At 70.7% G+C, this 112,948-nt stretch carries 104 protein-coding genes (1 of these 104 cut by a window edge); 57 read left to right on the forward strand and 47 right to left on the reverse strand.

The genetic code is table 11. The annotated features are described in order from the left end of the window. Window positions 1-72: 72 nt before the first annotated feature. The 5 genes from AC1DWR_RS12115 to AC1DWR_RS12135 are packed head-to-tail and all read right to left on the reverse strand — an operon-like array spanning window position 73 to window position 4,399. Window positions 73-1,464: an aldehyde dehydrogenase family protein gene (locus AC1DWR_RS12115; RefSeq protein ID WP_477624503.1), complete on the reverse strand. Its 1,392-nt coding sequence runs from the start codon at window positions 1,462-1,464 to the stop codon at window positions 73-75. Next, window positions 1,461-1,895: a cupin domain-containing protein gene (locus tag AC1DWR_RS12120; RefSeq protein ID WP_477614114.1), complete on the reverse strand. Its 435-nt coding sequence runs from the start codon at window positions 1,893-1,895 to the stop codon at window positions 1,461-1,463. Before AC1DWR_RS12120 ends, AC1DWR_RS12115 begins: the two co-directional genes overlap by 4 nt. Continuing rightward, window positions 1,888-2,964 carry an isocitrate/isopropylmalate dehydrogenase family protein gene (locus AC1DWR_RS12125; RefSeq protein ID WP_477624504.1) on the reverse strand — a complete coding sequence of 359 codons (1,077 nt, stop codon included), beginning with the start codon at window positions 2,962-2,964 and terminating at the stop codon, window positions 1,888-1,890. The genes AC1DWR_RS12120 and AC1DWR_RS12125 overlap by 8 nt, the downstream gene beginning before the upstream one ends. Continuing rightward, complete coding sequence (locus AC1DWR_RS12130) at window positions 2,961-3,275, reverse strand: putative quinol monooxygenase (RefSeq protein ID WP_477624505.1); 315 nt, start codon at window positions 3,273-3,275, stop codon at window positions 2,961-2,963. The genes AC1DWR_RS12125 and AC1DWR_RS12130 overlap by 4 nt, the downstream gene beginning before the upstream one ends. Beyond that, window positions 3,272-4,399, reverse strand: coding sequence for an Ldh family oxidoreductase (locus tag AC1DWR_RS12135; RefSeq protein ID WP_477624506.1), 1,128 nt, complete (start codon window positions 4,397-4,399; stop codon window positions 3,272-3,274). The genes AC1DWR_RS12130 and AC1DWR_RS12135 overlap by 4 nt, the downstream gene beginning before the upstream one ends. 82 nt (window positions 4,400-4,481) lie before the next feature. On the opposite strand from AC1DWR_RS12135, the gene AC1DWR_RS12140 reads away from it, so the two are divergent. After that, window positions 4,482-5,147 carry a GntR family transcriptional regulator gene (locus tag AC1DWR_RS12140; RefSeq protein WP_477624507.1) on the forward strand — a complete coding sequence of 222 codons (666 nt, stop codon included), beginning with the start codon at window positions 4,482-4,484 and terminating at the stop codon, window positions 5,145-5,147. A gap of 24 nt (window positions 5,148-5,171) precedes the next feature. Here the strand turns inward: AC1DWR_RS12140 and AC1DWR_RS12145 are convergent, their stop codons facing one another. Together AC1DWR_RS12145 and AC1DWR_RS12150 are read right to left on the reverse strand one after the other, a co-directional pair. After that, window positions 5,172-5,846, reverse strand: coding sequence for a response regulator (locus tag AC1DWR_RS12145; RefSeq protein WP_477624508.1), 675 nt, complete (start codon window positions 5,844-5,846; stop codon window positions 5,172-5,174). Further along, complete coding sequence (locus AC1DWR_RS12150) at window positions 5,843-7,480, reverse strand: sensor histidine kinase (protein ID WP_477624509.1); 1,638 nt, start codon at window positions 7,478-7,480, stop codon at window positions 5,843-5,845. The genes AC1DWR_RS12145 and AC1DWR_RS12150 overlap by 4 nt, the downstream gene beginning before the upstream one ends. A 144-nt stretch (window positions 7,481-7,624) precedes the next feature. On the opposite strand from AC1DWR_RS12150, the gene AC1DWR_RS12155 reads away from it, so the two are divergent. The 7 genes from AC1DWR_RS12155 (at window position 7,625) to AC1DWR_RS12185 (ending at window position 13,183) form a co-directional block, all read left to right on the forward strand. Beyond that, a complete protein-coding gene (locus AC1DWR_RS12155) occupies window positions 7,625-8,629 on the forward strand; it encodes a Bug family tripartite tricarboxylate transporter substrate binding protein (RefSeq protein ID WP_477624510.1) in 1,005 nt (334 codons plus the stop codon). After that, window positions 8,629-9,135 carry a tripartite tricarboxylate transporter TctB family protein gene (locus AC1DWR_RS12160; protein ID WP_477614122.1) on the forward strand — a complete coding sequence of 169 codons (507 nt, stop codon included), beginning with the start codon at window positions 8,629-8,631 and terminating at the stop codon, window positions 9,133-9,135. Before AC1DWR_RS12155 ends, AC1DWR_RS12160 begins: the two co-directional genes overlap by 1 nt. Further along, window positions 9,135-10,688 (forward strand): tripartite tricarboxylate transporter permease, encoded by a 1,554-nt coding sequence (locus tag AC1DWR_RS12165; RefSeq protein WP_477624511.1) that lies wholly within the window; start codon window positions 9,135-9,137, stop codon window positions 10,686-10,688. Before AC1DWR_RS12160 ends, AC1DWR_RS12165 begins: the two co-directional genes overlap by 1 nt. 2 nt (window positions 10,689-10,690) lie before the next feature. Then, window positions 10,691-11,089 (forward strand): universal stress protein, encoded by a 399-nt coding sequence (locus AC1DWR_RS12170; protein WP_477624512.1) that lies wholly within the window; start codon window positions 10,691-10,693, stop codon window positions 11,087-11,089. Continuing rightward, window positions 11,089-11,562, forward strand: coding sequence for a ribonuclease E activity regulator RraA (rraA, locus tag AC1DWR_RS12175; RefSeq protein WP_477624513.1), 474 nt, complete (start codon window positions 11,089-11,091; stop codon window positions 11,560-11,562). The genes AC1DWR_RS12170 and rraA overlap by 1 nt, the downstream gene beginning before the upstream one ends. Window positions 11,563-11,686: 124 nt before the next feature. Next, window positions 11,687-12,448: an IclR family transcriptional regulator gene (locus AC1DWR_RS12180; RefSeq protein WP_477624514.1), complete on the forward strand. Its 762-nt coding sequence runs from the start codon at window positions 11,687-11,689 to the stop codon at window positions 12,446-12,448. 54 nt (window positions 12,449-12,502) lie between these two features. Further along, the gene (locus AC1DWR_RS12185) at window positions 12,503-13,183 is read left to right on the forward strand and encodes a D-alanyl-D-alanine carboxypeptidase family protein (RefSeq protein ID WP_477624515.1); all 681 of its coding nucleotides are present in this window, start codon (window positions 12,503-12,505) and stop codon (window positions 13,181-13,183) included. A gap of 11 nt (window positions 13,184-13,194) precedes the next feature. Here the strand turns inward: AC1DWR_RS12185 and AC1DWR_RS12190 are convergent, their stop codons facing one another. After that, window positions 13,195-14,661 (reverse strand): PhoX family protein, encoded by a 1,467-nt coding sequence (locus AC1DWR_RS12190; RefSeq protein WP_477624516.1) that lies wholly within the window; start codon window positions 14,659-14,661, stop codon window positions 13,195-13,197. A gap of 101 nt (window positions 14,662-14,762) precedes the next feature. On the opposite strand from AC1DWR_RS12190, the gene mobA reads away from it, so the two are divergent. From mobA to AC1DWR_RS12230, 8 genes are all read left to right on the forward strand, one after another. Continuing rightward, on the forward strand, window positions 14,763-15,359 hold the full coding sequence (mobA, locus tag AC1DWR_RS12195) for a molybdenum cofactor guanylyltransferase (protein ID WP_477624517.1): 597 nt from the start codon (window positions 14,763-14,765) through the stop codon (window positions 15,357-15,359). After that, window positions 15,356-16,333 carry an NAD(P)H-quinone oxidoreductase gene (locus AC1DWR_RS12200; protein ID WP_477624518.1) on the forward strand — a complete coding sequence of 326 codons (978 nt, stop codon included), beginning with the start codon at window positions 15,356-15,358 and terminating at the stop codon, window positions 16,331-16,333. The genes mobA and AC1DWR_RS12200 overlap by 4 nt, the downstream gene beginning before the upstream one ends. A 70-nt stretch (window positions 16,334-16,403) precedes the next feature. Beyond that, a complete protein-coding gene (locus AC1DWR_RS12205) occupies window positions 16,404-16,766 on the forward strand; it encodes a DUF1304 domain-containing protein (RefSeq protein WP_477624519.1) in 363 nt (120 codons plus the stop codon). A 121-nt stretch (window positions 16,767-16,887) separates the two neighbouring features. Continuing rightward, on the forward strand, window positions 16,888-17,607 hold the full coding sequence (locus AC1DWR_RS12210) for a PadR family transcriptional regulator (protein WP_477624520.1): 720 nt from the start codon (window positions 16,888-16,890) through the stop codon (window positions 17,605-17,607). Beyond that, window positions 17,604-18,353, forward strand: a complete 750-nt coding sequence (locus AC1DWR_RS12215; RefSeq protein ID WP_477614133.1) for an ABC transporter ATP-binding protein — start codon at window positions 17,604-17,606, stop codon at window positions 18,351-18,353. Before AC1DWR_RS12210 ends, AC1DWR_RS12215 begins: the two co-directional genes overlap by 4 nt. Before the next feature lie 8 nt (window positions 18,354-18,361). Continuing rightward, a complete protein-coding gene (locus tag AC1DWR_RS12220) occupies window positions 18,362-21,226 on the forward strand; it encodes an ABC transporter permease (RefSeq protein WP_477624521.1) in 2,865 nt (954 codons plus the stop codon). A gap of 64 nt (window positions 21,227-21,290) precedes the next feature. Continuing rightward, entirely contained in the window at window positions 21,291-21,884 is a 594-nt protein-coding gene (locus tag AC1DWR_RS12225; RefSeq protein ID WP_477624522.1) for a bacterial proteasome activator family protein, read from the forward strand. A gap of 28 nt (window positions 21,885-21,912) precedes the next feature. Continuing rightward, on the forward strand, window positions 21,913-23,568 hold the full coding sequence (locus AC1DWR_RS12230) for a DUF885 domain-containing protein (RefSeq protein WP_477624523.1): 1,656 nt from the start codon (window positions 21,913-21,915) through the stop codon (window positions 23,566-23,568). Between the two features lie 10 nt (window positions 23,569-23,578). Here AC1DWR_RS12230 and AC1DWR_RS12235 read toward each other — a convergent pair whose 3' ends face one another. The 3 genes from AC1DWR_RS12235 to AC1DWR_RS12245 all read right to left on the reverse strand — a co-directional run bounded on the left by AC1DWR_RS12235 (window position 23,579) and on the right by AC1DWR_RS12245 (window position 27,546). After that, window positions 23,579-25,024, reverse strand: coding sequence for an LVIVD repeat-containing protein (locus AC1DWR_RS12235; RefSeq protein ID WP_477624524.1), 1,446 nt, complete (start codon window positions 25,022-25,024; stop codon window positions 23,579-23,581). A 111-nt stretch (window positions 25,025-25,135) separates the two neighbouring features. Next, on the reverse strand, window positions 25,136-26,791 hold the full coding sequence (locus tag AC1DWR_RS12240; RefSeq protein WP_477624525.1) for an FAD-binding dehydrogenase: 1,656 nt from the start codon (window positions 26,789-26,791) through the stop codon (window positions 25,136-25,138). 53 nt (window positions 26,792-26,844) lie between these two features. Further along, on the reverse strand, window positions 26,845-27,546 hold the full coding sequence (locus AC1DWR_RS12245) for an HAD-IA family hydrolase (RefSeq protein ID WP_477624526.1): 702 nt from the start codon (window positions 27,544-27,546) through the stop codon (window positions 26,845-26,847). A 102-nt stretch (window positions 27,547-27,648) separates the two neighbouring features. On the opposite strand from AC1DWR_RS12245, the gene AC1DWR_RS12250 reads away from it, so the two are divergent. Next, window positions 27,649-29,310 carry a metallophosphoesterase family protein gene (locus tag AC1DWR_RS12250; protein WP_477624527.1) on the forward strand — a complete coding sequence of 554 codons (1,662 nt, stop codon included), beginning with the start codon at window positions 27,649-27,651 and terminating at the stop codon, window positions 29,308-29,310. An 80-nt stretch (window positions 29,311-29,390) separates the two neighbouring features. On the opposite strand, the gene AC1DWR_RS12255 is transcribed toward AC1DWR_RS12250, so the two are convergent. Genes AC1DWR_RS12255 through AC1DWR_RS12265 form a run of 3 tightly spaced genes read right to left on the reverse strand, consistent with a single transcriptional unit; the run spans window position 29,391 to window position 31,906 of the window. Beyond that, complete coding sequence (locus tag AC1DWR_RS12255; RefSeq protein ID WP_477624528.1) at window positions 29,391-30,293, reverse strand: sucrase ferredoxin; 903 nt, start codon at window positions 30,291-30,293, stop codon at window positions 29,391-29,393. Continuing rightward, entirely contained in the window at window positions 30,290-31,531 is a 1,242-nt protein-coding gene (locus AC1DWR_RS12260; RefSeq protein ID WP_477624529.1) for a cupin domain-containing protein, read from the reverse strand. Before AC1DWR_RS12260 ends, AC1DWR_RS12255 begins: the two co-directional genes overlap by 4 nt. A 27-nt stretch (window positions 31,532-31,558) precedes the next feature. Next, a complete protein-coding gene (locus tag AC1DWR_RS12265) occupies window positions 31,559-31,906 on the reverse strand; it encodes a hypothetical protein (protein ID WP_477624530.1) in 348 nt (115 codons plus the stop codon). A gap of 221 nt (window positions 31,907-32,127) precedes the next feature. On the opposite strand from AC1DWR_RS12265, the gene AC1DWR_RS12270 reads away from it, so the two are divergent. Together AC1DWR_RS12270 and AC1DWR_RS12275 are read left to right on the forward strand one after the other, a co-directional pair. Next, window positions 32,128-32,475, forward strand: coding sequence for a glyoxalase superfamily protein (locus AC1DWR_RS12270; RefSeq protein WP_477624531.1), 348 nt, complete (start codon window positions 32,128-32,130; stop codon window positions 32,473-32,475). A 142-nt stretch (window positions 32,476-32,617) separates the two neighbouring features. Then, window positions 32,618-33,670, forward strand: coding sequence for an SGNH/GDSL hydrolase family protein (locus AC1DWR_RS12275; RefSeq protein WP_477624532.1), 1,053 nt, complete (start codon window positions 32,618-32,620; stop codon window positions 33,668-33,670). Window positions 33,671-33,837: 167 nt separating this feature from the next. Here AC1DWR_RS12275 and AC1DWR_RS12280 read toward each other — a convergent pair whose 3' ends face one another. The 11 genes from AC1DWR_RS12280 to AC1DWR_RS12330 all read right to left on the reverse strand — a co-directional run bounded on the left by AC1DWR_RS12280 (window position 33,838) and on the right by AC1DWR_RS12330 (window position 47,488). Then, complete coding sequence (locus AC1DWR_RS12280; RefSeq protein WP_477624533.1) at window positions 33,838-35,115, reverse strand: sugar ABC transporter permease; 1,278 nt, start codon at window positions 35,113-35,115, stop codon at window positions 33,838-33,840. Then, window positions 35,112-35,984, reverse strand: a complete 873-nt coding sequence (locus AC1DWR_RS12285; protein ID WP_477614147.1) for an ATP-binding cassette domain-containing protein — start codon at window positions 35,982-35,984, stop codon at window positions 35,112-35,114. Before AC1DWR_RS12285 ends, AC1DWR_RS12280 begins: the two co-directional genes overlap by 4 nt. Before the next feature lie 143 nt (window positions 35,985-36,127). Further along, window positions 36,128-37,219: an ABC transporter substrate-binding protein gene (locus tag AC1DWR_RS12290; protein ID WP_477624534.1), complete on the reverse strand. Its 1,092-nt coding sequence runs from the start codon at window positions 37,217-37,219 to the stop codon at window positions 36,128-36,130. Between the two features lie 119 nt (window positions 37,220-37,338). After that, window positions 37,339-38,535: an ROK family transcriptional regulator gene (locus tag AC1DWR_RS12295; protein WP_477624535.1), complete on the reverse strand. Its 1,197-nt coding sequence runs from the start codon at window positions 38,533-38,535 to the stop codon at window positions 37,339-37,341. A gap of 25 nt (window positions 38,536-38,560) precedes the next feature. Further along, window positions 38,561-40,411 carry a glycoside hydrolase family 3 protein gene (locus AC1DWR_RS12300; RefSeq protein ID WP_477624536.1) on the reverse strand — a complete coding sequence of 617 codons (1,851 nt, stop codon included), beginning with the start codon at window positions 40,409-40,411 and terminating at the stop codon, window positions 38,561-38,563. A gap of 105 nt (window positions 40,412-40,516) precedes the next feature. Continuing rightward, on the reverse strand, window positions 40,517-42,130 hold the full coding sequence (locus tag AC1DWR_RS12305) for a glucoamylase family protein (protein ID WP_477624537.1): 1,614 nt from the start codon (window positions 42,128-42,130) through the stop codon (window positions 40,517-40,519). Between the two features lie 91 nt (window positions 42,131-42,221). Then, window positions 42,222-43,040, reverse strand: a complete 819-nt coding sequence (locus AC1DWR_RS12310) for a carbohydrate ABC transporter permease (RefSeq protein ID WP_477614609.1) — start codon at window positions 43,038-43,040, stop codon at window positions 42,222-42,224. Between the two features lie 16 nt (window positions 43,041-43,056). After that, window positions 43,057-44,013 (reverse strand): carbohydrate ABC transporter permease, encoded by a 957-nt coding sequence (locus AC1DWR_RS12315; RefSeq protein ID WP_477614152.1) that lies wholly within the window; start codon window positions 44,011-44,013, stop codon window positions 43,057-43,059. A 2-nt stretch (window positions 44,014-44,015) separates the two neighbouring features. After that, window positions 44,016-45,293: a sugar ABC transporter substrate-binding protein gene (locus tag AC1DWR_RS12320; RefSeq protein WP_477614153.1), complete on the reverse strand. Its 1,278-nt coding sequence runs from the start codon at window positions 45,291-45,293 to the stop codon at window positions 44,016-44,018. Between the two features lie 80 nt (window positions 45,294-45,373). Further along, window positions 45,374-46,402, reverse strand: a complete 1,029-nt coding sequence (locus tag AC1DWR_RS12325; RefSeq protein ID WP_477614154.1) for a LacI family DNA-binding transcriptional regulator — start codon at window positions 46,400-46,402, stop codon at window positions 45,374-45,376. Between the two features lie 144 nt (window positions 46,403-46,546). Next, window positions 46,547-47,488 (reverse strand): sugar-binding transcriptional regulator, encoded by a 942-nt coding sequence (locus tag AC1DWR_RS12330; RefSeq protein ID WP_477614155.1) that lies wholly within the window; start codon window positions 47,486-47,488, stop codon window positions 46,547-46,549. A 125-nt stretch (window positions 47,489-47,613) separates the two neighbouring features. Between AC1DWR_RS12330 and AC1DWR_RS12335 the strand changes: the two genes are divergently transcribed. The 7 genes from AC1DWR_RS12335 to AC1DWR_RS12365 all read left to right on the forward strand — a co-directional run bounded on the left by AC1DWR_RS12335 (window position 47,614) and on the right by AC1DWR_RS12365 (window position 55,382). Then, the gene (locus tag AC1DWR_RS12335) at window positions 47,614-48,978 is read left to right on the forward strand and encodes an ABC transporter substrate-binding protein (protein WP_477614156.1); all 1,365 of its coding nucleotides are present in this window, start codon (window positions 47,614-47,616) and stop codon (window positions 48,976-48,978) included. After that, window positions 48,978-49,919 (forward strand): carbohydrate ABC transporter permease, encoded by a 942-nt coding sequence (locus AC1DWR_RS12340; protein WP_477624538.1) that lies wholly within the window; start codon window positions 48,978-48,980, stop codon window positions 49,917-49,919. The genes AC1DWR_RS12335 and AC1DWR_RS12340 overlap by 1 nt, the downstream gene beginning before the upstream one ends. Continuing rightward, a complete protein-coding gene (locus AC1DWR_RS12345) occupies window positions 49,916-50,761 on the forward strand; it encodes a carbohydrate ABC transporter permease (protein WP_477614158.1) in 846 nt (281 codons plus the stop codon). Before AC1DWR_RS12340 ends, AC1DWR_RS12345 begins: the two co-directional genes overlap by 4 nt. Continuing rightward, window positions 50,758-52,293, forward strand: a complete 1,536-nt coding sequence (locus AC1DWR_RS12350) for a mannitol dehydrogenase family protein (RefSeq protein ID WP_477624539.1) — start codon at window positions 50,758-50,760, stop codon at window positions 52,291-52,293. Before AC1DWR_RS12345 ends, AC1DWR_RS12350 begins: the two co-directional genes overlap by 4 nt. A gap of 4 nt (window positions 52,294-52,297) precedes the next feature. Continuing rightward, window positions 52,298-53,320, forward strand: coding sequence for an NAD(P)-dependent alcohol dehydrogenase (locus AC1DWR_RS12355; protein ID WP_477624540.1), 1,023 nt, complete (start codon window positions 52,298-52,300; stop codon window positions 53,318-53,320). 83 nt (window positions 53,321-53,403) lie between these two features. After that, window positions 53,404-54,816 carry a xylulokinase gene (locus AC1DWR_RS12360; RefSeq protein ID WP_477624541.1) on the forward strand — a complete coding sequence of 471 codons (1,413 nt, stop codon included), beginning with the start codon at window positions 53,404-53,406 and terminating at the stop codon, window positions 54,814-54,816. A gap of 77 nt (window positions 54,817-54,893) precedes the next feature. Then, the gene (locus AC1DWR_RS12365; RefSeq protein WP_477614162.1) at window positions 54,894-55,382 is read left to right on the forward strand and encodes a cupin domain-containing protein; all 489 of its coding nucleotides are present in this window, start codon (window positions 54,894-54,896) and stop codon (window positions 55,380-55,382) included. Window positions 55,383-55,385: 3 nt separating this feature from the next. On the opposite strand, the gene AC1DWR_RS12370 is transcribed toward AC1DWR_RS12365, so the two are convergent. After that, window positions 55,386-56,975 (reverse strand): PucR family transcriptional regulator, encoded by a 1,590-nt coding sequence (locus AC1DWR_RS12370; protein ID WP_477624542.1) that lies wholly within the window; start codon window positions 56,973-56,975, stop codon window positions 55,386-55,388. Between the two features lie 102 nt (window positions 56,976-57,077). Here AC1DWR_RS12370 and AC1DWR_RS12375 point away from each other — a divergent pair, with 102 nt between their 5' ends. From AC1DWR_RS12375 to AC1DWR_RS12395, 5 genes are all read left to right on the forward strand, one after another. Further along, on the forward strand, window positions 57,078-58,346 hold the full coding sequence (locus AC1DWR_RS12375; protein ID WP_477624543.1) for an NAD(P)/FAD-dependent oxidoreductase: 1,269 nt from the start codon (window positions 57,078-57,080) through the stop codon (window positions 58,344-58,346). 157 nt (window positions 58,347-58,503) lie between these two features. Next, entirely contained in the window at window positions 58,504-58,803 is a 300-nt protein-coding gene (locus tag AC1DWR_RS12380) for a metal-sensitive transcriptional regulator (protein ID WP_477614165.1), read from the forward strand. A gap of 87 nt (window positions 58,804-58,890) precedes the next feature. Further along, window positions 58,891-59,109 carry a heavy-metal-associated domain-containing protein gene (locus AC1DWR_RS12385; protein WP_477624544.1) on the forward strand — a complete coding sequence of 73 codons (219 nt, stop codon included), beginning with the start codon at window positions 58,891-58,893 and terminating at the stop codon, window positions 59,107-59,109. A gap of 35 nt (window positions 59,110-59,144) precedes the next feature. Next, the gene (locus tag AC1DWR_RS12390; RefSeq protein ID WP_477624623.1) at window positions 59,145-61,343 is read left to right on the forward strand and encodes a heavy metal translocating P-type ATPase; all 2,199 of its coding nucleotides are present in this window, start codon (window positions 59,145-59,147) and stop codon (window positions 61,341-61,343) included. Window positions 61,344-61,467: 124 nt separating this feature from the next. Next, window positions 61,468-61,833 carry a hypothetical protein gene (locus tag AC1DWR_RS12395; protein WP_477624545.1) on the forward strand — a complete coding sequence of 122 codons (366 nt, stop codon included), beginning with the start codon at window positions 61,468-61,470 and terminating at the stop codon, window positions 61,831-61,833. A 121-nt stretch (window positions 61,834-61,954) separates the two neighbouring features. On the opposite strand, the gene AC1DWR_RS12400 is transcribed toward AC1DWR_RS12395, so the two are convergent. Both AC1DWR_RS12400 and AC1DWR_RS12405 read right to left on the reverse strand, forming a co-directional pair. After that, complete coding sequence (locus AC1DWR_RS12400) at window positions 61,955-63,067, reverse strand: lysylphosphatidylglycerol synthase transmembrane domain-containing protein (protein ID WP_477614168.1); 1,113 nt, start codon at window positions 63,065-63,067, stop codon at window positions 61,955-61,957. A 139-nt stretch (window positions 63,068-63,206) separates the two neighbouring features. Continuing rightward, window positions 63,207-63,557, reverse strand: coding sequence for a UBP-type zinc finger domain-containing protein (locus AC1DWR_RS12405; protein WP_477624546.1), 351 nt, complete (start codon window positions 63,555-63,557; stop codon window positions 63,207-63,209). 88 nt (window positions 63,558-63,645) lie between these two features. Between AC1DWR_RS12405 and AC1DWR_RS12410 the strand changes: the two genes are divergently transcribed. Further along, window positions 63,646-64,152, forward strand: coding sequence for a DUF427 domain-containing protein (locus AC1DWR_RS12410; RefSeq protein WP_477624547.1), 507 nt, complete (start codon window positions 63,646-63,648; stop codon window positions 64,150-64,152). 37 nt (window positions 64,153-64,189) lie between these two features. Here the strand turns inward: AC1DWR_RS12410 and AC1DWR_RS12415 are convergent, their stop codons facing one another. Both AC1DWR_RS12415 and AC1DWR_RS12420 read right to left on the reverse strand, forming a co-directional pair. Then, window positions 64,190-65,113 (reverse strand): hypothetical protein, encoded by a 924-nt coding sequence (locus tag AC1DWR_RS12415; RefSeq protein WP_477624548.1) that lies wholly within the window; start codon window positions 65,111-65,113, stop codon window positions 64,190-64,192. Between the two features lie 10 nt (window positions 65,114-65,123). Beyond that, window positions 65,124-66,044, reverse strand: coding sequence for an amidohydrolase family protein (locus AC1DWR_RS12420; protein ID WP_477624549.1), 921 nt, complete (start codon window positions 66,042-66,044; stop codon window positions 65,124-65,126). Window positions 66,045-66,146: 102 nt separating this feature from the next. Between AC1DWR_RS12420 and AC1DWR_RS12425 the strand changes: the two genes are divergently transcribed. The 3 genes from AC1DWR_RS12425 (at window position 66,147) to AC1DWR_RS12435 (ending at window position 70,058) form a co-directional block, all read left to right on the forward strand. Beyond that, a complete protein-coding gene (locus AC1DWR_RS12425) occupies window positions 66,147-66,617 on the forward strand; it encodes a VOC family protein (RefSeq protein WP_477624550.1) in 471 nt (156 codons plus the stop codon). A 187-nt stretch (window positions 66,618-66,804) separates the two neighbouring features. Beyond that, window positions 66,805-68,292, forward strand: coding sequence for a DHA2 family efflux MFS transporter permease subunit (locus tag AC1DWR_RS12430; protein WP_477614174.1), 1,488 nt, complete (start codon window positions 66,805-66,807; stop codon window positions 68,290-68,292). Window positions 68,293-68,456: 164 nt separating this feature from the next. Then, entirely contained in the window at window positions 68,457-70,058 is a 1,602-nt protein-coding gene (locus tag AC1DWR_RS12435) for a glycoside hydrolase family 13 protein (protein WP_477624624.1), read from the forward strand. Window positions 70,059-70,121: 63 nt separating this feature from the next. On the opposite strand, the gene AC1DWR_RS12440 is transcribed toward AC1DWR_RS12435, so the two are convergent. After that, window positions 70,122-70,541 carry a VOC family protein gene (locus tag AC1DWR_RS12440; RefSeq protein WP_477614175.1) on the reverse strand — a complete coding sequence of 140 codons (420 nt, stop codon included), beginning with the start codon at window positions 70,539-70,541 and terminating at the stop codon, window positions 70,122-70,124. 257 nt (window positions 70,542-70,798) lie between these two features. On the opposite strand from AC1DWR_RS12440, the gene AC1DWR_RS12445 reads away from it, so the two are divergent. Then, window positions 70,799-72,055, forward strand: a complete 1,257-nt coding sequence (locus tag AC1DWR_RS12445; RefSeq protein ID WP_477624551.1) for a hypothetical protein — start codon at window positions 70,799-70,801, stop codon at window positions 72,053-72,055. 18 nt (window positions 72,056-72,073) lie between these two features. Here AC1DWR_RS12445 and AC1DWR_RS12450 read toward each other — a convergent pair whose 3' ends face one another. Genes AC1DWR_RS12450 through AC1DWR_RS12460 form a run of 3 tightly spaced genes read right to left on the reverse strand, consistent with a single transcriptional unit; the run spans window position 72,074 to window position 74,089 of the window. Continuing rightward, window positions 72,074-73,090, reverse strand: a complete 1,017-nt coding sequence (locus tag AC1DWR_RS12450) for a GTP pyrophosphokinase (protein ID WP_477614177.1) — start codon at window positions 73,088-73,090, stop codon at window positions 72,074-72,076. Window positions 73,091-73,147: 57 nt separating this feature from the next. Further along, window positions 73,148-73,732, reverse strand: a complete 585-nt coding sequence (locus tag AC1DWR_RS12455; RefSeq protein ID WP_477624552.1) for a DinB family protein — start codon at window positions 73,730-73,732, stop codon at window positions 73,148-73,150. Between the two features lie 42 nt (window positions 73,733-73,774). Continuing rightward, window positions 73,775-74,089, reverse strand: coding sequence for a hypothetical protein (locus AC1DWR_RS12460; protein WP_477624553.1), 315 nt, complete (start codon window positions 74,087-74,089; stop codon window positions 73,775-73,777). Between AC1DWR_RS12460 and AC1DWR_RS12465 the strand changes: the two genes are divergently transcribed. Both AC1DWR_RS12465 and AC1DWR_RS12470 read left to right on the forward strand, forming a co-directional pair. Then, the gene (locus AC1DWR_RS12465) at window positions 74,067-74,810 is read left to right on the forward strand and encodes a serine hydrolase (RefSeq protein ID WP_477624554.1); all 744 of its coding nucleotides are present in this window, start codon (window positions 74,067-74,069) and stop codon (window positions 74,808-74,810) included. The two genes, AC1DWR_RS12460 and AC1DWR_RS12465, sit on opposite strands and share 23 nt — an antisense overlap. Continuing rightward, window positions 74,810-75,916, forward strand: a complete 1,107-nt coding sequence (locus AC1DWR_RS12470) for a DNA glycosylase AlkZ-like family protein (protein WP_477624555.1) — start codon at window positions 74,810-74,812, stop codon at window positions 75,914-75,916. Before AC1DWR_RS12465 ends, AC1DWR_RS12470 begins: the two co-directional genes overlap by 1 nt. A gap of 38 nt (window positions 75,917-75,954) precedes the next feature. On the opposite strand, the gene AC1DWR_RS12475 is transcribed toward AC1DWR_RS12470, so the two are convergent. Continuing rightward, window positions 75,955-76,992, reverse strand: a complete 1,038-nt coding sequence (locus tag AC1DWR_RS12475) for a fatty acid desaturase family protein (protein ID WP_477614181.1) — start codon at window positions 76,990-76,992, stop codon at window positions 75,955-75,957. Window positions 76,993-77,110: 118 nt separating this feature from the next. Here AC1DWR_RS12475 and AC1DWR_RS12480 point away from each other — a divergent pair, with 118 nt between their 5' ends. Next, the gene (locus tag AC1DWR_RS12480; protein ID WP_477614182.1) at window positions 77,111-77,995 is read left to right on the forward strand and encodes a phosphotransferase; all 885 of its coding nucleotides are present in this window, start codon (window positions 77,111-77,113) and stop codon (window positions 77,993-77,995) included. A 21-nt stretch (window positions 77,996-78,016) separates the two neighbouring features. On the opposite strand, the gene AC1DWR_RS12485 is transcribed toward AC1DWR_RS12480, so the two are convergent. After that, complete coding sequence (locus tag AC1DWR_RS12485; protein WP_477614183.1) at window positions 78,017-79,282, reverse strand: cysteine desulfurase-like protein; 1,266 nt, start codon at window positions 79,280-79,282, stop codon at window positions 78,017-78,019. 131 nt (window positions 79,283-79,413) lie between these two features. On the opposite strand from AC1DWR_RS12485, the gene AC1DWR_RS12490 reads away from it, so the two are divergent. After that, window positions 79,414-80,397 (forward strand): DUF429 domain-containing protein, encoded by a 984-nt coding sequence (locus AC1DWR_RS12490; RefSeq protein WP_477614184.1) that lies wholly within the window; start codon window positions 79,414-79,416, stop codon window positions 80,395-80,397. A 22-nt stretch (window positions 80,398-80,419) separates the two neighbouring features. Here AC1DWR_RS12490 and dnaB read toward each other — a convergent pair whose 3' ends face one another. Next, window positions 80,420-81,787, reverse strand: a complete 1,368-nt coding sequence (gene dnaB / locus AC1DWR_RS12495) for a replicative DNA helicase (RefSeq protein WP_477614185.1) — start codon at window positions 81,785-81,787, stop codon at window positions 80,420-80,422. Window positions 81,788-82,244: 457 nt separating this feature from the next. Here dnaB and AC1DWR_RS12500 point away from each other — a divergent pair, with 457 nt between their 5' ends. From AC1DWR_RS12500 to AC1DWR_RS12510, 3 genes are all read left to right on the forward strand, one after another. Continuing rightward, window positions 82,245-82,517: a DUF2277 domain-containing protein gene (locus AC1DWR_RS12500; protein ID WP_477614186.1), complete on the forward strand. Its 273-nt coding sequence runs from the start codon at window positions 82,245-82,247 to the stop codon at window positions 82,515-82,517. A gap of 91 nt (window positions 82,518-82,608) precedes the next feature. Further along, window positions 82,609-83,454, forward strand: a complete 846-nt coding sequence (locus AC1DWR_RS12505; protein ID WP_477624556.1) for a hypothetical protein — start codon at window positions 82,609-82,611, stop codon at window positions 83,452-83,454. A 127-nt stretch (window positions 83,455-83,581) separates the two neighbouring features. Then, window positions 83,582-84,271, forward strand: coding sequence for a DNA alkylation repair protein (locus AC1DWR_RS12510; protein ID WP_477624557.1), 690 nt, complete (start codon window positions 83,582-83,584; stop codon window positions 84,269-84,271). Here the strand turns inward: AC1DWR_RS12510 and AC1DWR_RS12515 are convergent. After that, the gene (locus AC1DWR_RS12515) at window positions 84,258-85,457 is read right to left on the reverse strand and encodes an MFS transporter (RefSeq protein ID WP_477624558.1); all 1,200 of its coding nucleotides are present in this window, start codon (window positions 85,455-85,457) and stop codon (window positions 84,258-84,260) included. The two genes, AC1DWR_RS12510 and AC1DWR_RS12515, sit on opposite strands and share 14 nt — an antisense overlap. Further along, entirely contained in the window at window positions 85,450-86,262 is an 813-nt protein-coding gene (locus AC1DWR_RS12520; protein WP_477614190.1) for a PIG-L deacetylase family protein, read from the reverse strand. The genes AC1DWR_RS12515 and AC1DWR_RS12520 overlap by 8 nt, the downstream gene beginning before the upstream one ends. 100 nt (window positions 86,263-86,362) lie before the next feature. Here AC1DWR_RS12520 and AC1DWR_RS12525 point away from each other — a divergent pair, with 100 nt between their 5' ends. From AC1DWR_RS12525 to AC1DWR_RS12535, 3 genes are read left to right on the forward strand one after another with little or no spacing between them, the layout of a single operon-like run. Next, on the forward strand, window positions 86,363-88,828 hold the full coding sequence (locus AC1DWR_RS12525; protein ID WP_477614191.1) for a glycoside hydrolase family 3 protein: 2,466 nt from the start codon (window positions 86,363-86,365) through the stop codon (window positions 88,826-88,828). Window positions 88,829-88,868: 40 nt separating this feature from the next. Further along, window positions 88,869-89,534 (forward strand): TetR/AcrR family transcriptional regulator, encoded by a 666-nt coding sequence (locus tag AC1DWR_RS12530; RefSeq protein WP_477614192.1) that lies wholly within the window; start codon window positions 88,869-88,871, stop codon window positions 89,532-89,534. A 9-nt stretch (window positions 89,535-89,543) separates the two neighbouring features. Then, window positions 89,544-90,899, forward strand: coding sequence for an MATE family efflux transporter (locus AC1DWR_RS12535; protein WP_477614193.1), 1,356 nt, complete (start codon window positions 89,544-89,546; stop codon window positions 90,897-90,899). Between the two features lie 295 nt (window positions 90,900-91,194). On the opposite strand, the gene AC1DWR_RS12540 is transcribed toward AC1DWR_RS12535, so the two are convergent. The 7 genes from AC1DWR_RS12540 to AC1DWR_RS12570 form a co-directional block, all read right to left on the reverse strand. Next, window positions 91,195-92,718, reverse strand: a complete 1,524-nt coding sequence (locus tag AC1DWR_RS12540; protein WP_477624559.1) for a gamma-glutamyltransferase — start codon at window positions 92,716-92,718, stop codon at window positions 91,195-91,197. A 136-nt stretch (window positions 92,719-92,854) separates the two neighbouring features. Then, complete coding sequence (gene rplI / locus AC1DWR_RS12545) at window positions 92,855-93,301, reverse strand: 50S ribosomal protein L9 (protein ID WP_477614195.1); 447 nt, start codon at window positions 93,299-93,301, stop codon at window positions 92,855-92,857. A gap of 26 nt (window positions 93,302-93,327) precedes the next feature. Further along, entirely contained in the window at window positions 93,328-93,564 is a 237-nt protein-coding gene (gene rpsR, locus AC1DWR_RS12550; protein ID WP_056884210.1) for a 30S ribosomal protein S18, read from the reverse strand. A gap of 171 nt (window positions 93,565-93,735) precedes the next feature. Further along, window positions 93,736-94,281 (reverse strand): single-stranded DNA-binding protein, encoded by a 546-nt coding sequence (locus AC1DWR_RS12555; protein ID WP_477614196.1) that lies wholly within the window; start codon window positions 94,279-94,281, stop codon window positions 93,736-93,738. A gap of 88 nt (window positions 94,282-94,369) precedes the next feature. Then, window positions 94,370-94,657, reverse strand: coding sequence for a 30S ribosomal protein S6 (gene rpsF / locus AC1DWR_RS12560; protein ID WP_056921396.1), 288 nt, complete (start codon window positions 94,655-94,657; stop codon window positions 94,370-94,372). 182 nt (window positions 94,658-94,839) lie between these two features. Next, window positions 94,840-96,294: a glycosyltransferase 87 family protein gene (locus tag AC1DWR_RS12565; RefSeq protein ID WP_477614197.1), complete on the reverse strand. Its 1,455-nt coding sequence runs from the start codon at window positions 96,292-96,294 to the stop codon at window positions 94,840-94,842. Then, window positions 96,291-98,483: a transglycosylase domain-containing protein gene (locus AC1DWR_RS12570; protein WP_477614198.1), complete on the reverse strand. Its 2,193-nt coding sequence runs from the start codon at window positions 98,481-98,483 to the stop codon at window positions 96,291-96,293. Before AC1DWR_RS12570 ends, AC1DWR_RS12565 begins: the two co-directional genes overlap by 4 nt. 267 nt (window positions 98,484-98,750) lie before the next feature. Here AC1DWR_RS12570 and AC1DWR_RS12575 point away from each other — a divergent pair, with 267 nt between their 5' ends. Next, a complete protein-coding gene (locus tag AC1DWR_RS12575) occupies window positions 98,751-99,365 on the forward strand; it encodes a PadR family transcriptional regulator (protein WP_477614199.1) in 615 nt (204 codons plus the stop codon). A gap of 13 nt (window positions 99,366-99,378) precedes the next feature. Further along, a complete protein-coding gene (locus AC1DWR_RS12580) occupies window positions 99,379-100,470 on the forward strand; it encodes an inositol-3-phosphate synthase (protein WP_477614200.1) in 1,092 nt (363 codons plus the stop codon). A 159-nt stretch (window positions 100,471-100,629) separates the two neighbouring features. Here AC1DWR_RS12580 and AC1DWR_RS12585 read toward each other — a convergent pair whose 3' ends face one another. Beyond that, window positions 100,630-102,093 carry a CCA tRNA nucleotidyltransferase gene (locus AC1DWR_RS12585; RefSeq protein ID WP_477614612.1) on the reverse strand — a complete coding sequence of 488 codons (1,464 nt, stop codon included), beginning with the start codon at window positions 102,091-102,093 and terminating at the stop codon, window positions 100,630-100,632. Between the two features lie 110 nt (window positions 102,094-102,203). On the opposite strand from AC1DWR_RS12585, the gene AC1DWR_RS12590 reads away from it, so the two are divergent. From AC1DWR_RS12590 to AC1DWR_RS12630, 9 genes are all read left to right on the forward strand, one after another. Continuing rightward, window positions 102,204-102,698, forward strand: a complete 495-nt coding sequence (locus AC1DWR_RS12590) for an NUDIX hydrolase (RefSeq protein ID WP_477614201.1) — start codon at window positions 102,204-102,206, stop codon at window positions 102,696-102,698. Continuing rightward, window positions 102,698-104,740, forward strand: coding sequence for a DUF6049 family protein (locus tag AC1DWR_RS12595; RefSeq protein ID WP_477624560.1), 2,043 nt, complete (start codon window positions 102,698-102,700; stop codon window positions 104,738-104,740). The genes AC1DWR_RS12590 and AC1DWR_RS12595 overlap by 1 nt, the downstream gene beginning before the upstream one ends. Further along, window positions 104,737-106,380, forward strand: a complete 1,644-nt coding sequence (gene murJ / locus AC1DWR_RS12600) for a murein biosynthesis integral membrane protein MurJ (RefSeq protein ID WP_477614203.1) — start codon at window positions 104,737-104,739, stop codon at window positions 106,378-106,380. Before AC1DWR_RS12595 ends, murJ begins: the two co-directional genes overlap by 4 nt. Before the next feature lie 78 nt (window positions 106,381-106,458). After that, a complete protein-coding gene (locus AC1DWR_RS12605) occupies window positions 106,459-108,606 on the forward strand; it encodes a hypothetical protein (RefSeq protein WP_477614204.1) in 2,148 nt (715 codons plus the stop codon). A gap of 28 nt (window positions 108,607-108,634) precedes the next feature. Beyond that, complete coding sequence (sigM, locus tag AC1DWR_RS12610) at window positions 108,635-109,183, forward strand: RNA polymerase sigma factor SigM (RefSeq protein ID WP_477624561.1); 549 nt, start codon at window positions 108,635-108,637, stop codon at window positions 109,181-109,183. An 85-nt stretch (window positions 109,184-109,268) separates the two neighbouring features. Continuing rightward, entirely contained in the window at window positions 109,269-110,045 is a 777-nt protein-coding gene (locus tag AC1DWR_RS12615) for a hypothetical protein (protein WP_477614206.1), read from the forward strand. 91 nt (window positions 110,046-110,136) lie between these two features. Continuing rightward, on the forward strand, window positions 110,137-111,186 hold the full coding sequence (trxB, locus tag AC1DWR_RS12620; RefSeq protein ID WP_477614207.1) for a thioredoxin-disulfide reductase: 1,050 nt from the start codon (window positions 110,137-110,139) through the stop codon (window positions 111,184-111,186). 123 nt (window positions 111,187-111,309) lie between these two features. Further along, window positions 111,310-111,636, forward strand: a complete 327-nt coding sequence (gene trxA, locus AC1DWR_RS12625; protein WP_477614208.1) for a thioredoxin — start codon at window positions 111,310-111,312, stop codon at window positions 111,634-111,636. Between the two features lie 308 nt (window positions 111,637-111,944). After that, window positions 111,945-112,948, forward strand: the 5' portion of a protein-coding gene (locus tag AC1DWR_RS12630; protein ID WP_477614209.1) for an N-acetylmuramoyl-L-alanine amidase. 208 nt of this gene lie beyond the right edge of the window; only the first 1,004 of its 1,212 coding nucleotides appear in the window; it begins with the start codon at window positions 111,945-111,947; its stop codon lies off the right edge, out of view.

Raw genomic sequence — 112,948 nt, forward strand, 5'->3', positions numbered from 1 at the left:
CCATTGCAGCGGAGGTATGCCGCGTGCGCGCCCTGCGCAGGCGGCATACCGTCTCGGATGCGAGACGATGGGTCAGGCGGACACCCAGTAGGTGCGCTGGTTGGTGAACTCGAGGATCCCCGCGTCGGCCAGCTCACGCCCGTAACCGCTGCGCTTGGTGCCCCCGAAGGGGACCCGGGGGTCGGAGGCGACCACCGCGTTGATGAACGCCGCACCCGAGGTGACCTGTCGCGCGACGGCAACGGCCCGCTCGGGGGACCGGCTCCAGACGCTGAGGCCCAGTCCGTAAGGGGTCGCGTTGGCGAGCCGGATCGCGTCGGCCTCGTCGGAAGCCACCGCGACAGCCGCGACCGGACCAAAGGTCTCCTCGTCGAACGCCGGCATCCCGGGACCTGCGTCGAGCAGCACGGTGGGTGCGTAGAAGTAGCCCGTGCCGTCGACGCTGTGCCCGCCGGCAGCCAGGGTCGCCCCCGCGGACACCGACAGGTCGACCTGTCGCTGCAGGGCGTCGCGCAGGTCCGAGCGGGCCAGCGGCCCGACCGTCGTGGCCGGGTCGGTGGGGTCGCCGACGACCAGCGCCCGCACGCCCTCGAGGAACAACCGGGTGAACTCCTCGGCGACTGGCGCCTCGACGACGAACCGTTTCGCGCAGACGCAGCTCTGGCCCGAGTTGGTGAACCGGGCGCCGACGGCAGCCGCCGCCGCTGCCGGGACGTCGGCGTCGGCGAGGACGACGAACGCGTCCGACCCACCGAGCTCGAGGACCGACCTCTTGGACGCGCGACCCGCGGCCGCGCCCACCATCTCACCCGCTCGGTTGCTGCCGGTCAGGGTGACCGCGGCGATGCGTTCGTCCTCGATGAGCCGCCCAACGGTCGCGGGAACGTCCTCCTCGGCCACGACCAGGGTGGTGAACAGGTCGCTGGGGAACCCTGCCCGGACGAAGGCCTCGGCGAGGGCGAGGGCGGAGCCGGTGACGTTGGGCGAGTGCTTGAGCAGGACCCCGTCGCCGGCAGCCAGGGTCGGGATGGCGAAGCGCATCACTTGCCAGACGGGAAAGTTCCACGGCATCACGGCCAGCACCAGCCCCAGGGGTTCTGGCGACACGAAGGCGGAAACCCCTGCGGGCGAGTCGATCTCGACGTGGCGGGGCGCCAGGATCGAGGCCGCCTGACTCGCGTAGTAGTCGGCGGTGACCGCTGACTTCTCGACCTCGCCGCGGGCCTGGGCCAGCGGCTTGCCCATCTCGGAGGTGACGAGCGCGGCATACCTCTCGGCATCGGCGCGAAGGTGGGCCGCGAGCCGGGCGAGCAGCTCTGCGCGGTCTGCCACCGCCACCTGGCCCCAGGCACGGGCTGCGGCGGCACCGGCGACCAGCGCTTTCTCGATGTCGTCGGCCCCCATCGAGTCGTAGCTAGAGAGGACGCTCCCGTCAGCGGGGTTGACTGTCGTGATCGTGCTCATGGCGTGCTCAGGCCGCCTCGGTCGCTCTCCGACAGGTGCTCGAACGTCTCACCGGTGGCGGTGATCGTCCGGGTCACGTCGCGTCCGCCGTACACCCAGTAGATGCGCATCGGCCCGGCGCCGCGGTTGTAGAAGCGGTGCGGGATGCCGGCCGGCACCCACGTGGCTTCGCCGGCGACGAGGTCGAACCGCTCGTCACCGATCTCGGCAACGGCCTCGCCCTCGAGGACCAGGACGGACTCCTCGACGTTGTGGCTGTGCAGCGGCAGGCCGGTGCCGGGCTGGAACTGGGTCTGGCCGGTGGTGATCCTGTTGGCCTCGCAGTTCCACTTCCCGACGTACGGGACGGTCACGACGCCGTTGCCACGGTCGAAGGGCCGCACCTCGTCGGGGCGGATGAGCAGGGTGGGGGCGAGGGGCTGGTCAGGCATGGGAGGGCTCCTGGGACAGGGTGCCGATGAGGGCGCTGGTGAAGTCGTCGGTGCCGAGGGGGCCGCCGAGGTCGCGGGTGCGGGTGGCGGGGTCGGCGATGGTGGCGGTGACCGCGGCGTCGAGCAGTCGTCCTGCCTCGCGCAGCTCCGGCCTGCCGGATCGTGCGCCGTGCCAGTCGAGGAGCATCCCGGCCGAACGGATCAGCGAGGTGGGGTTGGCGATGCCCTGCCCGGCGATGTCGGGCGCGGACCCGTGCTGGGCCTGCGCCACGCAGACCCCGTCCCCGGCGTTCACCGACCCACCGAGGCCGAGACTGCCGCAGAGCTCGGAGGCCTCGTCGCTGAGGATGTCGCCGAACATGTTGGTGGTCACGAGCACGTCGAACGACCCGGGGTCGCGGATCAGCCTGGCCGCGGCCGCGTCGACGATGAGCTCGCGCAGCTCGACGTCGGGGAAGTCGGACGCGACCTCCCGCACCGAGCGGAGGAACAGCCCATCCGACAGCTTGAGCACGTTCGCCTTGTGCACCGCGGTCACGTGACGCCGGCGGGTGCGCGCCAGCTCGAAGGCTGCGCGAGCCACGCGTCGCGAGGCGGGGGCGGTGATCTTGCGGATCGAGAACGCGGAGTCCTCGTCGGGCATGAACTCGCCGCTGCCGGCATACATGCTGCGGTCGGAGTAGAAGCCCTCGGTGTTCTCCCGCACGATGACCAGGTCCATCGGGGTGCGGAGCACGCTCAGGCCGTCGACCGACCGGCACGGGCGGATGTTGGCGTACAGCGCGAAGCGGGTCCGCAGCTCCGCGCTGGGGTTGATGCCACCCTGCTCCCGCGCCGGGTAGTCGTAGTGCGAGACCGGTCCGAGGACGGTGCCGTCGACCTCGGTCACCCGCTGCAGGACCTCGTCCGGCAGGGTCGTGCCGACCGACTCCAGCGAGGCCAGCCCGATGTCACGGTGCTCCAGCTCGAGCCCCAGACCCAGCCGGCGATCGAGGGCGAGCAGGACCTCGACGGTCGCCCGGGTGATCTCGGGGCCGATGCCGTCCCCCGGCAGGACGAGGATCCTCACAGCTCGCTCCCGTCGTGGTGGAACCGTCGTGTGGCGAGGGTGTTCACCTGGCTGCCCGGCACCACGCACCGGCTCGCGGCCGTGCGCCAGTCCGCGAAGTGCGGAGTCGCGCGGTGGGCGGCCACTGCGTCGTCGTCGGCGTAGACCTCGTAGAACACGAAGTGGTGGTCGTCGGTGACGTCCTGGGTCACGTCGAAGTAGAGACACCCCGGCTCGTCGGCGAAGGAGCGCTCGGCGTTCGCGGCGATGGCGGCGACGAACTCGTCGAGCCTCCCCGGGACGACGGCGAGAGAGACGACGAGGGCGATCATGCGGGGACCTCCGGTCCGTCAGGGGCGCTCGGGTTGGCGGCGAGTGGGGCGGGGAGGGCGATGCCCGCCTCCCGCCCGAGCGCGGCGAGCGCTTCGGTCGTGGCATCGGCCAGGGGTATGCCGTCGGCGGACAGCCGGCGCCGGCTGCGGTCCTCGAGCTCACCGGGGACGAGGATCTCGTCCGCCCACGTCGCGAGGGCGCCACCGCGGGTCTGGTCGACCAACGCCTCGATGCGGGCCGAGAACTCGTCCGGGTCGGACACCGCGGCCACGTCGATGGTGATGAGGAGGTGCCCGGCGCCGCTGCGCCGCTCCGGGTCGTAGGGACCCGCGACGCCGTCGCCGAACGCGCTGCCCGTGAGCACCCCCGCCAGCACGTCCATCATGAACGAGATGACGTAGCCCTTGGGGCCGGCCATCGGCAGGATCAGGCCCGCGATCGCCGCCGCAGGGTCGGTCGTGGGCGCGCCATCGCTGTCGGCGGCCCAGCCCTGGGGAATCTCCTCGCCACGCTCGGCAGCCAGGTAGACCTTGCCGCGGGCGACAGCCGTGTTGGCCAGGTCCATGACGACCACGCCATGACGACCTGCGGGGGCGGCGATGGACCAGGGGTTCGTGCCGATGCTCTTCGCGGTCCCGCCCCAGGGCGCCATCGCGGGGCTGGCGTTCGTGACCAGCAGGGCCACACAGCCGGCCTCGGCCGCCTGTCGGGTGAAGTACGCCGCCGTGCCGAAGTGTCCGGAGTTGCGGACCGCGACCCCGCTGATGCCGTGCTCCCGGGCGAGCTCGATCCCCAGGTCGACCGCCCGCTGCGTGATGACCTGGCCGATGCCGTGCCGTCCGTCGAGCACGACCACGGCGCCACTGTCCCGCGCCACGTCCGGGGCGGTGACCGCCTCCATCGCTCCGCTGCGCAGCCGGGTGAGGTACCAGGGCAGTCGGAGCATCCCGTGCGAGGCGTGGCCCCACAGCTCTGCGGTGACGAGGGAGTCGGCCAGGAGCGCGGCGTCGGTGTCGGGCACTCCGTCGGCGTGCAGGAGGCGGGTCGCGAAGTCAGCGAGGTCCGTGGCCGCGAAGATGGCCCCTCGAGGGGCAGCGCCTCCGGCGGGCTCGGGCTGGGTCACGTGGTGCTCCTTGGTGGGACTGTGCGAGACTGGGTGAAGGAAAGCATACTTGTATACAAGTGTGCAAGATGGGAGAGACCAGATGGTGGATCGTCCACGCCGGGCGTCCGGCGGACAGCTCGTCTACAGCGAGCTGCGCCGCCAGATCCTCGACCTCGAGCTCAGGCCCGGAGAGCGGCTCTACGAGCCAGAGCTGGCCAGCCGGATGCAGGTGAGTCGCACGCCCCTGCGCGAGGCGCTGCGGTTGCTGCTCGCCGAGGACCTGCTCGACCAGCTGCCCACCGGCGGCATGGTGGTCCGGCTGTTGAGCGCGCGCGAGATCGAGGAGCTCTACTCGGTGCGCGCCGCGCTGGAGGGCCTGATGGCCGCCGAGGCCGCGACCCGCCTCGACGACGAGGGCGCAACCACGTTGCGTCGACTGGTGGACCGCAACGAGAAGCTCGTCGACCTGCCCAGCGATGCGATGAACGCGGGACACGACTTCCACCTGGCCATCGGCGCGATCGCAGGGCACGAGTGGGCCTCTCGCCTGCACGGGCAGGTCGACGGGCAGATGGCGCGCTACCGCGCGTTCACCAACCAGTCCCAGGAACGCCGGACCACTGCCCTGCGCGAGCACCAGGACATCCTCGAGGCCCTGGTGGCCCGAGACCCCGTCCGCGCCCACGCCGTTGCCGAGGCGCACGTGCTCGCGGCGCGCGACACCGCGCTCAGCGCCATCTCCGACCGGCTCGAGCAGTCCGGCTGAACGCCGGCGGCCCGATCCACGGCGTCAGCGAAGCCGGTAGCGACGCTCGGGCCTCCCGGCCGCGCCGTACCTCGGACGCATCTCGGCCGTGCCGACCGACACGAGGTGCTCGAGGTAGCGCCGGGTGCTGCTGCGGGACAGGCCCGTCGACTCGGCACACTCCGTCGCCGACAGCCCGTCCTCGTCGGCCGCCTCGAGGGCCTGGCGCACCAGGTCCGTCGTCTCCGGGCTGATGCCCTTGGGTGAGCCTCCCACCAAGCGGGCCCCGCTCGCCCGGAACACCCGGTCGACGTCGTCCTGACCCGCCTCGGTGAGCTCGGCGAGCTCAGCCCGGTGCACGGCATACTCACCGAGTCGTTGCTGGAGGGACTCGATCTCGAACGGTTTGACGAGGTACTGGAAAACCCCGCCACGCAAGGCGGTTCGCAAGGTGTCGAGGTCGCGCGCGGCACTGATCACGATGACGTCGACGTCCTCGCCGCTCCCCTCGCGCAGGCGTGCCAGCACCTCCAGCCCGGTCATGTCGGGGAGGTAGATGTCGAGCAGGACCAGGTCGGGCCGGGTCACCTCGACCGCCCGGAGGGCGTCGGTGCCCGTGCTGGCAATGCCCGCGACCTCGAAGCCCGGCTGCCTCGCCACGACGCTGGAGTGCAGCCGCGCCACCATGAAGTCGTCGTCGACGACCAGCACCCTGATCACGATGCCTCCTGGTGCACCAGCACGGGCAGCGTGGCGACGAAGACCGCGCCCTCGTCGTTGGTGACGATGATGTCCCCGCCGCGATTGCGACAGATGAGCCGCACGATCGCCAGTCCGATGCCACGCTCCTGCGCCGTCGTCGTGGACTTCGTGCTGAACCCCCGGGTGAAGACCAGCTCACCGATCGTGGAGTCGATGCCCGGGCCACTGTCGCGCACGGTCACGGTCATCGCGTCGCCGGAGTGCGAAAGAGTCACTTGCACAACGGGATCGGCGCCACCACCGGCGGCCGCGTCGAAGGCGTTGTCGATGAGGTTGCCCATCACGGTGTTGACGTCCGCCGCCAGCGCGTCGTCGAGAGGGGGCACGTTGCTGGTGGCGTCGACGACCAGCTCGACGCCGCGCTCCGTCGCCTGGCTGGCCTTGGCGATGAGCAGGGCGGCAACCGCCGGATCCTGCACGTGCGCAGCGACATTGGTCGTCAGGGTGCTCGAGTCGTCGGTGATCTGCCGGATGTAGCTGCGCACCCCGTCGAACTCCTCCAGCGCGATCAGACCACTCACGACGTGCATCCGGTTGCTGAACTCGTGGGCCTGCGCCCGCAACGTGTCGGTGGTGCTCTTGGTCAGGTCGAGCTCGCGCTGGAGCTCGAGCATCTCGGTGCGGTCGCGCATCGTGGCCACCCAGCCGATGTGCCTGCCGCGGCTGGTGACCGGCATCCGGTTCACGGTGAGCACCCTGCCACGGACTGGCATGACATGGTCGGTGAGCTCGGTCCCGTCGTCGAAGATCTGGTCGGCCCGCCCCGTGCCGTCCACCTCCGCGAGGGTCCGCCCCCCGGACGTGAGGGGTATGCCGAGCAGGTGCGCCGCTTCGTCGTTGACCATGGTGATGCGGTGGTCGAGGTCGACCGCGAGCACGCCTTCCTTGATGCCGTGCAGGAGGGCTTCGCGCTGCTCCACCAGTCCGGCGATCTCGCGTGGTTCGAGCCCCAGGGTCTGGCGCTTCACGCGCCCGGCGAGGAGCAGCGAACCCACCACCCCGAGCAGGCTCGCGATCCCCAGGTAGGTCAGCAGGTTGGGCAGGGCGGTCTCGAAGTTGTCGAGGATCGAGGGATAGGCGCGGACGACCGCCACCACACCGTCGGTCTCACGGGTGTCGACGTTGATGATCGGGGCCATCGCGAGTGCCGCTCCCGTGCCCTCCTGCGCACCGACCCACGACCGCCCCTCGAAGGCGTCGGTCGGCTGCAGGTACATGGCCCTCCGCGGAAGCGCGTCGCTGGAGGCAATGACCCGCCGGTCCCTGAGCGCGAGCAGCACCGTGGTCGAGCTCGAGAAGGTGCGCCCCGACTCGACCACCGACTGGGCCTGGCCCAGGAAGTCCTCACCGCCCGATGCCGCGGCCTCCCGCACTCCAGCGGTGACAGCCAGGCGTTCCGCGACGGCAAGGGCCCGGCTTCCCTCGGTCTCGCGGGCGCGGGCGTCGGACTGGGCCAGGGAGACCGCGGCCACTCCGACGAGGACGACGCACACGATGGCCAGCTGCATCGCCAGCATGCGGCTGGCGAGCGTCCAGCGCCGCCGCCAGGGCCAGCGCCGTCGGGCCAGCCACGCGCGCCATCGATCGTCCACGGCTCGATTGTGTCTGGGCTGCCTGCGTCCGACCAGCACCGCGTGAGCACAAAGGACAAAACAGAGTTTGCGCACCTAACCGTGACACCGCGATCGAGGCCGGGCACGGTGTGCTTCGAACCCCCTCAGACAAAGGAGTCTCCCGTGCAAGTACGGACCCCCCTCAAGGTCGTGGCAGCCGCCACGGTCGCCGGTCTCGCCCTGAGCGCCTGTGGCGTGAGCGGCGACGACTCGTCAACCGAGACGAGCAGCTCCTCTGGCCCCGTCAAGGGCCTGCGCATCCTCGTGCCGAACTCCCCCGGCAGCGGCTACGACACCACCGCCCGCCTCGCGGCCAAGGCCATGCAGGATGCCAAGCTCAGCGAGACGATCGAGGTCTTCAACTCGGCAGGCGCCGGCGGCACCGTCGGTCTGCAGCGCCTCGTCAACGAGAAGGGCCACGACGACATCCTCATGCAGATGGGGCTCGGGGTCGTGGGCGCCGTCTACACGAACAAGTCGAAGGCCACGCTCAACGACACCGTCCCGATCGCCAAGCTGATCGAGGAGTCCGAGGCGATCGTCGTGCCGAAGGGCTCCCCCTACGACACCCTCGACAAGCTCGTCGCGGCGTGGAAGGCCAACCCGGGCAAGGTCCCCGTCGGTGGTGCCTCCAACGCCGGTGGCCCCGACCACCTGACCCCGATGCTCCTCGCCAAGGCCGTGGGCATCACCCCGAAGGACGTCAACTACGTGGCGTACGACGGTGGCGGCGAGCTGCTCACCGGGGTCCTCGGCAAGAAGGTCGCCTTCGCGGCGACCGGCATCGGCGAGGTCGCCGAGCAGGCGAAGTCCGGCGACGTGAAGATCCTTGCCGTCACCAGCGCCAAGCCCGTGGAGGGCGTGGACGCTCCCACCCTCAAGAGCCTCGGTGTCGACATGGAGTTCACCAACTGGCGCGGCATCGTGGGTCCCCCCGGGCTCAGCGACGCCAAGACCAAGGAGTACGTCGACCTGCTGACCAAGATGCACGGCACCGACCAGTGGAAGAAGACCTTGGCCGACCAGGGTTGGACGGACTCCTTCCAGACCGGTGACGAGTTCAAGACCTTCCTGACCGCGCAGAACGACAGCGTCGCCGGCGTTCTCAAGGAACTGGGACTGGCCTGATGTCCAGCAGTCCGACTGCGGCAGAGAAGGGGGGCCGCTCCGAGTACGGAGTGGCCCTCCTCCTGCTGGGCCTCGGCGCCTGGGCGATCGTCGACGCGCTCGGGGTGACCGACACCGCGTCTCGTGGTCCCGTCAATGCCCGCACCGTTCCGATCGCTGTCGGGCTGCTGCTCATCCTGATGGCTGCCCTGCTCACCGTGGACCTGGTCCGTGGTGGGCGGGGTGAGGCCGAGGGTGGCGAGGACGTCGACCTCAGCCACGGCAGCGACTGGCGCACGATCGGCCTGCTCGTGGGCTCGTTCGCCGCCAACGCGCTGCTCATCGACCCGCTCGGCTGGCCGATCTCGGGGGCGATCCTGTTCTTCGGGACCACCTACGCCCTCGGTGCGCGGCACTACGTCCGCATGGCGCTGATCTCGATCGTGCTCTCGGTGGGGTCCTGGTACCTGTTCTTCCTCGGCCTGGGCATCAAGCTCCCGGTCGGGCTGCTCAAGGGAATCCTCTGATGGACGGAATCAACGCCCTCATCGACGGCTTCGGCACCGCGCTGACGCCGACGAACCTCCTCTACGCCGTCATCGGCGTGGTCCTCGGCACCGCCATCGGCGTGCTCCCCGGCATCGGCCCGGCGATGACCATCGCCCTGCTTCTGCCGCTGACGTTCACGCTCGAGCCCACTCAGGCGTTCATCATGTTCGCGGGCATCTACTACGGCGGCATGTACGGCGGGTCGACGACGTCGATCCTGCTCAACACGCCAGGCGAGAGCGCGTCGGTCATCACAGCGATCGAGGGCAACCTGATGGCCAAGAAGGGCAGGGGCGCAGCTGCCCTGGCCACGGCGGCGATCGGATCCTTCATCGCGGGCACCATCGGCACCCTGGCCCTCGCCCTCGTCGCTCCCCAGATCGTCAAGCTCGCGATCCAGCTCGGTTCACCCGACTACTTCGCCATCATGATGTTGGCCTTCATCGCCGTGACCACGGTGCTGGGGTCGTCGAAGATCCGTGGCCTCGCCTCACTCGGCATCGGACTGCTCATCGGGACCGTCGGCATCGACCCGACCTCCGGCCAGCAGCGGCTGACCCTCGGCATCCCCCAGCTCGCCGACGGCATCGACGTCGTCGTGGTCGCCGTCGGCCTCTTCGCGGTCGGCGAGGCGCTCTGGATCGCCGCGCACCTGCGCCGCAACCCCGCCGAGATCATCCACGTCGACGGCGCCCGGATGAACCGCGAGGACTGGCGGCGCTCGTGGAAGCCCTGGTTGCGCGGCACCGTGATCGGTTTTCCCTTCGGTGCCATCCCTGCGGGTGGAGCGGAGATCCCGACCTTCCTGTCGTACGCGATGGAGAAGAAGCTCACCAAGCACCCCGAGGAGTTCGGTCACGGGGCCATCGAGGGTGTGGCCGGGCCCGAGGCCACCAACAACGCCTCGGCCGCCGGTGGCCTGGTGCCACTGCTGACCCTCGGCATCCCCACCACCGCGACCGCGGCGGTGATGCTCGGTGCGTTCCAGTCCTATGGCATCCAGCCCGGACCGCGCCTGCTCGACGACCAGTCGGAGCTGGTGTGGGGCCTGATCGCCTCGCTGTTCATCGGCAACGTGATCCTGCTGGCCCTGAACCTGCCCCTCGCGACCATCTGGGCGCGGCTGCTCAACATCCCGCGCCCCTACCTCTACGCCGGCATCCTCTTCTTCGCCAGCATCGGAGCCTATGCCGCCAACACCTCGACGTTCGACCTGTGGCTGCTGCTCATCATCGGCGGTCTCGGGTTCTTCATGCGCCGCTTCGGCCTGCCGGTCGTCCCGGCCATCATCGCGATCATCCTCGGCCCGGTGGCTGAGGAGCAGCTGCGACGGGCACTGCAGATCAGCGACGGCGAGCTGTCCGGTCTGGTCAACACGCCCTTCTCCAAGATCGTCTACGTCATCGTCGTCCTCCTGCTCGTGGTCCCCGTGGTCATCGATCGCGTGCGGTCACGCCGCGGTGGCGGCGACAGCGGCATCCAGGACGTGTCCCCGCTCGGCCACCAGCACGCCAACCAGGAAGGGCAGTAGTCATGGCCATCGTCGTGGGGTTCGTCCCCCGTCCGGAGGGTCACGCAGCCCTCGACCGAGCGATCGAGGAAGCCAGGCTGCGCGGTGCCCGGCTGGTCGTCCTCAACGTCAGCCGGGGAGACGCCCTGGTCGACTCGAGGTTCGCGTCGTCCTCGGACTGGGATGCCGTGAAGGCCCAGCTCGAGGAGTCCGGGGTGGAGCACGAGGTTGCCCAGTCCGTAGAGGCCCGGGACCCGGCCGACCAGCTGCTGCGTGTCGCGGAGGAGACGAACGCCGAGCTCATCGTCATCGGGCTTCGGCGCCGGTCGCCGGTCGGCAAGCTCATCATGGGCAGTGCCGCCCAGACCGTGCTGCTCGAGGCGGAGGCCCCGGTCCTGGCGGTCAAGGCGGCCAGGGACTGATGGCCTCGGTGTCCACCGCCGACCTCTACGACGAACATGGTGACGACCTCCAGTCCTGCTCGGTGCAGTTCCGTCACTACGGTGCCCACTCCTCCTTCGAGGGCGTCATCACGACGATCCGATGTCACCGCGACAACGCGATCGTGAAGTCCACGCTCACCGAGGACGGCTCCGGCCGGGTGCTCGTGGTCGACGGTGGCGGTTCGCTGGAGTCGGCGCTGATGGGAGACCTCATCGCTGCGAGCGCGGTCGCCAACGGTTGGGCGGGCGTGGTCATCCACGGCGCGGTCCGCGACGTGGTGGCGCTGCGCGAGCTCCCGCTCGGCGTCCTCGCCCTGGGGTCGAACCCGCGCAAGAGCGCCAAGGACGGGGTCGGCGAACGCGACGTGGTCGTCAGCTTCGGCGGGGTCGACTTCGTCCCCGGCCAGCGACTCTTCGCCGACGAGGACGGGGTCCTGGCCACCCGCGCCTGACCGCGCGTCTCACCCCTCACGACCACGACCGGGTATGCCGCGTGCGCGCCCTGCGCTCGCGGCACACCCGGTCGTGGTTCGCGCGTCGCGTCCGAGGATGTCTGACACCTGAGACACTGGTGGCGTGGCCAACGCACCCGCCGCTGCGCACACGCTCCAGCTGCTGACCCTCCTCGCACGGCACACCGAACCGCTTCCGGCGGGGTCGATCGCGCGCGAGCTGGGGCTGCCGCGCTCGACGACGTACCACCTGCTCGCAGTGCTTCGAGACCACGGTTTCGTCACCCACCTGGAGGAGGAGCGGCGCTACGGCCTGGGTGTCGCGGCGTTCGAGCTGGGCTCTGCGTACCAGCGACAGGCGCCCCTGCAGCGGATCGCCCGGCCGTTGCTCGGCCGCCTCGTCGACACCACGACGCACAACGCCCACCTCGCGGTGCTGCACGGCCGCGACGTCCTCTATGTCATCGAGGAACGCGCCCCCGGCCGTCCCCTTCTCGTCACCGACGTCGGGGTGCGGCTGCCCGCGACGCTCACCGCCAGCGGCCTCGCGATGCTCGCCCAGCTGCCGGCGGCCCAGGTGCGGGCCCTGTTCCCACACCGCGACACCCTGGTGCAGCGCGACGGCCACGGCCCCACCACGGTCAGCGAGCTGCGGCGTGAGCTGACCGAGGTCCGCACCCGCGGCTACGCGCTCGAGGACGACTCGGTCAGCGTGGGGCTCTCGTCGGTGGCGCAGGCGGTCCTCGACCACACCGGGCACCCGGTCGCCGGCGTCGCGCTGACCTTCCCCCGCGACGGGGTCGACGACACGGAACGCAGTCGGCTGGTCGCCGCCGTGTCCCGCGCCGCCGCCACGCTGTCCGCGCGAATCGGCGGCGTCCGCTGACATCCACCCCCGGCCTGCCAGACTCCAGAGGGCCGCAGCAGAGGGGGTGAGTCCATGACGACGACGCACGTGTCGGCTGGTCGGCGACGGCGCCAACGGCTGCGCCGCACCCTCGTCGTGACCGCCGTCCTGGTCGGGCTCGGCGGAGCAGCCGGGTATGCCGCGTGGCACGACGACTCCTCGGCTGCCGCGGGGCCGCAGGCGTCAGCCACCAGCGAGGCCGACCGGGGGGCGGCGCTCGCCGCGTCGAAGGCGAAGACGAAGACGGGGAAACCGAAAACCGCTGCTGGCAAAGGCTTTGCGCCAGTCGTCACCGACCGGATCCCCGCGCCGACGACGAGCCTGGCACTGTCCGCTCCGATCCCGGGCACCACGAACATGCAGGCCGCAGCCGCAGCCGCCTTCACCCGTGCCTTCGCCGACGCGCGCGCTGACGGGCTGGCTCCCGAGATCAGGTCGGCCTGGCGCAGCGCCGAGTGGCAGCAGATCCTGTTCGACCGGGCCGTGACGAAGTACGGCTCACGCGGGGAGGCTGCCAAGTGGGTACTCGCCCCGGCCAAGTCGGCGCACGTCAAGGGTTATGCGGTCGACGTGCACCCGCAGGCGGCGGCGACGTGGCTCCAGACGCACGGCGCGGCATACGGCATCTGTCGCACCTATGACAACGAGTGGTGGCACTTCGAGTACCTCGCCACCTCTACATGCCCGCCCCGCCAGCCGACCGCAGCCGGCTGACGGGGGGCGGGTCAGACGCCGATCGTGTGCCAGGGCCCCCAGATCGCGAAGCTCAGTCCGGCGCTGGCCTGGATGTTGACGAACAAGGTCGACTTGTCTGGGCTGAACGTCGACCCCGCGAACTCGTCGTCGAACCTCGGCGTGCCGTTGGCGTTGGCTGCTCGGTTGAGTGCGATGTCCCAGAGCTGGCCGCCCTTGTTCAGTCCACGGATGTAGTTGTCCACGTCGTGGTCCTCGCACACGACGAGCGTGCCGCGGTTGCTCACGGTGATGTTGTCCGGGAAGTCGAACGTCTCCTTGCCGGGCGACTGGTAGACGAGCCGCAGCTTCTCGGAGCGGGTGTCGTAGGCCCACACCTGGCCGAAGCCGTTGCCGTACCCGGCGATGAGCTCGGGCCCGGTCTCGGCGTCGCCACCGCCCTGCGTCGAGGTGAAGTAGACGACTCCGTTGTCGTAGATCTGGCCCTCGAGCCGGGAGAAGCCTGCCGCGCCGAGCGCTCGACCCTGGTTGCTGACGTGGACCAGTGCGTCGTCGTTCTTCGTCGGCGCCGGCTGGCCCGGCGTGTAGGGGAAGGTCGGGTCGGGGTCGGCGATGTCCACCCACTCGACGTCGTAGACCGCTCCCTTGTCCTGGTGTGCCTCGAGGTGGGCGTTCGGCTGACCCTTGACGGCGAGCATCTGCAGGTGGCCGTCGTTGTCGAGGTGGCCGCTCTCCATCGGGTTGGTTCCCGGGGTGTACCGGTAGAAGCCGGACGGGAAGGCGAAGTTGTCCTCGGTGAGGTAGAGCCGTCCCTCGCGCGGATCGAAGGACACCGCCTCGTGGGAGAACCGACCTGCCCTCGTGATCGGCATCGCCGCCGAGCGGCCCGTGACGGGGACCTCGAAGACGTAGCCGTGCTTCTTGGTGAACGGGACATTGGACGCCCCGGTGAAGTCCGGCCCGACGTCGGGGCCGTTGACCGTCTCCTCGCAGGTCACCCAGGCACCCCACGGCATCTGCCCACCGGAGCAGTTGTTCGCGGTCCCGTTGATGGCGGTGAACTCCCCCAGGACCTCACCCTCGCCGGTCACGTCGACGTGGATGCACCCGCCTCGGGCGCCGGTGTCGTAGGTCCACGAGCCCACGGCGCCGAAAGGCGTTCCGGTGCCCGCGACCTCGTGGTTGCGGATGAGGGTGACGGCGCCGTCGGGGCCCTCGAAGGCACCCATGCCGTCGTGGCGTCCCGGCATGGGCTTGCCGTCCACGAGGGGCGGCGGCACCGCTTGGGTGTCGTGGAAGGAGCGGTAGCTGAACCCCTCCGGGAGGTGCAACCGCACCTTGCCGTCACGCAGGTCAGGCGTGGCACGCAGGCCACGGAAAGGCGCCGCACCGATGGCCGATGCGGGACCCGCGATCAGACCGGCGAACGGGCCGGCCAACGCCGCCCCTCCCGCGACCGCAGCGCTCCCCTTCAGAAATGTGCGTCTTTCGAGCGTCATGATCCTCTTCCCTTCGAGATCGTCGAATCTCGCCAACCTAGACCGGACCCGCGCGCATCGGAACCCCCACAGCGCCCTCCCGGACCCCCCACAATGGGCCTGTGACCTCGGCCTTCGTCCCCACCGCACCGGTGGGTGCCCTCGTGACGGCGGTCGTGCTCTGCGGGGGCGAGGGGCGGCGCTTCGGGGGCGACAAGACCCGCGCCGACCTGGCCGGGAGCCCGGTGCTCGACCACGTCCTCGACGGCCTGCCGTCCGAGTGGGCGGTCATCTGCGTCGGCGAACCGCGCCCCACCCGACGACCGGCGGCCTGGTGCCGCGAGTCCCCTCCAGGGGGTGGCCCGGTCGCCGCGATCGCGGCTGGCCTGGCCCACGTCGAGCGGCCCCTCGTCGTCGTCCTCGGCGGTGACATGCCGTATGCCGCGGGCCCGGCTCCCAGCCTCGCCTCCCGCCTCGCGGCGTCCCCCGACGTCGAAGCGGTCCTCGGCAGGGACGGTGACGGCCGACTGCAGCCGCTGCTCGCGGCATACCGGGCGGCTGCACTGCGCGACGCGCTGCCGGACCCGCCGGCGGGCACGCCGCTGATGCGGCTGCTCGACGCGCTGCGCACCCTCGTGGTGACCCTTCCTGAGGGTGCGGCACTGGACGTCGACACCACCGCTGACCTCGAGTCGGCGCGCCATAGGCTCGACCCGTGAAGGCGATCACCATCCCGCAGCCCGGCGACGCCTCGGCGCTCGTGCAGACCGAGGTCCCCGACCCGCACCCCGCTCCCGGCGAGGTCCGGGTCCGCGTGGTGGCGGCCGGAGTCAACCGGGCCGACGTCATGCAGCGGATGGGCTTCTACCCACCCCCACCCGGGGCGCCGGACTATCCCGGGCTCGAGGTCAGCGGCACGGTGGACGAGGTCGGCGACGGGGTCGACGGCTGGCACGTCGGCGACGAGGTCTGTGCGCTGCTGTCGGGTGGTGGCTATGCCGAGCTGGTGTGCGTGGCCGCCGAACAGCTCCTGCCGGTCCCGACCGGTGTCTCGCTCGTGGACGCGGCCGCCCTGCCCGAGGTGGTCAGCACGGTGTGGTCCAACGTGTTCATGACGGCGAATCTCCTTCCGGGACAGACCTTTCTGGTTCATGGTGGATCGTCGGGCATCGGGACGATGGCGATCCAGCTGGCCCGTGAGGTGGGAGCGCGCGTCGCCGTCACGGCCGGGTCGGCGGACAAGCTCGAGGTGTGTCGCCAGCTGGGCGCCGACATCCTCGTCAACTACCGAGAGCAGGACTTCGTCGAAGAGCTGCGCGCCGCGACCGCCGGGGCCGGGGCCGACGTCATCCTCGACAACATGGGAGCGAAGTACCTCGCCCGCAACGTCGACGCGCTGGCCCCCAACGGACGCCTGGTCGTGATCGGCTTGCAGGGTGGCGCGAAGGCGGAGCTCGACCTCGGGCTGCTGCTGCGCAAGCGAGCCGCCGTCATCGCCACCTCCCTGCGGGCCCGCCCTGCCCACGAGAAGGCCACCATCGTCGCGGCGGTGCGCGAGCACGTCTGGCCGCTCGTGGCGGCCGGTCGCGTCAAGCCCGTCATCCACAGCCGCTACCCCCTGACGGAGGCAGCGGACGCGCATCGCGAGCTCGAGGCCAGCGGGCACATCGGGAAGATCCTGCTGACCGCCTGAGGCCAGCTCTCGAACCACGTGACCCAGCGAGTCGGGCACGTGCCCCGCCCGCGTCTGCCACCCTGAGGCCATGAACGCAGTCGCCACGGTGCTGGTCGCCCTCGTCGCCCTGATCCACGTCTACATCGTCGTGCTCGAGATGGCGCTCTGGACGACTCCTCGGGGCCGGGCCGCCTTCGGCCTGACGCCGGAGTTCGCCGAGCAGACCAAGGTCCTCGCCGGGAACCAGGGGCTCTACAACGGCTTCCTGGCTGCTGGGCTGGTCTGGGGCATCGTCGGCCCCGACCACCTGCGCTTCGCGTTCCAGGTCTTCTTCCTGCTGTGCGTGATCGTCGCCGGCGCCTACGGCGCGGCCACGGCCAGTCGCAGGATCCTGTTCGTCCAGGCGGTCCCCGGCGCCCTCGCCCTGGCCGCCGTCCTGCTGGCCCACTGACGCACGCCCCCGCGGCGGGCTCAGGATGCTTGACGATCCCCCTACATACTCGGTATACATCTCCCCTACCAAGCGTGATACTGGGTAGGTAGGGGACACCAGAACGGGGACGGTGGGGCGGATGTCGGTCAAACAAGGGCTCCTGGCCCTGCTGGCGACCGAGCCGATGTATGGCGCGCAGCTGCGTGCCGAGTTCGAGGCGAGGACCGGGGGGACCTGGCCGCTCAACGTCGGGCAGGTCTACACGACGCTGGCGCGGCTCGAGCGCGACGGGCTCGTCGAGGCGATCGGGGAGGACGCCGAGGGGCGGATCTCCTACCGCCTCACCCGCACCGGGCGGGCCGAGGTCGTCAGGTGGTGGACGTCCCCCGTGAGCCGGGAGACCACCCCCCGCGACGAGCTGGTCATCAAGCTGGCCCTGGCCGTCACGGTCGACGGCGTCGACGTCAACCGGGTGGTGCAGACCCAGCGGACCGCCACCCTGCGCCACCTCCAGGACCTGACCCGCCTGAAGCAGCGGGCCACCACACACCACGAGTCGGCGGCGGACGGCGACGGCCAGGTGGACCTCGCCTGGCTCCTCGTCCTGGAGAACCTCATCTACGCCGGCGAGGCCGAGGTCCGCTGGCTCGACCACGTCGAGGCCCGGCTGGTGCGCGAGGCGACCCGCCCTCGGACGCCCGCGCGCGGCATACCCGGAGCAGTGGAGGAGGGGCGTCACCACGGCACCGACACCACAGCCACCAGCACGGACAGCAGCACCCTTAGCAGCACCGGTAGCAGCACCACGGACACCGCCGGTCACAGCATCAGCTCAGCACTCAGGGGGGAACAACGATGAGAAGCGCACCCAGCTCGTCACCGAGCACCGACGTGATCCTGCGCCTGGACAACGTCACCCGCGTCCACGGCACCGACAGCACGGCGGTCCGCGCCCTGGCCGGCGTCAGCCTCGACGTCCGCGCCGGAGAGCTCGTCGCCGTCATGGGCCCGAGCGGCTCCGGCAAGTCCACGCTGCTCAACCTCGCGGGCGGACTCGACGCGGCCACCAGCGGACAGGTGATCATCGAGGGCCAGAGCATCGGGAGCCTCAAGGCCGACGCCCTCGCACGGCTGCGGCGTCGACGGGTCGGGTTCGTCTTCCAGGACTTCAACCTGATCCCGTCCCTGACCGCGGTCGAGAACGTCGCCCTCCCCCTCGAGCTCGACGGCCAGCGCGTCGGCAGGGCGCGCCGCAGGGCTGTCGACGCGCTGACGATGGTGGGGGTGCAGGAGCTCGCGGACCGTTATCCGGACAAGATGTCCGGCGGCCAGCAGCAGCGGGTGGCGATCGCCCGCGCACTGGTCGGTGACCGTCGCCTGGTTCTCGCCGACGAACCCACCGGCGCCCTCGACTCGCACACCGGGGAGGGCGTGCTGCGGGTCCTGCGCGAACGCTGCGACGCCGGTGCTGCCGGGCTCCTCGTCACCCACGAGGCGCGGCACGCGGCCTGGGCCGACCGGGTGGTGTTCCTGCGTGATGGCGTGGTCGTCGACAGCACCGGATCGCCAGAGACGGCCGAGACGCTCCTCGAGCCCACCGCCTGAGGCCGGCCATGACGACACTCCTGGAGCAGGAGGCACCCGTGGGTATGCCGGGTGGTTCCGGCCGTGCCGACCGCTCGGGCTCGCGCCCCGCCCGGTGGCGTGCCTCGTGGCGGATCGCCCTGCGCATGGCCAGGCGCGACCTGCGTCGCCACAAGGGTCGGTCGATCCTCGTCTTCCTCATGGTCGCCATCCCCGTGGGGTTGCTGGCCGGCGGCGCGACCCTGGGCGCCACGGAGCAGGCCGACGGAGCCGATCTCGTGACGGCCCGGATGGGTACGGGCCAGGCGCTCGTCCAAGGCCCCCAGATCGGGAAGATCCAGCAGACCCCCGACCCGAACCGCGGTGGCAGCGGATGGGGCGGCGACAACCCGGCCACCACGATCCCCGGTTTCGTGGCGAGCGGGTCGTCGACCGACAACGCGGCCGCGATCGGTCGGCTCGCGGGTGGGGCGACTGCAGTCGCTGTGGGGGAGACGCAGATGCGACTCGTCGTCGGAGACCGCCGGGTGCGTGTCACGGGGCTCGTCGCCGACCCGCGGGTGGCGGACCTCGGCGACAAGGCGCGGCTCGCCTCCGGTTCGTGGGGGGCCGATCCGGACGAGATCGTCATCACCCCCGCCGGCGAGCGCAAGGGACTGCCGCGCTCCGGCACGGTGACGCTGTCAGCCGGCGGAACCGAACGATCGGTGAAGGTCGTCGGCACCGCCACGGCCCTGCTCGAGTGGGGCGGTATGCCCGACTTCGTGGTGCCCTCGATGCCGGACGGTGCCGCCGCCGACGCGAGTGGAATGGGGGCAGCTGGGTCCTGGGTGCTGGTGGGCGGTGGACCGGTGAGCTGGGAGGAGATCCAGCGGCTCAACGCCTACGGCCTGACCGTGTACAGCCGTGCGGTGCTCGAGAACCCCCCGCCGGAGAGCTCGTTGCCCGTCGAGCTGCGCTCCCAGAACGACTTCACCCAGGACACCAGTCGGATGATCGCCGTGATCGGCGGGGTGATGCTCTTCATCCTCACCACGCTCCTCGTCGGCCCGGCCTTCGCGGTGAGCGCCGCCCGACAGCGCCGGACCCTCGCCCTGGCGGCGACCAACGGCGCTGAGACACGACAGCTGCGCCGCACCGTGCTCGCGCAGGCACTGGTCCTCGGTGTGATCTCGGCACTGGGCGGCGTCCTCCTGGGGATTGCCGCAGTGACCGTCGGCCTGTGGTGGTGGGTCCGAGCGCACCCCGAGAGCTCGTTCGCAGCGATCCGCCTCGACCTCCCCTGGGCAGCGTTCGCGATCCTCGTGCCGTGCGCCGTCCTCAGCGCGATCATCGCGGCGCTGCTGCCTTCGATGCGCCTGGGTCGCCTCGACATCATCGGCGTGATGCGCGGCCAGAGCGTGTCGCCGAGGCTCAACAAGGTGGTTCCCGTCGTCGGCCTGGTTCTCGCCGTCATCGGGGGCGCGGTCGTCCTGTCCGCGGCGCAGCTCCGGGGCGGTGGCGACTTCCGTGTGGCCATCGGCGCCGTCGGCCTGGTGCTCGGCACCCTGCTCCTTGTCCCCGCGATCCTGGTCGCCTTCGGCAGGCTCGCCGCACGGCTCCCGGTGGCACCACGGATCGCGATTCGCGACGCCGCGCGACACCGCAGCCGCTCCACCCCGACCGTCGCGGCGATCCTGGCCGGTGTCGTCGCGCTGACCGCCTTCAGCATCGGGCTGGCCAGCGACACCAAGCAGCAGATGGCGACCTACCAGCCCCAGGCGTTGCGCGGTGAAGGAGTCGTCTACACCGCGGACCCGGAGATGCGGTTGTCCGCCGCGGCCGCACTCAAGCAGTTCCCCGCCCTGGTCCAGACGCCCTTCGTGGTGGCGCGCCCCAAGGAGGACCCGATGATGAACGCGGGCACCGCGGCACCGGGCAAGCCCGTCGAGTTCGTGTCCGTGGTGCCCGAGGGGTGCACGGCGACGTTGACCCTCCCGAGCAGCACGGGCGAGCACCAGAACTGCGTCCGCCTCGGTAGCCAGGCCTACGACCGGGGACAGATCGGCGCCCTTCCGGCCTCCGAGATCGCCCGTCGGTTCGGGCTCACGGAGACGCAGCGCTCGGCAGTGCAGAAGGGTGCGATGGTCGTTGCCCTGAAGGACCTGGGGGCCAAGCCGGCGCTGACCGTGGTCTCCGGCACCTTCGTCCTCGACAACCAGACGTATGCCGCGACCCAGGTCACCGAGCGCACGACCACCTCGGTCCCGGTCGTGGGCGTGCCCGCCGACCGACTCACGGACGGCTCGATGCCGGGTCAGTCGGGCGCCATCGTCTCCACCGAGACCGCGACCAGGCTGGGATGGCCGCTGCAGCAGGAGTCGGTCCTGCTGCGCGACGCCGAGGGCGCCATCAGCTCCGATACCCAGAAGGCCCTGGACGAGCTCGTCGGCGACGGCGGCGGCGTCTATGTGGAGCGGGGTTTCCAGCGCTACGACGAGACGGTCATGCGGATCATGATGGGCGTCGCCGCGCTCCTGCTGCTCATCGTGACCCTCATCTCCACGGCGCTGTCGATGGCCGAGCAGCAGGCCGACTCCGGCACCCTCGCGGCGGTCGGCGCCACCCGTCGCACCCGGCGCGCCTTCGCCGCCTCCCAGGCCATGGTGGTCGGGTTCATCGGCGCCATCCTCGGAATCGCCGTCGGCCTGGTCCCCGGCATCGCGATCACCTATCCCCTCACCACGCAGTACAACTCGGACCCGGCCACCGGCGTGGAGCAGTGGAGCGGACCCTTCCTGTCGATCCCCTGGACACCGCTGCTGCTCGTCGTGCTCGGGGTGCCGCTGCTCGCAGGACTGCTCTCCGCCCTGGCGATCAGACGAGCTCCCGCCATGACGCGCCGGGCCGACTAGGTATGGCGCCGTCCCGCGTCCACACCCCTGATGCCCGTGGACGGGGTGGGGCAGGATGGGTGGCATGAGCCAGACGCCAGACCAGCACGAGACCGACCCGACCGGCAACGGCGACCAGCAGCGCGTCGTGGTCGTGACCCAGGACGGCATGGGCGTCGCCCCGCACCGTGACGGTGAGGATGGACCCACGAACCCCGCCGACCTCGTGGAGCAGCCGGCCAAGGTCATGCGCATCGGCTCGATGATCAAGCAGCTGCTCGAAGAGGTGCGCAACGCCCCGCTCGACGAGGCCGGCAGGGCCCGGCTGGCGGAGATCCACCGCCGTTCGATCAAGGAGCTCGAGGACGGCCTGGCTCCCGAGCTGATCGACGAGCTCGAGCGGATCGCCTTGCCCTTCAACGAGAACGAACCACCCACGGACGCCGAGCTCCGCATCGCCCAGGCCCAGCTCGTGGGCTGGCTCGAGGGCCTGTTCCACGGCATCCAGACGGCGCTGTTCGCCCAGCAGATGGCGGCCCAGCAACAGCTCCAGCAGATGCGGCGAGCCCTTCCGCCCGGTCACGCGCCCGAGGGCGGACCCGGCGCCGAGGGCATGGCCGGCGCACACGGCATACCTCCACACCCCGGTGAGAGCGGCCCGACGGGCCAGTACCTCTGACAGGCAACCACCCGCTACGTTCTGGGTCATGACGGACTCGGTGCAGCAGCTGGCGGACGACTTCCACGACTACCGCATGCGGACCTCGCCCACCTGGGCGCACATGCTGGGTGACTACCGTTTCGCCGACCGGTACGAGGACGGGTCGCGGGCTGCTGAGGACGCCGAGGTCGCGTCCCTTCGCGAGTTCGCCGCGCGCGCCGAAGCCATCCCCGACGAGGGCCTCGACGGCCCGGACCGGGTGACCCGCGACGTCGTGGCCTTCGACGCGACGACCTCCGCCGACGTGGGCGAGTCGCACCTGGCCGAGTTCGGCGTCGACCCGGTCTTCGGGGTCCAGGTCGCCCTCGGTGTCACCATCGCCGGGTTGTCGCTGCCGACCGCGGACGTCGCCGACGCCATGGTGTCCAAGTACCGCGGGATCGGCCAGAACATCAAGGACTTCGCCGAGCGGCACCGCGAGGGGGTGGCCTCGGGACGCACTCCCGCAGCCTTCGCCGTGGAACGCTCGATCGAGCAGGTCGAGCAGTGGCTGGCCACTCCGCTCGACGAGGACGTGCTCCTCACGTCCACGACCGAACCGCCTGCCGGTTATGACGTCGAGGCCTGGCGCGGCCGCCTCGCCGACGTCATCGCCGCCGACGTCCGTCCCGCCCTCGAGGCCTTCCGTGACGTGCTGCGCGACGAGGTCACCCCGGTCATGCGACCCGACGAGCAGTGCGGCCTGTCCTGGCTCCCGGACGGGGAGCAGACCTATGCCCACCTGCTGGCCCGCGACACGACGACCTCCCTCACCGCCCAGCAGATCCACGAGATCGGGCTGCAGCAGATCGCCTCGCTCGAGGACGAGTACCGCTCTCTCGCACCGGAAGTGGTCGGCACCGACGACCTCCCGTCGATCTACCGGGCCCTTCGGGACGACCCCGCGCTGCGGCACTCCAGCTCGACCGAGATCGTCGCCGCCTGCGAGACGGCGTTCGCCAAGGCGCGCGGGGTCATGCCCGAGTGGTTCGACCGGTTGCCGGTCGCGGACTGCGTGGTGAAGTCCACCGACGTGGGTGCCGCGGCCTACTACTTCCCACCCGCGGACGACGGCAGCCGCGGCGGGACGTTCTACATCAACACGGCCGACCCGGCGCACTGGGGACGGTTCGAGCTGGAGGCGCTGTCGTACCACGAGGGCATCCCCGGCCACCACCTCCAGCTGGCCATCGCCGGCGAGCTCACCGAGGTGCCGAAGTACCGCAAGTTCACGATCTTCAACGCCTACGCCGAGGGCTGGGGGCTCTACACCGAACGCCTCGCCGACGAGATGGGCCTCTACACCAGTCCCCTCGAGCGGCTCGGCATGCTCACCATGGACTCCATGCGCGCCTGCCGGCTCGTCGTCGACACCGGCCTGCACGCGATGGGATGGAGCCGCCAGCAGGCCGTCGACTACATGGTCGCCAACTGCCCACTCAGCGTCGGTGGGGTCAAGGCCGAGATCGACAGGTATGCCGTGATGCCGGGTCAGGCGTGCGGCTACATGATCGGGCGGCTCGAGGTCCTGCGGATCCGTCGGGAAGCACAGGAGCGACAAGCGGACCGGTTCGACATCAAGGCGTTCCACAACGCCGTGCTCGACGGCGGCAGCGTGCCCCTGGCCGTGCTCGACACCGTCGTCCGCCACCGCCTCCCCTGACGGCCTGGCCCTAGGGCAGGAGGCCGCTGGGAACGGCCGACGGTGCCACCGACGTGGTCCGCGCACCCGGCAGGTCGGCGGTGTAGACATCGAGTCCCCGGACCAGGTCGACCGAGTACACGACGTTGGTCTTGCGGTCGGTTCGGACGTCGTGCTTGGTGTAGTCCGGCACCCAGTAGGAGTCCCACACCTCCGATGCGCCCCAGACGGCATGGCCGTACGGCTTGATGTCGCGGGGGTCGCGGACGTCGACCAGCTGGGTCCCGCCGCCGTAGAAGCCCACGGTGACGACTCCCGACGGGTGGAAGTCGAACCAGTGTGCCGAGCAGAACGCGCCGACGGGCAGCGGGAACGAACCCAGGTCGGACAGCTCGACCTTGTCGAGCGGGACGATCGCGTCCGGGGTGCCGTCGAGCCGCTTCACCCACCAGGTCTGGAACGAGCCGGACTTGGTGCAGTCGACCTGCTCGTAGTCCTCCTCGGTGACCAGGAGGATGTTGCCGTTGGCCAGGCTGGGTGCTGCGTCAGCGACGAAGGCCTCGGCGTTGGGCCGGAACGAGTTGTGGTGGATGAAGTCGTTGTACCCGTTCTTGGTGGTGCCGTCCGCCTCGAGCCCGCGGCCGGCGAGTCCCGTGGTCGTGACCACACGCGGGTGAAGCGGGTCGCGCACGTCGAAGATCGACGAGCCGTTGTAGCCGGTGTGCGTCGCGTATCCGGCCTTGTCGAAGTTCCACTTGTGCCCACCGCTCGGCGAGGCGAAGGGCTGAACCCCGACCGTCGCCGGGTCCGCGTCGACCTCGTGAGGTGCGTCGAGGTTGTCGAGGTCGATCATCGAGAAGTTCGTGCGACCACCTGCGGAGTAGGCGTAGCGGCAGTCGCGGTCGTCGACGCAGGCCACCGTGTGCGTGCTCGTCGTGGCCGTCGCGCTCGAGCGCAGTCTGGGCTTGGTCGGGTCAGTGACATCGACGACGATGAGCTCCTTGCCACCAGCCGCCGCGGCGGTGTGCTGGATGTCTGCGGACACGTCGTAGGTGTCCACACCGATGAGCGCAAAGCGTTCGGTACCGGCAGCGGTCTTGCGTTCGCCGCAGTTGATCGCCTCGTTCTCGAAGACCAGGTTGGGCAGCGTGCCGACCAGCTTGGGCGCGACCGGGTCACTGACGTCGAAGACGCTGAGCGAGTCCAGCGAGGACATGACGAACAGCGGTGCGGTCTTGAGGAAGCAGCCGGAGATGCCGGCCGTTTCCGGGAAGTTCGCCTCCAGGCGCAGGTTGGGGCTGTTCACCAAGGGCACGCTCGTGCCGCCTGAGTAGGCCTGACGCGCTGCTGCCGCTCGCCCTGCGTCCTTGCCGTGGTCTCCGTGAGCGGAGGCGAACCCGGCCGTCGACGGGACCAGGATGGCGGCGCCCGCGATACCGGTCAGGACGGCGCGAACGGATGGGCTGATGCGGTGCATGTGATCCTCCAGAGGTGCGGCTCTTGGTCGGACCACGAGGCTCAGCCCGGACAAGTCACGAAAAGCGGCGGCGGCCCGGTGGGCCGCGCTCGACGAACCAGCGACCCGCGGTCAGCTGACGGCGGCTGCGGCTGCCCTGCCTGCGGTGCGCCCGGAGAAGATGCAGCCGCCGAGGAAGGTGCCCTCGAGCGCGCGGTACCCGTGCACCCCACCGCCGCCGAACCCGGCAACCTCGCCCGCGGCATACAGGCCGGGCACCGGCTCACCCGATGCGGACAGGACGCGCGAAGAGAGGTCGGTCTCGAGGCCGCCGAGGGTCTTGCGGGTGAGGATGTTGAGGCGCACCGCGATGAGCGGGCCGGCCTTGGGGTCGAGGATGCGGTGTGGTGACGCCGTGCGGATCAGCTTGTCACCACGGTAGTTCCGCGCCCCACGCACGGCGGTCACCTGGGCGTCCTTGCAGAAGTCGTTGTCGATCTGCCGGTCACGGTCGACGATCTGGCGTTCGAGGTGGGCCAGGTCGAGGGGCGCGTCGGGGGTGAGCGCGTTCATCTTGGCGACGAGCTCGCCGAGGGTGTCGGCCGAGACGAAGTCGGCGCCCTTGTCGAGGAACGCGCGCACCGGTCCGGGCATGTCGGCCCGGGCACGCCCGAGCACGTCCCTGACCGACTTGCCGGTGAGGTCGGGGTTCTGCTCCGAACCGGAGAGCGCGAACTCCTTGCCGATGATCTTCTTCGTGAGGATGAACCAGCTGTGGTCGTGCCCGGTCCGGCGCAGGTGCGACAACGTGCCGAGCGTGTCGAAGCCGGGAAAGAGCGGGGCCGGCAGCCGGTCGCCGTTCCCGTCGAACCACAGGGAGCTCGGCCCGGGCAGGATGCGGATCGCGTGGGACGGCCAGATGGGGTCCCAGTTCTCGATGCCCTCGACGTAGTGCCACATCCGGTCACGGTTGACCAGGCGCCCACCCGCGGCCTCGGTGATGGCCAGCATCCGGCCGTCGACGTGCGCCGGGACCCCCGTGAGCATGTGCTCGGGCGCGCCGCCCAGCCGTTCGGGCCAGTTGGCGCGGACGAGGTCGTGGTTGGCGCCGATGCCGCCGCTGGTGACCACGACCGCCTGCGCGGTCAGCTCGAACTCGCCGACGGCGTCGCGGTTGGTCGGCCTGCCCCGTGAGGCATCGTCGGCAGCCAGGAGCGTGCCCCGGACCCCGGTGACGGTGCCGTCCGAGGTGATCAGCTCGTCGACCTGATGCCGGTGCCGCAGCTCGACGCGACCCGCTGCGACGTGCTCGGCGACGCGCCTCAGGAACGGCGCCAGCACCCCGGGCCCGGTCCCCCAGACGATGTGGAACCGCGGCACCGAGTTGCCGTGCCCCGACGCGGACCCGTCGCCGCGCTCGGCCCAGCCGACGACGGGGAAGAACCGCATGCCCTGCTCGTGCAGCCAGGCCCGCTTCTCCCCGGCCGCGAAGTCGACGTAGGCGCGGGCCCACTGGGCGCCCCACTTGTCCTCGTCGTCGAGCCGGTCGAAACCCGCCGAGCCGTTCCAGTCCTGCCAGGCCAGGTCGACGGTGTCCTTGATGCCCATCCGTCGCTGCTCGGGGCTGTCCACGAGGAACAGCCCACCGAACGACCAGTGCGCCTGCCCGCCGAGGTTCGCCGCACTCTCCTGGTCGACGACCAGGACCCGGCGCCCGGCATCGGCGATCTCGGCAGCAGCAACGAGTCCGGACAGTCCGGCTCCGACCACGATGACGTCAGCGTCCATGACCGCACCCTATGGCGCAGGCGGTCACCGCGGGTTCGGTCACAAGGGATCGGTCACCCGGGGTCGGTCACCCGGGGGCGGTCCGTGAGGCGAACGCGACCGGACTCGACGACGAACCGCACGTCGCCCAGGTCGTCGACCACCGCGTCCGCGACGAGCTCGGCGCGAGCCGTCGTCGTCGTGACGGCGAGCGTCGCACACCCAGCCGCCCGGGCTGCTTCGAGCCCGCCGGGCGCGTCCTCCACCACGAGGCAGTCGGCCGGGTCGACCCCCAGCTTTGCAGCTGCGAGCAGGAAGGGGTCGGGGTGCGGCTTGCCCCGGGCCACGTCGCTCGCGGTCACCACGACAGCGGGCGCAGGAACCCCTGTCGCGGCGATCCTCGCGGTGGCCAGCGGGGTCGTGCACGAGGTGGCGATCGCCGCCAGGTCGCGGCCGTCGGCCCCGGCGGCGCGCAGGGTGGTGAGCGCGTCGAGCGCGCCGGGAAGGATCGCGATGCCCTCGGTGTCTGCGATCTCGATCGCCTCGATCCGGGCGAAGGCGGCGTCGACGCGCTCCAGCGGCAGCAACGCCGTGATGATGCCCCGCGCCGGCACACCGTGGAAGCCGTTCAGCCGGCCGGGGTCGACACCCTCCTCCTGCGCCCAGCGCAGCCAGGACCGGACCACCACGGGAATCGAGTCGATCAGCGTCCCGTCCATGTCGAACAACACCGCCGCGAAGGTGCGGCCCTCGAGCGTTCCCAGGCTGCGCGGCATACCCCAAGCCTAGGAGGCCCTGGGGGGCGGCATGGAGGAGGTGGGGAGGAGGCGGGGGCTGGTGACCGTGGGGCCACCGGCGTCGCCCGTTACGGTGGAGAGGTGAGCACGCCCCCCGAGAGCCCACGTCGGTGGCGGCGTGTGTCCCGGTGGCTGCTGCGGCTCGGCGCCCTGGTCGTCCTCTTCGTCGCCTGCAACAGCGGCGGCGTGGCCGCGACGACGCTCTTCCCGAGCAGTGCCGACACCCTCAACTACGGCGCCGACCTGCGGCTGTCGCTGAACCCCGGCGACGTCTCCGCCATCCAGAGCCCGACCATCTTCGGCGACATCCGGATGGACTTCGCGGGACTGGTGCCGGCACCCGGCGTGGTCGCCCAGGTGCACGTCAAGGAACGCATCACCGATCTCCTCGCGCGTCCCAACATCTCGGTCCAGTCCCTCCAGCCCGGTCCCCTCGAGCTCGAGCGCGCCGCCCGCGGTGGCGCGATCGCCCTGGGCTGGCGGTTCGCCGCCGGTGCCCTCGTCGTGGCCCTCCTCGGCCTCGGCGGGTATGCCGCGTGGCGGCGACGCGCGCCGCGGGTGCGGTGGAGCGCGGTGGTCGCCTCCGTGTGGGTCTCCTCCTGCGTCGCGACGTTCGGGGTGATCGGGGTGACCTACCAGCCCGAACGGCTCGACAGCTTCACCACCACAGGGATCCTCGGGACGGTCCAGCGCAACGCCGACCTGCTGGAGGGAGTCGAGACCAGGGCCGAGCAGGTCACGCCCTACCTCAAGAACCTGCTCGCGCTCTCGGCCGCGCTCCAGGACAAGTACTCACCGCAGGTGCTCGGCCAGCCGGTCGCCGCGCGGATCCTGCTCGTGTCGGACATCCACGGCGCCGACCAGTACGCCCTCATGAAGACCATCGTCGAGCAGGAGCGGATCGACGCGGTCATCGACTCCGGTGACCTGGTGAACTTCGGCAGCGCCACGGAGGCGGATGCGGCCGACCTCTTCAAGGGAATCGCCTCCCTGGGGGTGCCGTACCTCTTCGTCAAGGGCAACCACGACGGACGGTCCGACGTCGACCGTGAGGTGCTGGACCGGCTCGCCTCCATCCGGAACGTCGTGCTGCTCGAGCCCGACGCTCAGACCTACACGGTCGAGAGCATCCACGGCCTGCGGATCGCCGGGTTCAACGACCCTCGGTGGTTCGGCGACGACAACACCAACAACGCCGCCAAGCAGAGGCCGGCGGCAGCGCGGTTCAACGCCGCCATGGCGGACCTCGCCGCCCCGGACATCGTCGTCTCCCACGAGCCGTCGGCGGCCAAGGACGTTGCCCGGGCAGGCATCCGGGTCAACGGCCACCTGCACGCCACGCAGCTCGAGGGGTCACGGATCGGAGTCGGCACCTTCACCGGCGGTGGACCGTTCAGCCACTTCATCGCGAGCGAGGACACAGGTGCTGCCGGCAACGGCGACAAGGGCGACGCCGGCGAGCTCACCGGCCAGCCGTCCGCGTTCGACATCGCGACGTTCGGCACCGACTGCCGACTGGCCTCACTCACGCGCTACCAGTTCCGCAACGTCATCGAAGGACGCCCCGCCTACGACGACGTGACCCTGATCAACGGGTCGAGGATCGAGGACCGTGCACCCGAAGCTGCACCGCCGGCCGGCGAGGGCGAGGGCGCCGGGACGCCCGGAGCCGCGAAGCCGACCCGGACCTGCGGTCCCACCGTGGAGCAGACCAGGGAACGCGTGACCGCCACGCCACGCTGAAACCCGTCTCCGGGACGGGCGGGCCCTCCTGACCCCTCCTGGCCGGCCTGACCCTCCTGGCCAGCCGGGTCGGCCCGGTCCTAGCCGGCGGGGCCGGCGACCACGGCAGTCCACGTGTACGCCGTGGCGTCGGCCTCGGCCCGGCAGGTGAGCCGGGCGGCGGCCTGGCTGGTGCGTCGGACGGTCACCGCCGACCGCGCCGGCACGGCTCCCCGGCCCAGCACCTCGACGCGCCACACCTTGCCGTCCGTGACCACCTCGCCGGGCAGCACGTCACCGGCCGCCGCCGGACCGTGGGCGCGCAGAACCGCAGCGAGGGCGGCCTGCACGGGGGGTCGGTGGGCCGAGAACCCGCGCAGGTGCTCCACGTCCACGGACCCTGAGAGGTGGCCCTGCACCACGTCGACGGCGCTCGCCGCGTCGAGGCCGCCATAGACGGTGCCGTCGGGGACGACGAGCAGGTTGGCGGCGAACCGGTCGCCGCCTATGTGGGTGCACTCCCAGGTCTGCTGCGGCCAGCGGACCGCGAGCGCCTGAGCGACCGGGCGCCCCCTGACCGCACAGCAGAGGTCGTGCCTGCCATGCGTGCAGACCAGGAAGAGCGGGTCGGGCGGGTGTCCGCCGACCCTGCCGGCGGGTCCGTGCAGCAGGGCCGAGCCGGCGGCGAGCAGGTCCTCCGACCGCCCCCAGGTGCCCCACTGCTGTCGGCCGTCGAGGTCGAGAACGGTCCAGCGGCGCTGCTCCGGAGGTCGCGGCACGACGGGCCGGCCGGGTCGGCGGATCAGCACGACCCTGCCACCGACGTCCAGGGCGGTCCGATGCAGGCGATCCGCGACCGCCGCGTCGATGCCGGGGCTGTCGAGCGCTGCTGGAGCCCACCCGCCAGGGTGCTCGACGAGGAGCCACCGCACGGCCGGAGCCGCGGTGCCCACCAGCGGGTCGCCCCGACGCCGGGCAGACGTCGAGCACCGGGGAGTCGTCATCCGGGGACGACGACGCCGGAGCGCATCAGGGTCCGGGCGAGGTCCAGCCCGAGCTCCCCCACAGTCGCGGAGCCAGAGGCCAGGAGCTGCTCCACGGCAGCCAGGTCGGCTCGCTCGACGGGAAGCGCTCCGGTTCGGCTGCGCAGCACCGTGCGGCCTCCGGCGGCCGGCACGAGGGCGGCCGCCACATGGGCGCGCAGCTCGACCCGCGACGACTCGGTGAGGGCACGGGCCGCCTCGGCCTGGGCCAACGGTGCCAACGGTGCCGGGCGCTGGGCGGCTCGGGCCGCGCCGGCCAGGCCGTTGCGGAGGTCGGCGGCGTCGACCTCCGCAAGCGCCTCGATCAGGGCGGCACGGACGGCCTCGACGTCGCCGGCGGCCGGACCGCCCGCGACCAGGTCCGTGCCCACCGGCAGGGCCGACCTCAGCTCGAGGGATCGGCTGGCGCGGGTCACGGCGGCGCGAACGAGCTCGTCCGCCACGTGGCGTCGGGTCCACGAATGGACGCCGATGGTGAGGTGGATGCTCGTACCCCCCAGGGCCGTGGCCGAGTGGAGGTATCCCCTGGGAAGGTAGAGGCAGTCACCCGGGGCGAAGGTCTCCTCGATGAGGGGTCGGTCCTGGGCAGCCTCCTCGACGGCAGCTCGCCGGTCCGTCCACGGCTCGTCACGCAGCGGCAGCTCGTGCACGGGTGGGCGGATCCGCCACCTCTTCTCGCCCGCGACCTGCAGGACGAACACGTCGTGCACGTCGTAGTGGTCACTGAAGCCGGTGTTCTCGGGTGGGGTGACGTAGGCGTTCACCTGCACCGGGTGACCGAGCTCGGCCGCCAGGGCCTGGGAGAAGTCGATGATCGGGCGCCAGGTCCGGTGCAGTCCCTGAAGGACCAACGTCGCACCCTCGGAGAAGTGGTGCAGGACCGCGTCGTCGCTGGCCTGGTCACCGATGGCGGCGCCGATCCCTCCGCCGCGGGTGAAGCTGCGGTCCTCGAGCGTGGTCCCCTCACGCGCCATGCGCAGGAACGGTGTTCGTAGCCCACGACCGGAGACGAGCTCGTCGACGGCATCGGCGGAGAAGAGGTCGTCGAAGGACCTCGGCAGGTCGGCCGCTCGGCTGAGCAGGGGTTCGCGCGACCAGTAGCGCTGCGCGAACTCGGCCGGGGCGACGGCCAGCAGTCGTGACAGCACCGGGTGCCCACCGCTGGTGGCAGGCACCCGGTGCGGCGACGTGGTCGTCACCGAGTCACCGACGGAAGGTCGGGATCGCTACGCCTGGGCGTCTGCACCGCCGTCGGCACCACCGTCGTGCCCGTCGGGGTTCGCGCCGCCATCCGCGGGACCTTCCCCGGCTCCGCCGTCCGCGCCGCCGTCGGCTCCGCCGTCCGCGCCACCGTCGGCTCCGCCGTCCGCGCCACCGTCGGCTCCACCGTCCGCGCCACCGTCGTGGCCACCGGCGTCCGCGCCACCATCGGCCGGGCCCTCGCCCGCGCCGCCGTCGGCTCCACCGTCCGCGCCACCGTCGTCGGCGCTGCCCGGCATACCGGCCGCACCACCATCAGACGGTCCGATGCCGGCCTCGTCGTCGCTTGCTTCGTTCAGGGGGGTTTCGGTCATGGCTGGTTCTCCCTGTCGTCGAGCGACGCCGTGTCACGCCGCTTCCCCATTCCTATGCCACGCAGCCCTGAGCCGCCACTCAGAACCTGGCGTTTGCGCAGGTCAGGGGCCGATCACGCACACCTTTCGCCATACCGGAGAACCGGGCGGTCGGGGGCAGTCCCTGCGAGGATGATCTCGGCGGCCACCCACCAGCACCGCGCCCGTCCGAGGAGGTCCCGTTGACCGAGAGCATCAGCCCGATCCTGCGAGTGGCCGACGCGTTCGCGGCCCTGCCGTGGTACGAGCGGCTCGGGTTCGAGCAGGTGAGCGCGCACCGGTTCGGGCCCGGTATGCCGGTCTACCTGATCGTCCGTCGTGGCGATGTCCACGTCCACCTGTCCGAGCACCTCGGCGACGCCCGGCCGGGCGGGTTGGCCTACCTGTGGGTCGACGACGTCGACGTCGTGGCGGCCGAGTTCGGCACGGTCGTCGAGGACAACCCCTGGGCGCGCGACACCGAGCTGGTCGACCCCGACGGCAACCGGATTCGCGTGGGCACGTCGACAGGCTCAGTGGCCGACGGGTAGCTCCCCACGAAGGTGAGCGCGAACCCCCTGCGGCAGGTATGAAGTTGACAAGGGTTCCTCCCGACTTCGCGCTGGGCGCTCACCACGGTCCTGGCAGCCCTACTGTGCATTCACCGATCCACTGGACCGCAGGGAGATGTCAATGGCGATGACCCGCGCATTCGGCGTGATCGCGGCACTGGGTGCCGCGACCGCCCTCACTGTCTCGGCAGCACCGGCGCAGGCTGCGAACTCCTATGTGGCACTGGGCGACTCGTACTCATCCGGGACCGGGACCCGGACGTACATCAACGACGGCACCTCGTGCCAGCGCTCGGTCTACGCCTACCCGTCGCTCATCTCGGCAAGCAAGGGGCTGACCCTGAACTTCCGGGCCTGCTCTGGTGCCAAGGTCGCCGACGTCACCAACACCCAGCTGAGCGCACTGTCTGCCGCCACCACGCAGGTCTCCATCTCGGTCGGTGGCAACGACGCGGGGTTCGCGGACGTCCTCACCGAGTGTGCCAAGCCGGGCTGGATGAGCGACTGCAACGGGGCGATCGACGCCGCGCAGTCCATCATCAACAGCACCCTTCCCGCGAGGCTCTCGACCCTCTATGCCTCGATCAGGGCCAAGGCGCCGAACGCCAAGGTGGTCGTGGTCGGCTACCCCCGGATCTTCCAGGGTGAGGACTGCAACGCCTTCACCTGGTTCTCCCCCGCCGAGGAGTCCCGGCTCAACCAGACCGCCGACCTGCTCAACAGCAAGACGTCGACCCAGGCGAGCGCCAAGGGTTTCAGCTTCGCCAATCCCACCAGCCGCTTCGTGGGCCACGCCGTGTGCGACGACGTCGAATGGCTCAACGGGCTGTCGAACCCGGTCGGTGAGAGCTACCACCCCAACGTCGCCGGTCACCGCGACGGCTACGCCCCGCTCGTGAGCACCCCCCTGACGGGGAGCGCGTTCATGGTCACCGCTGTCAGCCTGCGCAAGGCCGAGCTGTCGGCCGACCGCCTCGCCAGCCAACAGCGTCGCTACGCAGGCGTCGACGCCTCGATCACGCCTGAGCAGTTCCGCGCGCCCGACCTGACGACGGCTGCCGCCAGGGCGGCGGCCAAGCGCGCCGGTGTAGATCTCCACTCGCGCGCCAGCATCGATGCCGCCGACCGGGCCTGGTCCCAGCGCCAGGCCGCAGACCACCTCGCCACCCCCTGATCACACCTTTATCGGGTTGAGGGACTAAGGGCGGCTTCACCCGGAAACCGTTTCCGGGTGAAGCCGCCCTTTATCGGGTCAYCCGATAAAGGTGGGACGGGCGGCAGGAGGGGTATGCCGGGTGGTGACCACCCGGCATACCCCTCCTGTCGTCGTGCGGGAACCGCTCAGGCGCGGCCGTGGGCGGCGCGGCTGCGGCGGCTCAGGGAGTCGACGATGACGGCGAGCAGCAGGACGCCGCCGGTGATCATGTAGCGCTCGGGCGAGCCGAGGTTGACCAGGCTCAGGCCGTTCGAGATCGACTGGATCACGAGGATGCCGAGCAGGGCGGAGTAGGCCGAGCCACGCCCGCCGAACAGCGACGTACCACCGATGACAGCGGCCGCGATCGCGTTCAGGTTGACGTCGCCGCCGCCGCTGCTCTGGTTGGCGGCCGCCAGGCGACCGGCTGCGAGGAGGCCACCGAGGGCCGCGAGGGTCGAGCAGAACACGAAGACGGTGACGTAGATGCGCTTGACGTTGATGCCCGCGCGACGGGCGGCCTCGACGTTGCCGCCGATCGCCAGAACCGATCGACCCCACGACGTGCGCCGGATGACGAAGTCGAAGATGACCACGAGCGCGAGGAAGAGCACGAACATGTAGGACACGCCACGGTCCCGGTTGAGCACGTAGACCGGGATGCCCAGAAGCAGCAGGAGCGCCACGGAACGCAGCGCCACCGTGACGACCGGTGTCGTGGACAGACCCGCGGCAGCGCGACGCTGGTTGGAACGCAGGCGCAGGGCCGCGTAGATGAGCACCGCAGCGACGACGATCAGGTAGGCCACCGCATCGGGGAGGAACTTCAGGGCGGAGAACTTCACGATCGCGGAGTCGAAGGGGATGTTGATCGACCCCTCCTTCCCGAGGACCTTGAGCTGCAGGCCCAGGAAGCCGAGGAGTCCAGCCAGGGTGATGACGAAGCTGGGCACGCCGAACCGCGTGTAGAGCACGCCGTAGACCCCGCCGATGACCGCGCCCGCGACGAGGGAGGCGATGATCGCGAGGGGCAGCGACCACCCGTGACCGACGAAGCCAACGGCCAGGATGGCGGCCGACAACCCGCTGATCGAGCCGACCGAAAGGTCGATCTCGCCCAGCAGGAGCACCAGCACGATCCCGAGCGCGATGATCCCCGTGGGCACGCTCTGCTGGGTGAGGTTCACGAGGTTGCGGCTGGACAGGAAGGCGTCGTTGCGCAGGGCGAAGACGCCCCAGATGACGATGAGGCCGACGACGACGGGCAGCGACCCGAGGTCACCACTGCGCAGCCGCGACAGGAACGCGCGCAGGAAGCCGCCGATGCCCTGCGACGCGATCAGCCGCTCGTCCTGCAGGTCGGCGGGCAGCGCGGCCGTGGCGTCCAGGGCCTGCGCCTCGGGGGTGGGCGTGGGGGTGCTCATGACTGCTCCTCCGAGGTCGCAGCGGGACCGGTGGCCGCTGGGCCTGTGGTCTCGGTGCCGGTCGTGTCTGCGGGTTCGGGAGTGACCGCGCGGCGGGCGGCCCGCTGGGAGACGGCGTTCGTCGTCGCACCCGTGATCGCGGCGATGATCTCCTGGCTGGTGGTCTGGCTGACGTTGAACGTGCCGTTGTTGCGACCGAGGCGCAGCACGCTCACGCGGTCGGCGACGGCCATCACGTCCGACATGTTGTGGCTGATCAGGATGACCCCGAGTCCGTTCTCCCGCAGGCGTTCCACGAGGTTCAGCACCTCGGCCGTCTGGGCGACGCCGAGAGCCGCGGTCGGCTCGTCGAGCATCACCACCTTGGGCGCCCCGAGCAGAGACCGGGCGATGGCCACGGTCTGGCGCTGGCCACCGGAGAGGCTGGCGACCGGGATGCGCACCGAGGGGATCTTGGCACTGAGCTGGCGCAGCAGCCGCCAGGACTCCTGCTCCATCGTCACCTCGTCGAGGGCACGGCCGCGATAGAGCTCCCGGCCGAGGAAGAGGTTGGCGACGACGTCCAGGTTGTCGCAGAGCGCCAGGTCCTGGAAGACCGTCGCGATGCCGAGGTGTTGGGCCTCCGCCGGGCTGGCGACGCTGGCGGCCTTGCCGTCGAACGTCATCTGGCCCTCGTCGGGGGCGTAGACGCCGGCGATCGTCTTGACGAGCGTCGACTTCCCCGCGCCGTTGTCGCCCACCAGGGCCACGACCTCGCCCGAGTTCACGTCGAAGTCGATGTCCTTGAGTGCCTGGACGGCGCCGAAGTGCTTGGAGATGCCGGTGAGCGCCAGGACGGCTGTCGTCGGCGGTGCGAGGGTCGCGGTCATGTCAGTCCTTCGTGTGGTTCGGTGGAGCCGGAGCGAGTGCGAATGCCGTTGCGTCGGAACGGGTCCGTCGTGTCGGTATGCCGCGTGCACCGGCGGGTGGGAACGGCGCCGAGGCGCTGCCCCCACCCGCTGGTGCGGGTGCGTCAGCTCAAGCCTGCCTTGGCGCAGACCGCCGCGAAAGCACCGGAGCAGAGGTCCGCGATCTTGTAGACGTTGTCCTTGATGATGGTGTCCTTGACCTTGTCCTTGGTGACCGCGATCGGGTCGAGGATGGTCGAGGGGACACCGTCGGTGTCGCCGGTCGATTCGGGCTTCTGCTTGTTCGCCAGCGCGATGGCAGCCTTGGCGGCGGCCTCGGCCTCCGGCGGGACCGGCTTGTAGATGGTCATGGCCTGGTCACCGGCGAGGATCCGCTGGATCGCGGCGAGCTCGGAGTCCTGACCCGTGACGGGCGGGAGCGGGTTCACGCCACCGGCCTTGAGCGCTGCGATCGCGCCACCGCCGGTGCCGTCGTTCGCGGCATACACGCCGACGAGGTTGCCCTTGACGGCCGAGATCTGGCCCTCCATCCAGGCCTGTGCCTTGTCGGGGCTCCAGTCCGGGGTGTCGTACTCGGCCGCGATCTTGAAGCCGCTGCCGTCGAGGACGCTGTGGGCGCCCTTCTTGAAGCTGGCGGCGTTGGGGTCGGTCGGCGCGCCGTTGATCATCACGATGTCACCCGAGGTCTTGCCCCCGGCCTTGATCGTGTCGACCAGGGTCTGGGCCTGGATCTTGCCGACGGTCTCGTTGTCGAAGGAGACGTAGTAGTCCGCGCCGGCGATGAACCGGTCGTAGGCGACGACGGGAACGCCCTGGCCCTTGGCACTGGCGACCACCGCGGCAGCAGCCTTGCCGTCGACCGGGTCGAGGACGAGGACGTTGGCGCCCTGGGTCAGCGCGGCCTCGGCCTGCTGCTGCTGCTTGGCCGGGTCCTGGTCGGCGTTGCTGTAGATGATCTTGCAGTCTGCGCAGCCCTTCTTGACGGCAGCCTCGAACAGCGGGCGGTCGAAGGTCTCGTAGCGCGTGGTCTTGGACTCGGGCAGGAGGAGGGCGATGGTCTTCTTTGCACCGCCACCGGACGATGATGAGCTGGTGCCGGAGCCGGAGTCACCGCTGCCGCCACACGCGGCGAGCGACGCGAGGCCGAGGCCAGCCACTAGCGCGGCCCCGGCGAGACGAATGGAACGGGTGGGCATAGCTGAACTCCCTTGGTCAGGCGCCGACAACCACGTTGGTGCGGGCGTGCACTGAGTTAAGCGCTGTCTGACCGTTGACGTCAAGAGTTGAATTCAAGAAATGGGGTCAAGGGTTGAATTCAAGAAATGGGTACGGCGGTCGCCAAGACCCCTGCGTTGGCCGGCAGCAGAGCCGCTGCGCACACCAGGGCGCCGACCACGTCGGCATCCGTGTCGAGCTCGCTCTCGCGCACCACGACCGAGGCGGCAGCACTCGGGATGGCGCAGCGCTCGAGCGACGCACGCATCGGGCTGATGATGATCGAGCCGACCCTGGACAGCTGCCCCCCGAGCACGATGACCTCAGGGTTGAGCAGGTTGACCAGGCCCGCGACGGCGACCCCGAGGTGCCGACCGGCATCCTCGAGCACACGCTTGCAGCCCGGGTCTCCGTCCAGCGCGCGCGTGATCACGTCACGCAGGCTCAACGGACCGTGCGAGGAGGCCAACGCGTCGAGCAGCCCGCGCGCCCCGATGTAGGTCTCCAGGCATCCCCGGTTGCCACAGCGGCAGACGGGGCCGTTCTCGTCGATCGTGAGGTGCCCAATCTCCCCGGCCGTCCCGGCGGCGCCCCGGAAGAGGTCACCGTCGAGGATCAGGCCGGCTCCGACACCGTACGAGAGCTTGATGTAGACACCGTGCTGAACCCCTTGCAGCACACCGCATCTGAGTTCCCCCAGCGCCGCCAGGTTCGACGTGTTGTCAACCGTCACGGGGGCCTGGATCCGCCCCTGCATCTCGGATGCGACGGCCACACCGCGCCAGCCGGGCAGGATGCTCTCGCTCCCCACCTGACCAGAGACGGAGTCGACGGGTGCCGGGATGCCCACACCGACCGCGCGGACGTCCGCCATCGTCTTGCCGGCCTTCTCGACCAGGTCGAGCAGCAGGCGCGATGCCCGGTCCATCCCCTCGTCGGCTGCGTGGTCGGCGGGTAGCGGCATCCGCTGTCGCCCGATGATGTTCCGCGGCCCGGTGCCGAGCGCGACCCGCACGTCGCGGTCGCCGAAGGCGATGCCGGCGATGAGTACGCTGCCGGTCGCCAGCGACACCAGGACTGCCCGCCGGCCGTTCCTGATGCTCGGCTCGAGCTCGACCGCGCCGGAGGTGTCCAGCTCCTTGACCATGTTGGAGACCGTCGCCGGGCTGAGCCCGGTGAACCCGGCAATCTCCACCTGTGTCATGGCGCCCTGGTCCCGCAGCGCCTCGAGGACACGCAGCCGGTTGGCTTCACGCAGGGACGCCTGCGAGCCGGGAGCCGCCTGGGATGGATTCACGGCCTAAACATAAAGGGTGGGACGGTCAAACGGTAGGGATGACCGCCAGACCGTGCCCGAAGGCGAACAACGGGTCGTCGTACCCGGGGACGTCCTCGCCGTGCCGGCGGACCTGCTCCATGGAGCGCGGCAGGTCGAAGGGCAGGCGGCCCACCGGCGCGACCGTGCCGGTCAGCGCATCGACCAGGGCCTCGTCGCTCGTGCCGTAGCTGCCCACGAGTGCGCTGGTCAGGGGCAGCAGCGGGGTGAGGACGGCGGGTCGGTCCAGCACCACGTCGACGACCAACGGGCAGTGGGCTGCGATCCGGGCCAGGCGCGAGACCAGCCCCGGCGGGAAGTCGAGCGAGCCCTGGTGGAACCACGACTCCAGGAAGAGGTCGGACCTCGGGTCGAACGGCGCCATCAGCCGCACCAGCGCGATGTCGGCATCGTCGGGCCGGTCGACCTGCTCGCCGAGCACGGCGACGGCCTCCGGCGACACGTTCTCGGCATAGACGCGCTGGCCCCGGGACAGCGGCAGCACAGGGGCATGCCGGTCCGTACCGTTCTGGAGGATGGTCACCGACCGTGCCTGCGCGGCATACCCAGCATCGCGGAAGTCCTTGCGCCCCACCGTTTCTGCCGCGGCGTCCTCATCGACGAACGGGTCGTCGAACAGTCCGAGCCGGAACTTCACGGCCAGCAGCCGGCGCACCGACTCGTCGATGCGTGACTCGGCCACCCGACCCTCGGCGACCAGGTCGAGCAGGAGCTCGACGCACTCCTCGCCGCCGAACTGGTCCGACCCGGCCTCGATGATCAGCTCCATCCGGGCCGCCGGGTCGAGGTGCTCGACCCCCCAGGCACGCGCGGGCAGCACCTGGTCACCGACGTGGTTGTCGTTGACGAGCTCCCAGTCGGTGACGACGACTCCGTCATAGCCGAGCGTGCCGCGCAGGAGGCCGGTGACGATCTGCTTGTTGAAGCCGAAGCCGACCTCCTCGATCTTCTCGCCGTGGACCTCGAGCGCGATGGGCATCCCGTAGTAGGGCATGATCGCCGCGGTCCCGGCCGCGATGATCGGCGGGAACGGCTTGAGGTGGTCGGCGAACCGGTCGCCGGGGTAGACCTGCTCGCGTCCGTAGGGGAAGTGCGCGTCCTCGCCGTCCTTCTGCGGACCGCCGCCCGGGAAGTGCTTGCTCGTGCACGCGACGCTGCCAGGTCCGAGCGAATCCTGTTGGAAGCCCTGGAGATAGGCCACGGCCAACTCGGTCACCAGGTCAGGGTCCTGGCCGAAGGTGCCCGACTGGCGAGCCCACCGCGGCTCGGTGGCGAGGTCGAGGGTGGGGTGCAGTGCGGCGCGGATGCCGACGGCGCAGTACTCCTGGCGCGCGATGTCACCGAACTCGCGCACCAGCGCCGCGTCGCGCAGGGCCGCGAGTCCGAGCGACTCGGGCCACTGCGAGAACGCCTTGGCGGCGAAGGAGGCACCGGCGTTTTCGATGAACGCGTGCCGAGGATCCGTGGAGATCGTGACAGGTATGCCGTGCGGCGCCTTCTCGGCGATGGCCTGGAGCGCGTTGTGCCAGCGGGCGGCCATGCGGGCGTCGTCGAGGGCGTGCACGTTGAAGTGGGTGAGGTGCTTGCGCAGCACCACGTCCGAGGTGCCCGACTTGCTGATGGCACCCGCCGCCTCCTTGACCGTGCCGTCCGCGCCCGCCTCGATGACGGTCTGGAACATCAGGCCGACCTTCTCCTCGAGGGAGAGCCGGGGCAGCAGGTCCTCGACCCGCTCCTCCACGGTCAGACGTGGGTCCTCGAACGGATCCATGCGGTCGTTCCCGTTGAGGTCGCGGTACTCGACGCCCTCGGGGCTGGTCTTCCTGACCGGGTGCATGGTGACCTCTCAGTCGTGTTTGTCGTGCCTGTGGGGGTCGTCTCCGGCGCCGTGTGCCCCCGGCCTATCAGGGGATGCCAGGGGCACACGACGGGACCGGGGAGGCTAGACGATGCCTGCGCCGAACTCTTCCATGCCGATGACCGGACGGATTGCCCGCTCGACGTCGGCCGTGCTGAAGGCCCGACGAATCACGTTGTCGGCCAAGACATTTCCGATCGCACCCAAGACCATGGCCTGGTCGAGGGCGAGGTAGCGGCGAGCGATCGTGCCCGACCGCACGGCGACGGCGTCGAAGAAGCCGCCCTCGCCGTAGGCCTTGAGCTCGTCCTGGATCTTCGCGAGGTTCGTGTAGGCCTGGGCGGGCTCGTGCATCATCGCGAGGAACGACGCGTGGGGGGTCACGACGCCGTCACCGAACGTCGGGTTGGGGTTCTGCGCGTCGCGACAGCCGTCGTAGGCGAGCTTGACGTCGGTGTTCTCCTGGTCGGAGAAGTAGCCGTCGGGCTTGAGGCCGAGCACGTCCACGCCGTACTCGCGGTAGCCGCCGACGGGGTTGCTCGACGGGGAGAAGCCCCAGTAGCCGTAGTCCGCCTCGATGAGCCCGTGCTCCCGCTGGGACCGCACGTGGAGCGGGTGGTTGAGACCCCAGGACCGCGGCGCCCAGCTCGACTCGGGCACGAACATGTCCGGCATGAGCTCCTCGAACATGCTGCCGCCCCAGCCGGGCACGACGTGCATGCCACGGTAGGTGTAGGCGCCCTCGAAGACCTCGACACCCAGGTAGGTGCGGGTCTGCCCGACAGGCTGCATCTCCTGCCAGTTCCAGCCGCAGTCACCGGGGAAGGTGCGCCACATCGCGAAGTACTGCGATGGGGGGATCTGCCCGGTCATGATGCCGAGGTAGCTCGTGATGCGCGTCTCGGACACCGTGGTGTCGTAGTGGTGGTTCTTCGTGTACCAGACGTCCGGGCCGACGCCGATGGTGTTGCCGAGGGCGAAGTTGTCGGTGTCGGGCGGCGTGCCGGGGTAGAAGCCGCCGTAGATGAGCCCGGGCTTCCGTGCGGCGTTGGTGTCGTAGTACATGTCCCAGCGCATCCGCCCGAAGATGCGTCGGGCCAGCGGTGCGGCGCCCTTGTCGGCTGACATGACGACCTTGAGGGCGGCACCCAGCCAGCCGTTGTCGACCGAGGAGCAGAACGGGTAGACAGTGTTCCCGTTGGTCGGCCACGTGGTGATGACGTCGCCTGATGCCTCGTCGTACCAGTTGTAGAACTGGCCGCTCGGGGTGTGGTGCTTCAGGCGCAGCACCGTGGTCAGGGTCTGGATGAGGCGCTTGGTGCACTCGGCCTTGGAGATGATGCCGAGCTCGCGCGCGACCACGGCGGACCAGAGGTAGCCACCGATGTTGGTCGGCGACGTGTAACCCGAGCGGTCCTTCGCACCGAGCGACTCCGGGATGTTGTCCGCTGGCAGTCCGGTCTTCTCGTCGGTCATCGCCACGAGGCTGTGCCACGTGTCGGCCGCCCACGTCCGGACGCGAACGGGGTCCGCGGCAAGCGAGGTGCGGGACGGGATGTATGCCGGCGCCGCGGGTGCCGCCGCGGCGCTCGCGGAGGCGCGCGTGGCCGTGAGACCTGCGGCTGCGACGGCGGTGGCTCCGACGAGCAGCTGTCGCCGTGAGGGCCTGGGCAGGATGAGGGAGGAGGTGCTGGCCATGGGTGAGGCTCCAATCAGTGGTTGGTTCCTAGTGTTGCCAGGTGCCGTCGAGTGCTGCTGGTGCAGGTGGGCGGCCCACCGGTGACGGCGGTTACTTGATTCCGGTGGTGGCGATTCCTTCGATCACGCGTCGCTGGAAGACCAGGAAGACTGCCAGCACCGGGACGACGACGACGGTGGCTCCGGCCAGGAGCAGGCCGTACTGCGTGGAGTTCTGACCGGTGGAGTAGAGCGCGAGCGCCACCGGCAGCGTGTAGGTCTTCTCCTGCTGGGCGACGACCAGCGGCCAGAGGAAGTTGTTCCAGCTGCCGAGGAAGGTCAGGATGCCCAGGGTTGCCAAGGCCGGTCCGGCCAGCGGGAGGAAGATCTGCCGGAAGATCCGCAGCTCGCCCGCGCCGTCCACCCGGCCTGCGTCGAGCAGGTCGCGGGGGAGGCCGAGGAAGAACTGCCGCATGAGGAAGACACCGAACGGCGTCGCCAGGAACGGCAGGATCAGGCCGGGCAGGGTGTCGATGAGCCCGAGGTTGGCCACGAGGACGAACAGCGGGACGAACATCGCCACGCCCGGGATCATCAGGGTGCCCATCACCACCATGAACAGGATCTTCTTGCCCTTGAAGTCGAGCATCGCCAAGGCGTAGCCGAGCATCGAGCAGAACAGCAGGTTGCCCGCCGTGACGCAGGCCGCCACGACCGTGGAGTTGAAGAAGTACTGCTTGAAGTTCAGCCGGGAGAAGAGCTGCGTGTAGTTGTCCAGGGTGGCCGTCTGCGGCCACCAGGTCGGCGGGCTCTGGAGCAGCTCACCCTGGGTCTTGAAGCTGCCCAGGATCATCCACACGAAGGGTGCGATGACCATCACCATGAGCACGGACAGGAGTGCGTAGAGCGCGTACCGGCCGCGCGAGCTCATTCCAGTCATGACGACCTCACGTGTTGTCACGCAGCAGGCGGAACTGGACGGCAGCCACGATCGCGATGACGACGAAGATGATGTAGCTCATCGCGGCGGCATAGCCGTAGTTGCCGAAGCCGAACTGCTTGTAGGTGTACATGGACATCGAGATGGTGCTGTTGAGCGGGCCACCGTTGGTCATGACGAACGGCTCCTCGAAGAACTGGAGGTAGCCGATCGAGGTGGCCACGGACACGAAGAGCAGGGTGGGCCGCAGCATCGGGAGGGTGATGTGGCGGAACCGCTGCCACGCACTAGCTCCGTCGATCGAGGCTGCCTCGTGGAGCACCCACGGCACGCCCTGCAGACCGGCCAGGAAGATGATCATCGCGGTGCCGAAGTTGCGCCACGCCGCCATCAGGATCAGGCCGGGCATCGACCAGTGCGGGTCGCCGAGCCAGTTCGGGCCGGTGATGCCGACCCAGCCCAGCGCGGTGTTGATGAGCCCGAAGTCCTCCTGCAGGAGGAACCGCCAGACCACGGCCACAGCGACGATCGAGGTGATCACCGGCAGGTAGAAGCCCAGGCGGAACGCCGACCGGAACCGGGTGATCCCTCGGTCGAGCGCGACTGCCGCCGCGAGCGCGATGCCCAGGGTCAGAGGCATCCCGATGACGACGAAGTAGGCCGTGTTGAGGACCGACTTGCGGAAGACGGGGTCGGAGAACGCCTTCGCGAAGTTGTCGAAGCCCACGACGTTGACCGAGAACGGGCTGCGCAGGTCGCGTGACTTGGTGTCGGTGAAGCTCATGAAGAGCGACTGGATGACAGGCCACGCGGTGAAGACGAGGAAGAGCAGGCAGAACGGCAGTGCCAGTATCCACGCTGCCGGCCCCTCACGCAGAGCTCGCCTCGCGGCGCCACCCCCGCGGGGGGACGGGCGACTCGCGCCCGTCTCCCCGCGAGGGGTCACCTCGGTGGTGGTGGCCATGACTACTGGCCGGTGCCGATCGAGTCAGCCTGCTGCTGCACGGTCTTGAGGGCTGCAGCGGGGTCGGCGCCCTTCTTGGTGACCTTCTCCATCTCGGTGTCGAAGCTGGCGACGACCTGCTCCCACGTGGGGAAGCTCGGCGGAGCCTGGGCCGTCTCGAGCTGCTTGCCGAACACGGCGAGCTTGGAGTCAGCGGTGAGGGCCGGGTCCTGCCAAGCGGACTTGACCGCGGGGAGGTCGGTCGAGGACTGGTACCACTTGACCTGGGTCTTGGGGTCGCTCAGCCACTGGATGAACTTCCAGGCAGTGTCGCGCTGCTTGGACTTCTTGAAGACCACGAGGTCCGAGCCACCGACGAAGGACGACGACTTGGTCTTGGCCGGGATCGGCATGACGTCGTACTTGTCCTTGAAGCCGGCGCCGCCGACCTTCTCGACCGCGGACATCATCCACGGACCCGAGATGAACATCGGCACCTTGCCGCTGGCGAAGTCGGGCTCGGTCGTCGGGGTGGCCGGAGCAGCCTTGTCCGAGATCCCGTCGGTGAAGTAGCTCTGGTAGTACTTCACGGCCTCGAGCACCTCGGGGCTGTCGAAGTTGTAGGCCTTGCCGCCGTCCTTGGTGAGGTCGGCGTCGTTGGACCAGCCGAACGGCATGATCGACTGCCAGGAGCCGACACCGCCGGCCTGGAAGCCCATGCCGTACTTTGCACCGGCCTTGGTCTGCATCGCCTTGGCCATCGACTTCAGGCCCTCCCAGTCCGTGGGGGCGGTGTCGAAGCCGGCCTTCTTGGCGAGGTCCTTGCGGTAGTAGACGAGACGGGTCTCGACGTACCACGGGACGCCGAAGGACGTGCCTCCGACCTCGGTCGTCTTCTGGGCGCCGTCGAAGAACACGGACTTGTCGATCGACGGAGGAGTGGGGTCGAGCGCGTCGTTGCCGGCGAACTCACCCATCCAGGTGGTGCCGACCATCGCCGCGTCCGGGGTGGTGCCGGCCGTGATCGCGGTCGTGAACTTCTGGTACGCCGCGTCCCACGGGATCGCGGTGACGTTCACCTTGGCGCCGGGGTTGGCGGTTTCGAACTCCTTGGCGAGGGCGGGGAGCTTCTCACCCTCTGCACCCATCGCCCAGACGGTGATGGTGCCGGTGGCCTTGCCTGAGCTGACGTCCTTGCCTGTCTCTTTTGCGGTCGAGCCTGCGTCACCACGGCCGCAGGCCGTCAGGGTGAGCGCTGCGGCGGCAATCGTCGCGACCGCCATGGCGGAGGTGCGTCTCATCGGTTTTCTCTCTTTCATCGGGGGAAAGGACTAACGGCAGTTGTGCTTCTGGAGGCATGGGGTATGCCCAGCCGGCTGGGTCAGCCGGGAGCGGCTCGGGGCTTGCAGCCGCAGGAGGATCGGATGACCACGCTGGTCGGGATGACCCGAGGGGCGTCCCCGACGGGCGCACCGGTGATGCGCTGGTGGAGCCGGTCGGCGGCCAGGGCGCCGAGCTCACGGACGGGCTGGCGCACGGTGGTCAGGCCGGGCTGGACGTAGCGAGCCGTCATGACGTCGTCCCAGCCGACGATCGCGAAGTCGTCAGGGACGACCTTGCCGCCTTCGCGCAGTCGCTTCATCACGGCCAGGGCGAGCTCGTCGTTCGCGCAGACGAGCGCGTCAGCCGAGAGGTCTCCTGACAGGAGCCGATCGGCGAGGGCGGTGCCGTCGACCTCGCGCAGCGCGATGCGCACCGGCTCTGCCGCGACGAGGCCAGCCGACTCGTGGGCGGCCACGAAGCCGGCATAGCGGTCCCGGACGTCCGGACCTGAGGCGGGGTCACCGATGAAGCGGATCCTGGTGCGACCGTGGGCCAGCACGTGGCTGGTGATCTCGGCGGCGCTCCCGGTGTTCTCCGAGGTGACGCTGTCGATGTCCGGGCGGGCGTCTCCGGCGATGAGGACGACGGGCTTGGAGCCGTGCAGCGCGGTCACGGTGTCCTCGGGAATGGCCGCCGAGCCCAGCATGGCCAGGCCGTCGACGCGGGTTGCCAGCCTGCGGACAGCGCGGACGAGGTCGTCCTTGCCCTCGGCCAGCATGAGCACGACGCTCTGGCCGAGCTCGGCCGCGCGGGACTCGAAGCCCATGAGGAGCTCGGAGTAGTACGGGCCGGAGAGTTCGGGGAGCACCAGGCCGTGGGCTTCGTGGTGTCGCACTGCGAGGCTGCGGGCGGCTGCGAGGGGCACGTACTTGAGCTCGTCGGCCGCCTCGAGGACCCGCTGACGGGTCTTCTCGGACACGGCGGTGGACCCCTGGAGGACCCGGGAGACCGAGGCGATGGAGACACCGGCACGCTCGGCGACGGAGTAGATCGTCGTCCCGCTGGTCGGTGTCGAACCGGTCGCCACAGGTCTGCCTCTCATCGTTGAAAGCGCTTACATCTGTTCTCGACCATGCCAGCACGTGGCGATTAGCGCAAGAGGAGAGGCTCGCGAGGCTTGTCCTCACAGGCCCGAATTGACCGGATCCAGCCCTCGCAGACGGGTTCCCGCTCAGCTCGCGAGCAGCACGTCCGCGAGGGTGGCGTCGACGACCAGGCCCTGGACCAGACCGCCGTCGAGAGCGGCTCTGACCGCCTTCGCCTTGGAGGCGCCGGCGACCACGGCGATCACCTCGGGCACCCCGGCGAGGTCGTCGGGATCCACGGTGATCAAACGCGCAGCGACCTTGGGCCGCAATGCTTTTCCGTTCTTGTCGAAGAAGATCCCGGCCAGCTCGCCGATGACTCCCCGGCTGGCGAGGTCCCGCTGCTCCGCCTCGTCGAGGAGGTCGTGGATGGTCGACTGTCCGCGCTCCCAGGCTCCGATGCCGACGACTGCCTTGGTCACGAGCGACGCCCTCGCCAGGCCGTCCAGCACCGCGGGTTGGCGACGCAGCGCATCGGCGCTGGATTTGGTGTCGAGAACAAACGGGGCATAGAAGACATGTGCCTTGCCACCGGACAACCGCGCGGCCCGCCGGACGATGTCCACGGCACTGCTGTCGAAGTCGGGCAGGGCGATCGCCCCGGTCAGCTGGACCACCTCCACCCGCGGGAGGCTCGTCAGCGCGGCGACCACGGCATGCACGTTGCGCGACCACGGCAGCCCGAGGACGTCGCCGTCCACCAGGACCTCCGAGAGCAGGTCTGCGGCGGCGCGGCCCAGCAGGTGTCGGACCGCGCCGGTGTCGGCGTCGGCCGTGTCCACCACGACGGCGTGAGCCAGGCCGAAGCGCTCCTGGAGCCGCGCCGAGGCGTCGACGTCGAGGGACCCCTGCCGGACGATCTCGATGCGGACGAGCCCCCTCTCCCGTGCCGCCTCCAGCATGCGGGCGACCTTGAACCGGCTGATGCCGAGCTCGTCGGCGATCTCGACCTTCGACTGGTTCTGCAGGTAGTGGCGGCGGGCGACGGCAGCGAGCATCACCAGCTCGGCGGGGCCGTCGTCGATCACGTGCACATCCTTGCCGTTGACAGGTTGGCGTCGCGAGGATTTACTCGTCTTACTCGTTTGGGCATCATGGCGCTCATATGAGCAGTAGTCAAACTGACGCCGTCAATGGCGACGGAGGAGGACGCGTGCGAAGTCGAAACTCCAGGGCCACGCTGGTCGCGGGGGCGACCGGCCTGGCGCTCAGCCTGTCGGCCTGTGCCGGGTGGGGCGGAGGCGGCGTGGGAGGCGGTGGCGCGAACAGCATCAACGTCCTCATGGTCAACAACCCCCAGATGGTCGACCTCCAGAAGCTCACGGCCGACAACTTCACCAAGGAGACCGGCATCCGGGTCAACTTCACCGTGCTGCCCGAGAACGACGTCAGGGACAAGATCAGCCAGGAGTTCTCCAGCCAGGCCGGCCAGTACGACGTGGCGTCGTTGAGCAACTTCGAGATCCCGATCTACGCCAAGGCGAAGTGGATCGCGCCGCTCGACTCCTACCTCGCGTCGGACACCGAGTTCGACCAGGCAGACATCCTCAAGTCGATGACCACCTCGCTGTCGAGCGAGGGCAAGGTCTACGGCGAGCCGTTCTACGGCGAGTCCTCCTTCCTCATGTACCGCAAGGACGTCCTCGCGGCGAAGGGCATCACGATGCCGGCCAAACCCACGTGGCAGGAGGTCGCAGACATCGCGGCCAAGGTCGACGGCGCGGAGCCGGGCATGCGGGGGATCTGCCTGCGCGGCCAGCCCGGCTGGGGTCAGCTCTTCGCCCCCCTGACCACCGTGGTCAACACGTTCGGGGGGGCTTGGTTCACCAAGGACTGGACCCCCGGTGTCGACTCCCCCGAGTTCAAGGAGGCAGTCAGCTTCTACGTCGACCTCGTGCGGGCCCACGGTGAGAAGGGCGCACCGCAAGCGGGCTTCACCGAGTGCCTCAACAACCTCGTTCAGGGCAACGTGGCCATGTGGTACGACGCCACGTCTGCCGCTGGATCCCTCGAGGCGGACGACTCCCCCACCAAGGGCAAGTTCGGCTACGCCCCGGCTCCCGTGGTGAAGACCGACTCCTCCGGGTGGCTCTACGCCTGGTCCTGGTCCATCCAGCAGGCCAGCACCAAGAAGGACAACGCCTGGAAGTTCATCTCCTGGGCCAGCGGGAAGAAGTACGAGAACCTCGTGGGCAGCAAGATCGGCTGGACCAGCGTCCCCGCGGGCAAGCGTGCCTCGACCTACGAGAACCCCGAGTACCTCAAGGTCGCCTCGGCCTTCGCCGACCCGACCAGGGCGGCCATCGAGGCCGCCGATCCGGTGAACCCCGGCGTGCAACCCCGGCCCGCCATCGGGATCCAGTTCGTCGACATTCCCGAGTTCCCCGATCTCGGGACCCAGGTCAGTCAGGACGTCAGCTCGGCGATCGCCGGCAAGACGTCGGTCGACGACGCGTTGAAGCGGGGCCAGCAGCTCGCCGAGGACGTCGCCGAGCGCTACCAGGCAAGGGGGCAGTGATGTCGTCCACGACCGCCAGCAGAAGCACGACGGCTGCCGAGCCATCGGTTCCGAGCAAGGCACTCCAGCGCTCCGGCGACTGGGCACGGCGGGCGCCGCTGCTGCCTGCGCTCATCTTCACGATCCTGATGACGCAGCTTCCGTTCGTCGCCACGATCGTCATCTCGTTCATGAACTGGAACGCCTACTACCCGGACGAGCGCGGCTTCGCCGGCGTCGACAACTTCGCCCGGGTCTTCACCGACACCAACACCCGCAAGGCCGTCTGGGTCACGATCCTGCTGACCGTCTCGGTCGTCCTGATCTGCCTGGTGCTGGGCTTGGGCATCGCGCTGCTGCTCGACCGCAAGTTCCGCGGGCAGGGCGTGGTGCGCACGATGATGATCACGCCGTTCCTCATCGTTCCCGTGGCTGCGGCCCTGCTGTGGAAGCACGCGCTCTACAACCCTGAGTACGGCCTCTTCAACGGACTGCTCAAGACTCTCTTCGGCGACAACGCGCCGCAGCCCGACTGGATCACCAACAACCCACTGGCCGCCATCATCGCCGCGCTGGTCTGGCAGTGGACGCCGTTCATGATGCTGATCCTGCTGGCAGGGCTGCAGAGCCGACCCCTGGACGTCGTCGAGGCCGCACGGATCGACGGGGCCAGCAGCTGGCAGATCTTCACCACCATGACGCTCCCGCACCTGCGCCAGTACATCGAGCTGTCGGGTCTGCTCGGAGCGATCTACGTCGTGCAGAACTTCGACCACGTCTTCACGATCACGTCCGGCGGTCTCGGCACGGCCAACCTGCCGTACTTCATCTACCAGACCTTCTACACGGCGCAGGACTACGGCCGGGCGTCGGCTGCCGGCGTCGTCGTGGTCATCGGCACGATCATCATCGCGACCGCAGCGTTGCGGACCGCGTTCAGCTTGTTCCGGGAGGACTCATGACCATCACGACGCAGGAGATCAACCACGCGAAGCCTCCACGCAGCGGCGTGCTCCTCTCCGCCGCTGCGTGGATCGTGGGCATCCTCTTCGCCCTCCCCGTGCTGTGGATGGTCCTGACCTCCCTGCACAACGAGAACGACGCGGCCAAGAACCCGCCAGACTTCTTCGCGCCCCTCTCGCTCGACGGGTACCGGTCCTTCTTCGACGCCGGACCCTGGCCGCCACTGCTCAACTCGCTGACCGCCAGCGTCCTGTCGACCATCCTCGTCCTGCTGCTGGCCTTCCCCGCCGCCTACGCCCTGTCGATCCGGCCCGTGAAGAAGTGGACAGACGTCCTGTTCTTCTTCCTCTCGACCAAGATGCTGCCGATCGTGGCCGGCATCCTGCCGCTCTACCTGTTCGCGCAGAAGGTCGGCCTGCTCGACAACATCTGGTGGCTGATCCTGCTGTACACCTCGATGAACCTCCCGATCGCTGTCTGGATGCTCCGCTCGTTCCTGGCGGAGGTGCCGGTCGAGATGCTCGAGGCCGCCTCGGTCGACGGCGCGAGCCTGACCAGGACCCTCAGGGACATCGTCGCGCCCGTCGTGATGCCGGGCATCGCCTCGGCAGCGCTGATCTGCTTCATCTTCAGCTGGAACGAGCTGCTCCTGGCCCGGGTGCTGACCAGCACGGTGGCGGGAACTGCTCCTGTGTTCTTGACTGGGTTCGTGACCAGTCAGGGACTGTTCCTCGCCAAGGTGTGCGCCGCGTCCTTCGTGGTGTCGCTGCCAGTCCTCGCCGCCGGGTTCGCGGCCCAGGACAAGCTGGTGCAGGGCCTGTCGATGGGCGCGGTGAAGTGACGGAGACGTCTCCGGCCACCCCCTCCCCGATCGCCTTGTCCCAGAACACCCTCGGTGAGCTGGGCCAGGAGGTGCGCCGGCCGGCATACGACCGCTCGAAGGTCACCGCGAGCATCGTGCACTTCGGCGTGGGCGGCTTCCACCGCGCGCACGAGGCGATGTACCTCGACGCCCTGATGAACGAGGGCCTGGCCCTGGAGTGGGGGCTGTGCGGCGTCGGGGCGCTGCCGCACGACCGCAGGATCATCGACACCCTGCGGGCCCAGGACGGGCTCTACACGCTCGTCGTCAAGCACCCTGACGGCCACCGCGAACCGCGGGTGATCGGTTCGGTGATCGAGGTGATGTTCGCGCCCGACAATCCCAAGGCCGTCGTCGACCGGCTCGCCGACGACCAGACGCGGATCGTCTCGTTGACCATCACCGAGGGCGGCTACCTCGTCAACCAGACGACCGGTGAGTTCGACGCGTCGGACCCGTCGATCCGGGCCGACCTCGCGGCTGACTTCGCCGGAGGCGGCTCTCCCGCAACGGTTTTCGGGTTCGTCACGGCGGGGCTGGACCGTCGGCGCACCGAGGGACGTGCGCCGTTTACCGTGATGAGCTGCGACAACCTGCCGGACAACGGCGACGTCGCGAAGCGGATGATCTGCGCCTTCGCGCGGCTCAAGGATCCCGGGCTCGCGGACTGGATGGAGGCCGAGGTGGCCTTCCCCAACTGCATGGTCGACCGGATCACACCGGTGACGACCGCGCACGACACCGAGCGGCTGGCCGAGGACTTCGGCGTCGCCGACGGCTGGCCCGTGGTGTGCGAGCCGTTCACCCAGTGGGTGCTGGAGGACCGCTTCGGGCAGGGGCGTCCGCCGTTCGAGCGGGCCGGCGTCCAGATGGTCGACGACGTGGTGCCCTACGAGCTGATGAAGCTCCGGCTGCTCAACGCCAGTCACCAGGCGCTGTGCTACCTCGGCTTCCTGGCGGGCTACCGGTACGCGCACGAGGTCTGCCAGGACCCGCTCTTCGCGTCGTTCCTGTTGTCCTACATGGAGCGCGAAGGGACCCCGACCCTGCCGGAGGTGCCGGGCGTCGACCTCGACGCCTACCGCCACCAGCTCGTCGAACGGTTCGCGAACCCCGAGGTGCGCGACACCCTCGCCCGGTTGTGCGCCGAGTCCAGCGACCGCATCCCCAAGTGGCTGGTCCCCGTGATCAACGCCAACCTGCGCAGTGGCGGCGAGATCGAGCTGTCCGCGCTGGTGGTGGCCTCGTGGGCCCGCTACGCCGAGGGCGTGGACGAGCGGGGCAAGCCCATCGAGGTGGTCGACCGGCTCAAGGACCGGGTGATGGCCGCGGCGGCCAGGCGCCAGGACGACCCGCTCGCCTTCCTTCGCGACCGCGACCTGTTCGGGGACCTGGCCGACGACGAGCGCTTCGCCGCGGCATACCTCCACGCCCTGGACCGGTTGCACACGCTGGGGGCACGGGCGACGCTGGAAGCCTGGAGCGCCACGGCAGGCGCCGGAGAAGGGTGACCCGATGCGCGTCGCAGTGCTGAACCGGCCCGGCGACGTCGAGGTGGTCGAGCGGCCCACACCCACCCCTGCCGCCGACGAGGTCCTGGTCCGTGTGCACGCCGTCGGAGTCTGCGGCTCGGACACGCACTACTTCGACCACGGGCGGATCGGACGCTTCGTCGTGGAGTCGCCGCTGGTCCTCGGCCACGAGGCGTCGGGAGTCGTCGAGGCGGTGGGCGACGACGTGGACCGCGCCCGCGTGGGCCAGCGCGTGTCGATCGAGCCGGGGGTCCCGTGCCGCGCGTGCGAGCAGTGCCTGGGCGGGCGCTACAACCTGTGTCCCGACATGCGGTTCCACGCCACACCCCCGGTCGACGGGTCGCTGGCCGAGCTCGTGACGATCCACCACGCCTTTGCCCATCCGGTTCCCGACTCCGTGAGCGACGAGGCCGCGGCGCTGCTCGAGCCCCTCTCGGTCGGGGTCTGGGCCTGCCGCAAGGGTGGGGTGGGCGCCGGGTCGCGGGTGCTGGTCACGGGCGCCGGACCGATCGGCCTGGTGTGCGTCCAGGTGGCCCGGGCGTGCGGCGCGAGCGAGATCGTCGTCGCCGACCTCAACGAACAACGGCTCGCCGTGGCGACCGAGCTCGGCGCGACGCGCACCATCGCCTCCGGTGACCAGACCATCACCGCCGGGTATGCCGGTCGGCGGGCTCCCGACGTGCTCCTCGAGTGCTCGGGGCACCCCGGCGCCACCGGGGACGGCATCCGCGCGCTTGCTCCGGCCGGTCGGGCGGTGCTGGTCGGGATGGGTGGCGACGAGCTTCCCCTGCCCCTGTCCGTCGTCCAGGAACGAGAGCTCGTCGTCACGGGCACGTTCCGCTATGCCGGCACCTGGCCCACCGCCATCGCCCTGGCGGCCTCGGGCCAGGTCGACCTGGAGCGGCTCGTGACCGGCAGGTTCACGTTGGCCGAGACGGCGGCTGCCCTGACCGCGGCGCGGGACAGCCCGGGTGCGATCAAGTCCGTCATCACCCCTCAGCGCTGACCCCACGCCCTTCACGCCTCGACCTTCAACCCCTCGACCCTGGTCAGCCGAGCGGACGCCGCACCATCGACCCGGAGGAATCCATGACCGACGCCCCACGCACCCTCGTCGCAGGGGTCGACTCGTCCACGCAGTCGACCAAGGTCGTGGTCTGTGACGCCGCGACCGGCGAGATCGTGCGGACCGGCAGGGCACCGCACCCCGACGGCACGGAGGTGCACCCCGACCGGTGGTGGGAGGCCTTCGGGGCGGCGACGACCGACAACCTCCTCGAGGGCGTGTCCGCGATCTCGGTCGGAGGCCAGCAGCACGGCATGTGCGCGTTGGACGAGTCCGGCGAGGTGGTCCGGGACGCACTGCTGTGGAACGACACCCGCTCCGCGCAGGCCTCGCGCGACCTCGTGGAGGAGCTGGGGTCGGCGACCTGGGTGGAGCGCACCGGTTCGGTGCCGGTGCCGAGCTTCACCGTCACGAAGGTGCGGTGGCTGGCCGAGCACGAGCCACAGAATGCCGCGCGCGTCGCCCAGGTCGTCCTGCCCCACGACTGGCTGACCGGCCAGATCCTCAAGCAGGGGAACGCTTTCGACTCTCACGTGACCGATCGCGGCGACGCCTCCGGCACGGGGTACTTCTCGGCGGCGGAGGGGAGCTATCTGCCCGACCTCCAGCTCCTCGCCTTCGGCCGCGAGTTCGGCACCCCGCGCGTGCTCGGGCCGTCCGAGGCAGCGGGCACCACCGATGCCGGGGTGGTCGTCGGGCCGGGGACCGGGGACAACGCCGGCGCGGCCCTGGGTCTCGGGCTGCGGCCCGGAGACGTGGTCGTGTCGCTGGGGACGAGTGGCGCCGTGTTCGCGGACTGCCCCACCCCGGTCAAGGACCTGCGTGGTGACGTGGCCGGGTTCGCCAGTGCCTCGGGCGGGCACCTGCCCCTGATGTGCACGCTCAACGCCGCCCGGGTGCTGACCGCGGCAGCCCAGCTGCTGGGCACCGACCTGCCCGGCCTGGACCGGTTGGCCCTGCGCGCCGAGCCCGGCGCCGGCGGCCTGACCCTGCTGCCCTACCTCGACGGAGAGCGGACGCCTAACCTGCCCGAGGCCACCGGCACCCTCGGCGGGATGACCCGCGCCAACACGACACCGGAGAACCTCGCCCGCGCCGCGGTCGAGGGGATGCTCGCCAACCTCGTCGCCGGGGTGGACGACCTGCGCGACCTCGGCATCCCGGTCCAGCGGGTGCTGCTCATCGGTGGTGCGTCCGCCTCGGCAGCCGTGCGCGCGGTGGCTCCGAGCCTGTTCGGCGTGCCCGTGGCCATCCCCGCGCCGGGTGAGTACGTCGGGCTGGGAGCCGCCCGGCAGGCCGCGTGGGTCCTCAGTGCGGCCGACGAGCCGCCGTCGTGGGACGTCCGGATCGAGGCGACCCTCGACCCACCGGAAGACGAGCGCGGCGCAACAGTGCTGACGCGCTACGCCGAACTGCTCGGGACGGTCCACCCCTGATCGGCAGGGGGACTCGTCGACGACGCCGCAGCGCCTTCCGGCACGCGCCACCGCCTGACCCGGGCAGGATGGCTCGCATGAGCTATCCACCGCCCCTCTACGACGGCACCACCGGCGAGGTCAGCGCGACCATCCGCCTCAGCGACGCGGCGCCAGATGTCATCTACCCCAACGGAAACCGGGTCCACTACCTGTCGACCGGCGACTCGACGGGCCGGCTCTTCGGCCTGTACCGCTGGGAGTTCGCTGGCCCGCCCAGCGGTCCGGACTCGCACTTCCACAAGACCATCGCCGAGTCGTTCTACATCCTGTCCGGCGAGGTGAGCATCTTCGACGGGAACCGCTGGAACGTCACCCGCGCGGGTGACTACGCCCATGTCCCGCCGGGCGGCCTGCACGGCTTCCGGAACGAGTCGGGCGCCGCCTCGATGCTGCTGCACTTTGCTCCTGGCGCACCCCGGGAGGCCTACTTCGAGGGACTGGCCCGCGTCGCCGCCGGCGAGACGATGACCGAGCAGGAGCGTGACGAGTTCATGCGCTACCACGACAACTACTGGGTGGACTGACGACTAGGGCCCGGACTGGGCCGCCGCGATCTGGAGGCGGACCGCGAGCCGCACGGTCGCGTCCTCGAGGTCGAGACCGGCGAGGTCGGCAATGCGGGCCATCCGGTAGCGCATCGTGTTGGGGTGCACGTGGATCGACCGGGCAGCGCGGGTGGGCGCCCCCGGGTGGTCCAGCCAGGCGGCGAGGGTGAGCAGGTAGTCGCTGTGGTGCTCCGCGTCGTGGCCCAGCAGCACCTCGAGGGGCCCGAGCGGGTCGCCGACCAGCGTGCTGGCCGCCCGCGCGACCGTGACCTCGGCCCACACCTCCTCGTGCGACACGACGGGGGGTCCCTGTCCCGCCGAACTTCCCTGTCCCGCCGAACTTCCCTGTCCCGCCGAACTTCCCTGTCCCACCGAACCGCCCTGTCCCACCACGCGATCCGTCTCCTGCGCCTCGCCTCGCGAGCGCTCCAGCTCCCCCGGCGTGTATGCCGTACGGCCGGCTCGCGCGGTCAGTGCCACCGCCTCGTCACGCGCTTGGCCGACCACCGAGCTGAGCCAGCCCCACGTGCCCGGTGAGTCGTCCTCGGAGTCGCGCACCACGGCATACCCGCGGCCGTCGAGGTCGGCGAGCAGCGGCTGGTTCCACGCGTGCCGACGGCACACTGACTCCCAGAGGTCGAGCAGGCGGACGGGGTCACCCTCCCCGCCGAGCGCGACGACGCGCCACGGACCTGGGGGCAGCCAGTCCTCCGCACCCGCGACGTTGCCGGACAGGACACCGCGCAGGCGGTCGGCCGCGACGCGGCGTGAGAGGTCGGCCTGGGCGCGCAACCGCAGCAGGTGAAGGGCAACCACGGACGAGGTCTGGACCAGCTCGGTGACGAGGGCCGCGGGCGGGCGCTCCTCCACCACGGCCCAGATGGAGCCCAACCACTCACCGCCGGCGCGCACGGGGATGACCAGCCGGGGTTTGGTGCCTCCCGAGGCCGGGACGTAGACGGGCTCCGCCGACCGGGCGAGCCGTCGGAACACGCCTTGCGCGCGCAGGGTCGCGAGCACCTCGTCGGGCACGCGCCGACCCACGATCGTCGACACGCGGGCGGGGTCGGCGAGGTCCTGGCGTGAGGAGTAGGCGAGCACCCTCGACTGGGCGTCCTCGATCGTGACGGGGGCGTCGACCAGGGCGGCCGCCGCGTCGGCGAGCGCGAACAGGTCGTCCTGCACCGGTGCGTCGTCGCGCCGCCCCGGTCCGACCGCCGCCCTGTCGATGACGCCACGCAGCAACCAGACGAGGTGGGCCCAGGACGCCTGTTCCGCGAGCTCCACCAGGGCGATCCCACTGCGCCGGGCGCGGTCGCGAACCGTGCGCCGCCGGGCTATGCTCCGCCGGAGCACCACCCCTCCGGCGCCGGCCGACGCGGCGCGTTGCACGAGGTCGGAAGCGGCCTCCGCCGACTCCACCCCCACCCCCAGGACCAGGTCGCCCGGCTGGCCCACGATGCCCTGAGCCGGTTCGGCGATGGTGAGGTCGTCGACCTCGGCGCCGTCACGCTCGACGCCCAGGGCAAGGAGGCCGCCGAGGGCGGCCACGAGGTCGGTGACGGCAAGCACCCACCCAGCATCGCGCGGGTTGTGTCCTCAACACAAGCGAATGGATCTGATTCGTGCTGTTGGGACAAGGCGGCATACCCGTCGTCCTGTCACTCTCGATGCATGGCTCCCATCACCGCAGCAGGTCTTCCCGTTCCCCAGCGCGTCGCCGTCGTCGGCGCCGGCATGGTCGGTCTGTCCACCGCCTGGTTCCTCCAGGAGCACGGTGTCGAGGTGACCGTCCTCGACCGCGAGGGTGTCGCCGCGGGTTCGTCGTGGGGCAACGCCGGGTGGCTCACGCCGGGCATCGCGACGCCGCTTCCGGAGCCGGCCGTGCTCAAGTACGGCCTGCGCGCCGTCCTGTCGCCGTCCTCGCCGGTCTACGTGCCGCCGAGCGCCGACCCCAAGTTCCTCAAGTTCGTCACCGGGTTCACCAAGAACTCGACGATGAAGGCCTGGAAGAAGGCCATGGGCTCGCTCGTGCCGGTCAACGACCTGTCGCTCGAGAGCTTCGACCTGCTGCGCGACGGTGGTGTCCAGGCCGACACCCGTGAGGCCAAGTCGTTTCTCGCGTCCTACCGCACCGAGGCCGAGCGCGTGACCCTGCTCGAGGAGATCGAGCACATCCACGCCGCCGGGCAGGACATCGAGTTCGACGCCCTGACGGGTGACCAGGCCCGCACCATCGAGCCGAGCCTGTCCGACGAGATCGGCGCGGCCATCCTGCTCAAGGGCCAGCGGTTCATCGACCCCGGCACCTACGTGCACGCGCTGGCCGACTCGGTGAAGGCGCGCGGCGGCAAGATCATGGATGCCTCGACGGTCGCCGACATCCGCGACACCGGCGCCGGCGTCGTTGTCACCACGGCCGAGGGTTCGGTCGAGGAGTTCGACGCGGCGGTCCTCGCGACCGGCGCCTGGCTCGGCAAGCTCGCTCGTCAGTTCGGTGTGAAGAACGTCGTCCAGGCCGGTCGCGGGTACTCCTTCTCCGTCGCGATCGACCACGTGCCCAACGGTCCCGTCTACTTCCCCGCCCAGCGGGTCGCCTGCACGCCCATCGGTGACCGGCTGCGCGTCGCCGGGATGATGGAGTTCCGCAAGCCCGAGGCCGCGCTCGACCAGCGCCGCATCCAGGCCATCGCCGAGGCCGCCCGCCCGCTCCTGCGCGGCGCCGACCTCGACAACCGCCAGGACGAGTGGGTCGGCTCGCGCCCGTGCACCGTCGACGGCCTGCCGCTCATCGGCGCCACCAAATCGCCGCGCGTCTTCGCCGCGGGTGGTCACGGCATGTGGGGCATCACCCTCGGCCCGGTCACCGGTCGGCTCCTCGCCGAGACGATGGTCACCGGCAAGCAGGTCGAGCAGCTCAAGCCGTTCGACCCGATGCGCTGACACCCTTCCCCCGAAGCGTGCAGCAACCTTTGCTAGCAAAGGTTGAGTGATGGCGGACAGGTTGCAACCTGTCCGCCATTCATTTTCCTTTGCTGGCAAAGGTTGCAGCGGAGGGGGCGGGGGTTGACTGGATACCATAGGGGGGTATGGTGTGTGCATGAGTGAGAGCGAAGCGCACCCCGGGTACCACGACCAGAAGGACAGCCACCTCAAGCGACTGCGCCGCATCGAGGGCCAGGTTCGCGGGCTGCAGCGCATGGTCGAGGAGGACAAGTACTGCATCGACATCCTCACCCAGGTGTCCGCGGCGACCAAGGCCCTGCAGTCCTTCTCGCTCGAGCTGCTCGAGGAACACCTCGGACACTGTGTCGTCGACGCCGCCCGCAAGGGTGGGCCCGAGGCGCAGGAGAAGGTCCGCGAGGCCTCCGACGCGATCGCCCGACTGGTCCGTTCCTGAGCCCGCTGGCACGACAGCCCGCCGCACGACCATCTCGGCGGCACCCCACCACCGCGACACCACCGCGACATCAGCAAGGAGCACCACATGGGCACCCAGAACTTCGCCGTCGACGGCATGACCTGCGGCCACTGCGCGAGCGCCGTGACGGAGGAGCTCACGGCGCTCGACGGCGTCACCGACGTCCGGGTCGACCTCGTGGCCGGCGGCACCTCCGCCGTCACCGTCGACGCGACGCGCGAGCTCACCCCTGCCGAGGTGGCGGCTGCCCTCGACGAGGCGGGCAGCTACAGCCTCGTGCCGTGAGCTCCCCCAGCAGCGTCGAGCTCGTCATCGGGGGCATGACGTGCGCCTCGTGCGCGACCCGGATCGAGAAGAAGCTCAACAAGATCGACGGCGTGACCGCGACGGTCAACTACGCCACCGAGAAGGCCAAGGTCACCTTCCCCGAGAACGTCACGACCGACGACCTCCTGGAGACCGTCGAGCGGACCGGCTACACCGCCACCCTTCCGGTCGCCGAGCCCGACCAGGCAGCGAGCACGGAGCCAGATCCGATTGCTGCGCTGCGCCACCGGTTGCTCGTCTCCGTCGGGCTGGCCGTGCCGGTCGTGCTGATGGCGATGGTCCCGGCGTGGCAGTTCCGCTACTGGCAGTGGGCTTCGCTCACGTTGGCGGCACCGGTCGTCTTCTGGGGTGGCTGGCAGTTCCACCGCGCGGCCTGGACCAACCTCCGGCACGGCCAGTCGACCATGGACACCCTGATCTCGGTCGGCACCCTGGCCGCGTTCGGCTGGTCCGTCTACGCGTTGTTCTTCGGCACTGCCGGCACCCCCGGCATGACCCACGCCTTCCGGTTCGCCCTCGAGCGTGGTGACGGCGCCGACAACATCTACCTCGAAGCCGCCGCAGGGGTGACCGCCTTCCTGCTGGCCGGTCGCTACGCCGAGGCGCGCGCAAAGCGAGCCTCGGGCGCAGCGCTGCGAGCGTTGCTGGAGCTCGGCGCCAAGGAGGTCGCCGTCCTCCGCGAGGAAGGCGACACCAGCCGCGAGGAGCTCATTCCGGTCGACCAGCTGGCCGTGGGCATGCGCTTCGTCGTGCGCCCGGGGGACAAGATCGCGACCGACGGCACCATCGAGCAGGGCACCTCGGCCGTGGATGCCTCGATGGTCACCGGCGAGTCGGTGCCGGCAGAGGTCGGGCCCGGCGACGCGGTCATCGGAGCCACCGTCAACGCAGGCGGCCGACTCGTCGTGCGAGCCACCCGGGTCGGCGGGGACACCCAGCTCGCGCAGATGGCCAGGCTCGTCGAGGACGCCCAGAACGGCAAGGCCGACGTACAGCGACTGGCCGACCGCGTGTCCGGGATCTTCGTGCCCGTCGTCATCGTCCTGTCCGCCGGCACCCTCCTCGTCTGGGTCGCCATCGGCGGCGGCTGGACCGCAGCCTTCACCGCTGCCGTCGCGGTCCTGATCATCGCCTGTCCGTGCGCACTGGGCCTCGCGACCCCGACGGCCCTCATGGTCGGCACCGGGCGCGGCGCCCAGCTCGGGTTACTCATCCGCGGCCCCGAGGTCCTGGAGTCGACCCGTCGCGTCGACACGGTCGTGCTCGACAAGACCGGCACCGTCACCACGGGGCGGATGACCCTGGCCGAGGTCGTGCCCGCCGACGGCGAAGACGCTGTGGAGGTGCTGCGCCTGGCGGGGGCGCTGGAGGACGCCTCGGAGCACCCCGTCGCCCGCGCCATCGCGGCCGCCGCACGCGAGGCCGGCAGGGTCCCGGCCGTGGAGGCCTTCGCGAGCGCCGAGGGCCTCGGGGTCCAGGGCACCGTCGACGGCCACGCCGTCGTGGTGGGTCGGCCCCGCCTGCTCACCGACTGGTCCGTCCCCGTCCCCGACCAGCTCGCGTATGCCGTGGACTCGGCCCAGCAGCGCGGCGCCACTGCCGTGGTGGTCGCCTGGGACGGTGTCGCCCGCGGGGTGCTGGTCGTCGCCGACACCGTCAAGGAGAGCTCGGCCGAGGCGGTTGCCGAGCTGAAGGCGCTGGGCCTGCACCCGATCCTCCTCACCGGGGACAACGCGGCCGCCGCACGCGAGATCGCTGGCCAGGTCGGCATCCACGACGTCATCGCCGACGTGCTGCCCCAGGAGAAGGTCGACGTCGTGAAACGCCTTCAGGCGCAAGGCAAGACGGTCGCGATGGTCGGCGACGGGGTCAACGACGCGCCAGCCCTGGCCCAGGCCGACCTCGGCCTGGCCATGGGGACCGGGAGCGACGTGGCCATCGAGGCGAGCGACCTCACGCTGGTCCGCGGGGACCTCCGGTCGGCCCCGGACGCGATCCGGTTGGCCCGGCGCACGCTCGGCATCATCAAGGGCAACCTCTTCTGGGCCTTCGCCTACAACGTCGCCGCCATCCCGCTCGCCGCACTGGGCCTGCTCAGTCCGATGATCGCCGGTGCCGCGATGGCACTGTCCTCGGTTTTCGTCGTGACCAACAGCCTGCGCCTGCGCGGCTTCAAGGCCACCGCACCCTGAGCCGGCCAGGCGGCATACCTCGGTGCTCATCCCGCCCCGCCCTGCAGCCAGCCCCTGCAGCAACCCCCCGGAGCAACCCCCTGCACCAACCTTTGCTTGAGAGGGCAGGTGGCAGGATCGAGTCGTGAGCGCCGACCTGCGAGCCCTTTTGCAGTCCTCGCTGCTGCCCGCGATGCGCGTCGGCGACAAGGACACCGTCGACGTCGTCCGCTCGGCGCTCGCCGCGATCGCGAATGCCGAAGCCGTGCCCGTCGACGACGCCTCTGCGCTCACTGAGGGCCCGATCGCCGGAGCAGCGGTCGGGGTGGGTGCCACGGAGGCGCCTCGCCGCGAACTGACGCCCGAGGAGGTGCGCGAGATCGTCGAGGGCGAGCGCCAGGAGCGCGTCCACGCCGCCCAGGAGTCGGAGGCTGGCGGGCTCGGGGAGTATGCCGGGCGGCTGCGAACCCAGGCCGCCGTACTCGCCTTCCTCCTCGAGCGCTCTGACTGACGAACCACACCGTGCGGCGAGGGGGCGGACGCTGGGGTCCGCGGCCTGGCGCCGAGTGTTTGAAGGATCCGACGCACCAGGACCCGTCGGATCCTTCAAACTCGCGGGGTCGGAGCGTGAGTCAGGCGGCGAGGGCCAGGCTGCGCCGGCGCAGCGACCAGGCCAGCATCGACAGCCCGCCCACCGGGATCTCCATGCCGAAGATGAACGCCCGGTAGAGAAGCACACCCGCCGCGGCAACGGCCGGTTCGCCGTGGAAGGCCACCAGCACCCCGGTCATGCCGAGCTCGACGATGCCGGTCGCACCGGGCGTGATCGCCACCATCGTGAGGATGCGCTCGACGGCGAAGGCTGCCCCGACCACGGCGGGGGGCACGTCGGCCCCGACCACGCGCAGACAGGCCCAGAGGAGCACGGCCTGCAGCGCGGCATACGCGAGCTTGCCACCGACCATCCGTCCCCAGCCGGCGGCCACCAGCCCGGCACTCTCGCGGCGGAACGACGCGGCACGCTCGGCATACCCCTCGTCGGCGACGGGGAGGAACCGCACCCGCGCGACCACGCGGTCGGCGAGGCGGCCCAGCCAGCGCACGGCCCGGTCGTCACGCGCGACCAGCCACACGGCGGCGACGCTGCCGGTGAGCAGACCCAGGCCGAGGTAGGCCGCAGTGCTGACGCTGCTGGACACCTCGACGCCGGCCACCCCGAGCCAGCACAGCGCCAGACCGGGCAGGATGAACTTGAGCAGGGTGTCGACGAGGTTGGTCAGCACGGCCCAGCGGGCGAAGGCGGGTGACTCGAAGCCCCACGACCGAGCCATCCGCCAGTTGGCCACCGTGCCGGCGGCGCCGCCCAGGGGGAGCAGGTTGGAGACGAAGGATCCGGTGAGGTTGAGCATGAGGGCCCGGCGGTGCGACAACCCGGGCATCGCGGCGGTCAGGGCCGGGGTGTGCACCCACAGCCCCGCGAGCCACACCAGTGCGAGGACGGCCAGCTGACCGATCGACAGGCTCTTGAGCACGGTGGCGATGTCGACCCACTGGGCACCCGCCACCTTGGGCAGGGCGAGGGCCACGATTCCGGTGGCGAGGGCGCCGGAGACGAGCAGCTTGGCGGCCCCCCTCCCGCCGCGACCGCCCCCCGGCGGGCGGCGGGCGACCCGAACCCGCGCGGTCAGCGGCCGCAGTGGTGCGGTCAGCGCCGTCGGCGGGAGCAGCTCGGTGTGGAGGGCCATACCTGAAACCGTCCCGCGAACGGGGCACCCACCACATCCGGCAACATACCTAGATGAACCCCTGAACGTGACTAGTCATCTCAGGGTCAACCCTGAGCCGATCGACCCCCTCGGGACGACACCACGACGGTCGGCGCACCTAGTGGACGTGCTGCTGCCAGTCGGCGGGCACGGCGCCCGCAGGGCCGGGAGTGGGCTGGTCCAGCGGGTGGTGCAGTGGGGCGGCCAGGTCCGGACCCCGGAAGGCGCGTTCATCACCGAAGTGCCAGAACCAGTCCTCCCCGGGCTCGAACGAACGGATCACCGGGTGGCCCGTCTCCTCGTAGTGGTGCGACGCGTGCTGGCTCGGCGAGGTGTCGCAGCAGCCGATGTGGCCGCACTGGGCGCACCTCCGAAGGTGCACCCACCACCCTTGTGCTGCAACGCATTCCACGCAACCGTCCCCGCTCGGGGGGACCTCGGGGTCGATGCCCGTCTGCTTCCCTGCCATCTGCCACCTCCGTGTGCCACCGCCGTCCGCCCAACGTACCCGCCGGCGCCGAGCGCCGCTCCCAGGCGCGGGGCCCTAGCGTGAGGTCATGCCACGACCCACGCCTGAACCCACCTCGCCCGGCTCACCCGGGCAGGAGTCGGTCTGGGACTACCCACGGCCGCCCCGGGTCGAACCCAGCGCGGAGACCGTCGAGGTGTGGCTCGGTGGCCTCCGCATCGCGTGGACCACGGCGTCGTGGCGCGTCCTGGAGACGAGCCACCCCCCGACCTACTACCTGCCGCGCGACGCCTTCGTCGACGGGGCCCTGCGTCCCACCGGGGGATCGTCGTGGTGCGAGTGGAAGGGTCAGGCGTCCTACCTCGACCTGGTCGCGGGCGGCGTGGTCGCCCCACGCGCGGGGTGGTCCTACCCGCGACCGACGCCGGGCTTCGAGGTGCTCACGGATGCCGTGGCGGTGATGCCCGGGCAGGTGGACCGGTGCGTCGTGGGCGGTGAGGTGGTCCGCCCCCAGGCCGGAGGCTTCTACGGCGGGTGGATCACCGACCGCGTCGTCGGCCCCTTCAAGGGCGGACCCGGCACGCACGGGTGGTGACCCGAGCGGCGCCAGGGGCCTGCTCGCCGGCTGGGCTTCAGTCGCGGCCGCGCGCGTCGTCCAGCGCCAGCTCCGCGGTATGCCGCGTGGCCTCGGCCTGCTTGCGCGCCCGGACCGCGTCGGTGACCGCTTCCAGCGCGCGTTCGTCGGCCTCCCTGGCCTTGGTGAGCTGGCGCTCGACGACGGCCAGCCGCTCCCTCGTCTCCTCCGCCCGTTCGCGTGCCGCGTCGACGGCGGCCTGGGCTTCGGCCAGCTGGCGCTCGGCCACGGCCAGCGCCTCTTCGAGGTCCTCGGCAGACGGCGGCTCGTCGCCGTCACTGCCTTCGTCGTCCTGCCCGTCCTGTCCCGCGCTGTCGGTGGAGTCGGCGTCACGGACGCCCGATCCCCTGCCCGGTCCCCCGCCCGGTCCCCGGCCACGACCGCCCGGGAGGATGGTCAGGATCGCTCCCCCGGCGGTGCGCGCCACGGCCTCGGCCAGGTCGACCTCGCCGAAACCGCTGTAGGACAACGCCCGCGTGAGCTGACCGGACGTCACGGCGGCGGACGCGCGCTCGTCGGCGAGCGCGGCGATCGCCGTCGCCCGGACGTCCTGTTGGGCTGCCGCGCTGAGGCTGCGGCCAGATGCACTGACCGCGTCGGACGCCGCGCGGACGAACGCGTCCACCGCGGCATCACGGTCGCCGCGCATGGCGGTGAGGGACCCCGTGTCCATCCGCGACTGCGCCCCCCGCATCGTCGCGCCGAGGTCGGTCAGCGCCGACACGACTTCCGGCACCGTGCGCGCCGCGAGGTTGACTGCCCAGGCCGCGAGGCTGGGCTTGCGGAGCTTGCCGATCTCGGTCGCGGCCGGGGCGTCGCCGTCCGCCTTCGCCGCAGCGACGAGGGCGGACCTGGCCGCCATGAACTCATCGGGCGCGGCGGCATACAGGCTCTGCATGGCGGTGGCGAGCCGGTCGGTCACGGGAGTCTCGTCAGGCAACCTGGTCCTCCAGTCCGAGCAAGCGTGCTCCGTTGTGCCACAACACCTTTCGCATCCACTCATCCCCCAGACCGAGACGGTGCAGCGCCTCGATCTGGTGGGCGTAGGGATAGGGGATGTTGGGGAAGTCCGTGCCCAGCACCACGCGGTCACCGAGGGCGGCGAGGCGCTCAACGTAGGCGGGGGTCAGCGGCGCGAACTGGTTGCTGAAGTCGGTGCCGGCCATCGTCGTGTCGAGGTGCACACGGGGGAAGGTCTCGGCCAGGTCGGCGAAGGCGTCGTACTCGTCCATCCCGAGGTGTGCGATGACCAGGGTCAGCTCGGGGTGCCGGTCCAGGACTGCGGCGACCGCCTTGGGTCCCGTGTAGGCGCCTTCCTTGGGGGCCGACCCGGCGTGCAGCACGACCGGAGCACCAGCCCGCTCCAGCGCGTCCCAGGCCGGGTCGAGCAAGGGGTCGTCCGGGCTGTAGCCACCCACCTGGACGTGCATCTTGAACAGCCGTGCTCCCGAGTCCAAGGACCGCTCCACCTGCTCGCCGACCCCCGGCTCGGGGAACAACGTGGCGCAGTGGACGGCCCCGTCGACCCGCGCGGCGAAGTCGGCGCACCAGTCGTTGAGCCAGGCCGCCATGCCGGGCTTGTGCGGGTAGGCGAGCGCCGGGATGGCCCGGACACCGAGGGCCCGGAGGGTCTCGAGGCGGGTCGCCTCGTCATCGCGGTAGTGGATCGGCCACGGTTGGCCGTAGTTCCGCTCGGCCTCGTCGAAGTAGGCCCACACCTTGGCGAGCATCGGCTCGGGCAGGAAGTGCACGTGGATGTCGGCCAGACCCGGCACGTCGAGGGCCCGCCAGTAGGCCGGGACGTCCGCGTCGGCGCGCGGTGCGCTGAGCAGCGACGGAGGTGACGGGGCCACGGTGGCGACGCTACGGCATACCCGCCGATGAGTTCGGACGTCGGCGGCGGTCAACACCTGCAGGACGCGGGCACCCGCGCCGGCACACGGAAGGAGCACGTCATGCCACGCCAGTACGTCTGCCTGTGGTTCGACCGACAGGCCCAGGACGCCGCGGAGTTCTACACGTCGGTGTTCCCCAACTCGACCATCGGCACGATCGCCCGCTATCCGGAGGGGAGTGGTGATCGCGCCGGTGAGGTGCTGACGGTGGGCTTCGAGCTCGACGGGGTGCCCTACGTGGCGCTGAACGGCGGGCCACAGTTCACCTTCGACGAGGCGGTCTCGATCACGATCGACTGCAAGGACCAGGCCGAGATCGACCAGTACTGGGAGGCCCTGACCGCCGACGGCGGCGAGGAAGGTCCCTGCGGCTGGCTGAAGGACCGGTTCGGCCTGTCCTGGCAGGTCGTGCCGGAGAACTGGGACGAGATCGCCAGTGGCGACCCCGACCGTGCCGCCAAGGTCTTCGCCGCGATGATGACGATGCACAAGCTCGACATCGCCGCCCTCGAAGCGGCCGGCAACGCCTGACGGTCGGTCGGCAACGACCGGCCGAGGGTCGGTCGACAACGACCKGCCAACCCTCCCACCTGCACCGATGCCGCGCCCGCAAAAAGGGTGTGTGGGCTGTCAGTACGCAGGTCTAGGATTTTTCCTGCGTCACGCACCGTTGCGGGGGAAGCGCGACGACTCACATCCGTTCCCGAGAGGACCCCCAGTGTCTGCACCTGCCACGACACCTGTCGTCTACCCCGAGAAGATCGACGCCGCCGTCCTGAAGGTCGCTGGCGTCGTCGTCCTCGGGGCCATCATGTCGATCCTCGACATCACCGTCGTCAACGTCGCGCTGCGCACCTTCCAGACGGCCTTCGGCGGCGAGCCACTCGCGTACTCCACCGTCGCGTGGACGGTGACCGGCTACACCCTTGCGCTCGCGACGGTGATCCCGCTGTCCGGCTGGGCGGCCGACCGCTTCGGCACCAAGCGCCTCTACATGCTCGCGATCCTGCTGTTCACCCTCGGCTCGGTCCTGTGCGCTGCGGCGACGTCGATCGGCATGTTGATCGGCTTCCGCGTCCTCCAGGGCCTCGGCGGCGGGATGCTGATGCCGCTCGGCATGACGATCATGACCCGCGCCGCCGGCCCCGCCCGGATGGGCCGCCTGATGGCCATCCTCGGCGTGCCGATGCTGCTCGGCCCGATCTTCGGCCCCATCCTCGGTGGCTGGCTGATCGACCACTTCAGCTGGCACTACATCTTCCTGATCAATGCCCCGATCGGGCTCGTTGCCCTGGTCTACGCAGGGCTCGCGCTGGCCAAGGACAACCCCCAGCCGTCCGAGTCGTTCGACTTCGTCGGCATGCTGATGATGAGCCCCGGGTTGGCACTCTTCCTCTACGGCGTCTCGTCCATCCCCGGTGAGGGCGGCATCGGCCACGCCAAGGTGCTGGTCCCGGGCTTCGTCGGGTTGGCCCTGATGGTCGCGTTCGTGCTCTACAGCTTCCGGCCCAAGCACCCGCTGCTCGACCTTCGACTGTTCAAGAACCGCAACCTCACGGTCTCGGTCATCACGATGTTCATCTTCGCGGCGTCGTTCTTCGGCGGCCTGCTGCTCGTGCCCCAGTTCCTCCAGCAGGTCCAGGGCGAGACACCGCTGAACGCAGGCTGGCTGGTCGCCCCGCAGGGCGTCGGCGCCATGCTGACCATGCCGATCGCCGGCACCCTGGTCGACAAGTTCCCGGTCGGGCGGATCGTGCCGTTCGGACTGGTGCTCATCATCGGCGGCATGTTCGCGCTGACCCAGATCGAGGCGGACTCCTCACACTGGGGCTTCCTCATCCCGGTGCTGTTCGTCATGGGGCTGGGCATGGGCGGCACGATGATGCCGATCTTCACCACTGCGCTCAAGACGCTCACCCACCACGAGGTCGCGCGAGGGTCGACGCTGCTCAACATCACCCAGCAGATCGCCAGCTCCGTCGGCGTGGCCCTGTTCTCGGTGGTCCTGACCAACGCCCTCAAGGACAACCCGCCGTCCAGCCCAGCGCAGGCACCGGTCGCGGCTGCGAGCGCGTTCGCCCACACCTACTGGTGGGCGGCGATCCTGGTGAGCCTGACGCTGATCCCGGCGTACTTCCTGCCGCGCAAGCAGGAGAAGTCGCACCTGCTCGACGAACAAGGAGTGCCGCCTGTGGTGGTCCACTGACGAGGCCCCACGCCCTCGTCGCGGGCCTGCGACCTCCACGACATCGGCGTCCGACCCACGGGTCGGGCGCCGATGCGCGTGCCCTGTCGGAAGCTGCTCGGAGCCAGTAGGTTCAGCCTGTGGCAGTCGACCCAGAGCCGTCCCCGTGGTGGCGCTCCGCTGTGATGTACCAGGTCTACCCGCGCAGCTTCGCCGACGGGAACGGCGACGGGGAGGGCGACCTGCAGGGCCTGCGGGCCAAGCTTCCCTACCTCGCCGACCTCGGGGTCGACGGGCTCTGGATCTCGCCGTGGTTTCCCTCGCCGATGGCTGACGGAGGCTACGACGTCAGCGACTTCCGCGGCATACACCCGATGTTCGGGTCCCTCGAGGACGCAGACGCCGTCCTGAGCGAGGCCCGCGCCCTCGGCCTGCGGGTCATCATCGACCTCGTCCCCAACCACACGTCCGACCAGCACCCGTGGTTCCTCGCGGCCCTCGCGGCCGGGTCGGGGTCGCCGGAGCGCGCGCGCTACTTCTTCCGCGACGGCCGAGGTGCCGATGGAGGCGAGCCCCCCAACAACTGGATCAGCGCGTTCGGCGGGCCGGCCTGGACGCGGATCGTCGAGCCGGACGGTTCGCCGGGGCAGTGGTACCTCCACCTGTTCGCCCCCGAACAGCCCGACCTCGACTGGAGCAACGAGGCAGTGCTGGACGACTTCGACGACGTGCTGCGGTTCTGGTTCGACCGCGGGGTCGACGGACTGCGCATCGACGCTGCGCCCGCCATGTCCAAGAAGGCAGGGCTGCCGGACGCCGACTACGGCGGGGTGCTGCAGTTCCGCACCGTCGACTGGGACGACAACCCGCACTGGGACGTCGACACGGTGCACGACATCTTCCGGCGGTGGCGGGCTATCGCCGACACCTACGACGGTGACCGCGCGTTCGTCGCCGAGGCCGTCGTCAGCACGCCGGAGCGGCTGGCCGCCTACCTGCGCCCCGACGAGATGCACACCGCCTTCAACTTCCCCTACCTCAAGGGGCCGTGGGAGGCCGGGCCGCTGCGCCAGGTCATCGACGACACGCTGTCGTCGTTCGCGCCGCTGGGCGTGCCTTCCACGTGGGTGCTGACCAGCCACGACGAGATCCGTCCGGTCACCCGCTACGGCCGGCCGACGACAAGCTCGTACTTCATCAGCGACGGTGAGGGCGAGGTGTCCGACCTGGCGCTGGGGACGCGGCGTGCACGGGCAGCCGCGATGCTGATGCTCGCGCTGCCGGGTGGTGCCTACATCTACCAGGGAGAGGAGCTCGGCCTGCCCAACGTCGACGACCTGCCCGACGAGGTGCTCCAGGATCCGATGTTCCTGCGCAGCGGCGGCGAGATGCGCGGACGAGACGGCTGCAGGGTGCCGTTGCCATGGAGCGGGCAGGAGCCTCCCTTCGGATTCTCCCCCGACGGCGTCACGCCATGGCTGCCGCAGCCGCAGTCGTGGAGAGAGCTCACCGTCGAGGCGCAGGATGGCGACCCGGCATCGATGCTGGCGCTCTACCGCCAAGCCTTGCGACTGCGCCGCGACACCGGAGGGCTCGATGGCGAGGAGCTCGCGTGGCGCGAGTCGGCACCTGACGTCCTCGACTTCGAGCGTGGTGAGGCGCTGCGCTGCGTCGCCAACCTCTCAGGCATTCCGGTCGAGCTGCCCGTGGACCGCGTGCTGCTGTCGAGCATCCCTCTCGAGGACGGGCTGCTTCCCACCGACGCGACGGCCTGGCTCCGCCCCTAGACCCACTTCTGGCCCACTGTTAGTCGGGACACGGTCGGCGTCCGGCCCCGTCGAGCCGACGACCTAGGCGGGCGTCCCGGCGATGTTGACCATCCAGCCGATGCCGAACTGGTCGGTGCACATGCCGAACTCGTCGCCCCACATCTGCTTCTCCAGCGGCACCGAGACCGTGCCGTCGGCCGACAGCTTGTCCCAGTAGCCACGCAACTCGTCGCCGTCGTCGCCCTCGCCGGAGAGGCTGACCGAGATGCTGGTGCCGGGGGTGTAGTCCATGCCGGGCGGGGTGTCGGCGGCCATGATGGTGAAGCCGGCGGGGGTCTTGAGGTTGCCGTGCATGATGCCGTCGGCACCGGGCTGGCTGGGGTCGCCGTACTCCCCGAAGGTGCTCACCGTCAGCTCACCGCCGAAGGTCTCCTGGTAGAACTCCAACGCCTGCCGGGCGTTGTCCTGGAACGAGATGTAGGGGTTGAGGATCGAGGCCATGACGCGCTCCTGCGTGAGAAGGGAGGGATGCTTCGCAGACTAGCCCCGGCAGGTGACAGCGTCAGGTGTCGGCAGGAGGCGCTGGACGACGCCCGCTCGACCGCCGCCCCCCTCGTCCAAATGACCGATGACAGGATCGAGCGGGCGAGGACAATCCGAAACATGGCTACGGGGAGCCGACCGCCCGTCGTCCGCCCCATCGGGCGGCAACCACAGGCACCCGCACGGCCGGGGCAGCAGCTGAGGGGGCGATGACGGTGGACACGACGGGAACCGTGACCGGAAACGTGCTGAGCGTGCGCGACGCCGTGGCGGTCCAGACGAGCTTCGTGGCCCTGCGACGAACGGTCGACGTCGTGCAGTCCGACTGCAAGGAGGTCGCCGAGACGCTCGAGGCGCTGGAAGCTGCCCTGGGGGTGGTGACCCATGGCGGCGGCCCCAGCGGGGGCGGCGGCCAGTCCCTGGCCGGGTTCGGCCTGATCGGCCTCCCGATCGCGGGGGCGCTGCGTGCCGTCAAGGTACTGGCCAGCCAGTACGTCAAGCAGCAGACCGGGGTGCCGCTCAGCACCTGGACCGACTTCGTCACCTCAGCCTCCACCGAGTTCCAGGGCTACCTTGCCGAGCTGGACCGCGTCAGCGACCTCGCGGAGAAGCAGCGGCAGACCCGGGAGGGCGTGATCGACGCCACGCGGGTCCGCAAGGACCTCAAGGTCCTGGACGACATCCGGTGGCGCACCGCGGCGTGGAAGGCTGTGCTCGGCCGCGTGGCGCAGCTCGGACAGGTCGTCGACGCGATCCTGCAGGTCGACCTCGGTGCCGTGGAGCCCGAGTCCGCCGAGACCGATCGGCCGGACGCGCCCTCAGGCTTCTCGGGCACGCTGCAACGGCGCCTCAAGGACGTGCAGCACCGCACGACCGATCGCTCCGGTGACCTGCGGGAATGGGTGTTGCACCCGTTCCTCGAGGTGCGCGACAAGGCCCGGCTGCTGCCCGGCCAGGTGGCCCGGCTGTCGCACGAGGTGGGTCAGCTCGAGCTGTTCCTCGAGCTGGAGATGGCCGAGCTGCGCAGCCTGGCCGGCCAGGTGCCCGCGGAAGACGCACGGATCGTGCAGCTGAGGGTGGCCGCCTCGGTCCTGCTGCCGGAGCTGGTCCACGACCTCGGCGAGGCCCGGGCGCAGGTACAGGCGATCGAGGGCTACCAGCGCCGGCTGGACGCGGCCCGGACGGAGGGCACGGTCGGGGCGCTGGCCCACGAGCGGTTGACCCACGAGTACCACCGGGAGCTCGAGGAGGCGCGAAGTCGGCTGTCCGAGCTCGAGGCCCGAGCCGGCCAGTGGCGGCGCGAGGGGCCCGAGATCCTCCAGGCCTGCGTCGAGTGGACGAGCGCCGAGCTCGACGTGCTGGCCGCCCGCCGGTTGGCCGAGGAGGGCGACAAGAGCGCCGAACGGCGTGCCCTGCTCGAACGTGAGCGCGACCGCCTGGGCGAGGCCCGAGCGCTGTTGGACCGGCTCTGAGCGGACAACCGCCTCGGCTCAGACGGCGCGGAGCTTCTCCAGCCTGGTCCGCAGGGCGGCTTCGCGGTGCGCGTTGCCGTGGAGGGCGAGGTAGCGCGAGCCGTAGACCGCGAGCAGCGCGTCGTCCAGGCGGCGGACCACGCCGGCCGGGTAGCGGTAACCCATCCGGGCGTTGATGCCCTCCAGGTCGATCGACGACAGCAGGCCGGACAGCTCGTCGAGCGAGGTGATGCCGAGCTCGAGCAGCAGCCCCGAGATCCAGGCGTAGTGGTCGGTGCGCGACCAGCCGGCCTCCTGGAACTGGCCGGCGAGGAAGGTCGCGAGGTCCGACGCGCTGATCCGCGGGTCGTCCTCGTCCGCCGTCAGCCGCTGGCCGCCCATCGTCACCTGAAGGGTGTCGCGGATCTCGGAGAACTCCCGGTCGGCGAGCTCCAGCAGCCCCGCGGCCAGCGTGAACCGGCGATCGAGGTCGGGCACGTGCTCCGCGGGGATCGTGCCCTTGTAGCGCACGTCGTGCTCGAACTCCGCCCACGCGTGCTGGAGGATCGTGCGCACCTGCACCGAGGCGCTGCGCCCCTTCAGCACCTCGTATGCCGCGGGCACGCCCTTCACGGGGTCCGCCGCCACGAGAAGGTGGCGGCTGGAGTAGCCGAACCGGCCCTGCCGGGCCGTCTCGCGTCCCATGTCGCGGTCGTCGAGGACGCTGAACGCGTCGGACAGCAGCCCGGCCACCGCGTCGACGTCGCCGTGCAGGTAGGTCACGACCCGCACGCCGATCTGGTCGGTGATCTCGGTCAGCGGATCGGCGTACTCGGGTTCGCCGTCGACGGTGCGCGAGGCCTTGGCGGCGAAGGAGGCCACGGACTTGGTGCGTCCCGTGACGCTGACGTAGTTGATGCCGGCGTCGTCGAGCAGCGAGGTGACGAGCGAGACGAACTGCTCGGTGGGTACGCGCAGCTCGGGCTGCATCGCGGCATACCTCTGCACCGCGTCGTGCACGGTCGTCGGTTCGGGCGGTGCGGCCTCAGTGCTCACGCTGCACAGGCTATGCGTTCCCGGCGTGGCCGTGCCCTGGCAGGCGCCGCAGGCGCTCTACTGGCCGGTCCGGCCGTCGATCCGCTCGCGGATGAGGTCGGCGTGACCACAGTGCCGGGCGTACTCCTCGATCAGGTGGACGAGCAGCTCTCGCAACGAGATCGGGTCGCGGGTGGGGTGGGTGCTCATCAGCTCGAGGGACTCGGCTGCGTCGACGAACGCCTCGGCGTGGGCGACCTCCTCGCGCCAGGACCGCCAGGCCTCGGCAACCACCTCGTCGTCCGCCACGGCCCCGTCGAAGTCGGCGTCGCGGTCGTCGTCCTTGCCCCACAGCCGCGGCACGACCTCGCCGGCCATCGTGATCCGGAACCAGGTGTGCTCGACCGCAGCCAGGTGCCGGAGCAGCCCCAGCAGGGACATGGTGGACGGCTCGACCGACCGTCGGGCCATCTGCTCGGCGTCGAGGCCGTCGCACTTCATCTCGAAGGTCATCCGGAAGTGCCGCAGGTAGTCGACCAGGACGCTGCGTTCGTCGCTCGCCGACGTGCCCGCCGTCGTGCCGGCCGACGTGCCCGCCGCCTCGCGGGGGTCGTCCTCGGGGTCGACCCACATGTCCGGGTACTTCTGCGCCTTCGACGTCATGGGCTCGATCATGTCCGGCCCGGTCAGGCCGCACCAACTCGATTACTGGCTCGGCCGGCGCCACGTCGGCGTTCGCGATGCAGGTCCCACAGGTGGTTCGCGCTGGGAGGCGGCCGGGTTACCCTCGGTGACCATGCGGCACACGGTCTGGTTGGCAGTGGCCTGCCTCGCGCTCGGCGCGTGCGCGGGCACCGAGGATGCGCCGCGCGCGGCCACCACGAGTTCCGCCAGCACGACGTCCGCCAGCACGACGTCGTCCTCGACGAGCAGCACGACCACGAGCTCCACGACGACCACGGCGACCCGGGCCGCTCCGAAGACCAAGGCACCCGCGGTGAAGCCACCCCGGTCGACCAAGCCGTCCTCCCCTGCACCGTCGGGCGCGCTGCGGACCAGCCTCGCGGGGGACCCCAACGACGCCTTCGCGTTCGCCCCGCTCAGCAACCCGGGCAAGATCACCGTCGAGGGGTCGGTGTCAAGCTACAAGGCGTGGTCGACGTCCAAGGTGCTGGTGGTCGCCGCCTTCCTCGACACCGTGTGCGACGGCGACCCGGCCAGGGCCACCGCGCAGCAGAAGCGCTGGGTGACCGCCGCCCTCACCGCCTCCGACGCGAACGCGGTCGTCGCCCTGCGTGACGCGATCCCGGGAAGCCCCGGCGCAGCCATCACCAGGGTCCTGCGGTCGATCGGCGACACCCGGACCGTGGCCCCCGACACCTCCCAGGGCGGGATGCTGTGGACCATCCGCGAACAGGTCCGGTTCATGGCCGCCCTCAGCGCGGGGCGAGTGGTGTCCAAGGCTGCGAGCGCCTACCTGCTGTCGTCGATGCGACCGATCTCCGCGCACCGGTGGGGCCTGGGGACCATCGGCGCCGGCCCGTTCAAGGGAGGCTGGTTGCGGAGCAACACGGTCACCCGCCAGGTGGGGATCGTCGACGGGTATGCCGTCGCGATCATCACCGACGCGCAGGGCCCGGCGGTGCTCCAGAGCGACGGTGACTCGGCCCACGTCGCGCAGATGAACTACCTCGCGAAGATCCTGAAGCGGCGGCTGGCGCTGGAGTCCGGCCGAGGCTGATGGGCGACATCGTGCTGTCCCGCGCCGAGGCGCGACGCATCGCGGTGCGGGCGCAGCTGCTCGACGCACCGCGGCCCACAGACCTGCTCGACGTGGTGCGGCGCCTGGGGGCGGTCCAGGTCGACCTGACGGCGGCGGTCGCGCCCAGCGCGGACCTGGTGTGCTGGAGCCGCCTCGGCGGTCGCTACGCCGTGGGCGACCTCGACGAGCTGTTCCAGGAGCGGGCGGTGGTCGAGCTGAGGGGGTTCCTGCGCCCAGCGGAGGACATCTCCCTCTACCGCGCGGAGATGGCCCAGTGGCCTGGCCCCGAACCGCTTCGCGACTGGCAGATGGACGTCGCCGAGTGGGTGTCGGCCAACGACGACTGCCGCCTCGACATCCTCGAGCAGCTCGCGTCCGAGGCACCCCTCGCGGCGCGACACCTGCCCGACTCGTGCGTCGTGCCGTGGCGGTCGACCGGCTGGACCAACAACAAGAACACCCAGCGCATGCTCGACTTCATGGAGGCCCGGGGCGAGGTGGCCGTGGCCAGCCGCGAGGGGCGCGAACGGCAGTGGGACCTGGCCAGGCGGGTCTTCCCCGACACCAGGGCCGTGCCCGTGGACGAGGCCCTTGGGGAGCGCGCCCGGCGGCGACTGGCCGCACTCGGGCTGGCCCGCGAGAAGGCAGTCGAGGTCTCCGGGGAGCCGAACGACGTGGGCCAGGTCGGCGAGGTGGTCTTCGTGGAGGGTCTGCGTGGGCCCTGGCGGGTCGACCCTTGGCAGCTGGAGCGCCTCGACGAGCCGTTCGCCGGACGCACTGTGCTGTTGTCCCCACTGGACCGGCTGGTGTTCGACCGCAAGCGGATGACCGAGCTCTTCGAGTTCGAGTACCAGCTCGAGATGTACAAGCCGGCTGCCAAACGCCGGTGGGGCTACTGGGCGCTGCCGATCCTGCACGCCGACCGGCTGGTCGGCAAGGTCGACGCCACCGCCGACCTGGCGGCGGGGGTGTTGCGGGTCGCTGCGGTCCACGAGGACGAACCGTTCCCTGCCGGGCTCCGGTCCGCTGTCGGCGCCGAGATCGAGGACCTGGCGGACTGGCTCGGCCTGGTCGTCGCCCGCTGAGGTCGCTGAAGTCGCTGAGGTCGCTGAAGTCCGCAGGCTCAGGCACGCTCGCGCAACGAGGCGCCGACGGCATGCAGGTGGCGAACGACGTCCGCGTACGAGGAGGGCGCAGAGGCCTCGACGTAGGGAACGCCGTTGCGGTCGCAGAACGAGCGCACGATCACCTGCGCCCGGGGAAGGTTCGCCCGCGGCATACTCGGGAAGAGGTGGTGCTCGATCTGGTAGTTCAACCCGCCCAGGGCCCAGTCGACCACCGGGCCACCGCGGATGTTGCGGGACGTGAGCACCTGGCGCAGGAACGGGTCCGCCTCGTCGGCCCTGGAGAGCACGGGCATTCCCTTGTGGTTGGGGGCGAACGACACGCCGAGGTAGAGACCGCGAAGCCCCTGGTGGACGGTGACGAAGACCAGACCCTGCACCCACGTCATGGTGGCCGCCACGAGTGAGACGTAGGCCAGCGTGTGGCAGCCGATCAGGAGGATCTCGGTCGTCCGGTAACGGGAACCCGGGCGGACCAGCGTGCGGAGGCCGGCGACATAGAGGTTCGCGGCCTCGAAGGTGAGCATGGGGAAGAAGAGCCACGCCTGGTACCTCGTGACCGTCGCGGCCAGCCCCCGGCGTCCGACCGCCTGGCTGACGTCGAACACGAGGGCTCCGGCACGCACGTCGGGGTCGGTGTCGAGGTCGTTCGGGTGCGCGTGGTGCGCGTTGTGCTTGTCGACCCACCACCCGTAGCTGAGTCCACTGAGCAGGTTGGCGTGGAGCAGACCGAGCAGGGTGGCCGTCCTGGCCCTGCGCGAGACCTGACGGTGCGCGATGTCGTGACCGAGGAACCCGATCTGCACCGACACCACCGCCAGCACCGCCGCCCACGCGATCAGCCACCACGAGTTGCGCCAGAGCACCATCGCGGCCACCACGGTGAGGAGGCCGAGGAGGTTGAACGCGAAGTGGCCGGCGTAGGACCCGAGCCGCCGATCCATCAGTCCTGCGGCGCGCACGGCCGCATTCACGTCCGCGTACAGCCGTCGAGGGGCGTCCGCCGTCGAGGACACGGGACTGGGAAGGGTGCTCATGACGGACTCCCGGTGGTGATGCGCCGTGGTGGTACGCCACCGGGTCCGGGGCAGCCTTGCTCGTCGAGTCTACGCGCGAAGCGGCGACCTGGCGCTGGCGCTTGTCTACGATCGCCGGATGGCGTCCGGCATCGCGAAACTGACCCCCGACCAGCGGACGCTGCTCCACCGGTTGCTACCCGGCGCGGTCGTCGAGCGCGACCACAGCTGGGGTCTGGTCGACCGTGTCGTGCTGGAGGTTACCCACGAGGCGCACCGGTTCATCGTCAAGGCCGGAGGGCCGGACGACCACCACATGACTCGCGAGCTGCACGCACACCTGCACTGGTTGGAGCCCTGGACGTCTCGCGGCCGGGCACCGATACTCATTCACCACGACGCGGCCGCGAACCTCCTTGTGACCCACTTCCTGCCCGGCCAACTGGTCGAGGGAACGGACAGCGCCCGCGACCCCGCGGCATACCGGCAGGCCGGTGAGCTGCTCGCCCTGCTGCACTCGCAGTCGTCCGTGAGCGACTGGGGGTACGAGGCGGCGGAGAACGCGAAGTCGCTTGCCTGGCTCGACAAACCGCATCGGATCGCCCCAGACGTGGAGAGGGCGCTGCGAAACGAGATAGCGACGTGGCCGGAGGCGCCCGCGGTGCTCGTGCCAACCCACGGCGACTGGCAGCCGCGCAACTGGATCGTGCACGAGGGGCTGGTCAGCGTCATCGACTTCGGCCGGGCTGCCTTGCGGCCTGCCATGTCGGACTTCACGCGCATGGCGGCGCGGGAGTTCCGCGGGGACGCTGCCCTCGAGGCGGCGTTCCTGGAGGGTTACGGCCGCGATCCACGCGAGGCGGCCGGGTGGCGTCGCAACCGGGTCCGGGAGGCGGTCGGCACCGCAGTGTGGGCGCACCAGGTCGGCGACGCGGAGTTCGAGGAGCACGGCCACCAGATGATCGCGGACGCCCTTGCCGAGACGGGCGAGAGCCCAGCCGCGACTGTCAGCGGGCGGCGCTGAACCCATCGAGAGCCGAGTTCCTCAGAAGGGGTACGCCTGCAGACCCGTCACCAGCCGGTCGACGTCCTCGTCCGTCGTGTAGGACGCGACGCCCAGGCGGAGACCGCCGGCGTCCCCGAGCCCCAGGACCCGGGACGCCTCGACCGCGTAGAAGTTCCCGGCAGGGGCGTTGACTCCCCGATCGGACAGGTGGCGGGACAGCGCCGTGCTGTCCTGGCCCTCGAACGTCACGAGGATGGTCGGGGTGCGGTGGTCAGCCCGCGAGTGCAGGGTCGCGCCGGGGAGCGCCGACACCTCGGTCTCCAGACGTTCGCGCAGGCCCAGCTCGTGCCGGCTCACAGCTGCCATCGAGCCGGCGAGCCGCTCGCGCCGACTGCCGTCACCGGGCACGATCCCCGCCAGCACGTCGACGGCCGCAGTCACTCCGGCCAACAGTTCGTAAGGCAGCGTCCCGAGCTCGAACCGCTCGGGAACGGCGTCGGAGGAGGGCAGGAGCTTGTCGGGGTGAAGCGTCTCCAGCAGTTCCGGGGTCGACGCCAGGGCGCCGCAGTGCGGGCCGAAGAACTTGTAGGGCGAGCAGGCCACGAAGTCGGCGCCCATGGCCGCCCGGTCGATCAGCCCGTGGGGGGCCAGGTGCACGGCGTCCACGTAGAGCAGGGCTCCAGCGCCATGGGCGATGTCGGCGATCTCCGGAAGGGCGGGCCTGGTTCCGATCAGGTTGGACGCGGCAGTGACGGCGACGAGCCGGGTCCGGTCGCCGACCACCTCGGCGAAGGCCGCAGGATCGAGGTCACCGGTGCCCGGGTCGAACTCTGCCCAGCGCACCGTCGCACCGACCGCCTCGGCGGCCAGTACCCACGGGCGGATGTTCGCGTCGTGGTCGAGCCGACTGACGACCACCTCGTCACCCGGACCCCAGCCGCGGGACAGGGTCCGCGCCATCTCGAAGGTGAGCGCCGTCATGCTGCGGCCGAAGACCACTGCAGTCGGGTCCGCGCCAAGCAGGTCCCCCACCGCGGTCCGGGCATCGCGCACCGCAGCGTCGGAGTTGCGCTCCGCGTGGGTGACTGCGCCCCTGGTCGAGATGGGGGAGGTCAGCTGGCGGGCAATGGCATCGGCCACCGCCTGCGGGGTCTGCGAGCCACCTGGTCCGTCGAAGTGCGCCGCTCCTCCCCGCAGCGCGGGGAACTGGCCGCGCAGAGCCTCGACGTCGAACGAGGCCTCGGCAGCGAGCGAGGCCTCCGCAGCGAGCGGGGGGGAGTTCGGCTGGGACTCGGTCGGCGGCATACCTTGCACTGTGCCATCCCGCGCTCGGGCCGACTCCGGCACACCCTGATCGAAGGTTCGGCGCGAGTCGTGGCACGCTGGCGCACGGCGCACGGCGCACGGCAGACACGACCGAACGGCGGTGAGCAGACATGGCGGGCGAGGCGAGCGCGCACGACCTGTCCCTCGAGCTGTCCAAGCAGGCGGCCGCCCTGGCCACGAGGCTCGATGCACCTGCGGCCGCAGCGGCGAGGTTCACGGCGGTCGAGCCCGCCGCGAGCGGAGAGGTGGCGGAGGCAGTGGCGGAGGCAGTGGCGGCGATCGCGACCACGCTGCGACGCCTCGGCGACGCGCTCGGGGTGGAGGTGGGCGACCTCGCCACGCGGCCTACCGATCCGGAGACGAAGCCACCCGGCGGGCCGACGCCGGCGCCGCGCGTGGAGGTGACCGTGCCCGTGCTCGGCGTCGACGCGTGCAAGGCCGGCTGGGTGGGCGCCATCCTCGAGCCCGGCGCGCCGCGGCCGCGCATCGCCGTCGCGGCCACCATCGCCGCGCTGGTGGAGATGGTGCGCCAGACCCTCGACCTCCAGGCGGTGGCGATCGACATCCCCATCGGCCTTCCCGACGACAGCACCCGTCAGGCGGACGTCCTGGCGCGAAAAGCGTTGAAGGGCAAGGCTTCCTCGGTCTTCACCACGCTGACCCGGGCGGCCTACGAGCAGGGTTCGCGGGAAGCCGCGGACGCGGTCAACCGCACCAGGTCCGGTCAGGGAGTGGGCGCCCACGCCTTCGGGTTGCGCGACAAGATCCTCGAAGTCGACGCCTGGGTGCGCAGCCGACCGACCGTGGCCGTCTTCGAGGTGCACCCTGAGCTGAGCTTCGCCGTCATGGCCGGCGCACCGCTGATCGCCGCGAAGAAGACCGACGAGGGACGCTCGGCCCGGCTGGCGGCCCTTGCCTCCGCGGGCATCGCGTCACCGTCAGTGCTCAAGGGCGACGGGTATGCCGCGGACGACGTCCTCGACGCGTGTGCCGCCGCGTGGACGGCGGCCCGTCGCACGACCGGACTCGCACGTTCGCTCCCGGAGCCGCCCGAGACCTTCTCCGACGGCATACCCGCAGCGATCTGGGTCTGACGCCCCCGGCGGGGTGGGCCGGTCAGAAGCCGTCGCGGGCCATGTTAGCGAAGCGCGAGTAGTGGCCCTGGAAGGCCAGCACGATGTCCTTGGTCGGACCGTTACGGTGCTTGGCCACGATCACGTCGGCCTCACCCTCGCGGCCCGGGTCGGCCTTGTCGCGGTGGAGCAGGATCACCATGTCCGCGTCTTGCTCGATCGATCCACTTTCTCTCAGGTCGGACATCTGCGGGCGCTTGTCGGTGCGCTGCTCGGGACCACGGTTCAGCTGGCTGATCGCGATCACCGGCACCTCGAGCTCCTTGGCGAGCAGCTTGAGCGCACGCGAGAACTCCGACACCTCCTGCTGGCGCGACTCGACCTTCTTGCCCGAGCTCATCAGCTGGAGGTAGTCGATCACGACCAGCTTGAGGTTGTGCTGCTGTTTGAGCCGGCGGCACTTGGCCCGGATCTCCATCAGTGACATGTTCGGCGAATCGTCGATGAACAAGGGCGAATCCGAGATCTGACCCATGATGCGCGCGAGCTTTTTCCAGCCCGCATCACCGATCGTGCCCTTGCGCAGGTCCTGCAGCTGGATCTGCGCCTCGGCCGAGAGCACACGCATGGTGATCTCTGACCGGCTCATCTCGAGCGAGAAGACGGCGGTCGCCATCTTGTGCTTGATGGCAGCCGACCGGGCGATGTCCAGGCCCATCGTCGACTTTCCGACGGCCGGCCGGGCAGCGAGGACGATCATCTGGCCAGGGTGCAGGCCGTGGGTGAGCTCGTCGAGCTCGATGAAGCCGGTCGGCACGCCGAGCATCTCGCTGGCGTCGCGCCCCGCGGCCACCTCGATCTCGTTGAGCGTCTCCTCGAGGATGTCACCGAGCGCGTGGTAGTCCTCACCGCCGCGCTTGTCGGCCACCGCGTAGACCTCGGCCTGGGCGGCGTTGACGATGTCCTCGACGTCGCCGTTGCCCTGCTGGTAGCCGAGCTGCACGATGCGGGTGCCGGCCTCGACGAGGCGGCGCAGCACCGCCCGCTCACTGACGATCTCGGCGTAGTAGCCCGCGTTCGCAGCCGTCGGGACAGCCTGGATGAGGGTGTGCAGGTAGGCCTGGCCGCCGATCCGCTGCAGGTCACCGCGCTTGGACAGCTCGTCCGACACGGTGATCGCGTCGGCCGGCTCACCCCGCCCGTAGAGGTCGAGGATCGCGTCGTAGATCAGCTCGTGAGCGGGTCGGTAGAAGTCGGTGCCGCGCAGCCCCTCGACGCAGTCGGCGATCGCGTCCTTGGACAGCAGCATGCCGCCGAGGACGGACTGCTCGGCATGCAGGTCCTGAGGGGGAACGCGCTCGTCGCTCGGCGGCGGTCCGTCACCGCCGGTGCCGAACGCACTCGTGCTCAACTCCGCAAGAGACACCCGCGCAACTCCCCTGTCACTTCATTCGACGTGCACCGCATCCGCCATGCATTTCAAAGGTCACCGCACTCCACGGCACCACATCCGACGCCCACTGGCGGCGACTTCCACCGGTGTGATTCGAGTACACCAGTGCCCACCGACATCTCGCGTCTGCGACACCAGAACCATGTGACCCGGCACAACGTATGGCCGCCCGCCCCGCACCTCAAACCAGCCCTGTGGACAGGGTGGGGACAAGGTGTGCGCAACGCCCGACTTGCTTGTGCACAGTCGGGGGATAACCCTGTGGATTTCGCGACGCCTGGTCGCACAACCCGCCGCTGACCTGCAGGTTCGTGATCCACCGGGTGTGGACCCAGGAAATTTTCGGGCGTGTCCACGCTGTGGCTCGTCCACATGACGCGCGACACACTCGGCCGCCCCGACGTAGCCTGACCGCATGTGCCGAAACATCCGCCAGCTGCACAACTTCGAGCCCGCCGCCACCTCCGACGAGGTCCGCGCCGCGGCGCTCCAGTACGTCCGCAAGGTCAGCGGCAGCACCAAGCCCAGCGCCGCCAACCAGGCCGCCTTCGACGAGGCCGTCGCCGAGGTCGCGCACGCGACCCAGCACCTGCTCGAGCACCTCACCACGACGGCGCCGCCGAAGGACCGTGAGACCGAGGCGGCCAAGGCCAGGGCCCGCGCACAGGCGCGCTACGGCGCCGCCTGAGCCACGCTGACTGAGCCTCGCGCCGTGAGCCCCGCGGGGCGGGCTGTGGATATCTGCCGGGTGGTCCCGCTGTCGCTGTCATGGTGGGGACATGACGTCGCCACCACCTTCGCCGAGCCACCGCACACCGCCCGCTGCGGCCGGGGCGCCGCTGAACGACCCTTCGGACTGGTCGACCCGGTGGACGGACGAGGCGGAAGCCGAGGCAGCCACCACAGCCCGCGACGCGCGCGCACAGACCCTGGGTCGTCGGGCCCGTATCACCCACCTGGTCCTCGTCGACGGGCTGCCCGCCGACCACTGGGTGGAGGACGGCAGCGACGGCCGGTGGGAGCCCTCGGCGCGGCGTCGCCGCCCGGCGCTGACGATGGCGACCGACCACCTCGACCGCGAGCTGCGGTGGCTGGACTGCCTCGTCGGGGGTCGTCGCGCCTTGCTCGACCTCGACGACCGCCCACTGGTCACACGACCTCTCGACCTGCCTGAACTGCCCGTCGACCTGCTGGTCAGGGCGCACAGGATCAGTGCCGAGTGCGACCGCCTGGCTGTCGAGGCGTTCGGGCTCGAGGAGCTGGTGGCCGCTCTGCGGCACCTGCTCGCCGCAGCGCTGACCGCCGACCCCGGCATGCTGCTGCGCAGCACCCGTGACGACTCCGCGATGGGGGCACTCGTGTGGGCAGCCGCCCAGGCCAACGCACTGATCGGGCCGACGGGTCAGCTGCTGGCGCGCGACCTGTGGCCGCGACTGGGCGTCGCACCGTCCGCTGCCGGCCGCGGGGCGGCCCTGCTCGATCGGCTGGCACCCGGCGCCGACCTGGTCGTGGCACCACCGGGCGCGCCGCGGTTGCGGCCGACCGGCCTGCCCGGGGCCCTGCTCGGGTCCACCCGGGCCTTGCTCGTGGCGCGACGCGACGAGGCCCTTGCCACCGGCACGTGATCCCCGCGCGCTCCCCGCACGATCCCCGCCTTCCCCGCGCGATCCCCGCGCGATCCCCGCGCGATGCCCGGGCGACGCCTGGGCCCTGTCCCTCCCGCTTGTCGGAGCAGGCTGGGATGCTGCCTGCGTGACCCACCCCGTCGTCGATGCCGTCCGGACCGCCCTCGCCGGGGCGGGCGACCCCGAGCGTGCGGTGAGCCAGCAGGCCTACATGAAGTCGTCGATGCCCTACCGCGGCCTGACCTCCCCCGAGCTCAAGGCGCTGCTGCGACCGATCCTGGCCGACCCGGCATACCGGATCGAGGGGCGCGGTGAATGGGACGGCGCGGTGCGCGAGCTCTGGGACGGTGCCACCCACCGCGAGGAGCGGTATGCCGCGACGGCGCTCACGGGACACCGCGCCTACCGCGAGTGGCAGGACCCGGACGTGGTCCCGCTCTACCGCCACCTCCTTGTGACTGGCGCCTGGTGGGACCACGTCGACGAGGTCGCGAGCAACCGCATCGGGCCGATCCTGTTGTCCCACAAGGCGACCATGACACCCGTGGTGCGCGGGTGGGCGACGGACGACGACCAGTGGCTGCGCCGGACCGCCATCATCAGCCAGCTGACGTTCAAGGAGCAGACCGACCTCGCGCTGCTGCGTGAGGCCATCGAGCCCAACCTCGCGGACACCAGCTTCTGGATCCGGAAGGCGATCGGATGGGCTCTGCGCCAGCACGCGCGGACCGACCCGGACTGGGTACGTGCGACCGTTGCGGAGTACGGCGACAGGTTGAGCGGACTGAGCCGGCGCGAGGCCCTCAAGCACCTCTGACGGGATGGGCCGGACGGACGACGACCCGCGCCACTGCCAGGGCGGCCAGCGCGGACCCCGCGGCCACGAGGAAGGCTGCGCCGATCTGCCCTGCGTCCGACAGCGAGCCTGCGGCGGCGGCACCCGCCGACGAACCCACCAGGAACGCGGAGATCAGCCACGCGAACGCCTCGGTGGTCGTGCCGACCGGGGCCAGCCGGTCGACCAGCTGGAAGACGCACGTGAGGACCACCGGCAGGCCGACCCCGCTGGCGACGGCGAGCAGACCCATCACCAGGGCGTTCGACGGCACCCAGGCCAGGGCGGCATACGTCAGCGCGACCAGTCCCAGCCCCAGCAGCAGGTCACGGCGCGGATCGCGGTGGGGCGCGCGCGGGCTGTAGGCAACCCCGCCGACGAGGGCTCCGAGGGCGTTGGCGGCCACGAGCCAGGGTGCCAGCCCGCGGTCGCCGGTCGACTCGGCATAGGCAACCAGCGCGACGGCCGGCACCCCGATGGTCAGTCCCACGAGCGCAACCGCGGCGTACAGCACGCACAGCCGGCGCGAACGCAGCGGTCCGAGCCAGTGCCTGTCCTCGTGCACGGGCGGCACCCACGCACCCGAGGCGCGCGACGCGACGAACCAGGCAGTGCCGGCCAACCCGATGGCAGCGGCCGCCACCAGCCCGCCACCGCTGCCACCCAGCTGGGCGACCAGGACGACCAGCGGACCGATCACGAAGATCAGCTCCTGGGCCGCCGCGTCGAGCGCAAACGCCGACGGCACCTGGCGCGGCGACAGCACGGATGGCCACAGGGTGCGCAGGGCCGGCTCGAGCGGTGGCGTCGCCAGCCCGGCGACCAGGGCCACGAACAGCGCGCCTCCGGACGGCACCCACGGGAGCACCGCGAGCGCGAACGACGAGACCAGCCCACCCAGCACCAGCGCGGCGCGCTGTCCACGCAGGTCCATCACGCGCGAGAGGGCAGGCCCACCCAGGCAACACCCGAGGGAGTATGCCGCGGTGAGCAGACCGGCCCGGCCGTAGCCGCTGCCGGTGTCGCGGGCGAAGAGCACCAGGGCGAGCGGGACCATGCCATTGGGCAGTCGCCCGACCACGGCGGAGAACAACAGCCGCGCGACCTGGGGAAGGCGGAGCAGGGCGACAGGACCGAGCGGCGCGGCTGCCCGGGCGGCGTCAGTCACCGAACGGCCAGCCCACCTGCATCCCTGGGTGCTGGGCACGGTCGAGGCCGGGCTCGAGGTAGTGCTCGCGCCCGAAGAAGATCGCGAAAAAGTCCGGGGGCATCGAGAGCATCCCCTCGATGTCACTCGCCTGGCTCCGGTGCGCCTCGAGGGAGGCGCGACGCTGCTCGAGGTAGTCGCCCACGTCGACCTGCCAGGTGATCTCGGCCTCGGGCGTGCCGAGCGGGTTGCCGTCGTCCATGGGGCTGTCGGGGTCGAACGCCTTGTCCCCGGCACCGGCTGCCACCGCCGCCTGGAAGACCCCGCGCACGGCGTCCCGGTTCATCGTCGACTCGAGCAGTCGAGGGCGACGGGCGGCCAGCTCGGCTGCGCGGTGGACCACGGCGTGGACCTTGACGTGGTCGGGGTGGCCGTAGCCGCCGTGCCAGTCGTAGCCCACCAGGACGTCGGCATCCTCCTCATCGAGGATCGCCGCGAGCCTTGTCGCCGCCTCGTCGAGATCGGCACCGGTGAAGGCGCCCTCGTCCGAGTTCTGCGCCCAGCCGGTCATGCCCGAGTCGCGGTAGCCCAGCCACGCGATCCGTTGGACCCCCAGGGCATCCGCGCTGGCCTGGGCCTCGCGACGACGCCAGTGGACCAGGGTCTCGCCCTCGGGGAGGCCGCCGGACGGGAGCTCGCCGTGGTCGCCATTGGTGGCGAAGACGGTGACGACGCGGTTGCCCTCCGCGACGGCACGGGCCATCGCGCCGGCGGTCTGGGACGCCTCGTCGTCGGGGTGGGCGTGGAGGAAGACGATCGTGGACACGACGCCATCATGCCAACCGCCTCCGCCCCGGTGTCTCAGTCCGCGAAATAGTTAGCGGTAACTATTTACTGGCTGCCCATGCTCCGCTGCACTGGGAGCCGTGACCTCCACCGACTTCAGCGCCCTCGTCGCCACCCTCGACCTTGACACCAAGGTGCGCCTGCTCACCGGCGCCACCTCCTTCACCCTCCACGGCGAGGACTCGATCGGGCTCGCGCCGATGGCCTTCTCCGACGGCCCCACCGGCGTCCGTGGCCTCAAGTTCACCGGCGGCGACCACGTGGCGCTCTTCCCCAACGCCACCCTCCTCGCGAGCGCCTGGGACGAGGACACCGCCCACGAGGTCGGAGAGATGCTGGCCGAGGAAGCCGAGCGGCAGCAGATCCACGTCGTCCTCGGGCCGACCATCAACCTGCACCGGTCCCCCCTTGGGGGCCGGCTCTTCGAGGCCTACTCCGAGGACCCGCTGCTCACCGGTCGTCTCGCCGCGGCATACGTTAAGGGCTTGCAGGGCAAGGGAATCGGTGCCTGCCTCAAGCACCTCGTGGCCAACGAGTCCGAGACGCTGCGCAACTACATGAACTCGGTCGTGAGCGAGGAGGCGCTGCGCGAGGTCTACCTCCTGCCGTTCGAGATCGCTGTCGAGGAGTCGCAGCCCTGGTCGATCATGGCGGCCTACAACGACATCAACGGAGCCGCGGCCACCGAGCAGGACCACGTCAACAACGAGGTCGTGAAGGGCGAATGGGGCTGGGACGGCCTGCTCATGAGCGACTGGTTCGCGACCAAGACCTCCGCCCCGGCGGCGCTCGGTGGCCTCGACCTCGTCATGCCCGGCCCTGACGGGCCATGGGGCGAGGCGCTCGTGGCCGACGTCGAGTCGGGCGCCGTGCCCGAGTCCGTCATCGACGAGCACGTATGCCGGCTGCTCCGGCTCGCGGAGCGGGTCGGCGCCCTGGGTGGTCCGGAAGGTCACCGGGCGTGGCCGACGGACTCGCCGGCACCCGATGCACTCGCGCGCCGCGAGCAGCTGCGCCGACTGGCCACCGACGGCATGGTCGTCCTGCGCAACGAGGGCGGGGTCCTGCCGCTCTCGGGTTCGGGCTCCGGCACGGTCGCCCTCATCGGGCGGCACGCCGTGGAGACCGTCTGCATGGGTGGCGGCTCGGCCCAGGTCAACCCGCCCTACCAGGTGTCCATCGAGGAAGGTCTGCGTGCCGCGATCGGCGACCGGCTGACAGTGGCGGACGGTGTCGAGGTCCGGGAACGGCCCCTCCCCGCCTCGGCCACGGTGATCAGCGACCCCGAGACCGGCGCACCCGGCATGCAGGTCGAGCACGTCGACGCGGACGGTGTGGTCATGCTCTCCGAGCACGTGGGCGGCGCTGACGTGACGACGGGCTGGGACGAGACCCTGCCCCGCCCGACCGAGCAGCTGCGGCTGCGCGCCCGGCTGGTCGAGGGCGGCCACGTGCGGCTAGGGGTTCTCGGCACGGGTCGGTGGACGGTCAGCCTCGACGGTGTGGAGCTCGGTGGAGGAGACCTCGCCGCCAGTGGCGCCGACCCGGGCGAGGGAATGTTCAAGCCTCCGCGCTGGACGACCGAGGTCGACGCGGAGCCGGGCTCGCTCGTCGAGGCCGTCCTCACCATCGTGCGGTCCGAACCCCAACCCGGCCCCGACGGCAAGCTGAGCACGCTGTCGCACGTGCTGGCCTCGGGCATGGGCGTCAAGTCGCTCGTGGCCGGCCCGGTGCCGCCCCCGGCGGATGACGTCATCGAGGCGGCGGTCGAGGCCGCGCGCAGCGCAGAGGTGGCCATGGTCGTGGTCGGGCTCACCCCGGAGCAGGAGACCGAGGGCACCGACAAGTCCACCCTCGTCCTGCCTGGCGACCAGGACCGGCTGGTGTCAGCGGTGGCCGCCGCGGCCCCCCGCACGGTCGTCGTCGTCAACGCCGCCACCCCTGTGCTGATGCCGTGGGCCGGTGACGTCGACGCCGTCATCGTGGTCGGGCTGCCGGGGCAGGAGGGTGGACACGCGGTGGCCGATGCCCTCCTCGGGCTGCGGGAGCCCGCCGGCCGACTGGTGACGTCCTGGCCGGCAGCGGACGGCGCGGCCCCGGCGTGGGACGTCGAGCCGACCGACCTGCAGCTCGACTACACGGACGGGCTGTTCGTCGGCTATCGCGGCTTCCACGCCGGTCACGCGGACGCCCCCGCACACTGGCTCGGCGCTGGTGACGGGTACGGGTCGTGGGACTACGAGTCCGCCGAGCTCACCGAAGCAGGCGTGCGTGTCACGGTGCGAAACACCAGCGAACGACAGTCTCGCGAGGTCGTGCAGGCGTACTTCCAGCCCGCCGACCCCGACCAGCCGGTCCGGCTCGTCGGCTGGGGTTCGGCCACGGTGGCAGCGGGTGAGCGCGTCGAGGTGGAGATCGCCACGGACGCGAGGCTGTGGCGCCGGTGGGACACGGCGGCCGGCGAGTGGGGCGCCCCCCTCACCGGAGGCGAGCTCCTGGTCGCCCGCGGTCTGGGCGACATCCGCACTCGGCTCCCCCTGGCCTGACGGTCGTGACCTTCCCGCACCACCGTCCCGCACAACGGTCGTGAGCACCGCACGACGGGGGCGCGGCCGGCCCAGGGGTGCGGCCGGCACCGGCGACACCCGTGAACGAATCGTCGAGGCAGCCACCGAGCTCTTCGCCGAGCGCGGTTTCCACGCGACGCCGATGACCGCCATCGCCACCGCGTCGGGCTTGAGCCAGACCGGCCTGCTGCACCACTTCGCCTCCAAGGAGGACCTGCTCGCGGCGGTGCTCGAGCAGCGCGACCTGCGCGACCTCGCGAGCCTGTCCGCCCGACGCGAGGCACCCGCCCGCGGCTGGGAGGTGCTCGACGACATGGTGGAGCTGGTGCGGCTCAACGCCCGTCGCGAGGCGATGGTCCGACTCTTCACCAGCCTGGCCGGCGAAGCGGTCGACCCGGCGCACCCGGGACACGACTGGCTGCGGCGGCACCACGCGAGTGCCGTCGACTCACTCACCCGCGCCCTGACCGACGCCGTGGCCGACGGAAGTGCCGAGCCGGGGCTGCCAGCGCCGGCCATCGCCCGGCAGTTCGTCGCCCTCATGGACGGGCTCCAGCTGCAATGGCTGGTCGCCCCCGACCAGGTGGACATGGCTGCCGACGTCGAGTCCTACGTCGCCGGGCTGCGCGACCGCTGGGCGACCGCTGGGCGACCACCACCGAACAGGTCTCCGGCCAACCGTTAGCGTGGCGCGGTGAGCAGAGGGCAGGTCGGTGCGAGGTCGGCGCAGAGCCGCGACATCCTGCGCCTCGCGGTCCCCGCGTTCCTCGCCCTCGTCGCCGAACCCCTGTTCCTGCTGGCCGACTCGGCGATCATCGGCCACCTCGGCACCGCCCAGCTCGCCGGCCTCGGAGTCGCGAGTGCCACCCTCATCACCGCGGCCAACATCTTCGTCTTCCTCGCTTACGGCACCACCTCGATCGTGTCGCGCCAGATCGGCGCCGGCAGCGAGCGCGGCGCCCTGGAAGCAGGCATCGACGGCACCTGGCTCGCGGTCGGGCTGGGGGCAGCGACCTCCATCGCCGTCGCCTTCGCCGCCGAACCGCTCTGCCGGGTCTTCGGCGCGTCCGAGGACGCCATCGGGTATGCCGCGACGTACCTTCGCATCTCGGCCCTCGGCATCCCCGCGATGCTCGTGGCGTTGGCCGCCACGGGGGTGCTTCGCGGGCTTCAGGACACCCGGACACCGCTGGTGGCCTCGGTCGCCGGATTCTCCTCCAACGTGGTTCTCAACCTCCTCTTCGTCTACGGATTCGGTTGGGGCATAGCCGGATCCGCGTGGGGCACCGTGATCGCGCAGACCGGCATGGCGATCGGACTCGTGACCGTCCTGGTGCGCCACGCGCGCCGGGCAGGCGCCACTCTGCACGCGCATCCGGGCCGCGTCCTGCGCGCCGCGCTGACCGGCATACCTCTGCTCGTGCGAACGCTGGCGCTTCGCGCGATCCTGTTGGTCACCACCTGGGTCGCCGCCGGCCTCGGTGACGTGCCGCTGGCCTCGCACCAGGTGGCGGCGACGGTGTGGAGCTTCCTGGCGTTCGCCCTCGACGCCCTCGCCATCGCTGCGCAGGCGATCACGGGCAAGGCGCTCGGCGCCGGTGACGTAGCTGCGGCACGCGCCGCAACCACCACGATGATCCGGTGGGGCATCTGGGGAGGAGCACTCCTGGGGCTGGTCGTCCTGGCGGTGCACTCGTTGCTGCCCGCGCTCTTCACCACCGACCCCGCCGTGCGGTCGGCGTTGGCCGCCGCCCTCATCGTGGTGGCCCTCGGGCAGCCCCTGGCCGGCTACGTCTTCGTGGTGGACGGGGTGCTGATCGGTGCGGGTGACGGTCGCTGGCTCGCCAAGGCCATGGCGGCGACGCTGGTGCTCTACCTGCCCGTCGCCCTCTGGGTGCACGCCACCGGTGACGAGCTGCTGGCCCACGGTGCGCCGCGAGCGGTCGTCGTCCTCTGGGTCGTCTTCACGGCGTTCATGGCGATCCGCGCGTGCTTCTTCTGGTGGCGGATCCGCGGCGACGCCTGGGCCGTGACCGGCGCAGCCCGCTGACCCCTCGCGCGGAGCGCCGACTTGTTGCCGGCTGGTGGTCACCGAAGGCCAGTTCGGGGGTCCGGTGACGATCTGCGCGCAACAAGTCCACGGCCTCGGCGACTTGTTGCCGGCTGGTGGTCACCGAAGGCCAGTTCGGGGGCCCGGTGACGATCTGCGCGCAACAAGTCCACGGCCTCGCCGACTTGTTGCCGGCGGGTGGTCACAGAAGGCCAGTTCGGGGCCCGGTGACGATCTGCGCGCAACAAGTCGTCATGAGGCCGGGCGGGTCGCSGGGCCGGGCGGGCGGGCGGGGTCAGGCGACGCGGGTCGCGGCCTCGCGGCGGGAGTCGCCGGCGGCGTCGAGCGTGCCGTCGGCCAGTCGCCGGGCCGCACCGACACCACCGAAGAACATCGACCTCGGGCCGTGCGAGAACGACGGCAACCCCAGGCTCTCCACCGCAGCAGACACTGCGTCGTCGTCCTCGTGATCGACCCGCGTCGTCCCGTCCTCCAGGATCCGCAGGTGCACCCGCGTCGCGTCGATCGCCTCCTGCATCGGGAGGCCCTCGAGGCAGTAGCGACCGAGCACCTGCATCAGGGCTGTCGTGATCCGGTCGGCGCCAGGGCTGCCGATCGCGAGCGCCCCGCCAGACCGCGAACGCGCCACGGACGGGGACATGTTGGAGGCGAGGCGGGTGCCGGGAGCCAGCGCGTGCAGCCCGAGCCTGTTCAGCTCGGGCTCGCCCAGACAGTTGTTGAGCATGAGTCCGGTGCCGGGAACCGTTGCGCCGGAACCATACCCGCTCGATGCCGTGATCGCGCAGAGCGTGCCGTCGCTGTCGACCGCCGAGACGTGGGCCGTCGAGGAGGAGGTCGGCAGGCTGGCCAGCCCGTTGCGGTCGACCGACTCCAGCAGGGCGTAGCCGTCCTCCTCGAGATCGGTCGACAGGTCGTGCACCTGGTGGCGGTAGGACAGCACCCTTCGCTGGATCTCGATGATGCGCGCCCAGTCCCAGCCGCCGGTCGCGAGCTCACGCAGCATCACGGTGAGCATCGGCCCACCCACCGAGGGAGGCGGGTTGAGGGCCAGGTCCCACTCCCCGAGGGTGAGACGCAACGGCGTGCGGACCACCGCCCGGTAGGCCGCGAGGTCAGCGGCGGTGATCAGGCCACCGCGCGCGTCACTGTCCGCAGCGATGCGGGCGGCCAGGTCGCCGGTGTAGAGGGAGCGGGCTCCCTCGGTGGCGATCTGCTCGAGGGTGTCGGCGAGGTCGGGGTTGGTCGCCTGCTGACCGGCGATGACGATCTCGCCGTCGTCGCCCCTCACCAAGGGCCTGGTGTGCTCGTCCCACCCGAAGACCAGCTCCCCGGTGATGGCGAGGTAGCTCGCCGCGGCGCCACCGATGGCATAGCCGGTCCGGGCTGCCACGATGCTGGGATCCAGGACGTCCCGCCACGTCGCCGCACCATGACGGTCGTGGGCCACGCCCAGGGCTGCGAACGCGCCGGGGGTCGCGACCGAGCCGTGACCGGCATACAGGGTGAGGCCGCCGCCGTAGGAGGTGGTGACCTCGCGAAGCCCCGTCCCGAACTGCGAGGGGTCCAGCCCACGACCGGGCATCTCGACGTTGCCGTCGATCACCTCGGGGTCGCCGCCGGCGGGCCAGACACTGACGAAGGCGCCGCCCGCGGCCGAGACGATGCCCGGCTCGGTGGTCATCGCGGAGACCATCGCCGCGATGGCGGCGTCGACGGCGTTGCCGCCGGCAGCGGCCGCCGCGAGGCCGGCCTCAGCAGACGCCGGTCCGGTCGCCGCGATCGCCACGCGTGGTGTCATGCGCCCGATTCTGTCCCATGCCCCGAACTCCCGCACGGGGCCACCCGCGCCCGAACGGACCCAGGAAGGGCGCCGGGCGTGACGAAGGCCCGGCCCCGCCGTGCAGCGGGAGCCGGGCCTTCGTGCAGCGGCTGGGTCAGCCGGCGACGACGTCGAGCGTCACCTTGGCCTGCACCTCGGGGTGCAGGCGGATGAGCGCCTCGTGGCTGCCGACGGACTTGATCGGGGTCGTGACCTCGATCTTGCGCTTGTCGAGCTCCGGGCCACCGGCCGCCTTCACGGCGGCGGCGATGTCGGCGGTCGAGATGGCACCGAACAGGCGACCGGAGCCACCAGCGTGGGCCACGACCTTGACGGCCTTGGCCTCGAGGTTGCCCTTGATCGACTTGGCCTCCTCGAGCGAGTTGATCGCCCGGACCTCGCGGCCCTTGTTGATCGAGTCGACCTGCTTCTGCCCGCCCTTGGTCCACGCGGTGGCCAGGCCACGGCGGAACAGGAAGTTGCGGGCGTAGCCGTCCTTGACGTCGACGACGTCACCGGCGGTCCCGAGGCTGGAGACCTCGTGGGTCAGAATCACCTTCATGGTTCAGATCCTCCTAGCGCCCGAGCTCAGCGGGACGAGCTCGAGTAGGGCAGCAGCGCCATCTCGCGGGCGTTCTTGACCGCGGTGGCAATGAGTCGCTGCTCCTGGACGGACACACCGGTCACCCGACGCGCGCGGATCTTGCCGCGGTCGGAGATGAACTTGCGCAGCAGCGCAGTGTCCTTGTAGTCGATGTTCTCGACCTTCGCCGCCTTCAGCGGGTTGGCCTTCTTCTTGGGCTTGCGCACAACGGGCTTGGCCATCGTGGTGCTCTCCTTCTGCTGAGAGTCTCAGCGGATGAGCCCTGGTCTCCCAGGGATGGTGTGTTCACGTTTTTCTGGATGATGCTGTTCAAACGGTGGGTATGCCGCGTGGCCGGCTTCCCTGCGGAAGCTCACCACCCGGCATACCGAGTGATCTGTGCCTGTGACCGATCAGAACGGGGGCTCGTCGTAGGACGGCGCGCCGCCGCCCCACCCGCCACCCTGCTGGCCGCCACCCTGGGGTGCCGACTGCGGAGCGGACTGCTGGCCACCGGACGGGCCGGTCGCCCACGGGTCCTCCTGCGAGCCACCCTGGCCACCACCGGAGAAGCCGCCACCACCCGCTCCGCCGCGCTGGGTCTTGTTGACCTTCGCAGTGGCGTAGCGCAGGGACGGGCCGACCTCGTCGACCTCGAGCTCCATGACGGTGCGCTTCTCGCCCTCTTTGGTGTCGTACGAGCGAGACTTCAGGCGACCGGTGACGAGCACGCGAGTGCCGCGCTGCAGCGACTCGGCGACGTTCTCCGCCGCGTCACGCCACACCGAGCAGCGCATGAACAGCGTTTCGCCGTCCTTCCACTCGTTGGACTGCCGGTCGAACTGCCGCGGCGTGGAGGCCACGGTGAAGTTCGCGACGGCAGCACCCGAGGGGGTGAAGCGCAGCTCAGGGTCGCCGGTGATGTTGCCGATGACGGTGATGATGGTGTCGCCAGCCATGGAGCAGGTCCCCTGTTCGTTTGGGTCAGGTCTGGTCGAGCAAGCTCTTCAGAGCCGGCTCAGTGTTCAGAAACAGATCGGGTGCAGCTCAGGCGCCGGGGCGCAGGAGCTTGGTGCGCATGACCGACTCGTTGAGGCCGAGCTGGCGGTCCAGCTCCTTGGCCGTGGCCGGCTCTGCGGTGAAGTTGACGACGGCGTAGATGCCCTCGGCCTTCTTCTTGATCTCGAACGCCAAGCGACGGCGGCCCCAGATGTCGATGTTGTCGACGGTGCCCTTGTCCTTGGTCACGACGGTGAGGAACTTGTCGAGCGACGGCGCGACGGTCCGGTCGTCGAGCTCGGGGTCGAGGATGACCATGAGTTCGTACTGACGCATGCTGATAACCCGCCTCCTTTGGTCTATGGCGGTCACGGTCTCTCCGTGACAGGAGGGTTGCAGTGCGATCCCCTGCGAAGCACCGTCGAGGTGCGCCGCCGGGGAACCTGGAACAGAGTACCGGGACACAGGGACATCGACCGAATCGTTGTCCACAGGCCCCGATTCCGGGCGGGCGCCCCTCAGGCGAGGCGGACGAGCAGCTGGTCGGGGGCGTCCGTGAAGTCGCCGGCCAGCTCGTCGACCACTGCGTCGGAGTCGTCGGCCTGGTCGAAGTCCCGGGAGTCGTCCTTGGGAAGGTCCCCCGTGTCCTGGCCCCGCAGCTCCTCGGAGGAAGAGACCTCCGGGGCCTCCGCGCGTTGCGCGGCGGTGTACCAGACCCGCCACACGAGGTAGCCGACGGCGAGGACGCGGAGGGTGAGGGTCACGGCATACCAACCGGCCGGGAGGCCCCGGTCGGGCTTGGACAGGCCGCCGACATAGAGCCACACGGCGACGAAGTGGAGAGCCTCGGCCCCTGCCCACAGCAGGTGGTCCCGCCAGCGGAGCCCGCACAGCGCCACCAGCGGCAGCAGCCAGAGGGAGGACTGCACGGGGAAGGTCTTGCCGGCCAGGAGGGCGAGGGCGACCAGGACGAATGCGACCTCGGCCAGGGTGGGCCGACGTCGGGTGCTCAGCGCGAACATCGCGCCCGTCAACGCGGCCAGCACCAGCCCCACCACCGTGAGCAGGGTGCTGACTCCGGCGGGGAGGGGGTGACCGACCAGGTCGGGCACCATCCACAAGGAGCCCAGACCGGCGGGGCTGTCCCACCACTTCTCGTACGACACCACGATGGCGCCGGGGTTCGCGACCAGGAACGGCAGCAGGACCACACCCACGGCCCCGGCTGCGGCGGCCAGCGTCCGACCGACCGCCTCGAGGCGGCCGGTGCGCAGCCCGAGGACCACGAGGGCCAGCAGGATCAGGACGGGGTAGGTCCGGGCGGCGACTGCCAGGCCCAGGAGGGCACCGGCCAGCGCGGGGCGTCGCCGGCTCCAGGCCCAGATGCCGGCGCTGGCGAGGGCGACCCCGAACAGGTCGGGCGACAGCATCGCCGTGAGCAGCAGCACGGGGCTGAGCGCGACCTGCGCGGCGTTCACGGAGTGCCGCGGACGCGAGGCGGCGGTGAGGTAGACGATGGCGATGGCGAGGCCGGTGCCGAGCAGGGCCCACAGGGCGAAGTACCACCGGGTCTGGTCGAGGAACGACCCGTCCGGCACCAGACCTCCCACCCAGGCCATCACCGAGCCCGTGAGCACCGGGTGGTCGGCCCGCGCACCGTCACCAGCGAGGTAGGACGCCAGGCCGTCGTCGAGGTTGCCCAGCTGGTAGAGCGCCGGCAGGTCGGAGAAGCAGGCGTGCCAGAACTGGTCCGAGCCGGTCCAGCCCTTCTGGATGCAGTGGGCACGCTCCGCCACCGACAGCGACATGGTCGCAGCCGTCGCGACGAGCAACGGCACGACCGTGGCGACCCACGAGACCGCCCGGGCCGAGACGTGCCGGCCCAGTGGCCCGCCGGCGACCGCCAGCGCACCACCGGGCAGGAGGTCCGACGTCGAGGAGACGTGCGGCGCCGGGTCGTGCGGCCGGGTCACTGTGTCGTCGGGGGTGGTCCGCCGGCGCCGAGCGTGATCGTCGTCGGCGGCGGGACCGTGGTCGTCGGCTTGCCCGTGCCCTTGGTCTTGGTCGGGGTGGGCGTCGTCGTGGTGGTCGTCGTGGTCGTGGTAGTCGTGGTCGTCGTGGTGGACGTCGTCGTCGGCGGCGGGGTGTAGACCTTGTCGTCACCGAGGCCGGCGCGCTTGGGGAAGTCGACGACCTTCTGGCCCTTGAGCGCCGCGGTCATGAAGTCGGTCCAGATGTGCAGCGGCACGGTCGCACCGGTGAGCTCCCCGACGCCGGGGATGTTGTTCATCGACAGCTCCTCGCCCTTGGGGCCGGTGCTGTAGATGCCCACCGCGGTGGCCAGCTGCGGGGTGAACCCGTCGAACCAAGCCGCCTTGTTGTCGGTCGTGGTGCCTGTCTTGCCTGCGACGGGCCGCCCGAGGTTCTGGGCGTACACGGCGGTGCCGTCCTTGACCACCTGCTCCATGGCGTCGACCGTGTCGGCCGTGACGTCCTTGTCGAAGGCCGCCTTCTTGACCGGCTTGGCCTTGTAGTTGAGGTCGCCGGGTCCACCCTTCACGGAGCGGATGTAGTACGGCGTCACCCTGGTGCCCTGGCTCGCGATCGTCGCGTAGGCGTTGGCCATGTCCGTCACCGTGACGTGCGACGTGCCGAGGACGTTGGCGTAGTTGGTCCCGAGCCCCTTCTCCGGCAGACCCGCTGCGACCGCTGCGTCACGGGTGGCCTTGGGCCCGACCTTGATGTTGAGCTGCGCGTAGACGGTGTTGACCGAGTGGCCGGTGGCCGTCCGCAGGTCGATGTTGCCGAACTGCTCACCCGAGCCGGGCCCGAAGTTGCGGACGCCGCCGCGGCGCAGGAAGTCGGTCTTCGCCGCGGAGTCCTCGAACTCCTTGAAGTACTGCGGGCTGCGGCCCTCGAACTTGGTCTTGGTGCTGATCGGCTGGTCCTGGGACAGGGCCGCCAGCAGGGCGAAGATCTTGAACGTCGACCCGGCCTGCATGCTGGCCTGGGTAGCGGTGTTGAACTGTTCCTTCTGGTAGTCCGCACCGCCGTACATCGCGACCACGGAGCCGTCCCCGGGCTTGATCGAGGTCAGGCCGACCCGCAACGACGACGTGCCCTTGCCCTTGGGCATCCGGGCCTTGACCGCGTCGACGGCGGCCTTCTGCGCCTTCTGGTCGATCGTGGTGACGATCCGGTAGCCACCCTTGTCGATGTCGGTGTCGGTGAGCTTGAGCTTGGCCTTGAGCTCGCGCTTGACCGCGTCGGTGATGAACCCGTTCGGTCCGGCGGCATTGCGGTTCGGCTGGTACTTCACCAGGGACTTGGTCGGGAACGTCGCCTCGGCCCGCGCCTCAGGCGTCAGCCAGCCCTTGGTCACCATGCCGTCCATCACGTACTTCCACCGGGCCTCGGCGTTGGCCTTCTGGGACTCCCCGAGACCGGGGTCGAAGAACGACGGTCCCTTGACGACCGACGCCAGCAGGGCGCCCTCGGACGGCGTCAGCTTGGACACGTCCTTGTTGAAGTAGGCCTTCGACGCCGTCTGGATGCCGAACGCCCCGCGACCGTAGTAGATCGTGTTGAGGTAGTTCTCGAGGATCGTGTCCTTGGACTGCTGCTTGGCGATCTTGATGGAGATGATGATCTCCCGGCCCTTGCGCGACAGCGTCTGGTCCTGGGTCAGGAAGTAGTTCTTGACGTACTGCTGCGTGATCGTCGACCCGCTCTGGGCGGTGCCGCCGGACAGGGTCGTCCAGGCACCCCGGAGGATGCCGGTCGGGCTGATCCCGGAGTTCTGGTAGAAGTTGCGGTCCTCCGCAGCCAGGTGGGCCTCCTGCACGGCCTTGGGCACCTGCTTCAACGGCACGGACTCGCGGTTGACCTCACTGATCCGGTCGATCTCGGTCTTGCCGTCGGCGTAGTAGATGATCGATGCCTGCGCAGCGGCCAGGTCGTTCGGCTTGGGGGCGTCGATCATCGAGTAGGCGACGAAGAAGCCGATCGCGAGGAGCAGGAACCCTGCCAGCGCCGTGAGGCCGAGCCACTTCGCCCACCGCCTGCCGGCGCCGCCCTTGGGCCGGGCCGTCTTGGCTGCCTTGGCTCGGCGGGTCTGCCCCGCCTTGGCCTGGGCTCGCGTCTTCGGACGTGGGGTACTCATGTGACCTTCCCGATCGGCATACAGCTGGCGCAGGCACCGACCCTCGGGCCGCCCTTGCGCGCAGTCAAGTGGCCCTCAGTATGACTGGCGGACTTCTGAATCGTGCATTCGGTGTCCCCGGTATGCCGGCTGGCCGGCTGTTCGGGCTGGGTTCACCAGATATATCGGCTCGATATATCTGGTGTACGCTTACCCAGTCGTCGAAGCCACGAGGACACCCACGGGCGAGTTCCGTCCGCCGATCGCGAAGGGAGGTGCTGACCAGTCATGAGCCGTCGTTCCGAGCTCCTCGAGTTCGCCGTTCTCGGCCTCCTGCACGAGAGCCCCATGCACGGCTACGAGCTGCGCAAGCGCCTCAACGCGGCGCTCGGCGTCTTCCGCGCCCTGTCCTACGGCACGCTCTACCCCTGCCTGCGCGGGCTGCTCGACCAGGGCCTCATCGCCGAGGCGGTTGGCACTCAGCACGCGGCCACCTCCGGGTCCAGGCGCGCCCGCATCGTGTACGAGCTCACCGCGGACGGCAAGGAGCACTTCCAGGAGCTGGTCAAGGAAGCCGGGCCGACCGCGTGGGAGGACGACACCTTCGACGTCCACCTGGCCTTCTTCGCCCGCACCGAGGCCGAGGTCCGGCTGCGCATCCTCGAGGGGCGCCGCAGCCGGCTGGAGGAGCGGCTGGACAACATCCGCACCAGTGCGGCCAAGAACCGCGAGCGCTTCGACACCTACACGACCGCTCTCGAGCGGCACGGCCTGGACTCCGCCGAGCGCGAGGTCCGCTGGCTCAACGAGCTGATCACCGCCGAGCGCAACGTCCCCGCTTCGGTCACCACCAAGAGCACCACCAGCAGAACCCCGAAATCCACCACCCCCAAAACCCTCTAGAAGGAGTATTCCCATGGGATCCGTTCGCGTCGCCATCGTTGGCGTAGGCAACTGCGCCAGCTCGCTGGTGCAGGGTGTCGAGTACTACAAGGACGCCGACCCGGCTGGCAACGTCCCCGGGCTCATGCACGTCACCTTCGGTGACTACCACGTCAAGGACGTCGAGTTCGTCGCCGCCTTCGACGTGGACGCCAAGAAGGTCGGCTTCGACCTCTCCGAGGCCATCGGCAACTCCGAGAACAACACCATCCGCATCGCCGACGTGCCGCCCACCGGCGTCACCGTGCAGCGCGGTCACACCTACGACGGCATCGGCAAGTACTACGCCCAGACCATCGAGCAGTCCGACGCCGAGCCGGTGGACATCGTCCAGGTCCTCAAGGACACCAAGGCCGACGTGCTCGTCTCCTACCTCCCGGTGGGCTCCGAGGTCGCCGACAAGTTCTACGCACAGTGCGCGATCGACGCGGGCGTGGCCTTCGTCAACGCGCTGCCGGTCTTCATCGCCTCCGACCCCGAGTGGGCCGCGAAGTTCGAGGCCGCCGGCGTGCCGGTGATCGGCGACGACATCAAGAGCCAGGTCGGCGCCACCATCACCCACCGCGTGATGGCCAAGCTGTTCGAGGACCGCGGCGTGACGCTGGACCGCACCTACCAGCTCAACGTCGGCGGCAACATGGACTTCAAGAACATGCTGGAGCGCGAGCGCCTCGAGTCCAAGAAGGTCTCCAAGACCCAGGCCGTGACGTCCAACCTGACCGGTGCCCTCGCGGGGCTGACCGACAGCCGCAACGTCCACATCGGGCCGTCCGACTACGTCGCGTGGCTCGACGACCGCAAGTGGGCCTACGTGCGCCTCGAGGGTCGCGCCTTCGGTGACGTGCCGCTCAACCTCGAGTACAAGCTCGAGGTCTGGGACTCCCCCAACTCGGCCGGCATCATCATCGACGCCATCCGTGCGGCCAAGATCGCCAAGGACCGTGGCATCGGCGGCGCGCTCATCAGCGCCTCGTCCTACCTCATGAAGTCCCCGCCCGTGCAGCGCGAGGACACCGAGGGCCGCACCAAGCTCGAGGCCTTCATCGCCGGCACCGAGGAGCGCTGACCCAGCGCCCCAGCCACACGGCATACGAGAGGGGCACCTTCCGCATCACGCGGGAGGTGCCCCTTTCGCGTCCCGCCTCGGACTTGTTGCGCGCAGGTCGTCACCGAACCCCCGAAACCGGGCCCTGGTGACCACCGGGACGCACCACGTCGGGGTGGGTCAGCTCGACGGGGGCTGGCTCGAGTCGGCCCGGCTCGACTCCGGCTGCTGCGCCCACCAGTCGCGCAGCTCCTGCTCGGCGGCGTCGCGGCCGATCATGCCCCGGTCGAGGCGCACCTCGAGCAGGTGGGCGTAGGCCCGGCCGAGCACGGGGCCGGGACGGATGCCGAGCACCTCCGCGATCTCGTTGCCGTCGAGCTCGGGCCGCACCTTGGCCAGCTCCTCGGCCTCCATCAGCGCCTCGATCCGGAGCTCGAGGGCGTCGTAGGTCTGCGAGAGGCGTGCCGCCTTGCGGGCGTTGCGGGTGGTGGAGTCGGAGCGGGTCAGCCGGTGGAGGCGCTGGAGCAGCGGCCCGGCGTCCGTGACGTAGCGGCGCACGGCGGAGTCGGTCCAGGCGCCGTCGCCGTAGCCGTGGAACCGCAGGTGCAGCTCGACGAGGCGCGAGACCGCCTTCACGGTGTCCTTGTCGTAGCGCAGGGCCTTGAGCCGCTTGCCGGTGAGCTTGGCGCCGACCACCTCGTGGTGGTGGAACGAGACGCCGCCGCCGGCCTCGAACCTCCGGGTCGCCGGCTTGCCGATGTCGTGCAGCAGCGCGGCAAGTCGCAGCACCAGGTCAGGCCCGGGCACCGACGACTCGGGGCCGTCCGGCGCCCCCTCGAGCGCGATCGCCTGGTCGAGGACGGTCAGCGAGTGCTCGTAGACGTCCTTGTGGCGGTGGTGTTCGTCGATCTCGAGCTTGAGCGCCGGGAGCTCCGGCAGCACGTGGTCGCCCAGCCCGGACTCGACGAGCAGTCGCAGTCCCGCGCGGGGTGCCGGAGCCAGCACCAGCTTGGTCAGCTCGTCGCGGACCCGCTCGGCCGACACGATCCCGATCGATCCCGCCATGGCCGTCATGGCCGCGCTCACCTCGGGGGCGACGTCGACGCCGAGCTGCGCCGCGAACCGGCACGCCCGCATCATCCGCAGGGGGTCGTCGCCGAACGACACCTCTGGGGGCCCCGGCGTGCGCAGGCGCCGCGCCGCGAGGTCGGCCAACCCGGCATACGGGTCGACGAACTCCATGGAGGGGAGCCGCATCGCCATCGCGTTGACGGTGAAGTCGCGCCGCACGAGGTCGTCCTCGAGGTTGTCTCCGAAGGCGACGACGGGCTTGCGGGTCTGGCCGTCGTAGGCGTCGGCCCGGTAGCTCGTCACCTCGACCGTGTGCTCGCCGCGACGCGCGCCGATCGTGCCGAACTCGCGTCCGATGTCCCAGTGGGCGTCGGCCCAGGGCTTGAGGATCGCCAGCGTCTGGTCGGGAGTCGCGCTGGTCGTGAAGTCCAGGTCCGGCGAGAGGCGGCCGAGGAACGCATCGCGCACCGGGCCCCCGACCAGGGCCAGCTCGTGACCCTGCGCCACGAACAGGTCGCCGAGCTCGGTCAGCAGCGGCACCACCGGCGCGAGGTGGGCAGCGGCCCGCCGCATCAGCTCGGGCAGGAGCACTGCCCGGGTCTGGGAGGGAGGGCCGGTCTGCGGCTCGCGGGGATCGGCGGTGGACACGGAGGTCAAGGGTAGGCGCTCGTTAGAGTGGCACGGTGACCTCCCCCGCTCGCGACCCCGAGAGGCTGGTGCCCCAGCGGCCCCGGCTGCCCGCGGTCGAGGAGCGATCGGCGGGCGGGATCGTCGTCGACGTGCACGAGGGCGTCGCCCGGATCGCCGTGATCGCGCGTCGCAACCGGGCCGGCCGCATCGAGTGGTGCCTGCCCAAGGGGCACCTCGAGAACGACGAGACGCTCCAGCAGGCCGCCGCCCGTGAGGTCGAGGAAGAGACCGGTATCGAGGGCCGCGTCCTCACCGAGCTCGGCACCATCGACTACTGGTTCGCCACCGACCAGCGCCGGGTGCACAAGTTCGTCCACCACTACCTGCTCGAAGCCACCGGCGGTCACCTCACCATCGAGAACGACCCCGACCACGAGGCGATCGACGTCGCCTGGCTGCCCCTGCGCGAGGCACACGAGCACCTCACCTTCCCCAACGAGCGACGCATCGCGAGGCAGGCCTGGGCGCGTCTGGCCGGAGACGGGTGATGCACCGCGCATCCGTATGCCGCGTGCTCGCCGCGGCCGCGCTCGCGCTGCCCACGTGGGCGGCCGGGTCCGGGCCTGCGTCGGCAGCGGGCGTCGACCTCGCCCTGTCCGCCGTGACCCCAGCCGTCGTGACGGGCGGCCAGGACCTCGTCGTCACCGGCACGGTGCACAACGACGGCACCGGCCCGCTGAACCGGCCCACCGTGTCCGTGGTCATGCCCACCGCCGACGCCGCCCTGAAGTCGACCCGCGAGGCCGTCCAGGCCTGGGCGACGGCGACCGGCCCGGCGCAGGGAACCGTCATCGCCCAGACCCGGCTCGCCGGTGCCGTGCCGGCGGGCGGGACGGCGTCGTTCTCGCTCACCGTTCCCCGCCTCGCCTCGCTGGGGGGTGCGGCGTACGGCGCCATCCCGCTCAGCATCCAGACCGGCACGTCCAGCGTGCGGACCTTCGCCGGCTACCAGCGGACCAAGCAGTACGAGCCGATCTCCATCAGCTGGGCGGTGCCGCTCACCCTCGACCCCGACCCCAACCTGTTCGGTGGCCGGGGAGCGAGCCGCGAGACCGCCTGGGGCGAGGCGCTCGCCGAGGGATCCCGGGTCAACCGGGTCCTTGACGCGACCCAGGACGCGCCGGTGACCTGGGCCATCGACCCCACCCTCCTGCCCGGCCTGCTGCCGACCGGCGTCGACCTCGGTGGTGAATCCACCCAGGGTGACCAGGAGACGGCGATGCGCGCCGCGACCCAGGCCCGCATCACCGACGCGGCCGCGCGGCATACCCCGTGGGTGCTGCCGGACACCGACGCCGACCTCGCGGCGGTCGCCGGGGCCAGCACGGGCCAGTCCCTGATGCGCACCCTGGTGGGGCGCTCGCAGGCGGTGGCCGAGAAGCTGGGCGGCCGCGCGGACGTGGCCTGGCCGGCCGACGGCGGTTACACCACGAGCCGCGAGACGGCCCTGCGCCGGCTCTTCCGCGTGCCGGCCCTCGTCGGGCAGGTCACGTCGGCCGCGGTGCTCAGCACGCCGGGGTCGGCCGCGACCCCGGGTTCGGCGCAACGCAGCACCACCGGGCTGCCCCTGCTGGCCTACGACGACGCCTTGAGCGCGCTCCTGCGGCGGACCACCTCGTCGGCGGAAGGCGTGCTGAGCACCCAGCAGTTCGTCGCCGACTCGGTCGCGCTGCTCAACGAGCTCCCCGGCACACAGGGGCGCTCGGTCCTCGTGGCGGCGCCCCGTTCGTTCAACCCCGACCCGACCGCCGCCCGGGCCTTCCTCTCCGCCACCGCCAGCATCCCGTGGCTCACCCCGACGACGACCGGCGACGTGCTGGCCAGGGCCAGGCGCGCCGTGGGCACTCCAGCCGCCCCGGTCACCCGGCCCACGGTCGCGCCCAGCGGCGGCCGGGCAGTCCTCACCAGTGCCCGGATCAGCCAGCTGGAGCAGACCGTCCGCACGGTGCGCGGTGTCGCCCAGATCCGCGACGACGGCGACGAGTTCCTGCGCACCTGGACCCGGGCGGCCGAACAGCTCGCCTCCACCCGCTGGCGAGCCGCCCCGACCGCGTGGGACACCCTGAGCGGCCGGGTCACCCAGGCCGCCAGGCAGACGACCACGTCGGTCAAGGTGTCGGCCAGCACGATCAACTTCCTCGCCGACTCCGGTCGGCTGCAGATCACCGTCACGAACGACCTGGCAGTGCCGGTCGAGAACGTCAAGCTCACGGTGGAGGCCTCCAACCCGCGCCTGCGGATCGACAGCCAGCCCGCCGTCCTGCGGATCGGCCCCAAGAGCAGGGCCACCGTGTTCGTGGGCGTCACGGCGCTGGCCGCGGGCTCTGTGCCGCTGCGGACCACCCTGACGACGCCGGACGGCACCGTCATCGGACAGGGCGCCGACGTGCAGGTCCGCGTCACGCCCACGGGCAACTGGGTCTACTGGGGGCTCGCCGCGGTGGGCGGGCTCATCCTGCTGCTGGGTATCGTGCGCACCGTCCGACGTCGCCCCGGCGCCCGGCTCCCCCGAGAGGCCATCCCCGAATGAGCGACGCCACCACCGGCAACGAGCGCAGCCTTGCCCGGTCGAGCGCCGTCATGGCCGCCGGCACGGTCGTCTCGCGGCTGCTCGGGTTCGCGCGGGCCTCGATGCTCGCGGCCACCGTGGGCATCGCCCTGGCGGCCGACACGTTCCAGGTCGCCAACACCCTGCCCAACCAGTTCTACCTGCTGCTCGCCGGTGGTGTCCTCAACGCCGTCCTGGTGCCCCAGATCACCAAGGCCGCGAGCCACGACGACGGCGGTCACGAGTTCGTCAACCGGCTGCTCACCCTCTCGATCGCCCTGCTGCTGGGCGCCACCATCGTCGTCACGGCGGCCGCGCCACTGCTCGTCCGGCTGTTCTCCAACCGGTGGGACGCCACGACCCTGGGGCTGGCCACCGCGTTCGCCTTCATCTGCCTTCCACAGGTCTTCTTCTACGGCCTCTACACCCTGTTCGGCCAGGTGCTCAACGCGCGAGGTCAGTTCGCGGCATACATGTGGGCGCCGGCCCTGGCCAACGTGGTCGCGATCGGCGGGCTGCTCTGGTTCGGCGCGGCCTACGGCAAGGACATCAAGGTCGAGAACTGGTCCGACACCATGATCTGGCTGCTGGCGGGCACCGCGACCCTCGGCGTCGCAGCCCAGGCACTCGCGCTGTGGCTCCCGCTGCACCGCAGCGGCTTCCGGTATCGACCCGTGTGGGGCTTCCGCGGCGTGGGGCTGCGGTCCGCCTCCAAGGTCGCGCTGTGGACTTTCGCGGCGGTGGCCGTCAGCCAGCTCGGGTTCATCGTCACGTCGAAGGTCATGACCCGGGCGGGCGACCTGCTCGACGAGCGCGGTCAGGTCGGCGCGGGCGTCACTGCCTACGGGCTCGCCTTCCTGCTGTTCATGCTCCCCCACTCCCTGATCACGGTCTCCCTCGTCACCGCCCTGTTCACCCGGCTCTCCCAGGCCGCGCACCGCGACGACACGGCGGAGGTGGTCGCCGACCTCGGCCGGGGCATCCGGATGCCCGCGGTGCTCCTGGTCCCCGGCACCTTCCTCGCCCTGGTGCTGGGCGCCCAGGCCGTGCGGGTCGCCTTCCCCGGCAACGACCACGCCGAGAGCCTGGCGATCGCGCACGTGATGATGGCGATGATGCTGGGACTGGTGCCGTTCGGCTGGCTCTACCTCGTGCAACGCGTGTTCTACGCCTACGAGGACGCCAGGACACCGTTCCTGCTGCAGGTGGTGGTGACCGTCGTCGCCACCGCGGTGAACATCACGGCCCTCACCGTGGACCCTGGACGCGCCGGCATCGTCGTCGGCATCGGACAGACGCTGAGCAACCTCGCCGCGGCCCTCCTGGGGTTCATGCTGCTGCGTCGGCGGCTGGGCCTGCTGCGGCTCGGATCGAGCATCCGCACCTACGTCAGGCTCGCGCTGGCCGGGCTGCTGGCCGCCGCGGCCACGGCCTTCATGCTCGTCGGTCTCGAGGGTTTCGGCATCGACGGCGAGCGCTGGTCGGGCGCCCTCGTCGAGATGGTGCTGGGTGGGGTGCTGTTCCTCGTCCTGTGCTTCGGGACCGCCCACCTCCTGCGCGTGGAGGAGGTCGGCCAGCTGTTCGAGCCCGTGTTGCGCCGCCTGCGGCGCCGCCCCTCCTGATCGGGCACGCCCTAGGATGAGCCCGCACCGTGCTGGTGCAATAGGGGCGACGCGTCCATCGACACCGTAGGAGGCAGCGTGCACGGGGTAGGCCCATCGACGGTGCTGGGCGGCCGCTATGCCGTGCAGCGTCGGCTCGAGCAGCTGCCGAGGGCCGAACGCTGGTCGGCCCACGACACGACGCTGGAGCGCGACGTCGTCATCGTGTGCTTCTCCGAGGACGAGTCCCACGCCGATGCCACCCTCGACGCCGCGCGTCGCGTCGCCGGACTCGACAACCACCGCCTCGTGCGCGTGCTCGACGTGGGCCGGTCCGAGGGGATCGCGTTCTTCGTCGAGGAAGCCATCCACGACGCCCACTCGCTCGCCCAGATCCTCGAACAGGGCGGACTGCCCGCCGAGGAGGTCCGCCGCGTCGTCGGCGAGACCGCCACCGGCCTCGAGGCCGCGCGCGGCCGGGGCCTGCACCACCTGCGCCTCACCCCGCACTCGGTCCTGCGCTCCCACGACGGCACCATCAAGGTCCGCGGGGTGGCCACCCTCGCCGCGATGGCCGACGAGGACGACCTCGACGCCACCCAGGCGGCTCGGCTGGACGCCGTGGGCGTGGTTGCCCTCACGTATGCCGCGTTGACCAGCCGGTGGCCACTGCCCGGTTCGGTCCCCGGCCTGGAGTCCGCGCCGCACGTCGTCGGCGGCGTCCCCGCGCCGTCCGAGATCGCGGCGGGTGTCCCCGGTGACCTCGACGCCCTGTGCCGCCTCACCCTCAACGAGGACCAGGGGCCGCTCACCCCCGGTGACTTCGCCTCCCAGATCGCGCCGTGGGCCATGGCGCAGGTCAGCGGTCTCGGCGGCACGACCCCGGTGGACGACGGCACGACCCGGACCATTCCGCTGGCCATGGAGCAACTGCGCTCCGAGCTCGCCACGGTGCCCATCCCGCCAGCAACCCCGGGATCCGCGTCCTCCCCCGCCTCGGAGAGCACCGTCGCCCTGCCGACCGGCCAGGACGCACCGGTCGACGCACCTGTCGACGGACCGTCCGTTGCCGCGGACGAGTGGGACGCGGCAGACGAGCAGGATGCGGCGTCTCAGCACCACGCGACCGGTGCGGACGTCGACACAGCGCTGCTCCCGGCCGCGGGTGGCCCTCGTCCCGCAGGTGGCGGCAGCCCGACGAGCAGTCCGGCGAGCCGCCCGACCCAGACGCGGTTCGACCCGGTCCTCCCCGGCCCGCCCTCCGAGCTGTCCGAGCCGGCCGCAGGGCCATCCACCCAGCCATCCACAGAGCCCGGTGAGCCGGGCGCCGGCGCGGCGGCAGCCGCCCAGGCCGCTGCGGCAGCGAGTGCGGTCGGGTCCGCGATCGGCACGGCAGGTCAGGCAGCCGGTCAGGCAGCGGGGGCCGCTGCCCACCGCGTGGGAAGCTTCGCCCGCGCGGCGGCGGACAAGGCCGCCGAGCGGCGGGCGCAGCGCCAGGCGGCCGAGGAGCGGGCGGAGCAACGCCGGATCTCCCTCGACCAGGCCCTCGTCGAGGGCCAGGAGCCACTGGACCCTCCGCTCCCCATGCTCCACGCCGACACCGGCGAGGCACCCACGCGCGACCAGTCCAAGCTCGTGCTGGCCGTCGTGGCGGCGTTCCTCATCCTGGCCATCGTGGTCGGGTTCTACGGAGCCTCGAAGATCGGTTCCAACACCGACCTCGGGCTCGGCGACCCCCCCACGCCGAGGAGCACCGTCAAGGTGACCGCCCCAGCGGTGACCGTCACGCCGACCCAGCCCGAGGAGTCCGGGACCCAGTCCTTCGCCGTCCTCAGCGCCACCGGGTTCGACCCGGCCGGCGACGGTGCGGAGCGCAACGGCGAGGCGGCCCGCGTCTTCGACGGCAAGGACAACACCTTCTGGAGCTCGGAGGGCTACGCGTCGGCCAACCTCGGTGGCCTCAAGAAGGGCGTCGGCGTGCGGCTGGACCTCGGCCAGAACCGCGACGTGACCACCGTCAAGCTGGTCCTGCCCAACGCCTCCGACGTGACGGTCTACGTCGGCGACGACCGAGAGAGCCTCGACAGCGCCAAGGAGGTCGGCTCCTCGAAGGGCAAGTCCGGCGACGTCACCCTGACCGCCCCTGCAGCGGTCAAGGGCCAGTTCGTCTTCGTCTGGTTCACCAGCGTGACCCAGGTCAGCGACGGGCGTTTCCGCGCCACGCTGGCCGAGGTCACGGTCAGCTGACCGGGAAGGTCGGCAGGGCGGCATACCCATGAGCACCCTCCCGCTGCGCGAGCGCGACGACCGCGACCTGCTCCGCGCCCACATCGCCGGCGACCCGGACGCCTTCGGGGAGCTGTTCCGTCGTCACCGCGACCGGATGTGGGCTGTCGCGCTGCGGACCACGCGCAACCGCGAGCTGGCCTCGGACTGCGTGCAGGACGCCTTCATCTCGGCGTTCCGGCGAGCCGAGTCCTACCGAGGCGACGCGGCCGTGACCACGTGGCTCCACCGCATCGTCGTCAACGCGTGCCTGGACCGGTTGCGGCGCGACAAGCCGACCAGTCCGCTGCCCGAGTACGAGCTCTCCGACAAGCGCGACGCGCAGGCCTCGGTCGACACCAGGCTCGACGTGCGGGAGGCCCTCGACCGACTGCCCGAGGGCCAGCGGATGGCGCTCATCCTCGTCGACATGCACGGCCTCTCGGTGGCGGAGGCCGCCGCCGTCCTCGAGGTCGCGGAGGGCACCGTGAAGTCGCGCTGCAGTCGGGGCCGTGAGGCCATGGCCGAGCTGCTCAGGGAACCATCGGGGCAGCCGTGACGTCGTACACATGTCGCCCCTGCCGTGTGTCCACCGGCATCCGTGCGTCCCGAATGCTGGTCCCCGACGTCTGGAGGTTCTCGTGGTGAGCACCCCACCCGTGCCCCCCGCGGACAAGGGGGGCCCCGAGCACGACCCCACCGGCATCCGCGAGCTGCTGTCGGCGCTGCCGGACCCCGGCCCCATGCCGGCGGACCTCGTCTCCCGGATCAACGCCTCCATCGCCGCCGAGCAGTCGGCCCGCGAGGGCGGCGCCACGGTCGTGCCCCTGCGGCCGCGCCGCTGGGGCTGGCAGCACGTGGGGGTCGCCGCCGCGGCAGCCGCCATCCTCGGCTTCGGCCTCCCCGCCCTGCTCACCGGCACCGGCCCCGGCGACGTGATGGCCTCCCTCAGCGGCGGCTCCGCCGCAGACAGCGGCAGCGGGGCGGCGGCCAGTAGCGAGAGCGGGTCGGACACGAACTCGGGGTCGGGCGTCGCGCCGCGCACCCAGTCGTCCTCGGGCCCGGACCTGCGGGTCAGGGGGCCCTTGGGCCAGGTGTCGCTGGCGGCCAGCGGCACGACATACACCGCGGCAGCGCTGGCGACGCAGGCTGCTGCCGTCGACTACACCGCCCGCGACAGCGCAGCAGCACCCAAGGCCAGCCGCGGTCCCGCCGACAGCGAGACCGGCCTGCGCGCCTGCCTCACCGCGATCGGCGTGCAGGCCTGGATGCCGGTCGCGGCTGACGTCGCGACTCTCGACGGCGCACCAGCGGTGGTCGCCGTGGTCAGCAACGACACCGGACGGACCGTGTATGCCGTGTCCCCGGCCTGCGACGCCGCGCACCCCCTCGTGCTGGCCGGCCCGCTCGCGGTCCCCTGAGCCTGCAGGGGCCGCCTCACGGCGCGTCGTGGCGCACCGCAGCGGTGGGGAACATCGAGGGCCTACGATCGGTTGCAGACACAGGCACCGTATGTTGCGGTGCACCGCCTTCTCGACCACAAGGGGCTGTAACCGCGTGAGCACCACCGCACCTGCCGACATCCGCAGTCTGATCATCATCGGCTCCGGTCCAGCGGGCTACACCGCCGCCGTCTACGCGGCGCGGGCCAACCTCCAGCCCCTGCTGTTCGAGGGCGCCGTGACCGCTGGTGGCGCGCTGATGAACACCACCGACGTCGAGAACTTCCCCGGCTTCCGCGACGGCATCATGGGCCCGGACCTGATGGAGAACATGCGGGCCCAGGCCGAGCGGTTCGGCGCCGAGATCATCACCGACGACGTCGAGTCGGTCGACCTCGAGGGCGAGGTCAAGACGGTCGTCGACGCCGAGGGCAACACCTACCGTGCGCACGCCGTGATCCTGGCGATGGGGTCGGCCTACCGTGAGCTCGGGCTGCCCGACGAGAAGCGACTCTCCGGCCACGGGGTCTCGTGGTGTGCGACGTGTGACGGCTTCTTCTTCCGCGACCAGGACATCGCCGTGGTCGGCGGTGGCGACTCGGCCGTCGAGGAGGCGACCTTCCTCACCAAGTTCGCCCGTTCGGTGACGATCGTGCACCGTCGCGACGAGCTGCGCGCCTCCAAGATCATGGCCGAGCGCGCCCTGTCCAACGACAAGATCAGGTTCGCCTGGAACTCCGCCGTCGAGGCGATCCACGGTGATGCCAAGCTGACCGGGATCACGCTGCGCGACACCGTGACCGGCGAGACCCGTGAGCTGCCCGTCACCGGCCTGTTCGTCGCGATCGGGCACGACCCGCGCAACGAGCTGGTCAAGGGCGTCGTCGAGCTCGACGACGAGGGCTACGTCCTGGTCCAGGGCCGCACGACGCTCACCAACCTGCCCGGTGTCTTCGCCTCCGGCGACCTCGTCGACCACACCTACCGCCAGGCCATCACCGCGGCCGGTTCCGGGTGCGCCGCGGCCCTCGACGCCGAGCGCTACCTCGCCGACCGCGAGCACGCGGGCGCACCCGCGGGCGACACCGCCCTCACCGACGAGCCCGCCCTCACCCACTGACCACCCGGTCTGCCTGTCAGACCCCGCTGGGATCCTGACGGACAGACCGAGCCCCACGCCACAACCGGCACACCTCACCACCCATCCAGCCCCAACCGCAGCACCACCGAAAGGAGCCCCCGAGTGGGAGCCATCAAGGACACCACGGACGCCACCTTCGAGGTCGACGTCCTCCAGAACGACAAGCCCGTCCTGGTGGACTTCTGGGCGCCCTGGTGCGGCCCGTGCCGCGCCGTCGCCCCGGTCCTCGAGGAGCTGGCGATCGCGCACGCCGACAAGATCGACATCGTCAAGCTCAACACCGACGAGAACCTCGCGGTGAGCAGCCGCTACGGCATCACTGGCATCCCGACGCTCAACGTCTACGTCGGCGGCGAGGTCGTCAAGACCCTCGTGGGTGCGATGCCCAAGCCCAAGCTGGTGCGCGAGCTCGCCGACTACCTCGGCTGAGCACCGCAGTGACCGTGTGCCGGCCGCGCCCGATGGTGGGTGCGGCCGGCATCGTCGCCCCCTGGCTTCGGGCCAGGGCGTGAGGACCACGGACGAACCAGGCGACCGGACGAGGCCTTCGGACCAGGCTTTCGGACCAGGGGTCGTCCGGTTGGTCCGCAGCCCGGTTCTGACTTAGGCTCGGGCGTCAGCCACCATGCCCCGCAACCCGGGCGCACCACCGCTGACCTGCACAAATACCCCAACAGCCAGCCACCCGCACACCGGCCAAGAACCTGGCTGGGTGCGCGATCACCCGAGGAGGTCGAGTGTCCGACAGCAAGAGCGGCCTGCTCGGCCTCGGCAGCCACGGACCCGCCGTCGTGGACGTGCGAGCCAGGCTGGCAGCGCTGCCACTCGACCAGCTGCCCGAACCGCCACACCTCGGCGGCCCTGACGCCGAGGACGCTGGCGAGGGGGACCAGACCCCGTTCGACCCCGCCCTGTTCGACGCTTCCCTCGAGCGTGCGGTGCGGGCCTTCCAGCAGCACAAGGGGCTGATCGTCGACGGGGTGGTCGGGGTCGAGACGTTCACGGCCATCGACGGTGCCCGCTGGGCCCTCGGCGACCGGATCCTCATGCACACGCCGGGTCACCTGCTGCGCGGGGAGGACGTCGTCACCCTGCAGGAGCGGCTCAACACCCTCGGCTTCGCCGCTGGCCGCGTCGACGGCCGCTTCGGGCCCGAGACGGAGCGTGCGGTGCGCAGCTTCCAGCGCGCCTACGGCCTCTCCGGTGACGGATCGGTCGGTCCCGACACGCTGCGTGCCTTCAAGGACCTGCGTCGCTCGGTGTCGGGGGGCTCGGCCAACGTGCTGCGCGAGCAGGAGCTGGTCCGCCGCTCCGGGCACAGCCTGAGTGGCCGCACCGTCGTGCTCGACCCGGGCCACGGTGGCAGCAACTCCGGCGCCGTGGCCCACGGGCTGGTCGAGGCAGAGCTGGTCATGGACCTCGCCCGCCGGATCGAGGGTCGGCTGACCGCCATCGGCGTCTCGGTCGTCTACACCCGAACCGAGCACACCTGCCCGACCGAGGACGAGCGGGCCGCCCTGGCCAACGATGCCGGCGCCGACCTCGTGCTCTCACTGCACTGCGACTCCCACGATGCCGCCGAGGCCAGCGGGGTCGCCACCTTCTTCTTCGGCCGCGACCGCAAGACGTCGTGGTCGGCCGTCGGTGAGCACCTCGCCGACCTGGTGCTGCGCGAAGTCGTGGCGCGCACCGGTCTCGAGAACTGCCGCTCGCACGGCCGCTCCTGGGCCCTGCTGCAGCA

It is taken from the genome of Pedococcus sp. P2_E2, from assembly GCF_056403955.1.

What these genes read in the sequence shown, in the direction of transcription:
- AC1DWR_RS12115 (WP_477624503.1), bottom strand. Translation starts at nt 1,464, where the DNA reads ATGAGCACGATCACGACAGTCAACCCCGCTGACGGGAGCGTCCTCTCT.
- AC1DWR_RS12120 (WP_477614114.1), bottom strand. Translation starts at nt 1,895, where the DNA reads ATGCCTGACCAGCCCCTCGCCCCCACCCTGCTCATCCGCCCCGACGAG.
- AC1DWR_RS12130 (WP_477624505.1), bottom strand. Translation starts at nt 3,275, where the DNA reads ATGATCGCCCTCGTCGTCTCTCTCGCCGTCGTCCCGGGGAGGCTCGAC.
- AC1DWR_RS12140 (WP_477624507.1), top strand. Translation starts at nt 4,482, where the DNA reads ATGGTGGATCGTCCACGCCGGGCGTCCGGCGGACAGCTCGTCTACAGC.
- AC1DWR_RS12160 (WP_477614122.1), top strand. Translation starts at nt 8,629, where the DNA reads ATGTCCAGCAGTCCGACTGCGGCAGAGAAGGGGGGCCGCTCCGAGTAC.
- AC1DWR_RS12165 (WP_477624511.1), top strand. Translation starts at nt 9,135, where the DNA reads ATGGACGGAATCAACGCCCTCATCGACGGCTTCGGCACCGCGCTGACG.
- AC1DWR_RS12170 (WP_477624512.1), top strand. Translation starts at nt 10,691, where the DNA reads ATGGCCATCGTCGTGGGGTTCGTCCCCCGTCCGGAGGGTCACGCAGCC.
- rraA (WP_477624513.1), top strand. Translation starts at nt 11,089, where the DNA reads ATGGCCTCGGTGTCCACCGCCGACCTCTACGACGAACATGGTGACGAC.
- AC1DWR_RS12185 (WP_477624515.1), top strand. Translation starts at nt 12,503, where the DNA reads ATGACGACGACGCACGTGTCGGCTGGTCGGCGACGGCGCCAACGGCTG.
- AC1DWR_RS12190 (WP_477624516.1), bottom strand. Translation starts at nt 14,661, where the DNA reads ATGACGCTCGAAAGACGCACATTTCTGAAGGGGAGCGCTGCGGTCGCG.
- AC1DWR_RS12205 (WP_477624519.1), top strand. Translation starts at nt 16,404, where the DNA reads ATGAACGCAGTCGCCACGGTGCTGGTCGCCCTCGTCGCCCTGATCCAC.
- AC1DWR_RS12210 (WP_477624520.1), top strand. Translation starts at nt 16,888, where the DNA reads ATGTCGGTCAAACAAGGGCTCCTGGCCCTGCTGGCGACCGAGCCGATG.
- AC1DWR_RS12215 (WP_477614133.1), top strand. Translation starts at nt 17,604, where the DNA reads ATGAGAAGCGCACCCAGCTCGTCACCGAGCACCGACGTGATCCTGCGC.
- AC1DWR_RS12220 (WP_477624521.1), top strand. Translation starts at nt 18,362, where the DNA reads ATGACGACACTCCTGGAGCAGGAGGCACCCGTGGGTATGCCGGGTGGT.
- AC1DWR_RS12225 (WP_477624522.1), top strand. Translation starts at nt 21,291, where the DNA reads ATGAGCCAGACGCCAGACCAGCACGAGACCGACCCGACCGGCAACGGC.
- AC1DWR_RS12230 (WP_477624523.1), top strand. Translation starts at nt 21,913, where the DNA reads ATGACGGACTCGGTGCAGCAGCTGGCGGACGACTTCCACGACTACCGC.
- AC1DWR_RS12235 (WP_477624524.1), bottom strand. Translation starts at nt 25,024, where the DNA reads ATGCACCGCATCAGCCCATCCGTTCGCGCCGTCCTGACCGGTATCGCG.
- AC1DWR_RS12240 (WP_477624525.1), bottom strand. Translation starts at nt 26,791, where the DNA reads ATGGACGCTGACGTCATCGTGGTCGGAGCCGGACTGTCCGGACTCGTT.
- AC1DWR_RS12245 (WP_477624526.1), bottom strand. Translation starts at nt 27,546, where the DNA reads ATGCCGCGCAGCCTGGGAACGCTCGAGGGCCGCACCTTCGCGGCGGTG.
- AC1DWR_RS12255 (WP_477624528.1), bottom strand. Translation starts at nt 30,293, where the DNA reads ATGACGACTCCCCGGTGCTCGACGTCTGCCCGGCGTCGGGGCGACCCG.
- AC1DWR_RS12265 (WP_477624530.1), bottom strand. Translation starts at nt 31,906, where the DNA reads ATGACCGAAACCCCCCTGAACGAAGCAAGCGACGACGAGGCCGGCATC.
- AC1DWR_RS12275 (WP_477624532.1), top strand. Translation starts at nt 32,618, where the DNA reads ATGGCGATGACCCGCGCATTCGGCGTGATCGCGGCACTGGGTGCCGCG.
- AC1DWR_RS12280 (WP_477624533.1), bottom strand. Translation starts at nt 35,115, where the DNA reads ATGAGCACCCCCACGCCCACCCCCGAGGCGCAGGCCCTGGACGCCACG.
- AC1DWR_RS12285 (WP_477614147.1), bottom strand. Translation starts at nt 35,984, where the DNA reads ATGACCGCGACCCTCGCACCGCCGACGACAGCCGTCCTGGCGCTCACC.
- AC1DWR_RS12290 (WP_477624534.1), bottom strand. Translation starts at nt 37,219, where the DNA reads ATGCCCACCCGTTCCATTCGTCTCGCCGGGGCCGCGCTAGTGGCTGGC.
- AC1DWR_RS12300 (WP_477624536.1), bottom strand. Translation starts at nt 40,411, where the DNA reads ATGCACCCGGTCAGGAAGACCAGCCCCGAGGGCGTCGAGTACCGCGAC.
- AC1DWR_RS12305 (WP_477624537.1), bottom strand. Translation starts at nt 42,130, where the DNA reads ATGGCCAGCACCTCCTCCCTCATCCTGCCCAGGCCCTCACGGCGACAG.
- AC1DWR_RS12310 (WP_477614609.1), bottom strand. Translation starts at nt 43,040, where the DNA reads ATGAGCTCGCGCGGCCGGTACGCGCTCTACGCACTCCTGTCCGTGCTC.
- AC1DWR_RS12315 (WP_477614152.1), bottom strand. Translation starts at nt 44,013, where the DNA reads ATGGCCACCACCACCGAGGTGACCCCTCGCGGGGAGACGGGCGCGAGT.
- AC1DWR_RS12320 (WP_477614153.1), bottom strand. Translation starts at nt 45,293, where the DNA reads ATGAGACGCACCTCCGCCATGGCGGTCGCGACGATTGCCGCCGCAGCG.
- AC1DWR_RS12340 (WP_477624538.1), top strand. Translation starts at nt 48,978, where the DNA reads ATGTCGTCCACGACCGCCAGCAGAAGCACGACGGCTGCCGAGCCATCG.
- AC1DWR_RS12345 (WP_477614158.1), top strand. Translation starts at nt 49,916, where the DNA reads ATGACCATCACGACGCAGGAGATCAACCACGCGAAGCCTCCACGCAGC.
- AC1DWR_RS12355 (WP_477624540.1), top strand. Translation starts at nt 52,298, where the DNA reads ATGCGCGTCGCAGTGCTGAACCGGCCCGGCGACGTCGAGGTGGTCGAG.
- AC1DWR_RS12360 (WP_477624541.1), top strand. Translation starts at nt 53,404, where the DNA reads ATGACCGACGCCCCACGCACCCTCGTCGCAGGGGTCGACTCGTCCACG.
- AC1DWR_RS12365 (WP_477614162.1), top strand. Translation starts at nt 54,894, where the DNA reads ATGAGCTATCCACCGCCCCTCTACGACGGCACCACCGGCGAGGTCAGC.
- AC1DWR_RS12375 (WP_477624543.1), top strand. Translation starts at nt 57,078, where the DNA reads ATGGCTCCCATCACCGCAGCAGGTCTTCCCGTTCCCCAGCGCGTCGCC.
- AC1DWR_RS12380 (WP_477614165.1), top strand. Translation starts at nt 58,504, where the DNA reads ATGAGTGAGAGCGAAGCGCACCCCGGGTACCACGACCAGAAGGACAGC.
- AC1DWR_RS12385 (WP_477624544.1), top strand. Translation starts at nt 58,891, where the DNA reads ATGGGCACCCAGAACTTCGCCGTCGACGGCATGACCTGCGGCCACTGC.
- AC1DWR_RS12390 (WP_477624623.1), top strand. Translation starts at nt 59,145, where the DNA reads ATGACGTGCGCCTCGTGCGCGACCCGGATCGAGAAGAAGCTCAACAAG.
- AC1DWR_RS12400 (WP_477614168.1), bottom strand. Translation starts at nt 63,067, where the DNA reads ATGGCCCTCCACACCGAGCTGCTCCCGCCGACGGCGCTGACCGCACCA.
- AC1DWR_RS12405 (WP_477624546.1), bottom strand. Translation starts at nt 63,557, where the DNA reads ATGGCAGGGAAGCAGACGGGCATCGACCCCGAGGTCCCCCCGAGCGGG.
- AC1DWR_RS12410 (WP_477624547.1), top strand. Translation starts at nt 63,646, where the DNA reads ATGCCACGACCCACGCCTGAACCCACCTCGCCCGGCTCACCCGGGCAG.
- AC1DWR_RS12425 (WP_477624550.1), top strand. Translation starts at nt 66,147, where the DNA reads ATGCCACGCCAGTACGTCTGCCTGTGGTTCGACCGACAGGCCCAGGAC.
- AC1DWR_RS12435 (WP_477624624.1), top strand. Translation starts at nt 68,457, where the DNA reads ATGTACCAGGTCTACCCGCGCAGCTTCGCCGACGGGAACGGCGACGGG.
- AC1DWR_RS12440 (WP_477614175.1), bottom strand. Translation starts at nt 70,541, where the DNA reads ATGGCCTCGATCCTCAACCCCTACATCTCGTTCCAGGACAACGCCCGG.
- AC1DWR_RS12455 (WP_477624552.1), bottom strand. Translation starts at nt 73,732, where the DNA reads ATGACGTCGAAGGCGCAGAAGTACCCGGACATGTGGGTCGACCCCGAG.
- AC1DWR_RS12470 (WP_477624555.1), top strand. Translation starts at nt 74,810, where the DNA reads ATGGGCGACATCGTGCTGTCCCGCGCCGAGGCGCGACGCATCGCGGTG.
- AC1DWR_RS12475 (WP_477614181.1), bottom strand. Translation starts at nt 76,992, where the DNA reads ATGAGCACCCTTCCCAGTCCCGTGTCCTCGACGGCGGACGCCCCTCGA.
- AC1DWR_RS12480 (WP_477614182.1), top strand. Translation starts at nt 77,111, where the DNA reads ATGGCGTCCGGCATCGCGAAACTGACCCCCGACCAGCGGACGCTGCTC.
- AC1DWR_RS12485 (WP_477614183.1), bottom strand. Translation starts at nt 79,282, where the DNA reads ATGCCGCCGACCGAGTCCCAGCCGAACTCCCCCCCGCTCGCTGCGGAG.
- AC1DWR_RS12490 (WP_477614184.1), top strand. Translation starts at nt 79,414, where the DNA reads ATGGCGGGCGAGGCGAGCGCGCACGACCTGTCCCTCGAGCTGTCCAAG.
- AC1DWR_RS12500 (WP_477614186.1), top strand. Translation starts at nt 82,245, where the DNA reads ATGTGCCGAAACATCCGCCAGCTGCACAACTTCGAGCCCGCCGCCACC.
- AC1DWR_RS12505 (WP_477624556.1), top strand. Translation starts at nt 82,609, where the DNA reads ATGACGTCGCCACCACCTTCGCCGAGCCACCGCACACCGCCCGCTGCG.
- AC1DWR_RS12540 (WP_477624559.1), bottom strand. Translation starts at nt 92,718, where the DNA reads ATGACACCACGCGTGGCGATCGCGGCGACCGGACCGGCGTCTGCTGAG.
- rplI (WP_477614195.1), bottom strand. Translation starts at nt 93,301, where the DNA reads ATGAAGGTGATTCTGACCCACGAGGTCTCCAGCCTCGGGACCGCCGGT.
- rpsR (WP_056884210.1), bottom strand. Translation starts at nt 93,564, where the DNA reads ATGGCCAAGCCCGTTGTGCGCAAGCCCAAGAAGAAGGCCAACCCGCTG.
- AC1DWR_RS12555 (WP_477614196.1), bottom strand. Translation starts at nt 94,281, where the DNA reads ATGGCTGGCGACACCATCATCACCGTCATCGGCAACATCACCGGCGAC.
- rpsF (WP_056921396.1), bottom strand. Translation starts at nt 94,657, where the DNA reads ATGCGTCAGTACGAACTCATGGTCATCCTCGACCCCGAGCTCGACGAC.
- AC1DWR_RS12570 (WP_477614198.1), bottom strand. Translation starts at nt 98,483, where the DNA reads ATGAGTACCCCACGTCCGAAGACGCGAGCCCAGGCCAAGGCGGGGCAG.
- AC1DWR_RS12575 (WP_477614199.1), top strand. Translation starts at nt 98,751, where the DNA reads ATGAGCCGTCGTTCCGAGCTCCTCGAGTTCGCCGTTCTCGGCCTCCTG.
- AC1DWR_RS12580 (WP_477614200.1), top strand. Translation starts at nt 99,379, where the DNA reads ATGGGATCCGTTCGCGTCGCCATCGTTGGCGTAGGCAACTGCGCCAGC.
- AC1DWR_RS12585 (WP_477614612.1), bottom strand. Translation starts at nt 102,093, where the DNA reads ATGCGGCGGGCCGCTGCCCACCTCGCGCCGGTGGTGCCGCTGCTGACC.
- AC1DWR_RS12595 (WP_477624560.1), top strand. Translation starts at nt 102,698, where the DNA reads ATGCACCGCGCATCCGTATGCCGCGTGCTCGCCGCGGCCGCGCTCGCG.
- murJ (WP_477614203.1), top strand. Translation starts at nt 104,737, where the DNA reads ATGAGCGACGCCACCACCGGCAACGAGCGCAGCCTTGCCCGGTCGAGC.
- sigM (WP_477624561.1), top strand. Translation starts at nt 108,635, where the DNA reads ATGAGCACCCTCCCGCTGCGCGAGCGCGACGACCGCGACCTGCTCCGC.
- trxB (WP_477614207.1), top strand. Translation starts at nt 110,137, where the DNA reads ATGTTGCGGTGCACCGCCTTCTCGACCACAAGGGGCTGTAACCGCGTG.